General features: G+C 59.6%; 115 protein-coding genes, 1 tRNA gene and 1 pseudogene (1 of these 117 running past the window's edge). 63 read left to right on the plus strand and 54 right to left on the minus strand.

The window, feature by feature from the left end; genetic code table 11:
* The coding region (locus tag ISX84_RS23275) for a hypothetical protein (RefSeq protein WP_229884361.1) at positions 1-194 on the plus strand (194 nt) is incomplete at its 5' end.
* Positions 195-206: 12 nt separating this feature from the next.
* Here the strand turns inward: ISX84_RS23275 and ISX84_RS15660 are convergent.
* Positions 207-767 carry a hypothetical protein gene (locus ISX84_RS15660; protein WP_195821340.1) on the minus strand — a complete coding sequence of 187 codons (561 nt, stop codon included), beginning with the start codon at positions 765-767 and terminating at the stop codon, positions 207-209.
* A gap of 140 nt (positions 768-907) precedes the next feature.
* On the minus strand, positions 908-1,477 hold the full coding sequence (locus tag ISX84_RS15665) for a hypothetical protein (RefSeq protein ID WP_195821341.1): 570 nt from the start codon (positions 1,475-1,477) through the stop codon (positions 908-910).
* 523 nt (positions 1,478-2,000) lie between these two features.
* Between ISX84_RS15665 and ISX84_RS15670 the strand changes: the two genes are divergently transcribed.
* The 4 genes from ISX84_RS15670 to ISX84_RS15685 are packed head-to-tail and all read left to right on the plus strand — an operon-like array spanning position 2,001 to position 4,398.
* Complete coding sequence (locus ISX84_RS15670; protein WP_195821342.1) at positions 2,001-2,804, plus strand: alpha/beta fold hydrolase; 804 nt, start codon at positions 2,001-2,003, stop codon at positions 2,802-2,804.
* A 16-nt stretch (positions 2,805-2,820) separates the two neighbouring features.
* Positions 2,821-3,696 carry a GGDEF domain-containing protein gene (locus ISX84_RS15675; protein ID WP_195821343.1) on the plus strand — a complete coding sequence of 292 codons (876 nt, stop codon included), beginning with the start codon at positions 2,821-2,823 and terminating at the stop codon, positions 3,694-3,696.
* Positions 3,603-3,962 (plus strand): IS3 family transposase, encoded by a 360-nt coding sequence (locus ISX84_RS23585; RefSeq protein ID WP_195821344.1) that lies wholly within the window; start codon positions 3,603-3,605, stop codon positions 3,960-3,962. The genes ISX84_RS15675 and ISX84_RS23585 overlap by 94 nt, the downstream gene beginning before the upstream one ends.
* 25 nt (positions 3,963-3,987) lie before the next feature.
* Positions 3,988-4,398 (plus strand): DDE-type integrase/transposase/recombinase, encoded by a 411-nt coding sequence (locus tag ISX84_RS15685; RefSeq protein WP_195821345.1) that lies wholly within the window; start codon positions 3,988-3,990, stop codon positions 4,396-4,398.
* 144 nt (positions 4,399-4,542) lie between these two features.
* Here ISX84_RS15685 and ISX84_RS15690 read toward each other — a convergent pair whose 3' ends face one another.
* The gene (locus ISX84_RS15690) at positions 4,543-5,448 is read right to left on the minus strand and encodes a LysR substrate-binding domain-containing protein (RefSeq protein WP_195821346.1); all 906 of its coding nucleotides are present in this window, start codon (positions 5,446-5,448) and stop codon (positions 4,543-4,545) included.
* Between the two features lie 99 nt (positions 5,449-5,547).
* Between ISX84_RS15690 and ISX84_RS15695 the strand changes: the two genes are divergently transcribed.
* From ISX84_RS15695 to ISX84_RS15710, 4 genes are all read left to right on the plus strand, one after another.
* Positions 5,548-6,444, plus strand: a complete 897-nt coding sequence (locus tag ISX84_RS15695; RefSeq protein ID WP_195821347.1) for a DMT family transporter — start codon at positions 5,548-5,550, stop codon at positions 6,442-6,444.
* 237 nt (positions 6,445-6,681) lie between these two features.
* Entirely contained in the window at positions 6,682-6,987 is a 306-nt protein-coding gene (locus ISX84_RS15700; protein WP_195821348.1) for a hypothetical protein, read from the plus strand.
* Between the two features lie 457 nt (positions 6,988-7,444).
* The gene (locus ISX84_RS15705) at positions 7,445-8,305 is read left to right on the plus strand and encodes a DMT family transporter (protein WP_195821349.1); all 861 of its coding nucleotides are present in this window, start codon (positions 7,445-7,447) and stop codon (positions 8,303-8,305) included.
* A 480-nt stretch (positions 8,306-8,785) separates the two neighbouring features.
* Positions 8,786-9,163, plus strand: coding sequence for a nuclear transport factor 2 family protein (locus ISX84_RS15710; RefSeq protein WP_195821350.1), 378 nt, complete (start codon positions 8,786-8,788; stop codon positions 9,161-9,163).
* A 111-nt stretch (positions 9,164-9,274) separates the two neighbouring features.
* Here ISX84_RS15710 and ISX84_RS15715 read toward each other — a convergent pair whose 3' ends face one another.
* The 3 genes from ISX84_RS15715 to ISX84_RS15725 all read right to left on the minus strand — a co-directional run bounded on the left by ISX84_RS15715 (position 9,275) and on the right by ISX84_RS15725 (position 12,135).
* Positions 9,275-9,457 (minus strand): hypothetical protein, encoded by a 183-nt coding sequence (locus ISX84_RS15715; RefSeq protein WP_195821351.1) that lies wholly within the window; start codon positions 9,455-9,457, stop codon positions 9,275-9,277.
* Between the two features lie 821 nt (positions 9,458-10,278).
* On the minus strand, positions 10,279-10,704 hold the full coding sequence (locus ISX84_RS23280) for a hypothetical protein (protein ID WP_229884363.1): 426 nt from the start codon (positions 10,702-10,704) through the stop codon (positions 10,279-10,281).
* 177 nt (positions 10,705-10,881) lie between these two features.
* Positions 10,882-12,135, minus strand: coding sequence for an alginate export family protein (locus tag ISX84_RS15725; RefSeq protein ID WP_195821353.1), 1,254 nt, complete (start codon positions 12,133-12,135; stop codon positions 10,882-10,884).
* 237 nt (positions 12,136-12,372) lie between these two features.
* On the opposite strand from ISX84_RS15725, the pseudogene ISX84_RS15730 reads away from it, so the two are divergent.
* A pseudogene (locus tag ISX84_RS15730) lies at positions 12,373-12,560 on the plus strand (IS3 family transposase); the annotation flags it as partial.
* Positions 12,561-12,718: 158 nt separating this feature from the next.
* On the opposite strand, the gene ISX84_RS15735 reads toward ISX84_RS15730, so the two are convergent.
* The 5 genes from ISX84_RS15735 to ISX84_RS15755 all read right to left on the minus strand — a co-directional run bounded on the left by ISX84_RS15735 (position 12,719) and on the right by ISX84_RS15755 (position 17,822).
* A complete protein-coding gene (locus tag ISX84_RS15735) occupies positions 12,719-14,038 on the minus strand; it encodes an alginate O-acetyltransferase AlgX-related protein (protein ID WP_195821354.1) in 1,320 nt (439 codons plus the stop codon).
* Positions 14,035-15,066: an alginate O-acetyltransferase AlgX-related protein gene (locus ISX84_RS15740; RefSeq protein WP_195821355.1), complete on the minus strand. Its 1,032-nt coding sequence runs from the start codon at positions 15,064-15,066 to the stop codon at positions 14,035-14,037. The genes ISX84_RS15735 and ISX84_RS15740 overlap by 4 nt, the downstream gene beginning before the upstream one ends.
* A gap of 9 nt (positions 15,067-15,075) precedes the next feature.
* Complete coding sequence (locus tag ISX84_RS15745; RefSeq protein ID WP_195821356.1) at positions 15,076-16,464, minus strand: MBOAT family O-acyltransferase; 1,389 nt, start codon at positions 16,462-16,464, stop codon at positions 15,076-15,078.
* 9 nt (positions 16,465-16,473) lie between these two features.
* A complete protein-coding gene (locus tag ISX84_RS15750; RefSeq protein ID WP_195821357.1) occupies positions 16,474-17,055 on the minus strand; it encodes a hypothetical protein in 582 nt (193 codons plus the stop codon).
* Positions 17,056-17,603: 548 nt separating this feature from the next.
* Positions 17,604-17,822 (minus strand): integrase core domain-containing protein, encoded by a 219-nt coding sequence (locus ISX84_RS15755; RefSeq protein WP_195821358.1) that lies wholly within the window; start codon positions 17,820-17,822, stop codon positions 17,604-17,606.
* Positions 17,823-18,190: 368 nt separating this feature from the next.
* On the opposite strand from ISX84_RS15755, the gene ISX84_RS15760 reads away from it, so the two are divergent.
* On the plus strand, positions 18,191-18,727 hold the full coding sequence (locus ISX84_RS15760) for an RNA polymerase sigma factor (RefSeq protein WP_195821359.1): 537 nt from the start codon (positions 18,191-18,193) through the stop codon (positions 18,725-18,727).
* Between the two features lie 5 nt (positions 18,728-18,732).
* Here ISX84_RS15760 and ISX84_RS15765 read toward each other — a convergent pair whose 3' ends face one another.
* The gene (locus ISX84_RS15765) at positions 18,733-19,221 is read right to left on the minus strand and encodes a hypothetical protein (protein WP_229884364.1); all 489 of its coding nucleotides are present in this window, start codon (positions 19,219-19,221) and stop codon (positions 18,733-18,735) included.
* Positions 19,222-19,482: 261 nt separating this feature from the next.
* On the opposite strand from ISX84_RS15765, the gene ISX84_RS15770 reads away from it, so the two are divergent.
* Positions 19,483-20,649, plus strand: a complete 1,167-nt coding sequence (locus ISX84_RS15770; RefSeq protein ID WP_195821361.1) for a S8 family serine peptidase — start codon at positions 19,483-19,485, stop codon at positions 20,647-20,649.
* Between the two features lie 352 nt (positions 20,650-21,001).
* On the opposite strand, the gene ISX84_RS15775 is transcribed toward ISX84_RS15770, so the two are convergent.
* Positions 21,002-22,657, minus strand: coding sequence for a calcium-binding protein (locus ISX84_RS15775; protein WP_195821362.1), 1,656 nt, complete (start codon positions 22,655-22,657; stop codon positions 21,002-21,004).
* Between the two features lie 556 nt (positions 22,658-23,213).
* On the opposite strand from ISX84_RS15775, the gene ISX84_RS15780 reads away from it, so the two are divergent.
* Genes ISX84_RS15780 through ISX84_RS15815 form a run of 8 tightly spaced genes read left to right on the plus strand, consistent with a single transcriptional unit; the run spans position 23,214 to position 31,963 of the window.
* The gene (locus ISX84_RS15780; RefSeq protein ID WP_326838748.1) at positions 23,214-24,134 is read left to right on the plus strand and encodes an ABC transporter ATP-binding protein; all 921 of its coding nucleotides are present in this window, start codon (positions 23,214-23,216) and stop codon (positions 24,132-24,134) included.
* Positions 24,131-25,234, plus strand: a complete 1,104-nt coding sequence (locus ISX84_RS15785; RefSeq protein ID WP_229884365.1) for an ABC transporter ATP-binding protein — start codon at positions 24,131-24,133, stop codon at positions 25,232-25,234. The genes ISX84_RS15780 and ISX84_RS15785 overlap by 4 nt, the downstream gene beginning before the upstream one ends.
* Before the next feature lie 17 nt (positions 25,235-25,251).
* Positions 25,252-26,772 (plus strand): ABC transporter substrate-binding protein, encoded by a 1,521-nt coding sequence (locus tag ISX84_RS15790; protein ID WP_195821365.1) that lies wholly within the window; start codon positions 25,252-25,254, stop codon positions 26,770-26,772.
* Between the two features lie 60 nt (positions 26,773-26,832).
* Positions 26,833-27,777, plus strand: coding sequence for an ABC transporter permease (locus tag ISX84_RS15795; RefSeq protein WP_195821366.1), 945 nt, complete (start codon positions 26,833-26,835; stop codon positions 27,775-27,777).
* Position 27,778: 1 nt separating this feature from the next.
* Positions 27,779-28,666, plus strand: coding sequence for an ABC transporter permease (locus ISX84_RS15800; RefSeq protein WP_195821367.1), 888 nt, complete (start codon positions 27,779-27,781; stop codon positions 28,664-28,666).
* Between the two features lie 12 nt (positions 28,667-28,678).
* Complete coding sequence (locus ISX84_RS15805; RefSeq protein WP_195821368.1) at positions 28,679-30,460, plus strand: gamma-glutamyltransferase family protein; 1,782 nt, start codon at positions 28,679-28,681, stop codon at positions 30,458-30,460.
* Entirely contained in the window at positions 30,457-31,203 is a 747-nt protein-coding gene (locus tag ISX84_RS15810) for a DUF1028 domain-containing protein (protein WP_195821369.1), read from the plus strand. The genes ISX84_RS15805 and ISX84_RS15810 overlap by 4 nt, the downstream gene beginning before the upstream one ends.
* Before the next feature lie 55 nt (positions 31,204-31,258).
* Positions 31,259-31,963, plus strand: coding sequence for a FadR/GntR family transcriptional regulator (locus ISX84_RS15815; RefSeq protein ID WP_195821370.1), 705 nt, complete (start codon positions 31,259-31,261; stop codon positions 31,961-31,963).
* 477 nt (positions 31,964-32,440) lie between these two features.
* Here the strand turns inward: ISX84_RS15815 and ISX84_RS15820 are convergent.
* From ISX84_RS15820 to leuB, 3 genes are all read right to left on the minus strand, one after another.
* Positions 32,441-32,517: transfer RNA gene (locus ISX84_RS15820), tRNA-Pro, on the minus strand.
* 56 nt (positions 32,518-32,573) lie between these two features.
* On the minus strand, positions 32,574-33,524 hold the full coding sequence (locus ISX84_RS15825) for a DMT family transporter (RefSeq protein ID WP_195821371.1): 951 nt from the start codon (positions 33,522-33,524) through the stop codon (positions 32,574-32,576).
* Between the two features lie 131 nt (positions 33,525-33,655).
* A complete protein-coding gene (gene leuB, locus ISX84_RS15830; protein WP_195821372.1) occupies positions 33,656-34,762 on the minus strand; it encodes a 3-isopropylmalate dehydrogenase in 1,107 nt (368 codons plus the stop codon).
* A 180-nt stretch (positions 34,763-34,942) separates the two neighbouring features.
* Between leuB and ISX84_RS15835 the strand changes: the two genes are divergently transcribed.
* Positions 34,943-35,605 (plus strand): DUF2306 domain-containing protein, encoded by a 663-nt coding sequence (locus ISX84_RS15835; RefSeq protein ID WP_326838749.1) that lies wholly within the window; start codon positions 34,943-34,945, stop codon positions 35,603-35,605.
* Here ISX84_RS15835 and ISX84_RS15840 read toward each other — a convergent pair.
* From ISX84_RS15840 to leuC, 4 genes are all read right to left on the minus strand, one after another.
* Positions 35,602-36,633, minus strand: a complete 1,032-nt coding sequence (locus ISX84_RS15840; RefSeq protein WP_229884366.1) for an endonuclease/exonuclease/phosphatase family protein — start codon at positions 36,631-36,633, stop codon at positions 35,602-35,604. The two genes, ISX84_RS15835 and ISX84_RS15840, sit on opposite strands and share 4 nt — an antisense overlap.
* A 20-nt stretch (positions 36,634-36,653) precedes the next feature.
* Positions 36,654-37,499, minus strand: coding sequence for a hypothetical protein (locus tag ISX84_RS15845; RefSeq protein WP_229884367.1), 846 nt, complete (start codon positions 37,497-37,499; stop codon positions 36,654-36,656).
* Between the two features lie 314 nt (positions 37,500-37,813).
* The gene (gene leuD, locus ISX84_RS15850) at positions 37,814-38,419 is read right to left on the minus strand and encodes a 3-isopropylmalate dehydratase small subunit (protein WP_195821375.1); all 606 of its coding nucleotides are present in this window, start codon (positions 38,417-38,419) and stop codon (positions 37,814-37,816) included.
* A 114-nt stretch (positions 38,420-38,533) separates the two neighbouring features.
* The gene (gene leuC / locus ISX84_RS15855) at positions 38,534-39,940 is read right to left on the minus strand and encodes a 3-isopropylmalate dehydratase large subunit (RefSeq protein WP_195821376.1); all 1,407 of its coding nucleotides are present in this window, start codon (positions 39,938-39,940) and stop codon (positions 38,534-38,536) included.
* A 231-nt stretch (positions 39,941-40,171) separates the two neighbouring features.
* Between leuC and ISX84_RS15860 the strand changes: the two genes are divergently transcribed.
* From ISX84_RS15860 to rlmH, 3 genes are all read left to right on the plus strand, one after another.
* Positions 40,172-41,506 carry a mechanosensitive ion channel family protein gene (locus ISX84_RS15860; protein WP_195821377.1) on the plus strand — a complete coding sequence of 445 codons (1,335 nt, stop codon included), beginning with the start codon at positions 40,172-40,174 and terminating at the stop codon, positions 41,504-41,506.
* A 162-nt stretch (positions 41,507-41,668) separates the two neighbouring features.
* Entirely contained in the window at positions 41,669-42,037 is a 369-nt protein-coding gene (gene rsfS / locus ISX84_RS15865; RefSeq protein ID WP_195821378.1) for a ribosome silencing factor, read from the plus strand.
* A 24-nt stretch (positions 42,038-42,061) separates the two neighbouring features.
* Entirely contained in the window at positions 42,062-42,532 is a 471-nt protein-coding gene (rlmH, locus tag ISX84_RS15870) for a 23S rRNA (pseudouridine(1915)-N(3))-methyltransferase RlmH (RefSeq protein WP_195821379.1), read from the plus strand.
* Positions 42,533-42,602: 70 nt separating this feature from the next.
* On the opposite strand, the gene ISX84_RS15875 is transcribed toward rlmH, so the two are convergent.
* The gene (locus ISX84_RS15875; protein ID WP_195821380.1) at positions 42,603-43,508 is read right to left on the minus strand and encodes a LysR family transcriptional regulator; all 906 of its coding nucleotides are present in this window, start codon (positions 43,506-43,508) and stop codon (positions 42,603-42,605) included.
* Between the two features lie 92 nt (positions 43,509-43,600).
* Here ISX84_RS15875 and ISX84_RS15880 point away from each other — a divergent pair, with 92 nt between their 5' ends.
* Entirely contained in the window at positions 43,601-43,897 is a 297-nt protein-coding gene (locus ISX84_RS15880) for a hypothetical protein (protein WP_195821381.1), read from the plus strand.
* A 65-nt stretch (positions 43,898-43,962) separates the two neighbouring features.
* Here ISX84_RS15880 and ISX84_RS15885 read toward each other — a convergent pair whose 3' ends face one another.
* Positions 43,963-44,430 (minus strand): YbaK/EbsC family protein, encoded by a 468-nt coding sequence (locus ISX84_RS15885; protein ID WP_195821382.1) that lies wholly within the window; start codon positions 44,428-44,430, stop codon positions 43,963-43,965.
* An 84-nt stretch (positions 44,431-44,514) separates the two neighbouring features.
* Between ISX84_RS15885 and ISX84_RS15890 the strand changes: the two genes are divergently transcribed.
* Positions 44,515-45,213 (plus strand): GntR family transcriptional regulator, encoded by a 699-nt coding sequence (locus ISX84_RS15890; protein ID WP_195821383.1) that lies wholly within the window; start codon positions 44,515-44,517, stop codon positions 45,211-45,213.
* Here ISX84_RS15890 and ISX84_RS15895 read toward each other — a convergent pair.
* Positions 45,210-45,560 carry a hypothetical protein gene (locus tag ISX84_RS15895; protein WP_195821384.1) on the minus strand — a complete coding sequence of 117 codons (351 nt, stop codon included), beginning with the start codon at positions 45,558-45,560 and terminating at the stop codon, positions 45,210-45,212. The genes ISX84_RS15890 and ISX84_RS15895 overlap by 4 nt on opposite strands.
* A 41-nt stretch (positions 45,561-45,601) precedes the next feature.
* Positions 45,602-46,294: a DUF599 domain-containing protein gene (locus tag ISX84_RS15900; protein ID WP_195821385.1), complete on the minus strand. Its 693-nt coding sequence runs from the start codon at positions 46,292-46,294 to the stop codon at positions 45,602-45,604.
* A 79-nt stretch (positions 46,295-46,373) separates the two neighbouring features.
* Here ISX84_RS15900 and ISX84_RS15905 point away from each other — a divergent pair, with 79 nt between their 5' ends.
* The 6 genes from ISX84_RS15905 (at position 46,374) to ISX84_RS15930 (ending at position 52,714) form a co-directional block, all read left to right on the plus strand.
* On the plus strand, positions 46,374-47,822 hold the full coding sequence (locus ISX84_RS15905; protein WP_195821386.1) for an FAD-linked oxidase C-terminal domain-containing protein: 1,449 nt from the start codon (positions 46,374-46,376) through the stop codon (positions 47,820-47,822).
* Positions 47,823-47,879: 57 nt separating this feature from the next.
* The gene (locus ISX84_RS15910; protein WP_195821387.1) at positions 47,880-49,022 is read left to right on the plus strand and encodes an FAD-binding protein; all 1,143 of its coding nucleotides are present in this window, start codon (positions 47,880-47,882) and stop codon (positions 49,020-49,022) included.
* A complete protein-coding gene (glcF, locus tag ISX84_RS15915) occupies positions 49,022-50,344 on the plus strand; it encodes a glycolate oxidase subunit GlcF (RefSeq protein ID WP_195821388.1) in 1,323 nt (440 codons plus the stop codon). The genes ISX84_RS15910 and glcF overlap by 1 nt, the downstream gene beginning before the upstream one ends.
* Positions 50,345-50,453: 109 nt before the next feature.
* Positions 50,454-51,275 carry a trypsin-like serine peptidase gene (locus tag ISX84_RS15920; RefSeq protein ID WP_326838750.1) on the plus strand — a complete coding sequence of 274 codons (822 nt, stop codon included), beginning with the start codon at positions 50,454-50,456 and terminating at the stop codon, positions 51,273-51,275.
* Positions 51,276-51,278: 3 nt separating this feature from the next.
* Positions 51,279-52,115 (plus strand): trypsin-like serine peptidase, encoded by an 837-nt coding sequence (locus tag ISX84_RS15925; protein WP_195821389.1) that lies wholly within the window; start codon positions 51,279-51,281, stop codon positions 52,113-52,115.
* Between the two features lie 131 nt (positions 52,116-52,246).
* Positions 52,247-52,714: an Hsp20 family protein gene (locus ISX84_RS15930; RefSeq protein WP_195821390.1), complete on the plus strand. Its 468-nt coding sequence runs from the start codon at positions 52,247-52,249 to the stop codon at positions 52,712-52,714.
* Between the two features lie 69 nt (positions 52,715-52,783).
* Here the strand turns inward: ISX84_RS15930 and ISX84_RS15935 are convergent, their stop codons facing one another.
* A complete protein-coding gene (locus ISX84_RS15935; protein ID WP_195821391.1) occupies positions 52,784-53,659 on the minus strand; it encodes a LysR family transcriptional regulator in 876 nt (291 codons plus the stop codon).
* An 84-nt stretch (positions 53,660-53,743) separates the two neighbouring features.
* Between ISX84_RS15935 and ISX84_RS15940 the strand changes: the two genes are divergently transcribed.
* Positions 53,744-54,052, plus strand: coding sequence for a YciI family protein (locus tag ISX84_RS15940; RefSeq protein WP_195821392.1), 309 nt, complete (start codon positions 53,744-53,746; stop codon positions 54,050-54,052).
* A 55-nt stretch (positions 54,053-54,107) separates the two neighbouring features.
* Here ISX84_RS15940 and ISX84_RS15945 read toward each other — a convergent pair whose 3' ends face one another.
* Positions 54,108-55,586, minus strand: a complete 1,479-nt coding sequence (locus ISX84_RS15945) for an NAD-dependent succinate-semialdehyde dehydrogenase (RefSeq protein ID WP_195821393.1) — start codon at positions 55,584-55,586, stop codon at positions 54,108-54,110.
* Between the two features lie 85 nt (positions 55,587-55,671).
* Here ISX84_RS15945 and ISX84_RS15950 point away from each other — a divergent pair, with 85 nt between their 5' ends.
* Positions 55,672-56,460: an alpha/beta hydrolase gene (locus ISX84_RS15950; RefSeq protein ID WP_195821794.1), complete on the plus strand. Its 789-nt coding sequence runs from the start codon at positions 55,672-55,674 to the stop codon at positions 56,458-56,460.
* 121 nt (positions 56,461-56,581) lie between these two features.
* Positions 56,582-57,805, plus strand: a complete 1,224-nt coding sequence (locus tag ISX84_RS15955) for a M24 family metallopeptidase (RefSeq protein ID WP_195821394.1) — start codon at positions 56,582-56,584, stop codon at positions 57,803-57,805.
* 31 nt (positions 57,806-57,836) lie between these two features.
* Here the strand turns inward: ISX84_RS15955 and ISX84_RS15960 are convergent, their stop codons facing one another.
* Positions 57,837-58,265 (minus strand): organic hydroperoxide resistance protein, encoded by a 429-nt coding sequence (locus tag ISX84_RS15960; protein ID WP_195821395.1) that lies wholly within the window; start codon positions 58,263-58,265, stop codon positions 57,837-57,839.
* 106 nt (positions 58,266-58,371) lie between these two features.
* Between ISX84_RS15960 and ISX84_RS15965 the strand changes: the two genes are divergently transcribed.
* The 3 genes from ISX84_RS15965 (at position 58,372) to ISX84_RS15975 (ending at position 59,878) form a co-directional block, all read left to right on the plus strand.
* Positions 58,372-58,836: a MarR family winged helix-turn-helix transcriptional regulator gene (locus ISX84_RS15965; protein ID WP_195821396.1), complete on the plus strand. Its 465-nt coding sequence runs from the start codon at positions 58,372-58,374 to the stop codon at positions 58,834-58,836.
* A 112-nt stretch (positions 58,837-58,948) separates the two neighbouring features.
* The gene (locus ISX84_RS15970; RefSeq protein ID WP_195821397.1) at positions 58,949-59,215 is read left to right on the plus strand and encodes a hypothetical protein; all 267 of its coding nucleotides are present in this window, start codon (positions 58,949-58,951) and stop codon (positions 59,213-59,215) included.
* Positions 59,216-59,227: 12 nt separating this feature from the next.
* Complete coding sequence (locus ISX84_RS15975; RefSeq protein WP_195821398.1) at positions 59,228-59,878, plus strand: DUF1523 family protein; 651 nt, start codon at positions 59,228-59,230, stop codon at positions 59,876-59,878.
* A 2-nt stretch (positions 59,879-59,880) separates the two neighbouring features.
* On the opposite strand, the gene ISX84_RS15980 is transcribed toward ISX84_RS15975, so the two are convergent.
* Together ISX84_RS15980 and ISX84_RS15985 are read right to left on the minus strand one after the other, a co-directional pair.
* Positions 59,881-60,258 (minus strand): histidine triad nucleotide-binding protein, encoded by a 378-nt coding sequence (locus tag ISX84_RS15980; RefSeq protein ID WP_195821399.1) that lies wholly within the window; start codon positions 60,256-60,258, stop codon positions 59,881-59,883.
* Between the two features lie 9 nt (positions 60,259-60,267).
* A complete protein-coding gene (locus ISX84_RS15985) occupies positions 60,268-61,845 on the minus strand; it encodes a DUF5928 domain-containing protein (RefSeq protein ID WP_195821400.1) in 1,578 nt (525 codons plus the stop codon).
* A gap of 145 nt (positions 61,846-61,990) precedes the next feature.
* Here ISX84_RS15985 and ISX84_RS15990 point away from each other — a divergent pair, with 145 nt between their 5' ends.
* Positions 61,991-62,809: a sulfotransferase family protein gene (locus tag ISX84_RS15990; protein WP_195821401.1), complete on the plus strand. Its 819-nt coding sequence runs from the start codon at positions 61,991-61,993 to the stop codon at positions 62,807-62,809.
* Between the two features lie 9 nt (positions 62,810-62,818).
* On the opposite strand, the gene ISX84_RS15995 is transcribed toward ISX84_RS15990, so the two are convergent.
* Positions 62,819-63,670 carry a metal-dependent phosphohydrolase gene (locus tag ISX84_RS15995; RefSeq protein ID WP_195821402.1) on the minus strand — a complete coding sequence of 284 codons (852 nt, stop codon included), beginning with the start codon at positions 63,668-63,670 and terminating at the stop codon, positions 62,819-62,821.
* A 138-nt stretch (positions 63,671-63,808) separates the two neighbouring features.
* On the opposite strand from ISX84_RS15995, the gene smpB reads away from it, so the two are divergent.
* The 3 genes from smpB to ISX84_RS16010 all read left to right on the plus strand — a co-directional run bounded on the left by smpB (position 63,809) and on the right by ISX84_RS16010 (position 66,488).
* Entirely contained in the window at positions 63,809-64,297 is a 489-nt protein-coding gene (gene smpB, locus ISX84_RS16000; protein WP_195821403.1) for an SsrA-binding protein SmpB, read from the plus strand.
* A gap of 152 nt (positions 64,298-64,449) precedes the next feature.
* Positions 64,450-65,304: a 3-mercaptopyruvate sulfurtransferase gene (gene sseA, locus ISX84_RS16005; RefSeq protein WP_195821404.1), complete on the plus strand. Its 855-nt coding sequence runs from the start codon at positions 64,450-64,452 to the stop codon at positions 65,302-65,304.
* Positions 65,304-66,488, plus strand: a complete 1,185-nt coding sequence (locus ISX84_RS16010; protein ID WP_195821405.1) for an amino acid aminotransferase — start codon at positions 65,304-65,306, stop codon at positions 66,486-66,488. Before sseA ends, ISX84_RS16010 begins: the two co-directional genes overlap by 1 nt.
* Positions 66,489-66,614: 126 nt before the next feature.
* On the opposite strand, the gene ISX84_RS16015 is transcribed toward ISX84_RS16010, so the two are convergent.
* Both ISX84_RS16015 and ISX84_RS16020 read right to left on the minus strand, forming a co-directional pair.
* Entirely contained in the window at positions 66,615-67,949 is a 1,335-nt protein-coding gene (locus ISX84_RS16015) for an ammonium transporter (protein WP_195821406.1), read from the minus strand.
* Between the two features lie 29 nt (positions 67,950-67,978).
* The gene (locus ISX84_RS16020) at positions 67,979-68,317 is read right to left on the minus strand and encodes a P-II family nitrogen regulator (RefSeq protein WP_195821407.1); all 339 of its coding nucleotides are present in this window, start codon (positions 68,315-68,317) and stop codon (positions 67,979-67,981) included.
* Between the two features lie 256 nt (positions 68,318-68,573).
* Between ISX84_RS16020 and ISX84_RS16025 the strand changes: the two genes are divergently transcribed.
* Positions 68,574-70,784 carry a transglycosylase domain-containing protein gene (locus tag ISX84_RS16025; RefSeq protein ID WP_195821408.1) on the plus strand — a complete coding sequence of 737 codons (2,211 nt, stop codon included), beginning with the start codon at positions 68,574-68,576 and terminating at the stop codon, positions 70,782-70,784.
* Positions 70,785-70,802: 18 nt separating this feature from the next.
* Here ISX84_RS16025 and ISX84_RS16030 read toward each other — a convergent pair whose 3' ends face one another.
* Together ISX84_RS16030 and ISX84_RS16035 are read right to left on the minus strand one after the other, a co-directional pair.
* Complete coding sequence (locus tag ISX84_RS16030) at positions 70,803-71,402, minus strand: MlaC/ttg2D family ABC transporter substrate-binding protein (RefSeq protein WP_195821409.1); 600 nt, start codon at positions 71,400-71,402, stop codon at positions 70,803-70,805.
* Positions 71,392-72,162 (minus strand): MlaA family lipoprotein, encoded by a 771-nt coding sequence (locus ISX84_RS16035; RefSeq protein ID WP_195821795.1) that lies wholly within the window; start codon positions 72,160-72,162, stop codon positions 71,392-71,394. The genes ISX84_RS16030 and ISX84_RS16035 overlap by 11 nt, the downstream gene beginning before the upstream one ends.
* Positions 72,163-72,595: 433 nt before the next feature.
* Between ISX84_RS16035 and ISX84_RS16040 the strand changes: the two genes are divergently transcribed.
* From ISX84_RS16040 to ISX84_RS16060, 5 genes are read left to right on the plus strand one after another with little or no spacing between them, the layout of a single operon-like run.
* Positions 72,596-73,054 (plus strand): RidA family protein, encoded by a 459-nt coding sequence (locus ISX84_RS16040; protein WP_195821410.1) that lies wholly within the window; start codon positions 72,596-72,598, stop codon positions 73,052-73,054.
* On the plus strand, positions 73,051-73,818 hold the full coding sequence (locus tag ISX84_RS16045; protein WP_195821411.1) for a glycerophosphodiester phosphodiesterase family protein: 768 nt from the start codon (positions 73,051-73,053) through the stop codon (positions 73,816-73,818). The genes ISX84_RS16040 and ISX84_RS16045 overlap by 4 nt, the downstream gene beginning before the upstream one ends.
* A 45-nt stretch (positions 73,819-73,863) precedes the next feature.
* Positions 73,864-75,051, plus strand: coding sequence for a GNAT family N-acetyltransferase (locus tag ISX84_RS16050; RefSeq protein ID WP_195821412.1), 1,188 nt, complete (start codon positions 73,864-73,866; stop codon positions 75,049-75,051).
* Positions 75,048-75,344 (plus strand): 4a-hydroxytetrahydrobiopterin dehydratase, encoded by a 297-nt coding sequence (locus ISX84_RS16055; RefSeq protein ID WP_195821413.1) that lies wholly within the window; start codon positions 75,048-75,050, stop codon positions 75,342-75,344. Before ISX84_RS16050 ends, ISX84_RS16055 begins: the two co-directional genes overlap by 4 nt.
* A gap of 3 nt (positions 75,345-75,347) precedes the next feature.
* Positions 75,348-76,274, plus strand: coding sequence for a mechanosensitive ion channel family protein (locus ISX84_RS16060; protein ID WP_195821414.1), 927 nt, complete (start codon positions 75,348-75,350; stop codon positions 76,272-76,274).
* Between the two features lie 165 nt (positions 76,275-76,439).
* Here the strand turns inward: ISX84_RS16060 and ISX84_RS16065 are convergent, their stop codons facing one another.
* A complete protein-coding gene (locus ISX84_RS16065; RefSeq protein WP_195821415.1) occupies positions 76,440-76,928 on the minus strand; it encodes a peroxiredoxin in 489 nt (162 codons plus the stop codon).
* A gap of 98 nt (positions 76,929-77,026) precedes the next feature.
* Here ISX84_RS16065 and ISX84_RS16070 point away from each other — a divergent pair, with 98 nt between their 5' ends.
* Both ISX84_RS16070 and rsmD read left to right on the plus strand, forming a co-directional pair.
* Positions 77,027-78,235: an NAD(P)/FAD-dependent oxidoreductase gene (locus tag ISX84_RS16070; protein ID WP_195821416.1), complete on the plus strand. Its 1,209-nt coding sequence runs from the start codon at positions 77,027-77,029 to the stop codon at positions 78,233-78,235.
* On the plus strand, positions 78,232-78,789 hold the full coding sequence (gene rsmD / locus ISX84_RS16075; RefSeq protein WP_195821417.1) for a 16S rRNA (guanine(966)-N(2))-methyltransferase RsmD: 558 nt from the start codon (positions 78,232-78,234) through the stop codon (positions 78,787-78,789). The genes ISX84_RS16070 and rsmD overlap by 4 nt, the downstream gene beginning before the upstream one ends.
* Before the next feature lie 191 nt (positions 78,790-78,980).
* Here rsmD and map read toward each other — a convergent pair whose 3' ends face one another.
* On the minus strand, positions 78,981-79,799 hold the full coding sequence (gene map, locus ISX84_RS16080) for a type I methionyl aminopeptidase (RefSeq protein ID WP_195821418.1): 819 nt from the start codon (positions 79,797-79,799) through the stop codon (positions 78,981-78,983).
* Between the two features lie 67 nt (positions 79,800-79,866).
* Entirely contained in the window at positions 79,867-80,574 is a 708-nt protein-coding gene (gene sfsA / locus ISX84_RS16085) for a DNA/RNA nuclease SfsA (protein ID WP_195821419.1), read from the minus strand.
* A gap of 50 nt (positions 80,575-80,624) precedes the next feature.
* Here sfsA and ISX84_RS16090 point away from each other — a divergent pair, with 50 nt between their 5' ends.
* Genes ISX84_RS16090 through ISX84_RS16105 form a run of 4 tightly spaced genes read left to right on the plus strand, consistent with a single transcriptional unit; the run spans position 80,625 to position 83,596 of the window.
* Positions 80,625-81,350 (plus strand): competence/damage-inducible protein A, encoded by a 726-nt coding sequence (locus ISX84_RS16090; protein WP_195821420.1) that lies wholly within the window; start codon positions 80,625-80,627, stop codon positions 81,348-81,350.
* A complete protein-coding gene (locus tag ISX84_RS16095; protein ID WP_195821421.1) occupies positions 81,347-82,072 on the plus strand; it encodes a GNAT family N-acetyltransferase in 726 nt (241 codons plus the stop codon). Before ISX84_RS16090 ends, ISX84_RS16095 begins: the two co-directional genes overlap by 4 nt.
* Before the next feature lies 1 nt (position 82,073).
* Positions 82,074-82,646, plus strand: a complete 573-nt coding sequence (locus tag ISX84_RS16100) for a peroxidase-related enzyme (RefSeq protein WP_195821422.1) — start codon at positions 82,074-82,076, stop codon at positions 82,644-82,646.
* Positions 82,643-83,596: an OmpA family protein gene (locus tag ISX84_RS16105; RefSeq protein ID WP_195821423.1), complete on the plus strand. Its 954-nt coding sequence runs from the start codon at positions 82,643-82,645 to the stop codon at positions 83,594-83,596. The genes ISX84_RS16100 and ISX84_RS16105 overlap by 4 nt, the downstream gene beginning before the upstream one ends.
* A gap of 76 nt (positions 83,597-83,672) precedes the next feature.
* On the opposite strand, the gene ISX84_RS16110 is transcribed toward ISX84_RS16105, so the two are convergent.
* The 4 genes from ISX84_RS16110 to ISX84_RS16125 form a co-directional block, all read right to left on the minus strand.
* The gene (locus tag ISX84_RS16110; RefSeq protein WP_195821424.1) at positions 83,673-84,578 is read right to left on the minus strand and encodes a LysR family transcriptional regulator; all 906 of its coding nucleotides are present in this window, start codon (positions 84,576-84,578) and stop codon (positions 83,673-83,675) included.
* 150 nt (positions 84,579-84,728) lie between these two features.
* Positions 84,729-85,466, minus strand: coding sequence for an anti-sigma factor family protein (locus ISX84_RS16115; RefSeq protein WP_195821425.1), 738 nt, complete (start codon positions 85,464-85,466; stop codon positions 84,729-84,731).
* Complete coding sequence (locus tag ISX84_RS16120) at positions 85,463-85,945, minus strand: RNA polymerase sigma factor (RefSeq protein WP_195821426.1); 483 nt, start codon at positions 85,943-85,945, stop codon at positions 85,463-85,465. The genes ISX84_RS16115 and ISX84_RS16120 overlap by 4 nt, the downstream gene beginning before the upstream one ends.
* 115 nt (positions 85,946-86,060) lie before the next feature.
* On the minus strand, positions 86,061-88,088 hold the full coding sequence (locus tag ISX84_RS16125; RefSeq protein ID WP_195821427.1) for an NADPH-dependent 2,4-dienoyl-CoA reductase: 2,028 nt from the start codon (positions 88,086-88,088) through the stop codon (positions 86,061-86,063).
* A gap of 100 nt (positions 88,089-88,188) precedes the next feature.
* Here ISX84_RS16125 and ISX84_RS16130 point away from each other — a divergent pair, with 100 nt between their 5' ends.
* Together ISX84_RS16130 and ISX84_RS16135 are read left to right on the plus strand one after the other, a co-directional pair.
* Positions 88,189-88,650, plus strand: coding sequence for a GNAT family N-acetyltransferase (locus tag ISX84_RS16130; protein WP_195821428.1), 462 nt, complete (start codon positions 88,189-88,191; stop codon positions 88,648-88,650).
* Positions 88,647-89,129 carry an RNA pyrophosphohydrolase gene (locus tag ISX84_RS16135; protein WP_195821429.1) on the plus strand — a complete coding sequence of 161 codons (483 nt, stop codon included), beginning with the start codon at positions 88,647-88,649 and terminating at the stop codon, positions 89,127-89,129. The genes ISX84_RS16130 and ISX84_RS16135 overlap by 4 nt, the downstream gene beginning before the upstream one ends.
* On the opposite strand, the gene ISX84_RS16140 is transcribed toward ISX84_RS16135, so the two are convergent.
* Genes ISX84_RS16140 through nth form a run of 3 tightly spaced genes read right to left on the minus strand, consistent with a single transcriptional unit; the run spans position 89,126 to position 91,352 of the window.
* Entirely contained in the window at positions 89,126-89,722 is a 597-nt protein-coding gene (locus tag ISX84_RS16140) for a GNAT family N-acetyltransferase (RefSeq protein ID WP_195821430.1), read from the minus strand. The genes ISX84_RS16135 and ISX84_RS16140 overlap by 4 nt on opposite strands.
* A 2-nt stretch (positions 89,723-89,724) precedes the next feature.
* Entirely contained in the window at positions 89,725-90,711 is a 987-nt protein-coding gene (locus tag ISX84_RS16145; protein WP_195821431.1) for an adenosine kinase, read from the minus strand.
* Positions 90,708-91,352 (minus strand): endonuclease III, encoded by a 645-nt coding sequence (gene nth / locus ISX84_RS16150; protein ID WP_195821432.1) that lies wholly within the window; start codon positions 91,350-91,352, stop codon positions 90,708-90,710. Before nth ends, ISX84_RS16145 begins: the two co-directional genes overlap by 4 nt.
* 147 nt (positions 91,353-91,499) lie before the next feature.
* On the opposite strand from nth, the gene ISX84_RS16155 reads away from it, so the two are divergent.
* The 4 genes from ISX84_RS16155 to ISX84_RS16170 all read left to right on the plus strand — a co-directional run bounded on the left by ISX84_RS16155 (position 91,500) and on the right by ISX84_RS16170 (position 94,950).
* Positions 91,500-92,585 (plus strand): Hint domain-containing protein, encoded by a 1,086-nt coding sequence (locus tag ISX84_RS16155; protein ID WP_195821433.1) that lies wholly within the window; start codon positions 91,500-91,502, stop codon positions 92,583-92,585.
* A 50-nt stretch (positions 92,586-92,635) separates the two neighbouring features.
* On the plus strand, positions 92,636-93,502 hold the full coding sequence (locus ISX84_RS16160; protein WP_195821434.1) for a methylated-DNA--[protein]-cysteine S-methyltransferase: 867 nt from the start codon (positions 92,636-92,638) through the stop codon (positions 93,500-93,502).
* A gap of 134 nt (positions 93,503-93,636) precedes the next feature.
* Positions 93,637-94,299: an OmpA family protein gene (locus tag ISX84_RS16165; protein ID WP_195821435.1), complete on the plus strand. Its 663-nt coding sequence runs from the start codon at positions 93,637-93,639 to the stop codon at positions 94,297-94,299.
* 108 nt (positions 94,300-94,407) lie between these two features.
* Positions 94,408-94,950, plus strand: a complete 543-nt coding sequence (locus tag ISX84_RS16170) for an NADPH-dependent FMN reductase (protein WP_195821436.1) — start codon at positions 94,408-94,410, stop codon at positions 94,948-94,950.
* Here ISX84_RS16170 and ISX84_RS16175 read toward each other — a convergent pair.
* Both ISX84_RS16175 and ISX84_RS16180 read right to left on the minus strand, forming a co-directional pair.
* Positions 94,947-95,363, minus strand: coding sequence for a VOC family protein (locus tag ISX84_RS16175; RefSeq protein WP_195821437.1), 417 nt, complete (start codon positions 95,361-95,363; stop codon positions 94,947-94,949). The genes ISX84_RS16170 and ISX84_RS16175 overlap by 4 nt on opposite strands.
* A 110-nt stretch (positions 95,364-95,473) precedes the next feature.
* Positions 95,474-96,505: an NAD(P)/FAD-dependent oxidoreductase gene (locus ISX84_RS16180; RefSeq protein WP_195821438.1), complete on the minus strand. Its 1,032-nt coding sequence runs from the start codon at positions 96,503-96,505 to the stop codon at positions 95,474-95,476.
* A 63-nt stretch (positions 96,506-96,568) separates the two neighbouring features.
* On the opposite strand from ISX84_RS16180, the gene mnmD reads away from it, so the two are divergent.
* Positions 96,569-97,246: a tRNA (5-methylaminomethyl-2-thiouridine)(34)-methyltransferase MnmD gene (mnmD, locus tag ISX84_RS16185; protein ID WP_326838752.1), complete on the plus strand. Its 678-nt coding sequence runs from the start codon at positions 96,569-96,571 to the stop codon at positions 97,244-97,246.
* On the plus strand, positions 97,243-98,112 hold the full coding sequence (locus ISX84_RS16190) for a DMT family transporter (protein ID WP_195821440.1): 870 nt from the start codon (positions 97,243-97,245) through the stop codon (positions 98,110-98,112). The genes mnmD and ISX84_RS16190 overlap by 4 nt, the downstream gene beginning before the upstream one ends.
* Here the strand turns inward: ISX84_RS16190 and ISX84_RS16195 are convergent.
* Positions 98,077-100,050: a lytic transglycosylase domain-containing protein gene (locus ISX84_RS16195; protein ID WP_442800628.1), complete on the minus strand. Its 1,974-nt coding sequence runs from the start codon at positions 100,048-100,050 to the stop codon at positions 98,077-98,079. The two genes, ISX84_RS16190 and ISX84_RS16195, sit on opposite strands and share 36 nt — an antisense overlap.
* 127 nt (positions 100,051-100,177) lie before the next feature.
* Between ISX84_RS16195 and dapA the strand changes: the two genes are divergently transcribed.
* A complete protein-coding gene (dapA, locus tag ISX84_RS16200; RefSeq protein ID WP_195821441.1) occupies positions 100,178-101,053 on the plus strand; it encodes a 4-hydroxy-tetrahydrodipicolinate synthase in 876 nt (291 codons plus the stop codon).
* Positions 101,054-101,123: 70 nt separating this feature from the next.
* Here dapA and ISX84_RS16205 read toward each other — a convergent pair whose 3' ends face one another.
* From ISX84_RS16205 to pdxR, 7 genes are all read right to left on the minus strand, one after another.
* The gene (locus ISX84_RS16205; RefSeq protein WP_195821442.1) at positions 101,124-101,996 is read right to left on the minus strand and encodes a dimethyl sulfoxide reductase anchor subunit family protein; all 873 of its coding nucleotides are present in this window, start codon (positions 101,994-101,996) and stop codon (positions 101,124-101,126) included.
* Entirely contained in the window at positions 101,996-102,745 is a 750-nt protein-coding gene (locus ISX84_RS16210) for a 4Fe-4S dicluster domain-containing protein (protein WP_195821443.1), read from the minus strand. The genes ISX84_RS16205 and ISX84_RS16210 overlap by 1 nt, the downstream gene beginning before the upstream one ends.
* Before the next feature lie 118 nt (positions 102,746-102,863).
* On the minus strand, positions 102,864-105,683 hold the full coding sequence (locus ISX84_RS16215) for a molybdopterin oxidoreductase family protein (protein WP_195821444.1): 2,820 nt from the start codon (positions 105,681-105,683) through the stop codon (positions 102,864-102,866).
* Between the two features lie 124 nt (positions 105,684-105,807).
* The gene (locus ISX84_RS16220; protein WP_195821445.1) at positions 105,808-106,836 is read right to left on the minus strand and encodes a YeiH family protein; all 1,029 of its coding nucleotides are present in this window, start codon (positions 106,834-106,836) and stop codon (positions 105,808-105,810) included.
* 40 nt (positions 106,837-106,876) lie between these two features.
* Positions 106,877-107,881 carry a phosphate acetyltransferase gene (gene pta / locus ISX84_RS16225; RefSeq protein WP_195821446.1) on the minus strand — a complete coding sequence of 335 codons (1,005 nt, stop codon included), beginning with the start codon at positions 107,879-107,881 and terminating at the stop codon, positions 106,877-106,879.
* A gap of 44 nt (positions 107,882-107,925) precedes the next feature.
* Positions 107,926-109,704, minus strand: coding sequence for a sulfoacetaldehyde acetyltransferase (gene xsc, locus ISX84_RS16230; protein WP_195821447.1), 1,779 nt, complete (start codon positions 109,702-109,704; stop codon positions 107,926-107,928).
* 70 nt (positions 109,705-109,774) lie between these two features.
* Positions 109,775-110,591, minus strand: partial view of a MocR-like pyridoxine biosynthesis transcription factor PdxR gene (gene pdxR / locus ISX84_RS16235; protein WP_195821448.1) — the 3' portion only. Its footprint extends 680 nt past the window's final position; the window shows 817 of its 1,497 coding nt (coding positions 681-1,497); its start codon lies beyond the right edge, outside the window — the gene reads right to left on this strand; its stop codon occupies positions 109,775-109,777.

The raw sequence follows: 110,591 nt of genomic DNA on the forward strand, positions 1-110,591 counted from the left end.
GAATGGCAACGGCTGATCCGAAGCAACCCGAAATTCAAAGAGCTGCCGTTTATCGATTGAACTCGAAAGGCAGCCCGTCCCGCAATCCCGACCTTTATCGCCAATCCATTGTCCGGTCCGGGCTGGCATCCGTCGACAGACCAGAATTGTCGGATGTCGGCAGCGAGCCCAAAGTCCCTGATGCTGCGCTTTGAACGAATGTACTCTCACAGAATTTCTGGAAGTTCTGGTTCGGCTTGTTGCTCGTGTGTTTGGAAGAAGATTGGGGTTTCTGATCGAGCTTCTCGCAGTTCTGGCACGCGTCCAGTCTCAACAAACCTTCCGACGTAGAACAGCCCACTGTAGAACTTGGACGCAGGGTAGCCTCTAAATTTGGAGCCTTCCGCTGAAAGGCGAGTGGCTATGTCCGTGGCCTTGATACACGAAATCGAAGTACGGACGTCAAATGAAGACGGATCAAGCGTAAAGCCGAAGCATCCGATTTGTCCCTCGTGCACTACGTATGTGCCTGATTTATGCAGGTATACGTCTGATCCGCACCACCAACCTGTATCTTTGAACAGGTCGATGGAAGCCGTGGAATCACCGTCACCAATGGTGAGTTCTCTGTTCCAGTCGCTGTGAAAACCGAACATGGGCGTCACAGACATGGTTACAGTCGCGCGACCGGGAAGATTGGCGATAGCCGCGTATTCTGAAGAGCAAGCCGACAGCGCCAAGAGCGCACCAAACGAGCAAATGAAGATGCGTAATTCTCTAAGGGTCATTATCCGCCATCAGTTACTCAAAACTGTCAATGGCGCAAGTGCAACGAATTGGTGCTTCGTCCGCATAGCGGACTTTCACGGGTACAAATAGTAGGAGCGGTCAGTGTGGTCTGGCGTCAATGTCTGCTCTGAGCCCAAAACTACGGTTCTACGCAAGCCGAATTCTGATCACAGGCCGTATAAGGTTGGTCGAACAATGTGATCATCGTGAAATTAGTAGACGGCTCTCGCATCGCAATGACGATAGTCACCCAGTTTTCTGTTTCGTGGTAGAAATTTGAGCTGGACCAAGTTGTCTCGCTGAATGCCGCATCTATTGCTGGGTTTGGATGTTCGAAATCATCCAAGAGCTTCTTTGCTACAGTTGCAATTTCATTCGACACAGTATCTCCGTATGGAACGGTATCCCTTGCGCACTTTTCGGTAGTATGTTGAGCTTCACCCCCGGTGACGACTACTAACACATTGAAGCTTAATGCTTTGGATAGGCGCTTGGGGCCATCTATCACATTTACTGTTGCTGCGCTTTGATCTAATTCACTGAGAAATTGAGAGACACGCGAAGCGTTGATCTCACCAAAATCCGAGCACAAAATTATGCTGTCGGCATCAAGCAACGCAGAGTTGCTGTTGAAAGGCGTCGGTATGTCTGCCAACGCAGAGCATGGGGTGACGCAAACCGCGATGATAGTGGCCAGAAGATTTCTCATTGGATCAGATACTATCAAGATTGCTTATGCCTCAAGGCAAAGTTCATGTAAGTGAGTTGGAAAGAAGCGAGGTGCGCATTCACGTCACATGAAAGTCGGCTTTGTCCCGCACGCGGCACCATCGTCCACCGTAGGTGAAAGTTCCCTTTGGATCAGAAATGCTAAACGTTTGGGTCAGTATTGCATGACGCGACCCATTGTTAGGATGCAGCAAATCCGCCTAATCGAGTTAAAGATGCGCGACTTTCCACACAGAGCCAACTTAGAACGTCAGATGACTTTGACCGTCACGTCAACAACTGACCTACAAAGGCAAAGCTGATCGTTGAATTGGACGCAACGAAGGTCTTGAAAAAGCCCATTTTTGTCGATGCCGCGCTAAGGGCGAAGGTCGTCAGTGTGCAATTTTACCGCAGAATTAATTGAAAATTAATTAATACTAACGCAGTGTTTACGCGCCGAGTCACCAGAGCTGCATGCCGAGCTGTTTCAGTGCGCTGAGAGCTTTGGGAGTACACATCAAATGATCTTGGACGACACACTGGCCAGTAACAATGTCACCGTCCTTGGAGCGGGAAACAAAACGCTGGTTTTGGCCCATGGATTTGGGTGCGACCAGACGATGTGGCAATTGTTGACGCCCTATCTGGAGCATGACTTTCGAATTGTCCTGTTCGACTATGTCGGATCGGGAAAATCTGATCCAAGAGCATTCAAAGGCGAAAAATATTCAAAGCTGGAAGGCTATGCGCAAGACATCATCGACGTCTGCGATGCGTTGGACCTATCGGATGTCACCTTGGTTGGGCATTCTGTCAGTTCCATGACTGGGTTGATTGCGGCGATTGAGGCCACTCACATCATCTCGAAGCTGGTGATGGTCTGTCCATCGCCGTGCTTTCTAAATGATCCGCCTGACTACCAAGGTGGCTTTGAACGGGCAGATTTGGAAGAGCTGCTAGGGCTCATGGACAGGAACTATGTCGGATGGGCTAATCATCTGGCCCCTATTGTCATGGGTGTAAGTGGGGCCGACATGGTTGAGACGCTCGCAGACAGCTTTTGTTCGACGGACCCGCTTTTTGCGAAGACCTTCGCACGTGTTACCTTCTTTTCGGATTGCCGGGACCTGCTGTCGAAGGCGAAGCAGCCAACCCTCATCTTCCAGAGCACCGAAGACACGCTTGCCGCTGTTTCAGTGGGCGAGTTCGTTAAGGCTCAGATGATCAATGCCCGGCTAGAAATAGTCGAAGCGAACGGCCACTGTCTGCATATGACCCATCCTCGCGAGATTGCGCCAGAATTGGCGCGATTTGCACTTGAGTAGGTTTGATCGAAGCGACATGGTCGATATCGACCATTTTCCCTGCGGGTGTCTGATCACCACGCGCGATCAGAAAATACTATTTTCGAACAAATACTTCGAAGAAGAGCTGGGTTGGACCGCGAAGGTGCTGGACATGGCATCGGTCCACAAGCTTCTGACGACAGCCTCGGTGGCGTATTGCAACAGTTACATTGTTCCAACCGTCTTGAAAGAGGGTCGGTGCTGTGAGTCCCAGCTTTCAGTTGTCGACATTACAGGTGCCAGACACCCGAAGGTGGTCAGTGTCAGGCGCTTGCCAAATAGCAACTTTGCATGGGTCTTTGTGGAGGCGGAAAAAAGAGACAAGCTGTTTCACGAACTCGAATCCACAAGGCTTGAGCTGCAAAGCCAAAAGGAACAGCTGGAGCAACTATCCTTGACGGACGCCTTGACGGGTGTTGCCAATCGACGCGCTTTTGATGCCGCCGCCCGGCGCATCTTCGCGGATGCAGACCGGTCCGGGGCGGCGGTGGCAGTTTTGATGATGGACATCGATAATTTCAAATCCATCAATGACGCGCATGGTCATGAAGTCGGGGATGAGGTACTTTTGGCGCTTTCCGAAGTATTGCAAGCCACTTGCCGGGAAGTGGATACCATCGCCCGCGTTGGTGGTGATGAATTTGTCTGCATTCTGACCGCTTCTTCCTTGGCGGACGCAGAATCAGTTTGCGAAAGGATACATTTGGAGATTGCGAACCGGATCGGTGACGTCTGCAAGTTCACGGTCAGTATCGGCGTTTCGGGGCGAACGGTGACATGTCCGCATCCTGCTGCTCAAGTACTAAGACTGGCCGACATGGCGCTGTACGACGCAAAAACCGCAGGCCGAAACCAAACCAGAATTCAATAGCCGAAGCCGGGTGTCTTGCAGCGCTGAGACTGAATGCGCCCTGGCGGAATGGCTACCGCAAGATCACAGAGCTGCTGCGTGTCGAAGGCTGGTCAGTCAATCACAAGAAGATTGAACGACTTTGGGGCGAAGAGGGCCTCCAACGCCCGCGACGGCACAAGAAACGCAAACGGCTGTGTCACAATGACAGCTCGATCATCCGGCTCCGACCGCAATATCCCAAGCACATCTGGAGCATTGATTTTTGTTCACGACAAGCTGAGTAACGGACGGACCTACAAGATGTAGACGGTGCTGGATGAGTGCACTCGCGAGGCGCTCTGCGTCGCGGTCAAACTGACGATGAACAGCGCAGATATGCTGGATGCGCTGTATCCATTGCTACTGCAAAGCGGGAAGCCGGAGTACGTTCGTTCGGACAATGGCTCAGAGTTCATCGCAGCGGCACTGCAAGACTGGCTGAGAAAGGTCGGGATCAAAGCCAATTCAGATCTATTCAGGATCGCCGTGGGAGAACGGTTACAACGAGCGCTTCAACGGAGCTTTGCGCTGCAAAATCCTCAACGCCGAATGGTTCCATACACAAAACAGGCACAGATCGTCACCAATACATGGCTCAGACAGTACGATCGTGTCCGACCACATCAGGCCCTAAACATGCGACTGCAAGTCGCAGAAACCTTGCTCAAAAGTGGCCCATAGAATTGGGGCTGGACAATACCTATGCAGCAAAAACGGTGGTTATCGCCGGTGGTAAAACCGTCTGAGTTTTGGTGCATCCTGCGGTGTTGAGAAAGGTCGGAACGAGCCCAAATCAATCGATGCTGCACGAAGCGTGAACGGCTACTATTCTGCTAACTCCCTTTTTAGCCAATCGATAAGGTGGTCTGTCTTTGGGTTATGATTGCGGTTCCCACCGCGAAAAACAGATATTTCTGTCGGGCGCCTCAGAATTTGTGCGCATGGCCTTATCAACTTGCCCTCTGCAATCACGCCTTCGGTCGTGCGTCTCCATCCAAGTGCAACACCTTGGCCCGCTACAGCAGCCTGCAATGCCACAGGATAGCTGTCGAAAGACACAACGCGCGGGCGCTTCGGTTGCTGGGCACCGATGCCTTTGAACCAATCCCGCCATTCCATCCAGTCTTGCGGAGAAACGGAATGCGACAGGAGCGGGAAAGCCGCCAGATCGTCTGGGTCCATTGGAAGTGTGTGACCGGATACGAGCGATGGCGCGCAAACCGGAAAAATATCGTCGGCTGCAGTGAATGCCAGACGTGCTGAACCAGAAGCGCGACCCGATGTTTGAATGGCGACATCGAAACCTTCCTCTGTTTCTGTCAGCGGTTTCAGCGAACTGACAACACGCAGTTCAACACCCGGGTTCTGTTCATGGAAACCGGCGAGACGTGGCATGAGCCAATAGAATGCCTCGCAAAGCTGGCAGTGCAGCACCAGTTCGTTCGACCGCCTTTTGCCTTGAAGCAGCGCAATCTCAGCGGCAACGTCAGTGAGAGCACCCCCGACTACTCGTCCAAGCCGTCTGCCCGCATCCGTCAGAAACACCGCTCTGTTGCGGCGTTCAAACAGAGGTATCCCCAACTCCTTTTCCAAGAGACCAACCTGTTTGCTTATCGCCGTCTGGGTCATGCCGAGTTCGTCTGCGGCCATGGAAAAGCTCTCATGCCGTGCTGCGGCTTCAAACGGTCTTAAGCGTGACAACGGCGGTAAGTGGTGGGTTGGTCTATTCATAACTTTAGCTCATGCGAATTGAACAGGAATTCCTTTTTCATCTGAGAGCTTACATGATTTTTATGGGGTATTGATGGGTAACGGTCACTTGGGCAAAGCATGGCAGATTCCACACACGAAAATCGCGCGCTCGGTCCGATCCTTGCGATTGTTGCGTCTGTCGCGGCCTTATCGTTGGGAGATGCCGTCATAAAGGCAACGGGCCTGTCACTGCCGCTTTGGCAGATGTACGTCCTGCGCTCCGCTCTTGTCCTGCCCCTGTTGTGGTGGCTGGCTCGCAGGCAGGGGCCGGTGAAATTATTTGCGCCGCTTTGGATCCTGGTACGCTGTACGCTCCTGGTTATCATGTGGCTGAGTTATTACGCGTCTTTGCCTCAGATGCCATTATCTCTGGCCGCTGCCGCCTACTACACGGGGCCGCTTTTTATCATCGCGCTTTCCGCAGGAGTTGCGCAACGATGGCCTGCTCGCCGCGCGATCCTGGCTATAACTTGTGGTTTTGTTGGCGTGTTGATGATTATCCGCCCCGAAAACTCGAATTTCGAAATCGCGACCCTGTTCCCGGTCATCGCCGCCTTTCTCTACGCCTGTGCGATGGTGCTGACATCTGCAAAGTGCAGCAAGGATAGTCCCTTCGTTTTGGCCTTGGCACTGAACGTCGCTTTCATCGTAACTGGTGTACTCCTTGGTCTTTTCTCAGGCTATAAAGAGTCGCTCATCCTCGGCCCGTGGCAGCCGCTTGATCTGGCTCTATTCGGAACCATCGCGATTCTCGCTGTCCTGATCCTGATCGGGAGTGTCGGAGCGGCCTATGCTTATCAGAAAGGGCAACCAACGACGGTCGCCACGTTCGACTATAGTTATCTGATGTTCAGTCTTCTCTGGGGAGCATTGTTTTTCAACGAGTTACCCGGCACCATCAGCTTAATAGGTATATTCGTCATAGCGTGGGCAGGTTTTTTGGCTCTGCCATCGAAGGTCTGCGGAAAAAAATAAGAGAGTGGAGTTGATAAAATGAGTATTGAAATCTGGTTGGCCTATGTGGCGGCCACAGTGATCATCTCCCTCATTCCAGGACCGAGCGTATTCATAGTCCTTGGCTAAACCTTGTCGCACGGATTGAAAGCTGCGGCCTACTGCGTCGTGGGAGATGTCTGTGGTGGGGTCGTTGTTATGACCGCATCCTAAGCAGGTCTTGGTGTCATTCTGGCAGCGACGAGCGAGGCGTTCTTGGTGCTGAAATGGGCTGGCGTAGCCTACATGGCGTTGCTGGGATACGCCCAAATCAAAGGCGCACGCCAACTTCGTGAAGAAGACTTGAAAGACATAGCATTTAGCGATGCGCATAGCCAGGGCGCCGCACACGTGCAGCAACCCGCATATCGCGGGCATCTTGCGTTTGGCTTCCATCTCAGCACGGGCTCGCTCATCGGCTTCGCGCTCACAGGCGGCGTGAAGTCTCAGAATATCCTCACCCGAATACCGTTCCGCGCGATCAATCTCGTTTCCAAAACTAAGCCAACTTCGGCAAAGGTTTAGGGGGCCAAGATATTATTCGCTACCTACACCAATTTCTGGGACGCGGCGGGCAACTTGTCGTTACACAGCGAAACCACTCTAGAGACCGCACTTAGATCGAACGCTTCTTCAGTTCTGACGAAAGTAAGGTCTTCAGTCTAATTCATGGATACACAGGCCGGAAAACGGGCCACTTAAAGGGCTATGATCCGACAAAGAACGCCGTCTTTGACACAGATGAGATCTATGGACTCATCCCCCGTTACTTCGTGGACGAATACTCGCCGGATAGTCGGACAAAAGGTGGCTGCCTTTTGCACTCGGGTCAGCCCCATACACTGCTTGCAACTGCGCGATGAATGCTAGCGTATCTGCACTAAATGTGCTGTTTTTTGCCATATTCACCTCCAAAACCGCCCTTTACACAAAATTCGCAACTTGGTACCTACGTACCTTTCCAGATTTAAGGACCGATCCCGTGACGGACAATACCAAGGGATTGCTTTGGGCTCTGCTTGCCGCAGCGCTTTTTGCAGTTGTGATCGCCATGGCCAAAATCGCTGTCGTTGACTATCACGTCCTGCAAATCCTGTTTTTTCGGCAGGTCGTCGTTTTCCTGTCATCGCTGCCTGACATCGCCAAGACGTTCCCAAATAGCCTGAAAACCAAGAGGCCCGGGTTGCATACAGCGCGACTGATCGGAGCATTCACAGCACTCTCATGTGGTATCTGGGCGGTGGCTTTGCTTCCCCTTACAACAGCTACAACGCTTGCCTTTTCCCAAGTGTTTTTTGTGGCGATTATGGCGCTCGTCTTTTTGAAAGAACCTGTCGGACCGCACAGGATAGGAGCGGTGATCGTCGGGTTCCTCGGTGTCGTGGTGGTGATGCGACCGGGCGTCGATGGCTTGATAGACATCCATTCACTCATCCCACTGCTCGGAGCAGCCGGTGCGGCCGTGGCTGTCACCGCCGTGCGCAAATTGAGCCAGACAGAGTCCACGGCGACCCTGTTGGTCTTTCAATCCGTGTTTGTCGGCACACTGGCCGGAATACCGTTGCTCTGGTTGTGGGTAACGCCTGATCTTTTCGGATGGCTGTTTCTGATCGCAATGGGCATTCTCGCAACGCTTGGTCAATGGGTCGGCGTGCGCGCTTTGCGCTTGGGGGAGGCCAGCGTGGTTGGCAATATGGAATACAGCAAACTCGTCTACGCCGCCGCCCTAGGCTACGCCCTCTTCGGCGAGATCCCAGACGGCTTCACCGTCATAGGAGCCACTATCATCGTCGCATCTTCGATTTACATTTTCAGGCGAGAGCGGCGTCTGAAATCTTCGTAGGCCTAGAGCAGTCATTCGGGACCAAGGCTTGAACGGCGGCAAGGTCCCGCGTCGCCGCCACCGAAACTTGTGTATGATACTTGTTGAGGGGGGGGCTTCGGGCGGCGACCAATTCTAAAGAGGTCATTCGCGACAGACGATGCAGAAGCCTCAAGCACATCTCTTTCAACTCGCGCAATGCGTGCGTTCGCTAAGAATGACATCCATACCATCGGCGAATTGAAGCGCTTGCTAAGTGAAGGAGGGGAGACTCACATCAAAAGCTGCATGTTTGGCATCGGAGCGGTGACTGCGGAGGAGGTTCTGCAGTTTCTGGGTGAGTGTTGGGCACGCACGAGGGTCTGCAGTGATGAGTTTTTTTGACGCGGCCCATTGCGCGGGATGTCAGCTGTGCGCTGTTTCAGAGGTGCGCATTGATCCCAGTCAAGGCAAACGCTTTGGAGCCGTGTCACGTTCGTGCAAACCAATAGGAGGCCCCTTATGGAAGACCTAGTCAAACTGGGACGCGAATTCGTTCAGGCGATGCAGGATCGTCGCGGTATTTCTCATGTGGAGGACATCTATGCCGAAAACGCGGAGTCGATAGAGGCCGTTGTGCCACCGGGGAGAGATGTACGGATCGCCAAAGGGCGGGGTGCGATCAAAGCGAAACGGGAGGATTGGCTGGCAAAGCACGAGATCCACAAGTTGGACGTAGACGGGCCCTACGCCCATCCACCGAACCGGTTCGGAGTGTGCTACGAGGCCGAGGTGACGCAGAAGGCCACCGGTCGGCGAATGAACCTGCGCGAGATTGCAATTTACTCAGTTGAAGAAGGCAAGATAGTCCGGGAAGAGTTCTTCATGCTGCCGAAGTAGAAATAACACGCGCCTCGCTGAAGCTGGCGAAGGGAAAGAAACGTTTTAGTTTTCCCGCCCTCTTTGCGGCGCGAGGTGATGATTGCGCTGTTGCGCGCAAGTCTCAGAATCTCAACCTTGGTTCGCGCCACGCATTCGACGGACACTCACGCGGATCGCGCGCCAATGTGCCGCCTCATCGTCGTTACCGGCGTCTCTGAAGCGCCTCTCGCGCCGGGCAGCCTCGACTTCGGCTTTGTCGCCACGCGCGCGATATAGAGCGTGAGCAATTTCTGCGGTTTTGATGACTTCCATGAAATTTCCTCCCTTGCTTCTTGGGGCGATGCAAAGCTAGAGGCGACCGGCGGAACTGATACGAACGGAATGCTACAAAGGCAACGACAAACGGAGCAGTTGACGCGCTCTCTGACCACTCAGATGGGCTTGGCCGCCATCAACTCTATGGGATCGTCGAATCCGATCGCGGCCCCCTATACGTACTAAAAGTATACACGTTCGGTCATGATTGATCAAACCCGCAAAGGCTCCGAAGCTGTCGCGAATGAGCTAGGACCCGAGGGGCAATGCTCCTATGCCAGCGATAGCAAATCTGGAGCATGTTTGTCCCGTTGCGGAACGCATCGGGGAACAGTTGGCGGGGTTCCGAGGATAGCAAACGACGGAACCACAGCTCTTGGCGGTCGATGCTCAATGCGAAGGAGAAGATTCTTGAGCGGTTCAGTTCCATCACTACCGCGGCCATCCCTCAATCCGTACTTTGTTTCGATTTTGCTTACAGAGTATAGACAGTCGAGGGCAATCGCAGTGTCAATATCGTGTACGCAAAAACACATACAAGGTTATAGTATGATGCCGTCGCAGCTTCGCATGGCAAGTAAAGTACTTCGAATTGGCACAAGGGAATTGGCGGAAGCCGCTGGAGTTTCGTTTACAACGATCAGTCGCTTTGAGACTGAGAAGGGCGGCCTTCAGCACAACAGCGCAGAAGCCCTTAGGAAAGCGCTGGAAGCTAGTCGATGAATGATCCATGAAGATGATAGATCTCGCCGTTCAATCCGAAAGCAGTAGCTAAGGCAACGCAATATGCTCCGCACAGCACTCTGTGCCAGAGTTCCTTACTCGCTCCAGGGACATAAGCCAGCGTTCACCACTGCGGCTTGTATTAGTACACGGCCAAGATAGTCCGCGTAAATGACGGAGATACATTCTGGGCCAACATCGACCTTGGCTTCAATGTCACCCTGAATAATGAACCGTTGAGCCTGCATCGTGTTAATACGCCTGAGGTGTGCGGAGAGGAGAAGGAACATGGGCAGCAAATCCGCGACATACTTGCAGCTCGAATTGAGGGGCGAGAAGTCATCATCTGTACGATCCAACGTGAAGATGGCGACGAAAAGAAGGGCACGTTCCACCAATATCCTGCCAAGATTTGGGTTGGGGATAAAAACATCAATGATTGGTTTCTGGATAATGGTTATGCAGTCTTTGATGATCGCAAACAGAACATAAGCCTGATCCAGCAGCGATAGCTGGTACATGGGAAACGAGGAAGAATCCTCATTCAGGTTTGACGGGCCAACTGCCGCGTTTTGCGTATACGCGTCATTGTACGATGCTGGTTCAGAACTTTACTCAATATTTTGGGGCGAGCGAGCGCGAACAAGTACAACAGCATCTCGAAGAGGCGTGCCATGATAGAAACCCCCTCGTGTGGATCAGAAGTAAACGGACAGGCGCATGTAGACGCGGCTGGCGTGGCTGCGGTCGGCATAGGCGGGACCGGGCATAAAGCGGCCAACACCGACCTCAAGTTTGGATGTCTTGGTTGGCCGCCAAGCACCCGCCAGGCTGATTTCAGAACCGATAAAATGCGATGCGCCAGTTGTCGCTCCCTTGATCCGGGCATCAGGCCCCAAGGTGGAACGGTTTGGCTGTACGTAGATATGGGCACCGAGATCGGCGGAGAACTTGCGCGAAGGCCGCACCCCATAGGCCAGCGTCCCCACCGAGAGGTTGGTCAATCCCGGCTGGAACACATAGCCATAGCGATGAAATTGGGTTTGGCCGCCATCTTTCGTTTTATTGCTGTGCAATCCGCTTTGCAGAAAGCCCGGTGTGCCGATGGCAAAACCGTAGGTGATCTGTGGGTTCCAACGGCCTGTTTCAAGTTTTTGGATGATGCGCGCGTCCACGCCGACCCCAAGTGACCGCCCATCAGCTGCATCCCCAATCACAGTGGCCGCATTCATTTCATAAGAGATTCCAGACGATATTTGATCACCGAGATAGGCAGACAAATGTAGCCGGTGTCTGTCACCGTCATGCTCGGAGATCACAAAGGCCCCGGCGCGCCGCTTTTCCGCAGCTCTGGACGAATGCAGCACAAGGTATGTCGCCGTCACGTCTCTCGTGCCTTGCACGGCTGCAAATTCAAACGCCGCATTTCCCTGTTTTGAGGCGTAGTGCACCCCGTCCACGGATGCATCTGCCACCCATTTGTGCGGATCAGAAAACCGCAACCGACCGATGCTGATCTGACCGGTGGCGCTGGTGGGAAAGGAGAGCAGTGCTTCTTTCACATTGGATTGCATGATCCGGCCATAGGACCGCCGGTGCGTCCGCTTGTCCCGCATGTCGAACTCTGCATGCAGGAAGCCTGTGATCCCTTGTCCCAGATCGGCGCGGGCAGCAAATCCAAGATAGGCGGCGAATTCATCCTTCCGGTCGCTCACCGCGTCATCGCGCTTGATGTCGCACTCCCCAAGGAACCGCAGGTGGCTGTAGGCGGAGATGCGCAGCCAATCCGTGATGACCCGCTTCGTTTTCTTTCTCTTGGTGATGTCAAAGACGACCGGTGCTTGCGGAATGTCTTTGCTGCCCGCTAACGCTTCGGTGGACCCCGTTGCTACCAAGATAGAGCAGGCGATCGCCACAGCGACACCTTGCCTGATTTGTGTAATCGTTACCATAAAACCGCTCTCGCACTGACTGTGTGGGAAGAGGATTACGGTACAAGAGAGCTTGCGAGCAGGCCTGCAAAGGGACACCGGAGGCAAAACCTGGGTAGATGCAATATACTTAGGTATACCTTTTCAGACCAAGACCCTGGTCAGAATGCAAAACGTTGCCAATCAATCTGCCACCTCCATCTGACCCTCTTCCACAGAAGTGGTCCGGCAGTATGGTCAGGAAACGGGGGGCCAAATATGGACATCAAACGACACAAGCCAGAAGAGGCCGTTACTAAGCAACGGCAGGTTGCGGTGGTGCGCGGGCAAGGAATCCCGCGTGGGATGCCATCCGGCAGGCGCAGATAACCCAGCAGACATTCTATCGCTGGTGCAAGCGGTATGGCAGACTGGGTTCCCAAAGCGACCAGGCAGTCAAACTTAAAAATAACGTACCAACACTCGGTTTGACTATCGCAACCGGTGGCTTCGGTTCATGCATTTGCCCACCGAAGGCAAAGTGCAAATGCCATTGTACCGCCGACCACCCGACAAGCGCGCCAGTTGATCGCCAGTTGCGAAGTTACCTACAGATTTTGTCCAATTACTTCGAAGGGGTGATCGAACGATGGGCTTCCAACCGCAAGTCCTCAAGAGATGCACCGGATTTCACGTCAACTTCAATGGACAGGATATCGCTGCTGAATCCTGTCAACGAGGCGGCAAGTGTGTCTCCGCGAAGGCCGGTTGGCACACGATCACGACGGCGCAACTTGATGGTTTTGGTGGCGCCGCTTGCCAGTTCCACACGCACTCTGAGGTCGATCGGATCGGTGTTCCCGGAACGGATTATCAACAGGTCGGGTTGTACCGCACCGAATTCAAGCTGTGCGTCGCCTTGCGTGGAGGCGACAAGCGTGCCGGGCGTTTTCTCGGCCGTCCGCAGTGCCCCCAACAACTGGCGCAGGTTGCTTGCAGCATTGAAGCTCTCGGAATACGGCACCTCCCAGACCACAAGGCTCGGCTCACGGTCCAACCCACCGTTCAGAACAAAGCCTTCAATGACCCCAATCATGCCAGTACCCGTCGCAGACAGGTTCTCGACTTCCCGATCCAATGCCCACGCCAGCGCGTCCCCAACCCGGTAAAGGTCAGTCTTGTATCGATTGGAGAAACTTGTCCCTAGCAGCACCACAGGCGCAGAGTCTGCGGACGCCCCCAGCAAGTCGCCCCCGCGGCTGGGGAAGTCTGAAAGCGCAAAAGTTTCTCGCGGCAAATCTGCCTTACACACTTGCCGAACGATGGCGGCAAGAGATCCTTTTTCCTCTTCTGTGTCGGGCCCGATGGTTGGGGCGCTAGCCACTTGGATGTCGAGCGCAGGATGTGCGGCAGCAACCTCTGCACTCAACGCCTGCATACTGAACGCAGCCCCTATCGCGGACCAATGGGTGTCACGTTTGAAATAGTAATTCTGGCGCACGGCATCTGAGCTTGTCGCGACCGCAACTAGATCGGGAACGATAGCACCCGTGCTACGCAGCTGAGCGATCATCGCTTCAAAACTGGCGCGCGCTGCAGCGACGTCATGTGCGCCCTTTCCGACTGTCGCATCCACGACGTCTTGGCCTGCAACAATACTGCGTGGCGGTGCGACCACAATCGCAAGGGGCACGCGCCGTTCGGCAAACGCATCCACGATGCCTTGAACCAAGGCGAGATTGCTCTCCTTCATCTCGTACTCTTCCGAGAGCATTTCGTCCGTGAAGATCCACCCGGTCTCTGTGCTGGAATGAATGGGCGCAAGGCGCGCGTACTTGCTTGGCAACGCGTCTGAATCAAGAAGCGCATCGCAATAAGGCGTTGCAAAAGCCGCAAAGGGGAACGCGAGGCAAGTCAAGGCGATGCGGAGAGCTTTGAAAATCATGGGAAAGTCCTTAGATTGATGTAGCGCTCTGGGATTTCCCAGATCACGGTTTTCACGGAGGTAGAGGCCAGGGACCGGGACGCGAGGAACCGGCGCATGGGAACGAATGGGCCCTGTCCTTCTTCGGCAAGGTTCAAAATATCTTGGCCAAAGGCGGATTTTAGGAAGCCTTCGAAATGAAGATCGTCGCGGGCTGAAAAGCTGGTTCCGACAAGCGCGATTTGGATTTTGGGATCGCCCAAGAGGCCAAGCTCACTAGAGGTCGAAACGGTTTCAAAAACGGGAATGGTCTCCAACATGGGGCCGACAAAAGGTTGAAATGGACCCGTTTGTGCAAAGACCGTGAGGTCGCCCTCAAGCAAAGCTTCACCCACCTTTTGCGTCTGGAACACACCGTCCCGTCTCATGATTTCGGGCAGGTGCGCCGCAAGCACTTGCGCCACGGCTTGTGACCCTGTTGGAGACCAATGGGTGTCTGTGCGTAGGAACGCAGCCTCTCCAAGATCAGACAGGGTTTTCCGCATATCGATTGCAGGCAAACCCAGTTCCGTCAAAACACTGAGAGCGCCGTCGAACCGAGTTTGCAAAGCAAGGTCGCGTGGGAATCTATGCATTGCGGCCATCACGCGCGCTTTATCCGGTATGATGACCGGGATGAGCGCGACGCCATTTGCCGCCAAAAGATCGCGTATTTCTGAAACCTCAGCGCGAAAATCGGTCGCGTCCTCACCTGCCCCGAACTCCTCAAGCGTGAAGAGCCAACCGTCCTGTCCGACCAACGCGCCATGGTTCGCTTCGCCGAAGGCTGCCAACCGAAGCGCTGTCCAGCTGTGAAGCGCCAGCTCTTTGAATGGCATTGCAACGTCGAACCGGTCCTCGTAGGTGCGCTGGTAGAGGCCGTCGAAAGTATCCCGGAACGCACCCCGCGGGTCGGCTTCACGCACTGCATTTGCACCGGAAAAGATGACAAAGGCGGAGGTCAGTATTGGCAGCGCAAGCTGCGGAAAGATGTTTCGATACAATTGCATAGCGGGACCTCAGAACTGGAAATAGAGAAAGGGGCTGTCACTGCGCGCATGCATGAGCGAGAAGCTGGCCACAAACAGAAAGCAGGAAGCGCCGATTGAGATGCTTTGCGGAACGCGCACCCCGCGAAGACTTGGCAGAGGTGCGACCAGAGCCGTTCCCAGCGCCAGAAAAGCAAGCTCCGTCGATTGGGTTGAAACAATAGTCTCGGCACGAAGCCCCAGTCCATTCAGCCCGAGCATTCCGGCATAGATGGACATCGCTTGCGACAGGCTCTCTGCCCGAAATACGACCCACCCGATCAGGACCAAGACCATGGTAACAGGCCAGGCGAAGGCACCGGGAATGATCTGGCGTTTGCCCTTAATACCCAGCGCCCGTTCCAGTGCCATAAGGCCGCCGTGCCACGCGCCCCAAACAACAAACGTCCAGTTGGCACCATGCCAGATTCCCCCCAACAACATTGTCAGGACCAAGTTCCGAAGAGTCTTTGTCGTCCCGGCGCGGTTACCGCCCAACGGCACGTAAACATAGTCACGCAGCCAGTTCGATAAGCTGATATGCCAACGTTGCCAGAATTCCGTGATCGATCTTGCGTGATAAGGTTTGTTGAAGTTCTCGACAAAGCGAAAACCCATCATCAAGCCCAAACCAACGGCCATTGCAGAATACCCTGCAAAATCAAAGAACAGCTGGATGGCATAGGAAATAGCGGCAAGCCATGCCTCTGCCAGCGTCGGATCGGAAAGTGCAAACAAGCGATCCGCCAGTGGGGCGACACTGTCCGCGATGATCAGCTTCATTGCCAACCCGAGAATGAAGCGCTGCAGCCCCTCGTTGAAGATACGCAGGCTTTTCTCCCGCTGGCGAAACTGACCGGCCAGATCTTTGTAACGCAGGATCGGTCCCGCAATGAGCTGTGGAAACAACGTCATGAAAGCGAGGTAGTCGACGATATTCCTCGCCTCAGGGACGTCTCGGCGCGTGACGTCCAAAATGTAGCTAATGCTTTGGAAGGTCAGAAAGCTGATGCCGATGGGCAGCAGAACTTCCCAGGTGGGGACGCCCTCGACGCCCAAGGCCAACCCTGCCTGTGCAAGGTTTGAGGTTATGAAAAACGTGTATTTGAAATAGCATAACAGTAAGATGTTAACGCTTACCCCAAGAACGACCCAACCGCGTTGACGGCTGGGAGATGTGCGTAGCGCTGACCGGGCCACCAGGAAGCTGAGCAGCGCCATTCCGAGCACAACAATCAGGTAGGATAGTTTCCACCAGCCGTAGAAGACACAGCTCCCAAAGAGGATGACAGCGGATTGCCACCGGTTGGGCGCCAGATGGTAGACCACCAGAAACACCGGCAGAAACGCAAACAAAAAGATGGGTGAGGAGAACAACATCGGCCCGGCTCAGTTCGCGGACACGACGGGTGCAAATTTGTTTTCTATCAGTGTGACTGTATCACCGACCACAACAAAGGTGAGGTTTTGTCCGCGACGAAGGGATAGATCAAAAGTGGCGAGCGGCCCGGCGTCGGTGACAACCGAGAGCTCTGCCTGAACCGGGTTAACGCCGCGTGACCGGGCCTGGCCTGCTGTTGTCGCCCCTATCACTTCAGTTTCGTTTGCGCTTACAATCAAACGCGCCGGGGTACTGTCCGCATTCAAAAGGACCAGATGAACTTTAGTTGCGTCGTCCCGAGGAGGCTCCGGAATGATTTGATCTCCGATGAGCGAGTAAAATCGACCGGCTTCCGCGCCATCGAGAACAGCGTTTGAGACCGGGACGTATTCGCGCGTGTTACTGACTTCCGCATCGAAATCTGCACCAAAAGCTTTGGCGGACACAGTTGGGGCAAGCCAACGGATAAAGACCGCATCCTCAGGCAACCTAGCCCCGTAGAGAGCATCTTCAGCATTGGCAGAACCAGGAAGCGGAAGCATCAGTGTAAATGCTGCAGCGCAGGAGGTAATGAGCAAATTGATATTCATGGCATGTCCTTTCGAATGCCATAAATGTGTCAGTTATGGTTATGGATTGCGAAGGTGCAGGAGTAGGTTTTCGCTATCCCTAAGGATAGGCGCAGCACCAAAGGCGTATTTGCACCTGCAGCGCACTTTCGCTTCTCATCGCATACATACAACCATATGATTTTGTTGTATTTTTTAACTGCATCGGTTCTTGAAATGCCCTTTGGCGTGACGAACCCAAATTCTGCCGAGTATGTACGCATTTCAATCTGCTTTTTCTGATACCCGATGAAAAAAATGCGCCGCGCCTGCCCATGATGGACGCGCGGTTTAGCCGCTTGTCCGTAGAATTGCTAAGCGGTCGAATGGCCGGTTGCCTTCGCTGTGCAGCTAAGATCGCCAACTTTGATTAACGACCGGTTTGGGCCGTCCACGGCAATAGTCACCGGGGTATGTATGTCATTGCTGCGTCATATCCGAGGTCGGCTGTGAACTCATAGAGCCAAGTGCTACGTACAGGACGAAAGTCTGGTACTCGAGGGTGGCAAAGCGGGTGCCCAGCCCCATTTTCATTGGCGATTTTTGAGTACGGTTTCTGGCAGTGGCGGGCGCATGTTTAGGACTTGATGCGGTCGGACACGATTGTACTGTCTGGCCCAGGTATTGATGACGATCTGCGCCTGTTTGGTGGTGTGGAACCATTCGGCATTCAGGACTTCGCGGCGCAAAGTTCCGTCGAAACGCTCGTTGTAACCGTTCTCTTTCTGCAGCGCCTTCAGATCGGCCATCTCCGATCGCCTGCCGGGCAATGCATGCCACCAAACCGCTTGCGTCAAATGTAACAGGTCACATCACTGACGCCAGCCGCTCGGCACGCCGTCGCAACGTCGGATACTGATGCTAGGCTCAGCAAATTCTCGCGAAGAAGCCTCAGAATATCCTCCATCCGAATACCGTTTCCGCACCATCAATCTCGTTTCCAAAACTAAGCCAACTCCGGCACAGTTTTAGCGGGCCAAGGCAGATTGATCAGGGGCGATTTAGGGGGCCGGATGCAACGCTTACGAATGGCTGACAAATTTGCTGTTGAACAGATGCAAGTCGGATGGCATGCGTTACTTGACAGCCATCTTCTGCCAGGTACGGAACAGCGGCCATGGATGACATCGATCTGGTCAAGGCCGTGGCGTCGGGCGACAAGCGTGCCATGCATGCTTTCTACATGCGCCACAATGATGCCGTATATGCGTTTGCTTTTTCGCGTTGTGGGAATACAGACCTTGCCTCAGATTGCGTACATGACTCAATGCTCGACGTGTGGCGGTCTGCTTCCAGTTTCGCTGGTAAATCGAGCGTCAAAACCTGGCTCTTCTCCATTGCGCGCAACAAACTGATCGACGCCCTGCGTAAACGCGGCAAGTTGTCTTATGTCGATGAAGTTCCAGAGCTTGAGGATACTGCCCCCAATCCCGAGGCGGCAGCAATTGCAGCGGCAGAAAGGGAGCGCCTGCACCACTGCATAGAGGGCTTATCAGGCCCGCAACGGTCTGCCATTCGCCTCGCGTTCCTGGAGGATTTAAGCTACCCGGAGATCGCGGAGGTGGAAGTTGTCCCCATCGGTACGATCAAAACCCGTGTTTTCCATGCCAAACAGGCTCTGATGCGCTGTCTTGAGGCCGGTCTGCGTCGATAGAGGCGCTACTCAGCAACAAACTCGACCAGCTCACGGCTGTTGTTCAAGACGTCCAGCGCCTCCTCGCGCAAGCCGGCTTCCGCGAAGGAGATGCGCATGAGGCCAAGCGCGCTGGGACCATCCGTGATTGTGCCGCCGAGCGGAGCGAGCAGGGCGGTAATCTCACCAACGGTCGCACTTTCAACAAACTTTACCTGGAACGCGAAGGCAGCAGGCTGTTCACTCGCCGTGCGGAACTCGCCCGGCACCTGGTTGATGCGCGGCCCGACCGTGACCTGCCAGGCGGCGATGGCAAGCACCGCAACGGCAGCATATTTGAGTGTCTTTCGCCAAGGGCGCCTGTTGTCGTTCGCTGCCTGCGGTTCGGCATCTATCTCAGCCGAAAGCCGATCCCAAACGGCGTCCGCGTTTTCGTGCCCTGGTGCCGAAGAAAGCTCGGCGCGGACGGACCGCATAAGATCCACTTCGGCCGCAAGGGACGTATCCTTGGCCATGCTCCTTTCAAATACATCTCGGTCTGACGAGGTCAGCCGATCCTGTAGATAGTCGAGTATGCTCTGGTCGCGATCCACGCTTTTCCGCCCACTTCTTCGCAATGTTCATTTCTTTGTCGCACGATCTCACTTCATGGTTCAAAGTTATTGTGGTGAGTAACTGTTTTTCAGCTTTTGATTGAACCAACTTGTTCTTCAACACGACTAACTTGTGTACGGTTGTGCGTCCGAGGCGTGGTCAGTCGGAAAGGAAAGTATTGCATGTTCCAGATTGCACCTCTCTTTCGGGGGTTGGCAGCGATAGGTCTTGGTTTCGCACTGCTGGGTTGCGTGCTCTCGCAGGAACAGGCGCTACCCAGTGCTGTTCGCGCTGATGTTGTGGGGCCGCGAAAGATCATCGCACTGGTGCCTGACCCCGAGAGCGCGGCACAGATGCGTCAGGCAACCCGATCGGCAGGATATCAAGAGCTTGATGTGACCCGCTTGGGCGGCCTTGACCTGACGATGCTGACCTATCGGATGCCAGATGGCGTCACGGGAGCCCAGGCGATTGCCGCGCTCGAAGCCGCGGTTCCCACATCCACGGTTGGGGTCAACCACGCCTATCGCTTGCAGCAACAGCAAGGCGCGGCGCAGGCGCTGGATTACGCGGACACCATGATGCGTTGGAGTGAAGGGGGATGCGCTGCGCGCGTGCCGATTGGTCTGATTGATACCGCAATCGACGCGACATCGCCTGCATTGGCTGGCGCCGAGGTGATCACAAGAGCATTTTTTGAAGGTCCTTCGGCCAAAGCAACGCATGGAACTGATGTGGCGGCGGTTCTGGCAAACCCGGATCGCCTGCGCGGCGTGAGAATTTACAGTGCAAATGTGTTTGGTCAGCCTGAGGCGGGGGATCCCGTGGCGGGGGCGGATGCCTTGGTGCGTGCGCTTGACTGGTTGTCGGGTGAAGAGGTGCGCCTCGTCAATCTTGCGCTCGCGGGCCCCTACAACAAACTCCTGAATCTCGCCGTTGACCGGGCCGCCGCGCGGGGTCTTATTCTGGTTGCCGCAGTCGGCAACGAGGGGCCGACCGTTGATCCACTCTATCCGGCCGGTTTCGAAGAGGTGATCGCAGTCACGGCCGTTGATGTGGAAGGTCGCATCTACCGCAATGCAGTCCGCGGACCGCACGTGGATGTCGCGGCACCCGGTGTTGACGTTATGCTCCCCACCGCCGGGCGCCTGCGCTTTGTCACCGGCACCTCGATTGCCACGCCCTTCGTGACAGCACGGCTTGCAGCCGATCCGGCTGTTGCTGCCGCGCGGAACGTTTCGGAAGCCCGCAGCAGGCTCGCGGAGACAAGCGCCGAGCTTGGTCCCGAAGGCCGCGACACAGTGTTTGGATACGGGCTTGCCCTTGCGGAAAACATTTGTGGCGAGTGAGCTAACGTCAGTTCAACCCTTGCCTCCGGGAGGGCCGCACTGACCTCTATTGCTCGCTTCTTGGGCCACGCCCGGCGACTGCCCAATGCGGGCCGGATCGTGAGGGCGTTTTCCTGACGATGTGCGGCCAACAGCACAGATCACTTTAGCCCGCTTCTTAAGGCCGGAGTATTCCACATCTTCACTGGAAACGGCTTTGCGAGCCAGTGCGGATTTGCCATACGGTATCATCGTGTTGATCCACATTGGACAAGACACGATGAAGGTACGGACGGTTCATTTTCCTTCATACACGGAACAAACCCCGCCAGCTGGAAGCTGGCGGGGCCGTGGGCCATGATGTTACATTTAACTACGCAATCATGAAATCATCGGCACCAAAGTCGGTGACCAGGGTATCTTCGAATGTGATCACCTTGTTGTTGAGGGCCAGTTCCACGTCGTCCCCAACCTGGCTCAAGTTGGCGAGCAGGTTTTCGGTCGTCACGTTGGGGTCTGTCGTCAAGAACGCCAACTGATCAACACCGACTTCGAAGTCGAGGATGACATCGACGCCGATATCCTCTTCGAAGAACACGAAGGTGTCGGCCCCTTCGCCACCTGCCATGATGTCATCCCCGGCGCCGCCGCGGATCACATTGTCCTGGTCGTTGCCGATGATGACATCGTTGCTGTCGGTCCCGGTGACGTTCTCGAAGTTGACGGCAGAGGCGTCTTGGCCAGCCCTATTGTCGATCTCGATGGCGCCGGTCTCGAGGTTCACGCTGATGGGACCCGACGCCTGGCTGAAGTCCAACGTATCCACGCCATCGCCGCCATCCAGATCCAGCTTGATCTCATTCAGCACGTCGCCGGTGATCACCGCCTTATCCTCGCCGCCGCCAAAGTTGGTCTCCTGCACTTCGGTGTTGCGGATGTCGAGCTGGAAGAGGCCGCGTTCGGTCTGGCCGTTGACCTCGATGCGGGCGAACTGGATGCCCTCATCGGTGACCGAGAACTCGGCCACATCGTCGTTCTGCAGATCATCGTTCACGAGATCGGTGTCGAAGTTGACCTGCTGGATGTCATAGCCCTTGCCGCCATCCATCAGGTCCGAGCCGTCGCCGTTGTTCCAGACCAGCAGGTCATCGCCACGCCCGCCGAACATCTCGTCGTTGCCTTTGTTGCCGATGATGGTGTCGTCGCCGCCCTTGCCGAAGAGCTTGTCGTCACCATCGTTACCGGACAGGATGTTATCCTGCTTGTCGCCCCGGATTTTGTCATCGAAGATGGTGCCCACGACATTCTCGAAGTTCTCAGCATGCGAGTCGTTCAGCGTGCCTTTCTTGAGGTTCACCTTGACCGCCTCGGCGGCCTGCGACAGATCCAACGTATCCACGCCATCGCCGCCATCGAGGTCGAGCTTGATCTCGTTCAGCACGTCGCCGGTGATCACCGCCTTATCCTCGCCGCCGCCAAAGTTGGTCTCCTGCACTTCGGTGTTGCGGATGTCGAGCTGGAAGAGGCCGCGTTCGGTCTGGCCGTTGACCTCGATGCGGGCGAACTGGATGCCCTCATCGGTGACCGAGAACTCGGCCACATCGTCGTTCTGCAGATCATCGTTCACGAGATCGGTGTCGAAGTTGACCTGCTGGATGTCATAGCCCTTGCCGCCATCCATCAGGTCCGAGCCGTCGCCGTTGTTCCAGACCAGCAGGTCATCGCCACGCCCGCCGAACATTTCGTCGTCGCCTTTGTTGCCGACCACGCGGTCGTTGCCAAAGCCGCCGGAGACATAATCGTCGCCATCACCACCTTCGACGGTATCGTCTCCAAAACCGCCAAAGAGCATGTCGTCGCCGAGGTCGCCAGCGATCTTGTCATTGCCAAACAGGCCAAAAACGAGGTCGTCTCCATCCTTGGCGGTAATGTTGTCATCGCCGAACGTCCCAATAATCAGGTCGTTCCTGTCTGTGCCGTGAATCGTGTTGTTGCCGAAAATTAGATTGAAAAAGTTAAAGCTGGGCATTGGTTTCTCCATCCACAAATCGTTTCAAACAAATATCGCCGGTGGCTTTCCAAGGGCTGACCTGATCAAATAAGACCATGGTCATTGCGCTCTTGCCCGCCGGGATAACCGTTGGTCGTACGGGGATGCAGGATGGTTCAAAAAAAATCTGCAAGTTAGAATATGGGGTCCGATTCGGACAGTCACCCATCATGCCCCTGGACTTTCGTCAGCCTGCGGATGCCGTTCATTGCTGCCGGTCAAGGGGCGATCGCGCGACGCTATCCGTGGCGCTGCGCGTGATCGGCAGCGCTTGTTGCCACGTCCACGTGCGTAAAATGTAGTCAGGGTAACTCGGCGGTGCTCCCGTGACAGGTTTAGCATTGACACTTGGACGCGCGTTATGTCGGATACCAATATGAAATTGGTTCGCATCTTCATGCATTCGATGTCGTAAGGCTCTGCAGTGTCAAAGGATACGCATGATTGGCAGGCTGGTCCACCTCAGCGATCTGGTGCTTGCGCCATGGAATTGACGGGCTTGGCCCTGCGTTTTCGCGGACAGTCAAATGATGTTGTGGATGACGTCTCCCTTTCTGCCAGATCGGGTGAAGTGCTGTGCGTTGTTGGTGAGTCCGGCTGCGGCAAGAGCGTCACCGCGATGGCGCTCATGGGCTTACTCCCGCCAGATTCTTCTGTAATTTCATCTGGAAATCTGAAGGTTGGCGAAGATACTTTCGACCTGACGCGCGATGTCTTGCCGCGTTCGATGCGTGGCAGCCGCATCGCGATGATCTTTCAGGAGCCAATGACATCCCTGAACCCGGCCTTTCGCATCGGGGATCAAATCTGCGAGGCAATCGTTCAACACAGTGGCGCCACACGCCCGGAAGCGCTCGCCCGCGCCGAAGATATGCTGCAGCGCGTTGGCATTGCCAATCCGTCGCAGCGGCTGTTTGAATATCCGCACCAATTGTCCGGTGGTATGCGTCAACGGGTCATGATCGCCATGGCCCTGGCCAACGATCCCCAGGTTCTGATCGCAGATGAACCGACAACTGCGCTCGACGTGACGATCCAGGCGCAAATTCTCGACCTGATCCGGGACCTGCGCGACGATACCGGGATGAGCACCATCATGATCACCCATGATCTTGGTGTTGTGGCCGAGATCGCCGATCGCGTGGCCGTCATGTATGGTGGTCAGGTGGTTGAGCAAGGGCCGGTAAGAGAGGTTTTTGACAATCCCCAGCATCCCTACACGATAGGCCTGATGAGCGCGATGCCCGGGCTGGACCGTCCGGGCGAGCGGTTGGCGATTGTTCCCGGCACGGTGCCGACCATCGCGAATATGCCGGAGGGGTGCCGTTTTCGAACCCGGTGTGCCTTCGCCGCGGCGACCTGTGCGGGGCGGCCCGCCTTGTCGGAGATTGCGCCGCAGCACCATGTCGCATGCCACTTCGCGCCCCTCGAAGAACACATAGAGGTGGCCCCTTGAGCCAGGATGTCATCCTCGAAGCCATAGATGTGGCGAAGCATTTTGGAACGCATGCCGGCTGGCTGTCCCGGAGGCCCGTCGTGCAGGCGGTCGATGGGGTCTCGCTCGCGGTGCGACGCGGTGAGACTTTTGCGATTGTGGGCGAGAGCGGTTGCGGAAAATCGACGCTCGCGCGCGTTCTGATGCGGCTTCTGACGCCGACATCGGGCGATGTGCTGTTTGACGGACAACAGGTCAGTGCGATTCAAGGAGACGCGCTGAGGACGCTGCGCCGGGACATGCAGTTTATCTTCCAGGACCCTTTCTCCTCGCTCAATCCGCGGATGACGGTGGGCAAGCTTGTGGGGGAGCCGCTGGAAATTCACGCCCCCGAGTTGTCACCGCAGGATCGTCGCGCCAAGGTCGCGAAGCTTCTGCGCCAGGTGGGGTTGCGTACGGAACACGCGGACAGGTATCCGCATGAATTCAGCGGAGGTCAGCGGCAGCGCATCGGCATCGCGCGCGCCCTTGCCTCCGGGCCGAAACTGATCATAGGGGATGAGCCGGTGTCGGCCCTGGATGTCTCCGTGCAGGCGCAGGTGATCAACCTGTTGGGCGATCTGTCCCGCGATCTGGGGCTGACCCTCGTGATCATTGCCCATGATCTGGGCGTGATCCGGCACATGAGTGACCGCGTCGCCGTGATGTATCTGGGTCGGATTGTCGAGATCGGCACGACGGAAGAGGTCTTTGCGGACCCTAAACACCCCTACACACAGGCGCTTTTGGCCGCGATCCCGTCCATGGACGGACCTGTGACAGACCATAGTGCGACGGTTCACGGCGAAATGCCCAGCCCGTCGGACCCGCCGCCGGGCTGCCGGTTCCATACGCGCTGCCCGCACGCGCAGGCGCTTTGCAAGACCCAGGCGCCGCACCTGAATGCCTTGCAGGATGCATCCCATCAAGTCGCCTGCCATTTCGCGGAGACGTTGCAACGACGCCTCCCACCAACCACCGTGACACAGAAATCCAAGACTGCCGAAGCACGTTTTGCGCTCTACCGCGCAGCGACAGAAGGCGGCACCGTCAAGCATAACGCAAAACAAAAACGAACATGAACAGAGAGGATTTGACCATGTCATCGATAAAAAAGGCCATGATCACTGCGCTGATTGGCGCAACCGCGCTCACCGCCAGCCCGGCGCTTGCCAAGGATTTACGGATCGCGTTGCAATCGGACGCGGACGTGCTGGACCCCGACCAGTCGCGCACATTTGTAGGGCGGATTGTGTATGCCTCGATGTGCGACAAACTGGTGGACATCACACCTGACCTTGAGATCATCCCGCAGCTTGCCACGTCCTGGAGCACCTCTGACGATGGCACCGCGATCACGATGCAGTTGCGTGAGGGCGTCGTGTTCCATGACGGCACGCCGTTCAACGCCGAGGCCGTCGCCGCCAATATTGAACGCTCGCAAACGCTGGAGACGTCCCGGCGCAAGTCGGAGCTGGCCTCGATCACCGGGACCGAAGTCACCGGTGAGTATGAGATTGTGCTGACCCTCGCGGGACCCGATGCCACCCTGATGGCGCAGCTGGCGGACCGCGCTGGCATGATGGTCTCACCCACCGCTGCTGCGGCTGCGGGAGATGATTTCGGCCTGAACCCGGTCTGCTCCGGCGCATTCAGCTTCACCGAGCGGGTGGCGCAAGACAAGATCGTCCTGACCAAATTCGATGACTATTGGAACGCCGATGCGATCCACTTTGACAGCGTCACCTTCCTGCCGATCCCCGACACGACCGTGCGTCTGGCGAACCTGCAGGCGGGTGACATCGACATGCTGGAGCGCTTGAATGCAACGGACCTGACCCAAGCGAACAACGATCCCGATATCGTCGTGGATAGCGCCGTCTCGCTGGGCTATCAGGCGATCACTTTCAACATCGGGAACGGCCCCCGAGGCGACAATCCCTGGGGCAATGACAAGCGTCTGCGTCAGGCGCTGAGCTATGCTGTGGACCGCGAGGCCCTGAACCAGGTGGTTTTTGAGGGGGCATTTGCCCCCGGCAACCAACCGTTCCCATCGACATCGCCCTGGTACAATCAATCACTGCCACTGGAGGCCCGTGACATCGACAAGGCCAAGGCCCTGCTGGCTGAGGCGGGCTTTCCCGATGGGCTGGAGCTGGAGGTTCAGGTGCCCAATTCCACAGAACCGCTGGCTGTGATGCAGGTTGTCCAGGCCATGGCCGCCGAGGCCGGGATCGATATCAAGCTGACCTCCAAGGAATTTGCCACACTGCTGGCCGATCAATCCGCCGGTGACTACACCGCAAGCCAGATCGGTTGGTCGGGTCGTGTGGACCCGGACGGCAACAACCATCCGTTTGTGACCACAAATGGCGGGATCAACGACTCCAAATACTCCAACCCCAAGATGGATGAGTTGATGGATGCGGCGCGCGTGGCGGGCAGCTCGGAGGAGCGCAAGGCGCTTTACGATGAGGCCATGACGATCCTGCTGGACGATCTGAATCGCGTGTTTCTGTATCACGTCAACTGGATCTGGGCCTACAGCGACAAGATGAAGGGCTTCACTCCCTATCCCGATGGCATGATCCGCCTCGAAAACGTGACCTGGGAAGAGTGATCTTTCCTGCCCGCGCCGCCTGTCAGGGTGGCGTGGGCGCTTTCCTGCTGAGGCTGTGACATGCTGGCGTTTCTGCTGCGACGTATCCTGATTGCCATTCCGACGGTTGTGATCATCTCGGTCATGGTCTTCGGGTTGCAACATCTGCTGCCCGGCGACCCCCTTTTGGTGCTGGCAGGGGAAGAACGCGACCCAGCGGTCTTGGAGGCGTTGCGCGAAAAGTACCGCCTGAACGATCCGATCCCCGTGCAATATCTGGCCTGGGTCGGCAACGCCCTGCAGGGGGATCTGGGCGTGTCGCTGCGGACCAATCAGCCGGTGACGGAACTGATGGCGCAAAAGCTGCCCGTGACCATTCAACTGGCCCTGATGTCGATGGTCTTTGCCCTTGTGATCGGCATTCCGGCAGGCATCTTATCGGCGGTCAAAAAGGGCACGGCAACGGACTACGTGGCCAATGTCGTCGCTCTGTCAGGGCTGTCCATTCCGAACTTCTGGCTGGGGATCATGCTGATCCTGCTGGTCTCGGTGAAATGGCAATTGCTGCCTGCCTCTGGTTATGTGCCGCCTTCGGAGGATCTCTGGCAATCGATCCGCACGATGCTGATGCCGTCCTTTGTGCTGGGCACGGCGCTGGCTGCGACACTGATGCGGCATACACGGTCCTCGATGATCGGCGTGCTGAGCGCAGATTATGTCCGCACGGCCCGCGCAAAAGGGCTGGCCGAACGCGTCGTCATTCTCAAACATGCGTTGCGCAATGCGCTGACGCCCATCGTAACGCTGACCGCGCTGTTGTTCGGCGAACTCGTGGCGGGTGCCGTGCTGACCGAGCAGATCTTTACCATCCCCGGCTTTGGCAAGCTGGTCGTCGATGCGGTCTTCAATCGTGACTACGCCGTGGTGCAGGGCATCGTGCTGGTCACCGCTGTGGGCTTCATCTTCATGAACCTCTTTGCGGACGTCATGTATTTCATCCTTAACCCGCGCCTGAGGGAGCAGTGACATGACTCAGACCGCAACCCAAGCGCCCGCGCCCAATGATCCCGTGCTGCAGGCCCGCCCCGAGAACCGCGTGTGGAAGAAATTCCGCAGCCACAAAAGCGCTGTGGTCGGCGGCGTGCTTGTGGTGTTTTTCATCCTGATGGCACTGGCCGCCCCGCTGTTACCGATCCCCGACCCCGCCGCAACTGATTGGGGTGCCGTGCGCAAGGCACCCAGTTGGGCGCACTGGATGGGCACCGACGAGATTGGCCGAGATGTCATGTCCCGGCTGATCTGGGGCGCGCAGGCGTCTCTGGCGGCGGGGGTCGTCTCGGTCGGGATCGCTGTGCTGTTCGGCGTGCCTCTGGGCATTCTCGCCGGCTACTTCGGCGGCTGGACCGATGCGGTCATCTCGCGCTGCACCGAGGCTCTGCTGGCAGTGCCTTTCCTGATCCTCGCGATTGCTCTGGCGGCGTTTCTGGGGCCGTCGCTGACCAACGCCATGATCGCCATCGGCATCTCGGCCACGCCTATTTTCATCCGCCTCACACGCGGGCAGGTGCTCAGCATCCGGCAGGAAGATTACGTCGAAAGCGCCCGCGCCGTTGGGTTGCCGACGCCCAAGATCCTGTCGCGCTACATCCTGCCGAACGTTCTGCCGCCCATTCTGGTACAGGCGACGCTGACCATCGCGACCGCCATCATCGCGGAGGCGTCGCTGTCGTTTCTGGGTCTTGGCCAACAGCCGCCCGCGCCCAGTTGGGGGTCCATGCTGAACACCGCCAAGAATTTCCTCAACCAGGCCCCCTGGATGGCGATGTGGCCGGGGGTGTCGATCTTCTTTGTCGTGCTTGGGTTCAATCTTTTGGGTGACGGCCTGCGCGATGCGCTTGATCCGCGCGAACATTAATCTGGAGGCTCCATGTCCGATTTCACCACCCGCCCCGAGATCAGAGGCACCTTTGGCGTCGTCACATCGACGCATTGGATTGCGTCAGCGGTTGGGATGAGCATTCTTGAGAAAGGCGGCAACGCCTTTGACGCGGCAGTGGCGACGGCCCTGACGCTTCAGGTGGTGGAACCGCATCTGAACGGGCCAGCTGGCGACATGCCCGCGATTTTCTACTCTGCCGAAACCGGCGAGGTCGAGGTGCTCTGTGCGCAGGGCGTGGCGCCAGAGGCCGCAACGATTGAGCATTACACCCAACAAGGCCTGACGCTGATCCCCGGCTCGGGGCTTCTGGCGACAGTGGTGCCAGGGGCCTTTGACGGCTGGATGCTGATGCTGCGCGATCACGGCACGATGAGCCTGCGCGAGGTCATGCAACCGGCTATTGATTACGCCACTGACGGTCATCCGGTTCTGCCACGTGTGGCCGATACGATCGCGGGACTGCAAACGTTCTTTGAGGTGGAGTGGCCCACGTCTGCCGCAGTTTGGACCCCTGGTGGTCACCCGCCAGACCCCCACGGGCTGGTCAAGAACCCTGACCTCGCGGCCACCTATGACCGCCTGGCCTCGGCCACGGGTGACACACGCGAAGCCCAGATCGACGCCGCGCGACATGAATGGCGCGCAGGCTTCGTTGCAGAAGCGATTTTCGATTACCTCAAGGACGCGCAGGTGATGGACGTGTCTGAGAATAGGCACTCCGCCGTTCTCGCCCCTTCGGACATGGCCGACTGGCGCGCGACCTATGAGGCGCCGCTCAGCTACGACTACCATGGCTGGACCGTGTCCAAAACGCAGGCCTGGTCGCAGGGTCCTGTCCTGTTGCAGGCGCTGGCCATCCTGAAGGGGGTCGATCTGGGCGCTATGGATCCAAACGGGACCGAGTTTGTGCATACGGTGATTGAGGCGATGAAGCTCGCTTACGCAGATCGGGAAGCCTACTACGGTGATCCGGATTTCAGTGAAATCCCGATGGATGTGCTTTTGAGCGATGCCTACAACGCCGAGCGGCGCGAGTTGATCGGGGCTAAGGCGTCCATGGCGCAGCGCCCCGGGCGGGTGCCGGGGTTCGAAGCGCTGGCCGACGCCTATATCGACCGCGCGGCGCGCGATTTCCAGGTCGGCGACGTGGCAGCTCAAGAGCCCACCATGTCGCATCTCACTGAGAAGCGCGGCGATACGGTGCATCTCGATATCATCGACCGTTGGGGCAACATGGTGGCCGCAACACCATCGGGCGGCTGGCTGCAAAGCAACCCGGTCATCCCGGGGCTTGGCTTCGCACTGAACTCACGCGCCCAGATGTACTGGCTGGAAGACGGTCTGCCGACCTCGCTGATCCCTAAAAGTCGCCCAAGGACAACGCTCACCCCCAGCTATGCGGAAAAGGATGGCACGCAACTGGTGTTCGGCACGCCTGGAGGCGACCAGCAAGACCAGTGGCAGCTGATCTGGTTCTTGCGGTTTGTGCATTTCGGCATGGGCTTGCAAGAGTGCATGGATCAGCCGCTGTTCCATTCCATGCATTTCCAGGGCTCGTTTTTCCCCAGAGAGGTCCAGACAGGTGAAATGATGATCGAACCCGATGTGGGCGACGCGGTGATCGAAGACCTGCGCGCGCGCGGGCACAAGGTGACCGTGGCAGAGCCATGGACGGTCGGGCGCCTGACCGCCGCCCTGCGCGAGCCCGGCGGGCTGTTGCGCGCGGCGGCCACCCCCCGATTGATGCAAGCCTATGCGGTGGGCCGATGACATTTTCCCTGATTGCCAAAGACGGCGATGGCAGCATCGGCCTGATTGTCGCCAGCAAGTTCTTTGCCTGCGGTGCCGTGGTGCCCTTTGTCTCGGACAAGGTCGCGGTCGCCAGCCAGGCGTTTTGCAATCCTGTCTGGGGCACCGAAGGCCGCGCCCGGATGATGGCGGGCGAAACCGCAGACGTGGTGCTCAGTGATTTGGTGGCCCGTGACGAGGGCCAGGCGATCCGGCAGGCGCATCTCATGGATCTGGAGGGTGGATTTGCCGCACATACGGGTGCCGATTGCGTTGATTGGGCAGGCCATCTGATCCGCGACGATTATTCGGTTGCAGGCAATATGCTGGCCGGACCGCAAGTGCTTGATGCAACGTCCGAGGCCTATGCCGAAGGCACGGATCTGCCTTTCGCCGCGCGCTTGATTGCTGCGATGCAGGCGGGGGAAGCGGCGGGTGGCGACAAGCGTGGTCGGCAGGCGGCAGGGCTCGTGATCCATCGTGGGCAGGCCCACCCTTGGCTCGACCTGCGCGCGGATGATCATGCCGACCCCTTGGGAGAGTTGGCGCGCCTGTGGGACGTGGCCCAGGAGCGATACGTGCATTTTGCCAAGGGGATGCCAAGCGCCGAGCGTTTTTCCGGCTTTCCAACGCGCGAGGGGATTGATGCCGATATTGCCCGCGCCGAAGCGGAACGTAAGGCCGCTGGCCGTCCGAGCCGGTCACATGCGGTTGAGCTTGAATAGTGCGGGAAGCCCCGCTTAAAGAACACTCTGGTCGTCTATAGCCATGGGAGCCAAAATGAATGTCATGCCGCCCAAAGGTCCGCCGCAACAAGTGCGTGCGCGCTTGCTTGAGTTGATCAAATCCGGTGATCTCGGATCCGGAGGAAAGCTGCCCACGGAGCGTGCGTTGGCAGACCGGTTCGGGGTCGGGCGGCGTTTTGTCCGGCAGGCGCTCGACGCGCTTGAGGCGGAAGGTCTTGTCTGGCGAAAACAGGGCAAGGGGACCTTTGCGGGACAACCGACGGACCCGATGGGCGATCTGGCCGCCAGGATCACCGGGGAAACCAATGCGCTGGAAGTCATGGAAGCGCGTCTGTGTATTGAGCCTGAACTCGCCGCCTTGTGCGCCGCACGCGTGCTTCCAGAAGAAGTGACGCGTCTGCGCATGCTGGCCCGGCGGCAATGGGAGGCGACCGATGCGCAGGCGATGGAGCTTTGGGACGGATCCTTGCACCGCTTGATCGCACAATGCGCCCGCAACCGTCCTCTTTTAACTGCATACTCAATGCTGGATAAGATTCGATCCAATCCTTCTTGGGTCCGTATACGGGCCAAGGCCCGGACCGAAACGTCTTTGCAAGTCACTCACAGTGAGCACACAGCAATTGTCGACGCGATTGCAGCCGGCCATGCAGATGCGGCGCGGATCGCGATGTGCGACCACCTTGAGACACGGTTTGCGGCTTTGCGCGATGAATTGGCGACGGAAGAGATGTCTTGAGCACGCATCTTTCAATTCAGCCGGGCGTCAAAGACAAATGACGGGCGTTCAACACAAATCCGGTGAGCAATGTTCTGGAAGCAGGACGTGCTGGCGCGGCCTGACTACTTGATCTTTTACTTTTGAGGACGTGCAGCATTCAACACAACGGGCTTTCTTCGATCCTCACCCTCAGAGCGCCCTGGTCGCTAAGATTTTTTACTGCATCTGCTCTTGGCTGCAGTACATCAGCCAAGCGGCTCGCCAGACCGTCTGCGATGCATCGCACAACGGTCGTCTCCAAAAGTGACGCAGTAGTTCGCTGCCATGGAAGCGACCACGACCGTTCTTGGCGAATGTAGGATGGTCCGAGAGCCGCCCAGTCAGATTAAGTTTGAAAAACGGCCACGGAATGGGTGAAATTCTTCCAAAGTAGCTGGGCAAAACAGCGATTGCAGCAACAAGTTGCCCGCAACTCCACCACACTGACCGCATCTTTGGTCGGGCTGAGAGGATTCGAACCTCCGACCCCCTGCTCCCGAAGCAGGTGCGCTACCAGGCTGCGCTACAGCCCGACCGATGGCGCCGGGATAGCGCCATCGCAGCGCCATGGCAAGCGCATGATGCACGCCTATTTCCCGCGCTTGTCTCTCCGCAAGAACGGTGACACGCGCGGTGTTGTACCGGTTTCCGGCCGCGACCGGGTCCGCAGCACGGGCTGTTCGGACGCTTCGGATCTGCTTTCTCTCAGAACGATAAACAGCCCGCTGGCGATGATGATGGCCGAGCCGATGATGGTGTTTCTATCGGGCTGTTCGTCAAAAAAGAGCAAGCCATACATGGTGGCCCACAGGATCTGTGAATATTGCATCGGTGCGACAATGACGGCCTCGCCATTGTTATAGGCGGCGATCAGAAAACGTCCTGCAGTCCATGCCAGAACCGCGATGATGCCAAGCTTGCCGAGATCCGCCAATGGCAGAGGCTGATAGACGAGGGGAAGCAGCGCGGCCATCACGACAAAGTTCGCCATCATCGGATAAAGCATGATGACAACGGAGCGCTCTTCCCGGCCGATCTTGCGCACGATGATCGACGCGAAAGACCCGCAAATTGCCGAGACGAGGGCCGCGAGATGGCCGAGTTCCAGCTCTGCCTGTCCGGGACGCAAAACCACCAGGACGCCCGTCAACCCGACAGCAACGGCGATCCAGCGGCGCAGTTTGACCTGCTCGCCCAGGATTGGAATGGCCAGAACCGTGATCAGCAGCGGCGAGGCAAAGAGGATGGCATAGACCTGCGCCAGCGGCAGGACGGAAAAGGCGTAAAAGGCGCAAAAGCCGGTGATCACTGCAGCGACCGTACGCGCGGCCATCCACCAGGGGTGCACCGGGATCAGGGTACCGGGCGTGGCATCGCGCAAGAGGTACAGCATCGCCAGCGGAAAGCTGAACAGAACGCTGAAAAACACGATCTGCACGGGGGAGTATCCACCGCCAAGGACCTTGATGATCACGTCATGGCTGGCAAACAGGCCAAAGGCGGTCAGCGCCATCAGGGCGGCTTTGAGGTTCGGGTTCATCGGTGTCGGGCCTTGGTCAGAATCAGGCGATTGGACAGGTGGTGCCACCCGTCCGACCCCCACCTTAGACTGCAACAGGTCGGGGGCCTGCAAGGCCTGATCGCGCTGGGCGACCCCGAAAATGCGCCGTGTTACAGGCTTTTGTCGAGCGCGCCCAGAATTGCATCACCCATCTCGGTGGTGCTGATCGGTGTGCCCCCTTCTTCCCCCATCAGATCGGCGGTGCGGGCGCCGTCCGCCAGCACCTTCTCGATGGCCGCTTCGAGGCGTGCGGCCTCGTCGCCCTGATCAAAGGAATAGCGCAGCGCCATGGCAAAGCTGAGGATACAGGCGATTGGATTGGCTTTGCCTTGTCCGGTGATGTCCGGTGCCGAGCCGTGCACGGGCTCGTAGAGGGCACGCGGTGGGCCGTTCTCGGTGGGCTTGCCCAGGCTGGCGGAGGGCAGCATGCCGAGCGAGCCGGTCAGCATCGCCGCACAATCCGACAGGATGTCACCAAAGAGGTTGTCGGTCAGGATCACGTCGAACTGCTTGGGCGCACGCACCAGCTGCATCGCGCCGTTGTCGGCATACATATGGCTGAGCTCAATGTCCGGGTAATCGATGTCGCGCACCTTCTGCACGACTTCGCGCCACAGGATGCCGCTTTCCATCACATTGGCCTTCTCCATGGAGCAGACCTTCTTGCCGCGCCGCCGCGCCAGCTCGAATGCCGACCGGGCGACCCGGTCGATCTCACCTTCGGTATAGCGCTGGGTATTGATGCCCACACGCTCGTTGCCTTCCTCGAAGATGCCGCGTGGCTCCCCGAAATACACGCCCGAGGTCAGCTCGCGTACGATCATGATGTCGAGCCCGGCAACCACGTCCTTCTTCAGCGAGGAGAAATCGGCGAGCGCGTCGAAACACTGTGCCGGGCGCAGGTTGGAGAAAAGATCCATTTCCTTGCGCAGGCGCAGCAACCCGCGTTCGGGCTTCACACTGAAATCCAGATCGTCGTATTTCGGGCCGCCCACAGCCCCCAGAAGCACCGCGTCTGCCGCAAGCGCCTTGGCCATCGTGTCATCATGCAGCGGCGTGCCATGGGCGTCATAGGCTGCGCCCCCGACAAGGTCTTCGCTCACGTCGAAGGCCAGATCGCGTTTGGCGCCGAACCAGTCGATGACGCGCTTGACCTGCTCCATGACTTCCGGGCCGATGCCGTCGCCAGCGAGGATAAGAAGGGAAGGGTTGGCCATGGAACGTCTCCTGCAAAATCTGTTGCCTGCGGCCTACCGCGCGGCCCTGTCGGGGTCAAGAAGGCGCGCGGAATGACGAAGGCTGCGACACCGGAACGCATCGGTGTTCTCTGAGGCTTGCGTGGCGGAACCGGCTGACCGGCGCTAGAATGACGTTGGACGCGCGTTAAGGAGATGCCGGTGCCAACATCAAGAGCCCGCCAGATTTATGTCGGCGCCGGGTTGGTCTTTCTGATCCTGCATTCTCTGCCCTTCGCGATCTGGGCAATGCATTCCGGTGCCTTGCTGTTGATCAGTCCGGACATGTCGGAAAGCAGGTTTTACACTCCCGGCGGCACCGTCATCAATCTTGCAATTTTTGCGCATATGTCACTGGGCGCGCTGCTGATGGTCTTTGTTCCGCTGCAGTTCTGGCCCGGTTTGCGGGCGCGGTTTGTGGCCTATCATCGATGGTCTGGCCGGATGCTATGTCTGGGCGCTGGTCTGGTTGGCCTTGCGGGTCTGGCCTATATTTTCCTGCGCGGCACCATCGGTGGGTTCTGGATGGATATTGGCTTTGGCGTCTATGGGTTTCTGGTGTGTCTCAGCGCAGGGCAGGCCATCCGCTATGCCCGCAGGCGGGATTTCGCAGTGCACCGTCGCTGGGCGTTGCGGGTTCTGGTTTTGACGTTCGGATCATGGCTCTATCGGCTGCACTACGGGGTTTGGTACTTTTTCACCGAGGGGCTGGCGTCCACGCCTGAATTCGACGGCACGTTCGATCTGGTGCAGAATTTTGCATTCTATCTGCCCTATCTTTTGGTGCTCGAACTGTGGCTACGCCGCGAGGCCCGCACGGCCTAACGCGCGATATCCACCCAGACAAGACGGTGGCGGCTCGCGATCTCGACCGCCTGACCCAAGGGCGTTTCGGGGTCCGGCCACAGCACGCCCGAGCCGAGGACACGCCAGTCTGCAGACGGTAGCACATAGTCAACCCGCAGATTGCCCGGAACGGGATCGTCCCAATCTGCCGTATCGAAGGGATCGCCCGTGATGATGTCACTGCCGGGGCTGCGCGGCAGCGGATCCTGCAGCCGCGGATCATCCAATGTGGTGGTAATCGCCGCCTTGATCCCCTCACCGCCCCGGCGGTCCTGATTGAAATCGCCCATCAGGATGAACCGGTCTTGCGGTGCCGGGCCAAAACTCCCGGCCAGATAGTGCTGCCAAAAGGTGATTTCGTCATGATTGCGCCGACCGTTGCGGTCTTCGGGTCCGTCGAACACCGGCGGGCTGGCGTGGAAAGTCATGATCGTGACCCGGCCGATGTCCGGCACGTCAATGGGCACGGCCCAATGAGCCGTGGTCGACAGCCGTTGGATCGCCTGCGCTTCCTCTGACGGGAAGGGTTCACCATCCGCCTGGGGCAGCAGTGCATCCGGGACCTCTCGCCAGAGCATATCGGTGAAATCCTGCACGGCGTCGACGTCGATCGGGTAGCGCGACAGCACCGCCATGCCGCCCTGACCGGAAAAACGACCATAGCTTTGCGCATCCCGCGGCCCGCCGCGCCTGCCATCGCCGTCCATGTCGAGACCGGTGGCCATGCCCGTGTTGGGGCGGGCTGCAAAACTATAGGGGAAATCGATGTCCCAGGCGGTCAAAGCGCGCTGATAGGCCGTCAGCGCCGCGCCGGTCAGATCATAGTCAAACCCTTGCAGAACAAGAACATCGGGGTGCGCTGCGGCAATGACCTGCAATGTGGCCGTGACTTGCGCATCTTCTCCCCGCGCAATGTCCCGCAGCAAGAGGCCGGGTCCTCTGCGGGCCAGTTCGGTATTGAACGTGGCGACCCGCAAACTGTCTGCATCCGCGCCGGTCGCGGCCATGACTGCCGCAAAAAAAACGCCTACCAGGCTGCCTGGTATTCTGCGTCCTTGGCGGCGGTCTGATGGGCGCGCCGCCGCTTTTCCTCGATCATACCGGCGATCCGGCTCATGGCGATGCCGCGCATGATCATGCTTGCGGGAAGGAAGGCCCATGCGGTGATCGTCCAGATGAGGGTTTGCGGGTTCTCCAGTGAGACGGGGTCTATCAGATCGGAGGCGGCCTTGACCACTGCCGGGATGACGAAGGGCAACAGAAATCCAAAGGCGATGTTGAAGCGGGCATCCCGCTGCAACCGGTAGAGCACGTCCCCCCCCGTCGTGGGATCGAAAAGCGGCAGGTTGACCCAGACATTGAAGGCCCCGTTGCGCACGGGCCAGTTCCACAGGCGCACCAGCGCGCCAAAGGCAACCATGGCGATCAGTGAGATCAGGTAGGATATACCTGCTGCCGACCGGACTTCATCGATCATTTCAGCCGAAGCGTCATGGGGCAACATCAACACGATCAGGCGGACAGGGGAAAACGGGAAGTCGATGGCATTTCCGACGATTGTCCCGATCGCGGCAATGCCCTGGCTCATCGAATTCAGGTCGGAACCGCCCCGGGCAATTGCGGTGAGCAGAAATACGGTGAGAAACACCGTCACGAACCGTAGCCGGTTGAACGGGGCGGCGTCTCGGAACTCCACGATACTGGGCGAGGGCGAATTATACTCCGCAAATGTCAGAAAGGCGGCAAGCAGTGCGGCGAGCACGACAAGTTGCGATTGATCTGATGTGACTTCGGGCAGCAAAATAGCTGGCGTGGCGATCAAAAGCGCCACAAACAGTCCGCGCATAAGCGCGCCTGACATACGTACAAGCATCCGTTTTCTTCCCTTCAAACTGGTCAGGCGCGATTCGTTGCCGTGCCTTGTCCCAACTTGATGCCACCGGGGCGGTGGTCTGCTGCCTTACCTTGCCCCAACAGTGACATCACTCGTCTTCGTCCCACAAGTGTCATGGTTAACAAGAGGCAATACATTGGGCGTTTTCAGGGAAGGGGTGGTGCGTTCTTGCATCAATACTGTGGCGAAAAACGGGCAAAACCCAAGATATAGTGGGCACCGATGAAGTGCCCACTAAAGCCGTATCAATGTTTGTTGTGGTCGCGACCTTGGTCGCCCGCCGGTGATGGGGCTCAGACCCAGGGACGCGCCTGTGCCGCCGTGGCCTCGAAACTGTCGATGGAGGCTGCTTTTTCCATCGTCAGGCCGATGTCGTCGAGGCCGTTCATCAGGCAGTGCTTTTTGAACGGGTCGAGATCGAAGCTGAAGACCTCCCCATCCGAGCTGGTCACGGTCTGCGCGTCGAGGTCAATCGTCATGCGCGCGTTCGAGCCTTTCTCAGCGTCCTTCATCAACAGATCCACCTGCTCCTGCGGCAGCGCGATGGGCAGAATGCCGTTCTTGAAACAGTTGTTGTAGAAGATATCCGCAAACGACGGCGCGATCACGCAGCGGATGCCAAAGTCCTTGATCGCCCAAGGTGCGTGTTCCCGCGAGGAGCCACAGCCGAAGTTATCGCCTGCCACCAGAATTTCCGCCTCGCGATAGGCGTCCTTGTTGAGCACGAAATCAGGGATTTCTTTGCCATCGTCATCATAGCGCATCTCGTCAAAGAGGTTCACGCCAAGACCGGACCGCTTGATGGTTTTCAGGAACTGCTTGGGAATGATCATGTCCGTGTCGACATTGATCAGCGGCATCGGGGCGGCAATCCCGGTCAGGGTATTGAACTTGTCCATTTTGTCTCTCCTCGCCTTCAAAAGGCTGTCGGTTTCTCAACCGTGTCTTGGGGGGTGTAAAGCACGAAACCTGCAACCAGCAGGTAGGGTGGGCTTTCAGGCCACCCCTTGCGGTCACATCAATTCGCGTACATCCGTCAGTTTTCCGGTGATCGCCGCTGCTGCCGCCATCGCAGGCGACATCAGATGCGTGCGTCCGCCGCGGCCCTGCCGTCCCTCGAAATTGCGGTTCGAGGTCGCGGCACAGCGCTCACCCGGCTGCAATTGGTCCGGGTTCATCGCCAGACACATGGAACAGCCAGCCAGACGCCACTCAAACCCGGCGTCCTTGAAAATATCCGCCAGACCTTCTTCCTCGGCCTGCGCGCGCACAAGGCCGGAGCCGGGCACAACCATCGCCCGCAGCCCGTCTTTCTTCTTCTTGCCCTTCAGAATGGCGGCGGCCGCGCGCAAATCCTCGATGCGGCCATTGGTGCAGGAGCCGATAAAGACCGTGTCGATCTCCACATCCGACAGCGGTGTGCCCGGCGTCAGGCCCATGTAGTCGAGCGAACGCTGAGCCGCGCCAACTTTCCCGCCTTCGAAATCATCCGCCGCTGGGACAGCAGCGGTAATCGGCAGCACATCCTCGGGCGAGGTGCCCCATGTGACCACCGGTGCGATGTCTTCACCCTTAAGCGTGATGACTTCATCCCAGGCGGCATCATCGTCGGAATAGAGCGTCTTCCACCAGTCCATGGCCGCTTCCCATTGCGCGCCCTTGGGCGCGTGCGGACGGCCTTTGCAGTATTCGAACGTCTTTTCATCCGGTGCGATCAGGCCTGCGCGCGCGCCACCCTCGATGGCCATGTTACATACGGTCATGCGACCTTCCATCGACAGATCGCGGATCGCCTCGCCGCAATATTCGATCACATAGCCGGTGCCGCCGGCGGTGCCGGTAGCCCCGATCACGCTCAGCGTGATGTCCTTGGCGGTCACACCGGGGCGCAGCTTGCCGGTGATCTCGACCTTCATGTTCTTCGATTTCTTCTGGATCAGCGTCTGGGTGGCCAGCACATGCTCGACCTCAGACGTCCCGATACCATGGGCCAGCGCGCCAAAGGCACCGTGGGTGGCCGTATGGCTATCGCCGCACACAACGGTCATCCCCGGCAACGTCCACCCCTGCTCGGGACCTACAATATGCACGATGCCCTGACGCACGTCGGACACCGGATAGTAGTGGATGCCAAAATCCTTGGCGTTTGTATCAAGGGCGGCTACCTGAATGGCGCTGTCCTCTGTCATGTTCGACGGATCTTCGCGCCCGGGCGTGGTGGGCACGTTGTGATCCGGCACAGCGATGGTTTTCTCCGGCGCGCGGACCTTGCGGCCGGTCATGCGCAGACCTTCGAAGGCCTGCGGCGATGTCACCTCATGCACAAGGTGGCGGTCAATGTAGAGCAGGCAGGTGCCATCGTCGGCTTCATGCGCGACATGGGCATCCCAGATTTTATCATAGAGCGTCTTGGGGGACATAGGTCCTCTCCCGTAAAGTGAATTGGGTCAGATGGGGTGAAGCGCGCGCTTATAGTCGCGCCAGCACGGTATGGGTCGCCCCAAAGAAGCGTTCACGCAGGCGCGCGCGGTCATCCATATCAATGATGCGTATCATGCAGGATCAGATACAGCGCCAGAGGCCCTGCCGCAAGGGTTGCCGGGTTGTGACAGCCGTTTGTCTGTGTCACTTTCCGATGAAAAGGAGCGCCGATGGAGACCGAAGAAGAACCTTTTGCCGCCGCATTGATGTCGGTTGACGAGATTTGGTTCCTCTTCACCAGTTTCCTGCAAAGCGTAATCACCCCCGGCTGGCGACAGAATCAGGTGCTGATCGTGCTGGGGCTGGCGGTGCTCTGCTACTTCCTGCACATCCTCTCGGGTCGCGTGATTGAAAATCAGGTGCGGGCGCGGGAAGGCTGGTCCAAGTGGCAGCTGCGCATGATCGTCCAGATCAAACGGCGCATGGGGCTGGTCTGGTTCGCGCTGCTGGCCGGTGCCCTCTACGTGATCATGCAGCAGATCACCTGGCCTTCGCGGTCGTACTTCATCGGGCTTTCAGCCACGCTCGCCATTGTCTGGACCGGCATTGCCTATGCTGCCCGGCTGGTGCGCAACCGGTTCCTGCGGCGGCTGGTGACCTGGGCATTGTGGATTTATGCCACGCTCTATCTGGTGGGCGTCTCGGATGAGGTTTCCGAATTCCTCGATGATCTCGCGCTGGATGTCGGGGATTTCCACCTGTCGCTGCTCACTCTGATCACCGCGGCGGTGGTGATCGGCGTCTTCTTTACCGTGGCCCGGCTGATCAGTTCCACTACCGCCTCCAGCATTCGCAAGAACGAAGACATCAGCCCGTCAATGCAGGTGCTGGCCGTCAAGGCGGTGCAGATCACCCTCTATGGCTTTGCCTTCTTCATGGGCGTCAAGGCCGTCGGGATAGACCTCACCGGGCTCGCGGTGCTCTCGGGTGCGATTGGTGTGGGCCTGGGTTTCGGCCTGCAGAAGGTCGTCTCGAACCTCGTGTCCGGCGTGATCATCCTGCTGGATAAATCGATCAAACCCGGCGATGTGATCAGCCTGGGCGAAACCTTTGGCTGGATCAATTCCCTTGGAGCGCGGTACGTGTCGGTTGTCACACGGGACGGCAAGGAATATCTTATCCCGAACGAGGACCTGATCACCAGTCAGGTGGTGAACTGGTCGCATTCCAATGAATTCGTGCGCCTCGATATCTTTTTCGGCACCTCCTACGGTTGTGATCCCCATCTGGTGCGCAAACTGGCAATCGAGGCGGCGGCGGATGTGGACCGGGTGCTGGCACATCCCAAGCTGCCGGTCTGTCACATCGTGGGCTTCGGCGACAGTTCGGTAGACTACATCCTGCGGTTCTGGATCAAGGATCCGACCGGCGGGCTGACCAACATCCGCGGCAACGTCTATCTGGCGCTTTGGGATGTCTTCAAGGCGAACGATATCTCCATCCCGTTCCCGCAGCGGGAAGTGCGGATGCTGGGCGAGGAACAACCCTCTTTGCCGCACGGTTAACGAAGATGGCCTTAACCAAAACCCTGTCATTGAAATGTCGCCAACCAATTGTTACCCTAAAAGAGCCCCAGCGCCGGGGGTCAGGCGGCGCGACAAAAGGAGGACGATGTCCTGTCTATCCATGCTGATGCAGCAAATGCTGCTCAAACACGGGCTGCGGTAATGGTCTCCGCACCCGACACAGCCACAAGCGACCAGCTCCTGGCAACTATCCTTTCTTCCCTTTCCGACGACAAAGCCGAAGACATCGTGCAGATTGATCTGCGCGGCAAGACCGAGATTGGTGACTATATGGTCATCTGTTCCGGTCGCTCGACCCGGCAAGTGTCTTCCATTTCGGAAAAGCTCGCGCAGACGGTCAAAGATGAATACGGCCGCACTGCCAAGATGGAAGGCAAGGAGACCGGAGATTGGGTGTTGATCGACACAGGTGATGTGATCGTGCATGTCTTCCGTCCGGAAGTGCGCGAATTCTATCAGCTTGAGAAGATGTGGCAGCCCATGAGCGGCTCGGAGACAGCGGCCAACTGATCCTTTGGGTGTGAGGCCGGTCTCATGCGTGTGCATATCATTGCGGTTGGACGCCTGCGGGCGGGGCCGCAAAAGGACCTGATTGACGACTACTTACAGCGCTTCGACCGTACCGGTCGCGTCCTTGGCCTTGGCCCTGCGCGGGTGGTCGAGGTGGATGATCGCAAGGGTGGCGGCATGGCCGGGGAGGCTGCGCTGATCCGTCGGGCGATACCCGCGGGCGCGGTCGTTACTGTGATGGACGAACGCGGGCGTCTGGAAACGTCGCCCGCATTCGCGCAGCGGCTTGCCGGGTGGCGCGATACCGGGCGCGGCGATCTGGCACTGGTGATCGGCGGCGCGGATGGGATTGACCCGGGCCTGAGGGCCGAGGCGGATTTCGCATTGTCCTTTGGCAAGATGGTCTGGCCGCATATGCTCGTCCGGGTGATGTTGACCGAGCAGCTCTATCGCGCCGCATCGATCCTTGCAGGCGCGCCGTATCATCGGGATTGATGGCTGGGACGCACCGGTGGCGTGTTGGCGGTCCGGGCTTTCCGGTCCAGATGGGGGTGTGTGTCAGGTCTCAGATATGCCCCCCGGAAATCGACGTGTTGAACGCGCCGCGCAGCAGCTTTGCCGCTGGAGACAAAGTGCCTGCTGCGCTCCAGGCGATGCCGACATCCATGGTGGGAATGGCCTCTGCGAGATCAATTCTCTCCACGCGCCTGCCATCCAGCGTCCAGGGACGATAGATAACATCACTCAGAATCGTCACGGCCCGCCCGGCGGCCACGAGACTGCGCACGGCTTCCACCGAGGTTGAGATGAGTTTGATTTCGGGATGGCCCGTGAGGTCGGTCCAATAGGCCAGCCCCTGTTTGTCCGCATCATCGGACCTCAGCACGGCGTAGGGATGTTTGGCGACATCTGTCAGGGTCACTGTCTTTTGGCGGGTCAGGGGGTGATCCACGCTGACCCACAGACGTCGCGGTGATCTGTGAAAGGTCCGGCTTTTCAGACCCGCGCCTGACGTGAGGTTGGAGGTCAGGACCAGAGCCAAATCCAATTGATCTTCAACGAGGGCTTGCTCGAGGACCTCCCTGGGTTCTTCCGTGAGTTCAACGTCGATGCGGGGGTGCTGGCGCGTAAAATGCTCGATCACCGGGATGGCAAAGTAGCTGGAAAGCGTCCAGCTCATGCCAAGGCGGACCCGGCCCGTTACCGCATCGTCGGTGGCCTCTACACTCTTCATGGCGGCTTCAAAGGAGACGGCAATGTCGCGGGCATGATGCCGGAACTGCTGTCCGGCTCTGGTCAGCCGCAGCCCGGTTGGCAGGCGGTCGAACAGCGCTGTGCCCAACATTCCCTCCATATCCTTGATCGAAAGGGTCACGGCGGATTGCGATACGTTGAGCGCTCTGGCCGCCGCGGAAACCTGTCCCGCATCGACAACGGCGAGAAAGTACCTGATCTGTCGATGGGTCAGCATATCAGTTTTTCCAATATTGTATATTTGGAGTCTGAATTTTCAATACATAGAGGCTTGTGTCAATCTCACGCTGAACTGTCAGGAGCTCGGCCATGAAACACCAACGCATTCAGCCGCATCACGCGGACACTGCGATACCCGGCCTCGCCGATGAGGCAGTGGAAGCGCGTGCGTTCAAGGCGTTGGGAGCACGGCGTGAACCTCTGGAAGCTGCAAAGGAAACGATTACACTCTTCCAGTTTCCGGATGATCGGACCCTCCTGGCGCGTATTCGGAACTGGTGGCAGTTGCGCAAGGCGCGCGCGCAACCTCTGCCCATGGAAGAGGTCATGGACACTGCGGAGGAGCCCCGGTGGCGCGGACATTGGGCAACAGTGAAGTATCTGTAGCGACCGCCCTAACGGCCTTGCGAATGCAGTTCAGGAGAGGCTCGCACCACTTGGCGCAACCGGTGTCAGCCTATCTGAAAAATCCGTGAAGCCGTTGCATCTTTCAGCTCCTGAGGAGGCAGGCTGAAAACAGCATTTGGTGCGCCAGCCGCTGCCCAAACGAGATCGTGGTCAAGCAGGGCCGTGTCCATCCAGGTGTCTGTCGCTGACAAATGCCCAAGAGGCGCAACGCCCCCAATGGCAAAACCTGTCTCAGATCGAACCCGTTTCGGATCGGCCCTGATCAAGGGTTCTCCGAAAACCTCGGCGGCCTGCTCCAGATCGACGGTGTGTTTCCCGCTCACCAGAAGCAGCTTCAGCTTGCCTGTCTCGGCACCCTCAAAAATCATCGATTTGACGATCTGCCCAACGGAGCACTTGCAGGCGGTCGCGGCATCCTCTGCCGTTCGCGTCGATTCCGGCATGTGCTGAATGGTGGCGTCCAGCTTCAAATCTTCAAGCGCCTTTTGCACTCGGTTTACACTCTTAGACATCTGTATCCTCTAGATTCATCTGGATACAAGTTTTACAATAGTATACAAATCGTCAAGTTTGATGATTTCGATTGGGAACGAGCCATGACACGCAAGATCATCCGGGACGGGCAAACCGCAGAGGAAATCGCCGCGGCTTTGCGTACAGAGATCATTGCGGGCAAACACCCGCCGGAGACCATGTTGTTCCAGGAAGAACTGGCGGAACGCTTTCAGACCAGCAGAATGCCAATCAGGGAAAGCCTCAAAATCCTGGAAAGGGAGGGGCTTGTCCTCCTCCCGGCAAATCGCAGCGCGGTGGTTGCGCCCCTGGATGTGGAGAGTTTCGTGGAGATCAACGAAATGCGGGCGGTTGCGGAGCCGCTTGCGCTGAGACACGCGATCCCCGAGCTTACAAACCGCCTGATTGCGCAGGCTGAGGCGATACAGGATGACGCAGAAAAATCAGATATCGCGGAGTTCGCCGCGTTGAACCGGGCGTTTCACATGACCCTGTTAGGCCCTTGCGCACGCCCTAGATTGCTGTCCCATATTGCGTCGCTGAACCATCTGTCCCAGCGGTACTTTCACACCGTTGCCGTCGAATTGGAGTATTCTGCAAGCTCACACAAGGAGCATCGTGCACTGCTTGCGGCGTGCGCTGCCCGAGACGCAGCGGCCGCCTGTGCGATTTTGCAGGACCACATCGAGGCCGCCAGCCGGTTGATGGAGGATGCATTGCGCGCCAAGGGGGCCGCGCCATCAAGCGCGCGCACGGAGGAAAGGTTGCAATCCGCGCGCTAGGGCAGGTTAATCACCCTGGTCTCCGGATTCCAGCCACCCGGCAGATCGCGTGCCTGTACTTGCACTTGTGTTGTCCCTTCCGGAATACGCACGCCGGAGAGGGAGCGGGTAAACGGCTGCTCTTCCACATGCGGATGCGCCAGCTCACGGATCGCAAGCTGATTGCCCTGCATGTCCAGAATGCGCCAGGCGTCGGCGTAGTGGTCCCACCCGGTGTCAGGGTGCGAGATCGTTACGTCGAAACGCCAGGTATCGCCGCTTTTGCGGGCCTTCACATTGTCGATTTGCGGTGGTTCGGCAAACGCGGGAGCCGAGGCCAGAAGCAGTGCCAGAAATGCATATTTCATTTTAAGATGAACCAAATCATACCCTCTCTACGCTGCCCAATTTAGGGGTTCAGCAGGATTTTGCGAGAGTGAGATGCAAATTCTCTGCGCCAGATGACGATCACGGTCAAGAGCGAGGCAGCCATTAACGCGATGGGCCCGGCCAGCCAGGCTGCGGAGGCAAGGGCGAAATACATGGACCTCAACCCGCGGGTGAAGCTTCGCGCACCGGTGATGTTGATCTGAGCCGCCTGTTCCGCGCGTTTGAAGGCATCGGCATGAGATGGGTCATTCGGCACAGCGGCCATCAGAACGGCGCAATATCCAAAAAGACGGTTTGCCCAGACGAATTTCAGGAAAGCATTGGTGAGGAAAAGCGTCAGGACCATCAGTTTCAACTCCCAGACAATTGTGGGGTGATCTATCAGCGTGATATCCGCCGCAACGCCCGCCAGACGCTCCGCATTGCCGATCACGGCAAGCGTACCGCCGATGGCAATCACCGAGGTGGAGGCAAAAAACGCAGTGCCCTGCCGCAGGGTGCCCAGCACCTGTGCGTCAAAGATGCGCGGCTCGCGTGTCACCATCTGACGCATCCATTCCTGCCGGTAACCCGCCATGATCCGCGTGGTCGACAGGTGTTTGGCCGAGGGGTGCTCCACCCGCCAGCCGATCGCGGCCCAGAAGAAAAAGATCATGCCCAGGGCGGCGAAATCCAGTGGCTGAAACAGCGCAAATCGGTCCATCAGTGTCATGCGTGACGCATGGCAGGTCCGATAAAACTTGCCAATGGGTGAAATTGGTCATATTATTTTACCAAATGGAGGAATGATCATGGAAATGCCGATTCCCGACCCCGCTGTACTGGCGCGCAAGGATCGCGTGGTGGCGCGCTTGCAGGCGGTCTTGCCGACGGATGCGGTCATTCAGGATGCGGCAGAGACGCGGGCCTATGAGTGCGATGCGCTGACAGCCTACAGATGTCCGCCGATGGTGGCGGTTCTGCCTGCAAGCACCCAAGAGGTCTCGGAAATCCTGCGCATTTGTCATGAAGAGGGCGTGCCCGTGGTGCCGCGCGGCTCTGGCACATCCCTTGCAGGCGGGGCCTTGCCGACGGCGGATTGTGTGATCCTGGGTGTGGCGCGCATGAATGACGTGCTGGAGACCGATTATGACAATCGCACGATCAAGGTGCAGACCGGGCGCACGAACCTCAGCGTGACCGGTGCCGTTGAGGAAAACGGGTTTTTCTACGCGCCTGATCCGTCCAGCCAGCTGGCCTGCGCGATTGCCGGGAATATCGCGATGAATTCCGGTGGGGCGCATTGCCTCAAATATGGCGTGACGACGAACAATCTCATGGGCGTCACCATGGTGATGATGGATGGCGAGATCGTCGAGCTTGGCGGGGCGCATATGGGCGCTAGCGGGCTCGACCTTTTGGGACTCATATGCGGTTCCGAAGGGCAGTTGGGCGTTGTGACCGAGGCGACCCTGCGTATTTTGCCAAAGCCCGAGGGTGCACGGCCTGTGCTCATGGGCTTCAACAGTGCTGAAATCGCGGGGGCCTGCGTGGCCGACATCATCAAGGCGGGTGTTTTACCCGTGGCCATCGAGTTCATGGACAAGATGCTGATCGAGGTCTGTGAAGATTTCGCCAAGGCGGATTATCCCATGTGCGAGGCGTTGTTGATTGTCGAGGTTGAGGGATCAGAGGCGGAGATCAACGATCAACTGGCGCTGATCACGGAGATCGCCCGCCGCCACAATCCCGTTGCTCTTCGGGAAAGTGCGTCTGCTGACGAAAGTGCGCGGATCTGGGCGGGTCGCAAGGCAGCGTTTTCCGCCATCGGGCGGATCAGCGACTACATGTGTCTCGATGGTACGATCCCGGTCAGCGAATTGCCCTATGTGCTGCGCCGCATTGGCGAGATGTCGGAGCACTACGGGCTGCGGGTGGGCAATGTCTTTCACGCGGGCGACGGCAATATGCACCCGTTGATCTGTTACGACGCCAACAAGCCCGGCGATCTGGAGATATGCGAGGAATTTGGCGCGGAAGTGCTGAAGCTTTGTGTCGAAGTTGGCGGCTGCCTGACGGGTGAGCATGGTGTGGGGATCGAAAAGCGGGACCTGATGACGCATCAATATGCGCCCGCCGATCTCGAAGCGCAGATGGCCGTGAAGGATGTGTTTGATCCTCAATGGTTGCTGAACCCTGCAAAGGTCTTTCCGCTTGCCGTATCAGAAACACGGCGTGCGCTGGACGTGGCTGCGGAATAGGGGCTTTGCCCCCGCGCCTTTGGCGCTCCCCCAGGATATTGAGAGCCAAGAGAAGATATGAAACCTGACACGGAAGCGGCGCTGGCCGACATTGTAAAATCGGCCAAGGGACCTTTGGCGATTCAGGGCGGGGGCACGCGCGGGTTGTCGCCCCGGGGTGATCTTTTGTCGGTGGCCGGGCTGTCGGGCATTACGCTCTATGAGCCTGGCGCACTGACGATGGTGGCACAGGCAGGCACGCCGATCTCGGAGATTGAGGCGGCGCTGGCCGTTGAAAACCAGCGTCTGGCCTTTGAACCGATGGATCATCGTGCCGTATTGGGCACGCAGGGCGACCCAACGTTGGGCGGGGTGATCTCGGCGAATGTGAGCGGTCCGCGCAGGATTCAGGGCGGGTCTGCGCGCGATTATGCCTTGGGCGTGCGGTTTGTGGACGGCACGGGCACGGCCGTGAAAAACGGTGGGCGGGTCATGAAGAATGTGACCGGATATGATCTGGTCAAACTGATGTGTGGCGCCTTTGGGACGCTCGGCGTTCTCACGGAGGTTTCGCTCAAAGTTCTGCCCAGCCCGGAGACGCAAGGGACGTTGATGTTGCGCGGTCTGGATGATGTGGGGGGCGTGCGGGCGATGTCGGCGGCGATGGGATCTCCCTATGAGATCACGGGGGCAGCCCATTGTGCCAAGATCATGGAGGGGGGATCGGTAACAGCGCTGAGGATCGAAGGGTTCGAGACATCAGTCGCCTACCGCATGGACCGGCTGAAAGACTTGCTGAAGGACTTCAACGCAGACATGAATGTTGCGGATGCGACCATGTCGGATTGGATCTGGAAAAGCGTGCGCGACGCCACTTTGCTGGCGGAGGTGCCGGAAGACATCTGGCGGGTGTCCTGCAAACCCTCCGATGCGCCTGCGCTGATGGCGCGGTCAGGGGCGGTCGGATGGTATTTCGACTGGGCAGGTGGTCTGATCTGGGTGCGCATGCCAGCAGGGGACGACCTGCGCGCGTCTTTGGGCGCCTTTGACGGTCACGCAACCTTGGTCCGGGCATCTGAGGCGACGCGGGCGGCATTGCCAGTCTTTCATCCAGAAGCGCCCGGCGTTGCGAAAATCAGCGCAGGATTGCGCGCCCGTTTTGACCCGCGCGGCATCCTGAACCCCGGTCTGATGGGCCCTGTCGCAAGAGAGGTCGCCTGATGCAGACCACATTCACCGAAAAGCAACTCCAGGATCCGGGCATTCAGCGCAGCAACGAGATCTTGCGCAACTGCGTGCACTGTGGGTTTTGCACGGCGACCTGTCCGACTTATCAGGTGCTGGGGGATGAGCTCGACAGCCCCCGGGGGCGGATCTACCTGATCAAGGACATGCTGGAGAACGATCGTGATCCGGATGCCAAGACGGTGAAACATATTGATCGCTGTCTGAGCTGTCTGGCCTGCATGACGACTTGTCCCTCGGGCGTGCATTACATGCACCTTGTCGACCACGCGCGCGCTTACATCGAACAGCGCTACAAGCGGCCCTTCAGTGATCGGGCGCTGCGTTGGATATTGGCGCGTATTTTACCCTACCCGATGCGGTTCCGGCTGGCGCTGGTCGGGGCGAAGCTGGGGCGGCCCTTTGCGCGGTTGATGCCGGATGCCCGGCTGCGCGCGATGCTGGAGATGGCGCCAAAGAAAATTCCGCCAGTCAGCCGCAACGACGATCCGCAAAGCTTTGCGCCGGAGGTGCCGCGGGTCAAACGGGTGGCGCTGATGACCGGCTGTGCGCAGCGGGCGCTGAACACGGATATCAATGACGCGACCATCCGGCTCCTGACCCGGTTGGGATGCGAGGTGGTGGTTGTCGAAGGGGCGGGCTGCTGCGGGGCGCTGACCCATCACATGGGCAAGACCACGGAGAGCCACGCGACGGCTGCGAAAAACATCCGCGCCTGGGCGCGCGAGATGGATGGTGAAGGGCTGGACGCGATTGTGATCAACACCTCGGGCTGTGGCACGACGGTGAAAGACTACGGGCACATGTTCCGCAATGAGGCGCTGGCGGCGGATGCCAAGCGGGTGTCGGAGATTGCCATGGACGTATCTGAGGTGCTGATGCAACTGGATTTGCCGGAAGGCAGCGACAAGGAGATGGTCATCGCCTACCACGCCGCCTGTTCGCTGCAGCACGGTCAGCAGATCAAAACCTACCCTAAGGATCTGCTGAAACGCGCGGGCTTTACCATTGTAGAGCCTTCCGACCCCCATCTCTGCTGCGGATCGGCGGGGACCTATAACCTCATGCAACCGGAGATTTCCAAAAAGCTGAAAGACCGCAAGATACGCACGCTTGAAGCCAGGCAGCCGGACGTGATTGCCGCAGGCAACATTGGCTGCATGATGCAAATCGGGTCGGGCACGAAACTGCCAATTGTGCACACCGTGGAACTGCTGGACTGGGCGACGGGCGGGCCGAAACCTCCAGCGATGGCTGAAGAATTCAACCCCAGGTCTGAAATCCCCATCCTTCGCTAACGCATTGACGGTGAACCGTTAACCAAAAAACCCGCGGTCAGGCCCTTGCTGCCCTAATTCTGCCGCATCTGATGCGTATTTTTCCCGCATCAATACGAAGGAATTCCTGGTGAAAAAGTGGTTGATTTTGCTGGTTTTGGCAACGCTCGGCGCGACGGGTGCTGCCGCGCAGGATGCGCATCTGAAGGCGTTGGAAAATGGCAATGACGCAAGCCCTTGGGAAGCGGTTGGCCGTCTGGACATCGGTGGCAAGGGGTTTTGTACCGGCGCGTTGATCAGCCCTGATCTGGTCCTGACCGCGGCGCATTGCCTTTATGACAAGACCTCCGGCGAACGGATCAATCACGAGACCGTCGAGTTTCTGGCAGGGTGGCGCAGTGGGCGTGCCTCTGCCTACCGGCAGGTGCGCCGCGCGGTGGTGCACCCGGACTACAGCTACGCCGAAGATGTCTCCTCCGCGCGGGTGCGCAATGACATTGCCCTTCTGGAGCTCGCCCGTCCCATTCGCAACACCACGATTGAACCCTTCGAGACAGCACCCCGTCCGCGCAAAGGGGACAGGGTCGGCGTGGTCAGCTACGCCCGTGACCGCTCCGAAGCCCCGTCCTTGCAGGAAGTCTGCACCGTATTGGCCCGTCAGCAGGGTGTTCTTGTCACCTCCTGTTCGGTTGATTTCGGATCGTCAGGGGCGCCCATCTTTGTCTTTGCAGACGGCAGGGCGCAGATCGTATCGGTTGTGTCCGCCAAGGCGGAAATGAACGGCGAAGACGTCTCTCTGGGCACTGCGTTGGGGGCGCCGCTGGATTTTCTCCGCGCTGAACTGGTGGCGGGGAAAGGTGTCTATCAGAAATCCGCGCCAATTGCCGCACGGGTCGGGATTGGCGAGGGGCGCGGCTCCACCGGCGCAAAATTCGTGCGACCAGTCAACTGACCGATGCGATCTATTCTGATCCTGACATTTGTGGCCTTGCTGGGCGCGACCGGCGCGGTCGAAGCGCAGCAGCGCACCACGTCGCTGACCGGCCTTGGTGGCGCAAACGAGGCATTGGTCTGGCAGGCCGTGGGGCGGCTCGATGCCAATGGTGTCGGGTTTTGCACCGCCACGCTGATTGCGCCTGATCTTGTGTTGACGGCGGCGCATTGCGTCTATTCGCCAACCTCGAACGCGCTGCTGAAAGCAGAAGACCTGACTTTCCGGGCCGGGCTGCGCCATGGCACCTCTGCGGCCGAGCGTCAGATTGCCCAGATCGAGGCGCATCCGGGTTACACGCCGGGGCAGGGTTCGACGGTGGAGAATATCCGGCACGATGTTGCCTTACTGCGGCTCGAAGCCCCGATCCCGACCCATATGCTCGATCCCTTTGTTCTCTTTAATGAGCGGTTTGCGAAAGGGCCGGTCAGCGTTGTGTCCTACGGGCGTGGACGCGCGGAGTTGCCCTCCAGACAGGCGGTGTGCCGCATGTTCGATCGCTATCAGGGCGTGGTGCTGATGGATTGCGATGTGACATTCGGCTCCTCCGGTGCGCCGGTTTTCAGCCACAAGAATGGCCGGGGCCAGATTATTTCCGTCATTTCAAGCGTGGGCCGATTCGAAGGCAAAAAGGTCTCTTTCGGCATGGTGCTCCCGCAGCTTGTGGTCGATCTGAAACGCCAGATGCGGGCCAACAAGCAGAGCCCTCTCGCGACCGCGCGCAGGATCACGATCACCAATGGCACCGGCAGAACAACTTCGACGGGCGGGGCAAAATTTGTCCGTCCCGGGGGGTCTTGAAAGCCTGAATCTCATCCCCACATTACCGGTATCCGGGGTGCCTCAACTGGGCCCCGGCACATACCCATTGTCGGCGGACGTCCATTCATTCGGAGCCGCTGGCGCGTAATCGCTCAAAAGAGGATAACACTATGCGTACCTATGATTTTGCACCGCTTTACCGGGCCACCGTTGGCTTTGATCAGATCGCCGACCTGATGGACCGGGTGCTGACAACCGAGGGCACACAGCCTTCCTACCCCCCTTACAACATCGAAAAACTGGACGATGACGCCTATCGTATCTCGATTGCGGTTGCCGGTTTCTCGGATGCGGACCTCAGTGTCGAGGTGCGTGAAAACGCCCTGATCGTTTCGGCCAAGAAAGCCGAAGAGGACGCGGCGCGCAGCTATCTGCATCGCGGCATCGCAACCCGTGCGTTCGAGCGTCGCTTCCATCTGGCGGACCACGTTCAGGTCACCGGCGCCGCCCATGTTGATGGGATGCTGAACATTGATCTGGTCCGTGAGGTGCCCGAGGCGCTGAAACCACGGCAGATTTCGATCTCCTCGACGAAGCAGATCGAAAAAGACGTGGTCGACGCGAAATCCGTGAACTGACCTCACGCGCACGTCTGAAGGTTTGGCCCGCGTTTCTGACGCGGGCCTTTTGCGTTCCGGCATGTGCGCCTATGTCCAGGACAGCCCGTTCAACCAGTTCTTGACCGCCATAACAGAGGCGCGGTCGCTTTGATCCGCGTGAGACAACAGCCATACATCGCGTGCAGGCAGGCGCGTGTGGTTTCGGATATCGACCCGCTGCAGGCGAGCGTCAGCCGCTGCAATGCTGCAGGGTAAAAGCGTTTTGCCCAATCCTTGCGCGGCAGCTTCCCAGGCGGTTTCTACATCCGCCACTTTCAACGGTGCAAGCCCCACCGGATCCCGCTGCGCCGCCTTGGCAAGCCACCGCGCCTGTGGCAGGCTGGCCTGCGCATCTTCATATTCGATCCAGGGCAGTTCCGAGCGTTCGTGTTCGTCCAGCGTGGATGTGGCGAAGAGGTCAAATGCCAAACGACCCAGTTTTTGCGCCTTGATGCGCAGCCCCCCGGTCGCCGGTCGCGCAAAACGGAGCGCGAGGTCAGCTTCCCTTTTGCTCAGATCAAGCAGCCTCGCCTCTGGGATCAGCTCCAGCGTCAGACCGGGCTCCTGATCCTGCAGCCTGCTGATCTGCGGCACCAGAATCCGGTTGATGATCACGGGCACGGAACTGATCCGCACCACACCGGTCAGACGGGTTGTGATGTGTCCCAACAGGTCTTCCACCGCCATTGCCGCCCGTTCGGTGGTCTCCGCCTGGATCAGGATGGCGTGCCCGATCTCCGTCAGAACATATCGCCCAGCCCCGTCGCGCAGGAACAACGTCACCCCGAGTTTGTCCTGCAAATCCACAATCCGCCGCGCGACGGTTGTATCACTGGTACCCAGATGCCGCGCCGCTGCCAGCAGAGTTTCGGATCGGTGCAAGGCAATCAGATACTTCAGATCATTCCAGTTAAAGCTCTGCATTTTTGCAGATTAAATGGTTACATTTGCTGAATCAATCAGCTTATGTGTGGTGGTAGCTTTGGCACACACACGCTGGAGGATCGCATGACATTCATCATTTTTTTCGAAGACGACGCGCAGGCAGACCCGGACATTCGAAAGACGTATATGCCCGCGCATCTGGACTTTCTCGAGGCGCATTCCGATGCGATCCAATCCGCCGGACCGCTGTCAGATGCCGCAGGTGCCGGGCAGGGCGGTCTCTGGGTTGTGGATGTGCCGGACGAGGCTGCGGCAAAAGCCTTGGTCCACGCGGACCCGTTCTGGCCGACCGGGTTGCGCAAGTCGTTCCGTATTCTGGCGTGGCGCCAGGTTTTTGCAGATGGCAAGCGACGGATCAATCCCAAGACCTGAGCGCAGCAAAAAAGGCCGCATAAGGCGGCCTTTTTCACGAGACTTGATGTGATCGTCAGACCGACATGCAGATGTATTTCATCTCAAGGTAGTCCTCGATGCCGTGGTGGGATCCTTCGCGGCCCAGACCGGACTGTTTCACCCCACCGAAAGGCCCGACCTCGGTGGAGATGATGCCGGTGTTCACACCTACGATCCCGTATTCCAGCGCCTCGGCCACTTTATAAACCCGGCTCAGGTCCTTGGCGTAGAAGTAGCTCGCAAGGCCAAAGATGGTGTCATTGGCCATGGCGATGACCTCATCCTCGTCTTCGAACTTGAAGAGCGGAGCGAGGGGCCCGAAGGTTTCCTCCGAGGCCACTTTCATGTCCTGCGTCACGCCGGTCACGATGGTGGGTTCGAAGAACGTGCCGCCTTTCTCGTGCGGCTTGCCGCCGGTGAGCACCGCGCCGCCGTTGTCGACGACATCCTGCATGTGCTCCTGCACCTTCTCGACGGCGTCCTGATTGATCAGCGGCCCGGTTGTCACGCCCTCTTCGAGACCGTCTCCCACGTTGAGGTCCTCGACCGCTTTCTTCAGCTTCTCGGCAAAGGCGTCATAGACCCCGGCCTGTACGTAGATGCGGTTGGCGCAGACGCAGGTCTGGCCGTTGTTGCGGAACTTGCACAGCATGGCCCCTTCGACCGCTGCATCCAGATCGGCATCGTCGAAGACGATGAAAGGTGCGTTGCCGCCCAGTTCCATGGAGCATTTCATCACCTGATCGGCGGCCTGTTTCAGCAGGATGCGACCGACTTCGGTGGATCCGGTGAAGGTCAGCTTGCGCACGGCAGGGTTCTCGCAGAATTCCTTGCCGATCTCCGAAGAGGAGGAGGATGTGACCACGTTGAACACACCTGCCGGGATGCCCGCACGTTCCGCCAGAACGCCCATGACGATGGCGCTGAGCGGGGTTTCCTTGGCCGGGCGGGCGACAAAGGAGCATCCCACGGCCAGCGCGGGCGCCGCCTTGCGCGTGATCATCGCGTTGGGGAAATTCCAGGGCGTGATCGAGGCCGCCACGCCGATGGGTTGTTTCAGCACGGTGATGCGCTTGTCGCGCTGATGGCCGGGGATCGTCTCGCCATAGACCCGCTTGGCCTGCTCGCCCATGAATTCGATGAAGCTGGCGCCATAGCCGATCTCGCCCTTGGCTTCGGCGTGCGGCTTGCCCTGTTCTGCGGTCAGGATGGTCGCCAGATCATCGGCATTTTCCATCATCAGATCATACCATTTGCGCAGAACGCCCGCACGTTCCTTGCCGGTCCAGCTGGCCCATTCCTTCTGCGCCGTTTCGGCCTGTGCGATGGCGCCCGCGACCTGCGCCCGGCTGAGGTCCGCCACCTCGGCAATCACGTCACCGCGTGCCGGATTGGTCACCTCGAAAGTACCGTTATCGCCGTCGACCCACTGGCCGCCGATATAGGCACGGGTCTCCAGCAGGCTGGGGTCTTTCAGCAGGGATTTGAGATCGGTGTTTAGAATATCTTTCATTTCGGGTCCTCCGCGAAAATGGCTATGGTTGTCATTTCAACTCTGACTATGATTGTCCAGTTCCGAAACGAGGATGACCTTCATGATGCCGCTCGACGATGCTTATGCCAATGCAGCCTATATTGCTGGGGCTGAGACCTATCCGCCAAAGTGGGACGCCGCCGCTGCGGCATTTCGCGAGCGGCTTGGGACGCACGCAGAGGTCGGTGTGTCCTACGGTGGGTCAGACAGGCAGGTGTTTGATTTCTTTAACACATCGGAGGCGCCCAAAGGCACGATGATCTTCGTGCACGGCGGATATTGGAAAGCATTTGATCGCAGCAGCTGGTCGCACTTGGCGGCAGGGCCATTGGCTGCGGGCTGGTCGGTGGCCATGCCAAGTTATGATCTCTGCCCCGATGTGCGGATTTCTGACATCACGCAGCAGATCGCGCAGGCGGTTCAGGTGATTGCCGCGCGGACGGAGGGGCCGCTTGCGCTTGCCGGGCATTCTGCTGGCGGTCATCTCGTGGCGCGGATGCAGGAACCTGCGGTCCTGCCAGAGGCGGTTCGCGACCGGATTGTCCGCGTCGCGCCAATCTCGCCGGTGACTGACCTCATGCCGCTGCTTAAGACTTCCATGAACGAGATCCTGCGGCTTGACGAGGGGGAGGCGATAGCGGAAAGCCCCACCCGTATGGCCCCACCCGCTGCCACCGACGTCAGGATTTGGGTGGGTGCCGAGGAGCGGCCCGTCTTTATCGAACAGGCCGAGGCGCTGGCGCGGGCATGGGGCATCGACACCACCATTGTGCCGGGCAAACACCATTTCGACGTGATCGACGCGCTAGAAGACGCGCAAAGCGACCTCGTGCGTTTCCTGACGGCGACCTGAGCCTTGATCGTGCGCCCGAAATCGTCCAAGCCTTGGCACGGCTACGGGGCGATGGCGTCGCCCTGCGTGCGGCCCGATTTGTCCTGAACGCCGGGACCTTTCTGCATAAGGAGGGTCTGACATGACCACCTCACCCCTTTCCGACCGCCCCGAGATGTATCGCTATCACAATGGCGACAAGTCACCATTGCCTTTCGAGGTCTCAGAATACGAGGCCCGTCTGGCGGAGCTGCGTGAGCGCATGGCGGCAGCGGGCGCATCCGCCGCCGTTTTCACGTCGATGCACAACATCGCCTATTACTCGGGGTTTCTCTACTGCGCCTTCGGGCGGCCTTACGGGATGGTCGTGACCGAAACCGATGCCATGACCATCAGCGCGGGGATCGACGCGGGCCAGCCGTGGCGGCGCAGTTTCTGCGACAACATCACCTACACCGACTGGCAACGTGACAATTTCTGGCGCGCGGTGGCAAGCGTGACCGGCAAGAACGCGATCATCGGTTACGAGGGCGACCACCTGACCCTGATGCAGCGCGACAAGTTGGAGGATTTCCTGCAGCCGCTGACGATGCTGGACCTCTACGAGACCACGATGCGGCAGCGGATGCATAAATCCGAGGCCGAGATTGTGCTCATCCGGCAGGGTGCGCAGGTGGCGGATGTGGGCGGGTATGCCATCCGCGAGGCGATCAAGACAGGCGTGCGCGAGATCGACGTGGCGATGGCCGGACGGGATGCGATGGAGCTGGAGATTGCAAAGCGCTTTCCGGATGCCGAATACCGCGACACCTGGGTCTGGTTTCAGTCGGGTCTGAATACCGATGGGGCGCATAACCCGGTCACGGGGCGTGTACTGGAGCGCGGGGATATCCTGTCGCTGAACACCTTCCCGATGATTTCAGGGTACTACACGGCACTGGAGCGGACGCTATTTGTGCAGGAATGCGATGCGGACAGCCTCAGGATATGGGAGGCGAATGTGGCGGCGCATGAGTATGGTATGAGCCTGCTCAAGCCGGGCGTGTCCTGTGCCGATGTCACCCACAAGATCAACGATTTCTTCGCCGAGCGCGACCTGCTGCAATACCGCACCTTTGGTTACGGGCATTCCTTCGGCGTGCTCAGCCACTATTATGGGCGCGAGGCCGGGCTGGAACTGCGCGAGGACATCGACACAATGCTAGAGCCGGGCATGGTGATTTCGATGGAGCCGATGCTGACAATCGCCGAGGGTAAACCCGGCGCGGGCGGCTACCGCGAACACGATATTCTGGTGATCACCGAGGATGGCAATGAGAACATCACCGGGTACCCATACGGGCCGGAGTTCAACATCGTCGGCTGAGCGCCGCGGCCCGTGAGCCGCGGCAGCAGAATCAGGCCAGTTCCGGCGCGATGTCCAGGCTGCCCTTGGTGGCGTGGCTGTAGGGGCAGACCTTGTGGCCACCTGCAATCAGGTCCTCTGCCACGGCGGCCTCGACGCCAGGCAGAGCGACCTTGATTTTTACGTCGAGACCAAAGCCGAGGTCTTCGCGCGGGCCGATGCCGACGGTGACATTCACCGAGGCGTCGTCGGGCACGTCGATCTTGTTCTGGCCGGCGTAGAACCGCAGCGCGCCGAGAAAACAGGCGGCATAGCCAGTGGCAAAGAGCTTTTCGGGGTTCAACGCATCGCCGCCTGCGCCGCCCAGCTCCTTGGGTGGTACCAGACTTGCGGTGAAGCTGCCGTCATCGAGGGACGATGTACCTTCGCGGCCGCCGCCCGTTGCTGTGGCGCTTGTGCTGTAGAGAATTTTGGTTGGCATGGGTATCTCCCTTTATATCGAGTACGCTATTATCGCACACGATATAAATGATTGAATCGATTTTGTCAATCTTGCGATTAAATCGTCCGCGACCTAAATTGCCAGTATGGCAAACGATCTGACTCCCCCGACCACGGCTGACCCGATGGCGCCGATGCTCTGCTTTGACCTCTATGCGGCGTCGCAGGCCTTTACGCGTGTCTACAAACCGTTGCTGGCGCCGCTGGGTCTGACCTATCCGCAGTACCTGGTGATGCTGAACCTCTGGCCCGACAGCCCCCTGAGCGTGGGTGAGATCGGGCGGCGGGTGAGCCTGGAAAGCAATACGCTCACGCCGCTGATCAAGCGGCTGCAGGAGGCCGGGCTGGTGACCCGCACCCGCGATCCCGAAGACGAGCGCCGCGTGGTGGTGGCCCTGACGGATCAGGGGCAGGCGCTGGAGGCGCAGGCCGCCCATGTACCGGGCTGCATTCTGGAAGCCACCGGCATGCCCCAGGCGGAGATCGAAGCACTGCAAAGGACCCTGCGGGGTCTGACCCGCACCATGCTCGACGCCGCCGCATCAAAATAGGCTTCCCAATGGCGGGGACATTTGCGATGCAGCAATCAAAGCAAGGGCGCATGGGATGTAAATAGAGTTTACATCCCCTATATTGCGGGTAAGCCGCACAAAGGAGATCGGAATGGCCGCACTGGCACGGATGCTGTTCATCGGGTTCATCGTCCTGACGATCATCTACGTCTGTCTATCATTCTACTCGCGGGCCGTTCGGCGTGGTAAGCTGGAAGCCGAGTGGGATGAGGCCAAGGGGCCCGGCGACCGCGAGAGTTTCGTGCGGGCGGGGCTGCAGGATTACGATGGTTCGCTGCGCCGGAAACTCATTCTGGGTGTCTATGTGATCCCGTCGATTGCCATTGCCTTGCTCATCTATTTCACGAATTTCGCCTGAGGGGGCTGATCCATGTTTTACGTCAAATGGGGTTTCATCATCGCCTTCTGGCTGCTGATCGCCTCCTTTTTTCACTACACGCTGCCGCAGGTCGACATCGCGCGGGTCACGGATACCTATGAAAAGCGGATCGACCCTGGCGAGAACCGGCTGTTCTGGGCACAGGCGGATGCAGGCTCTGACCCCAATGCGATCAGCCGGGATGTGTTCTTTATCCAGACGCGCCGGGCCGACGGCACGGTAATGGTCTACCGGAATGAGGACACCGGCTGGGGCTGGCCGCCCTATTTCAAATTCGACACGTCGAACCTGCAGGCGGAAGCGGCGGACGCGAAATCAACGGCTGCGGCGCCGCAATACGTGGCGATCCGGCACTATGGCTGGCGCAACGAGTTCTTTTCGATCTTCCCCAATGCGATCTCGGTCTGGCCGGTGGACGGGCCGGAGGCCAGCAAACCGCTGCCCTGGCTGAACGCGCTGATCCTGCTGTTCCTGGCGGCGATCTTCTACGGCATCTGGGTGCGTTGGCGGCGTTTTCGCCAGGCACGGATCGACCCCAAGCTGGAAGAGATGCAGGACAGCTGGGAAGCCACCGAAGACAGCATTGCCGAGAAACGCAACCGCTTTCGCCGTTGGTGGGCGGCCAAGCGGCGAGGCTACTAGCCTCAGGCTTTTGCCAGCATCCGGCCCAGGGGGCGCCCACCCAGGATGTGCACATGCAGATGGGGCACGTCCTGCACACCGTTTGACCCGGCGTTTGAAATCAAACGGAACCCATCGCCTGCTGTAAGGGCGACACCTTCCAGCTGGCACACCTCGGCAATGGCGCGGGTATAGTCGACGATTTCCGCTTCCGACGCCTCGGATGCGAAGTGATCGTAGCTGACGTAAGCCCCCTTTGGGATCACCAGCACATGGGTTGGCGCCTGCGGATAGAGATCGCGAAAGGCGAGGCTGTGGTCGGTCTCCAACACGGTTGTATTGGGAATTTCGCCACGCAGGATTTTGGCAAAGATGTTCTGATCGTCGTAGGCGTAGCTCATTATGAATCCTTAGTCGGCAAAGAGGTGTGGACTGTCGGCGATATCGCGGGCGGCGTCTTGCGGGATGGACAGGAACTGCGCAAGGGCCTGCGCATTGTCGTCCAGATCACCGCTTTCACGGATGCGGGTGTAGTTCTTGAACTCTGCATCCTTGATGCGGTCACTTTCGAACACCATGTCGTTGCGGATTGTGGGCAGCAGACGTTCTAGCGTTTCGGTAGAGGTCTGTTCCCCCGCAAGGCCGACGCGCATGGCATGGCCGATCAGATACTCGTCGGTAAAACTGCATTCGATCTCGAGCAGGCGGGTGACCGAGCGATCCGCCGCAAAATCCTGCAAAAGCTCGATGTTGCCCGGATCCATGCAGACGATCATGCGGTCGGTTTCATAGTAGTCAAAGAGCATCCGCATCAGCGCCCGGCGGTGGCGGGTACGTTTTTCGAGACTGGTCTGGATGCCGCCCAGATCGGGCAGGGGCGTGTCCTCTTCGTTGAAGAGGTATTCGACCGCGGGCACATTGGTGGTCTGCCGGATGCGGTCCAGCACCCGCTTGGCCACGTGCCATTTCTTGCAGACGACGACGAGCAATTCCCGTTCGCGGCCCAGCGTCGATTCCGTTTCCCAGAACCGCGAGGCAAAACGGCGTCCAACGCGCCCACGCCCGGTGAGGAATTTAAAGAGGCTGGGCCCTTCGCCTGAAATCTGGAACTCTACACCAGAGGCGGCATAAAGCAGGCCGAGCCGGCGTTTCAGATCACTTGCCTCCGGGCTGATCTTGCGCGCAAAGAGGTAATCCTGGCTGATCAGCATGTCGTAGTGATCGTTGTAGAAGGTCACCGGCATGCCGTAATCGGTGAACATCAGAAAGGTCAGGGTACGGCTGCGGATCTCGGTCTCCGGCACCAGATGGGGCACGACGGTCTGGAAAAAGGTTTCATCCGGGATCCAAGTGGTCGCAAAGAACCGCATCACGTCGCGGCGGCCTTTGAGAAAATCGAGCACCTTTTCAACCGTTTCGCGGCGCAGGCACCACCATTGGCTGCCGATCCTGATTTGGATGTCATCGGGCGGTTTGCGGTCGAGCTTGAGACGGCGTTGCAGGTCCATCGAGGCGTAAAACAGCCGCTTGTATTTGCGCTCATTGAAGAAATGACGATAGATCAACCGCTCTTCCTTCATGCCGGTCTTGATCCAGTCGCTGTTGTAGTAATCGAAGCTCTCGATGAAGTCGGCGTCATGCTCATCCAGAAACGCATGGGTGTATTCAGCGGTCTTGATGGCCATGCAATCGCCGGACAGCATGTAGAAATGCGTGGCCCGCGGGTAGGCCTCTACAGCTGCCTGCACCGCGTGCAGGGTGGCTTGAACCAGCGACCACTCCCCCCAGCCGCATTTCACGCGTTTGCGCGCGAAGGTCACATTTGCATTGCCGTTCAATGCGGTACGAATTTTGTCGTAGTGCGCGGGATTGGCGCGGGCGTCAAAGTGGATGGCCATATAGTCGCCAGCCGCAGTCAGTTTTTCCGCCTGCCGGATGATGGCATCGGGGTCTTTATGGCACAAAAGGATAAAGGCGATCTTTGCCACGGTCGATCTGATCTGCTCTTATTGTTGCCAGTCTATATGTTGATAAGCATGAAGGCTCATTGAATAAACCGAAATTATTTGCTCTTTTCTAACCAAATATCGTCAAAAGCCTTGAAACGGGCGGACCGGGCAGGAGCTAGAGAGTATGGGTTTCCCAGGAACCTGGATGACCAGCAGTGAAAGCATGGTGTACCGCGTGGTGCCCAAATGCGCCTGTTCGACGATTGGTCAGATCATGTATTATTCGGATCATGGCGTGTTTTTCGATGGGGATATCCATGACGCGAAGGACGGTCTGCACAAATGGGCGCTGGACGACAGTCAGACTCCGATCGCCGAGAATGTGCAGCAGCATAAGTCCTATGCTTTCACCTGTGTCCGGAATCCGTACACGCGCATTCTGAGCTCTTTCTTCGACAAGATTTGCGGTATTCAGCGCAATGGCAAACGGTATCGCGGCAATCTGGTGCCGGTCTTAATGCAGAAATACGGGATCGATGTGGGCGGCGAGGACGGTCAGGGGGATTTTGACCAGATCGCGTCCTTCCGGCGGTTTTTGCTCTTTGCGCGCGACACCATCAAATTTCGCAAGCCGATGGACCCGGACATCCATTGGTCGGCCATGTCAGGCCACGTGAGCACCTTCATCGTGAACGGTGGGACCTATGACAAGATCGTCTGGACCGAGGATTTCAATGACGGGATGCAGGATGTGCTGAGTGCGATCGAGACGCCGCACCAGATCAAACTGGGTGAGGTGCCCCGTTTCAACGAAAGCGAAGGGCATGGGCCCAAACGCGCACATCCGGTAGAGGACTACTTCGACGATTTGTCGATGCATCTGGTCTATGAAATCTACAAACGGGATTTCGAGCTGTTCCGGTACGATTTTGAGAACCCGTCCAACAAGATGCCCGTCTCGGAGATCGACCTCGACGAGGTACACGCCAAGCTGGGCGACTGACCCCGCAATTCATCTGCCGTCAAACGGACCCAGCAGGCTGGTGCGGTGGTGCACCTGAAAGATGTGGTTGTAGAGTTGCGCCACCCACTGTTTGCCCTCCATCGTGTGTTCCAGATGGTTCAGCGCCGGGCCGATCAGCGGCTGCACCTGCGCCCAGAAGAAATCGGGAAATTTCTCCATCAGGTCCACCGCGCTTTTGTAGCCAAGCTGCTCGGCCATGCCGGTCTCCTCGAACTCCAGATAAAGCGCACCGATTTTGCGGTGATAGAACGGGTCGGCCATCTGACCGATCAGATCGGCGGCCCGCACCAGAGCGGGTTCGCTTGTGGTGGAGCCATAATGCGCGTCATCGGGCACCGGGAAGCGGGTGTAGTCGATGGCGGCTGCAATGCGCTCTTCATCGATAAGGGCGGAATCGGCGAACCGCTGGCGGGCGTACATCATGCCGCGGTCCACATGATACGGTGCCAGATAGGCGTCCGACGCGCCACGTGGTGGGGTGATTGTCTTGCCGGACGGATCAATGACCACATTTGATCCGGCATCTCCCTCGCAGATATCCCGCATGTATCCAACGTCATGCAAAAGCAGGGCGACGATGTAGTGCAGCCAGTCGCAGGGCTGGAGCGCTTCGGTGACCAGACGCCCGCGTATGATCTGCTGGCCCACAAGGGTCACCATGATGGTATGTTCAGCGTTGTGATAGAGCGCGTCGGAATTGGCCAGCCGTTCCAGCACCATCTTGGCGCAGCCGTTGATAAAGGCAGCATATTCCGGTTCGCGCCCGGAGAAATACTGCAGGAATGTCTCTGATAGGTGGTCGCCGAAGGAGGACGCCAGCGTTGCTGTCGGGTTAAACATCTGGACCTCCAGGGCCTGCATTATCCGCCTTGCATACACTATTTTTCTGCAGACGCCTACGTATACGGGCTGTGGCCTGCGCGAGCGCCTGTGTGCGTCTGCTTGCGTGTGGGAGGCGCAGGTACTACATCAGCGATCATGGCTCAGGTGAAATCCGCATCTAAATCCGATCCGAACTACAAGGTTGTCGCCGAAAACCGGCGGGCACGGTTCGACTATGCGATCGAGGAAGATCTGGAATGCGGGATCATTCTGGAAGGCTCCGAGGTGAAATCCCTGCGCGCGGGCGGCGCGAATATTGCCGAAAGCTACGCCGCCGTGGAAGACGGGGAGTTGTGGTTGGTCAACAGCTACATCGCACCCTACAAGCAGGCCAAGAGCTTTCAGCACGCGGAGCGGCGTCGGCGCAAGCTACTGATCTCGCGCAAGCAACTGGCTGACTTTTGGAATGCCACCCAACGCAAGGGCATGACCCTTGTGCCCTTGGTGCTCTACTTCAACCACCGTGGCATGGCGAAGATCAAGATCGGCGTCGCCAAGGGCAAAAAGCTGCACGACAAGCGTGAAACCGCGGCCAAGCGGGACTGGTCACGTCAAAAGTCGCGTCTGATGAAAGACCACGGATAGGCAAAGGTGGCCTGAAGCCCACCTTACCTGCAGGCGGTGAGCGCAGTGGTAGACAGATAGGGTGGGCTTCAGGCCACCCGCGCGCAAGCAGGCTTGCCACTGTGGCTGGCGGAGGGTACCCAGAAGCCGATCTGCACAGCTAGGAGAATCTCATGTCCGATGATCCGAAAACACTGGTTTCCACCGCGTGGCTGGCCCAGCACCTGAAGGATCCGGATCTGCGGATACTCGACGCATCCTGGCACCTGCCTGACGCTGGCCGCGATCCGAAAGCGGAATACGATGCGGCGCATATTCCAGGGGCGCGGTTTTTTGATATCGACGAGATTTCCGACCATCGCTCCGATTTGCCGCATATGGCACCTCCGGTTGAGAAATTCATGTCCCGGCTGCGGGCGATGGGCGTCGGCGACGGCCATCAGGTGGTGATCTATGATGGCGCCGGTCTGCTCTCGGCTGCGCGGGTCTGGTGGCTTTTCCGGCTGATGGGGCAGGAGAATGTTGCCGTTCTGGACGGTGGCTTTCCCAAATGGCAGGCCGAAGGTCATCCCGTCGAAGACATGCCCCCGGTCATTCGGGACAGGCACATGACTGTCCGTTTCCAGAACCACCTTGTCCGGGACGTGACGCAGGTGTCTGCCGCGTCGAAGCTGGAGGACCATGTGATTGTCGATGCGCGGGCGGCCGCGCGGTTTCGGGGGGAAGCGCCCGAGCCCCGAGAAGGCTTGCGGTCCGGTCACATTCCCGGCGCGCGCAACGTACCCTCTGCTGACCTGTTGAACGCCGACAGCACCCTGAAAGATCCCGAAGCCTGCCGCGCGGTTTTCGAAGCCGCGGGCGTGGACCTCGACAAGCCGATCATAACCTCCTGCGGGTCGGGCGTGACGGCGGCGATCCTCGCCCTGGCGCTGGAGCGCATGGGGCATCTTCAGTGGTCCGTCTATGACGGCTCCTGGGCCGAATGGGGGATGTTTCCCACCGTACCTGTCGCAACCGGAGACGCATGATGTTTGAAAGCCTGAAAACCCGCCCTGCCGATGGCATTCTTGCCCTGATGCAGATGTACAAGGACGATCCACGCCCGACCAAGATCGATCTGGGGGTGGGTGTCTACAAGGATGCAACGGGCCTGACGCCAATCATGCGGGCCGTGAAGGCGGCCGAACACCAGCTTTGGGAAGCGCAGGACACAAAGGTCTACACCGGGCTTGCCGGTGACCCGGCTTTCTCCGATGCGATGATCGATCTGGTGCTGCGCGACGCGGTGCCCCGTGACAGTGTCGCGGCGGTGGCCACGCCTGGCGGGACGGGCGCCGTGCGTCAGGCCTTTGAGCTCATCCAGATGGCGCGGTCTGATGCGCGGGTCTTCGTCTCGGATCCGACATGGCCGAACCATCTGTCCATTCTGGGCTACCTGGGCATCGAAGTGGTGAACTATCGCTATTTCGATGAGGACACGCGCGGCGTTGATTTCGACGGGATGATCGAGGATATCAAAACGGCCAGGGCGGGGGACGTGGTCCTGCTGCACGGCTGCTGTCACAACCCGACGGGCGCCAACCTGAACATGACCCAATGGCGTGCGGTCGTGGACGTGCTGCTGGAAACCGGCGCGGTGCCGATGATCGATATTGCCTATCAGGGCTTTGGCGATGGTTTGGAGGAGGACGCCGCAGCCACCCGCCTTGTGGTGTCGTCGGTTCCAGAATGTCTGATCGCGGCCAGCTGTTCCAAGAATTTCGGGATTTACCGGGAGCGCACCGGCCTGTTGATGGCCGTGAGCCAGAACGCCGAAGCCCGCAAGCTTCATCAGGACACGTTGGCCTTTCTCAACCGGCAGAACTTTTCCTTCCCGCCGGATCATGGCGCCCGTCTGGTCACGATGATCCTGAATGACGACGCGCTGAAGGCGGATTGGATGGCGGAGCTGGAGGAGGTGCGGTCCAGCATGCTGGGCTTGCGCAGTCAACTGGCGGGCGAATTGCAACGGCTGTCCGGCTCTGACCGGTTCGGGTTTCTGTCGCAGCACCGGGGCATGTTCTCGCGCCTTGGCACCACGCCGGACAAGGTGGTCGAAATGCGGGAGAAGCACGGGATTTACATGGTCTCGGACAGCCGGATGAACATCGCCGGGCTGAATGAACACACAATTCCGATTCTTGCCAAAGCGATCATCGATGCGGGTGTCTGACCTGCCTTGAGGCGATGTGACGGGACCCGGAGCCACCGGAAACCCCGGCCTTCCTCCCATCGCTGCGAACAAAAAGAAACCCGGGCGCAAACGCCCGGGTTTTTTGTGTTTATAGAGGTGTTGAGCTCAGCCTTTGGAGAAATCCGGATAGGCTTCCATGCCCAGCTCTGACGTGTCGAGACCGTTGATCTCTGCCTCTTCGGAGACCCGAATACCCATGGTCGCTTTGAGGATGAACCACATCACACCCGAAGCGACGAGGGTGAAGATACCCACCACGAAGATCGAATAGATCTGAACACCGAAGGAGGCATCGGGGTTGGTCAGGACCACCGCGATCGTGCCCCAGATGCCGGCGAAAAGGTGCACCGGAATGGCGCCAACCACGTCGTCGATCTTGAGCTTGTCGAGGAACGGTACCGCGAAGACCACGATGACACCGCCAACAGCGCCGATCAGCGTGGCAGATCCCAATGTTGGTGTCAGCGGCTCTGCTGTGATGGAGACCAGACCAGCCAGCGCGCCGTTGAGGATCATGGTGAGGTCGGGCTTCTTGTAGAGAAGCTGCGTCAGGATCAGCGCGGCAACCGCACCACCGGCAGCAGCGGCATTGGTATTAGCAAAGATGCGCGACACGTCTGCGACATCACCCACTGTGCCCATGGCCAGCTGCGAGCCGCCGTTGAAGCCGAACCAGCCCATCCACAGGATGAATGTCCCAAGCGTCGCAAGCGCGAGGTTGGAGCCCGGCATTGGGTTCACACGGCCGTCCTTGTACTTGCCGATACGCGGTCCGAGGATCAGTGCGCCTGCCAGAGCCGCCCAACCCCCGACGGAGTGTACGACCGTGGAGCCCGCGAAGTCGAGGAAACCCATCGCGTCGAGGAAACCGCCGCCCCACTTCCAGGAGGCCTGCAGCGGGTAGATCACGGCGGTGAGCACGATCACGAAGATCAGGAAAGGCCAGAGCTTGATGCGTTCGGCCAGCGCACCGGACACGATGGAGGCCGTAGCAGCACAGAACATCAACTGGAAGAAGAAGTCAGAGCCGGTAGAGGCATAGCCATAGTCATCGGCAGCATCAGAGGTCACGCCAACCGCTTCCAGGACGCCAGGGCCCCAGACACCGGAGAGGACGCCATCGACCATCCAGGTGCCCAGCGGGTACATCAGATTGTAGCCGATCAGATAGTAGAAGATCGCCGCCAGCGAGAAGAGCGCCATGTTCTTGGTCAGCTGCATCGTGACGTTCTTGGAGCGGACAAGACCGGCCTCCAGCATGGCAAACCCGGCCGCCATCCAGAAGACCAGAAAACCACCGATAAGAAACAGCAGCGAATTGAAGATAAAGACGGAGTCCGTGGAGGCATTGACGCCCGGCACGGGACCATCCTGCGCCATCCCCAGGCTGGGCAGCGCGATCAACGCTGCAGCGGGGGCAAGAGAGTTGAGAAGTTTCATGGTAACGTATCCCTGGTTGATGCGCAGCTTTACAGCGCGTCTTCGTTGGTTTCGCCGGTGCGCACCCGCACGGCCTGATCGACACTGAGGACGAAGATCTTGCCATCGCCGATCTTGCCAGTCTGGGCGGTCTTGGTGATGGTATCGACGACCTGATCGACGACACTTTCGGCGACCACGATCTCGATCTTGACCTTCGGTACGAAGTTCACGGCGTACTCAGCCCCGCGGTAGATTTCTGTATGGCCGGACTGGGAGCCGAAGCCCTTAATTTCCGTGACCATCATGCCGCGCACACCTGCTTCGGTCAGTGCTTCGCGCACTTCCTCCAGCTTGAACGGCTTGATTGTTGCAATGATGAGTTTCACCTCGTGTCCCCTTCGCTTGGCAGACGTATCTGCAATGTTTGCGCCTGAAGAAAACGCCAGGCGGCGGCGGACATGGAAGTTTCCGGGGGTGCGCGCGACGGAAAACCCGAGACATATGCCCAAAAAATAACCACGATGAAAAAAATGCCTAATTATTAGGCAAATATTTAATCACGTTTCTGCGCATGAGCGCCTCAACAATTCCGCGCGAAACCGCTAGACTGCACAAAACAACAGTGAGCCGGGCAGGTTCTTCATGAGTGATTCACGTAAAGGCAGACGACCGCTGGTCGCTGACAAGCGCTACGCTGCGCAACCGACAAAGGCGCGCAAGACCAAGGCGAAGTCCAAACCCAAGCCCAAGCCGCGCAAGACCGCGCGGCGCAAGGCCCCTGCGCGGCGGCGGGGCGGGATCATCGGCCTCATTCAGCGGCTCTTTGCCTGGATCCTGAGGCTGATCTGGCGGGTGGTATGGCGCATCGGTGCGGTGGCCTGTCTGCTGCTTGGGCTGATCGTCGGGTACTATTACACGACCCTGCCCGATGTGACGGAGTTGTTGGACGGGCGCGCCCGCGGGTCGGTGACAATGCTGGACGCATCTGGTCAGGTCTTTGCCTGGCGCGGGGACCAGTTTGGCGGTGCGATTACGGCGGATACGGTCTCCCCGCATCTGCGCAACGCGATCATTGCAACGGAAGACAAGCGCTTTTACCGGCATTTCGGTGTCAGCCCGCGTGGCATCGCCAGTGCGGTGCGTATCAACCTGAGCGAGGGGCGTGGGCCGCTGTCGGGCCATGGCGGGTCGACGATCACACAACAGGTGGCCAAGCTTTTGTGCCTTGGCGTGCCCTATGATCCGACCGTGCAGACCGAGGCCGAGTATGAGACCGAATGTCGGCGCGGCACGATCAAACGCAAGGCGTCGGAGGCCGTCTACGCGCTGGCGATGGAGGCCAAGTATTCCAAGGATGAAATCCTGACGATCTACATGAACCGGGCGTTTCTGGGGGCCGGGGCCCGTGGCTTCGAGGCCGCGAGCCAGCGGTACTTTGGCAAATCAGCCGCCAATGTGACCCCGGCGGAATCGGCGATGCTGGCCGGTCTGCTTGTCGCGCCGACGCGGTTTGCGCCGACCAATGACCTTACGCGGTCGCAGAACCGGGCAGCAACCATTGTGCGTCTGATGAATGAGCAGGGGTTCCTGAGCGATGCGGAGGCGCGCTCCGCGCAAAACAACCCAGCGGAATTGTCCGAGGCGGCAGAGGCACGGGCGGGTGGTTATTTTGCCGATTGGGTCATGTCCTCCGGGCCGGAGTTCTTCACCCGCAAAACCACCGAGGACGTGATCATCAAGACGACGCTCGATCAACGCATCCAGCGCGCCGCCGACGAGGCCATGCAATGGGTGTTCGAGAACAAGATCCGCGACGGCAGCAAGGCGCAGGCGGCGATTGTTGTCATGTCCGCCGACGGGGCCGTTCGCGCCATGGTCGGGGGGCGCAAGACCAAGGTGGCAGGGGCGTTCAACCGGGCGGTGCAGGCCAAGCGGCAGACCGGATCGGCGTTCAAACCCTTTGTCTATGCTGCGGCCCTTGATCTGGGATATTCCCCCAATGACACGGTGACCGACGAGCCGCTGACGATCAACATCCCCGGGTCCGGCCCGTGGTCGCCGCGCAACTATACCAACCAGTTTTACGGTAAGGTTTCCCTGACCCGTGCACTTGCGGACAGTCTGAACATCCCGGCGGTGAAAGTATCTGAATTCGTCGGCCGCGATCTGGTGCGGCAGGTGGCCAGTGACTTCGGCCTGGAGAGTGATCTTGCCGCGGGTCCCGCGCTGGCCCTGGGCGCCTCCGAGAGCACGCTGATCGAGATGACGGGCGCCTATGCGGGCATTCTCAATGGGGGGTCTTCGGTTGAGCCATATGGGTTGGTCGAACTGCGCCTGATGGGCGAGGACGAGCCTTTGATGGGCACCGGCGGCGGGATCGGCGAGCGCGTGGTACAGGAACCTGCCGCGCGGCAGCTGATCTACATGATGGAAAAGGTTGTCTCCGAAGGGACCGGCGCGCGCGCGCAATTCGGCGGGCGCCAGCTGGCGGGCAAGACCGGCACGACGCAGGCCGCGCGGGATGCATGGTTCGTTGGCTTTTCCGCCGATTATGTCGCGGGCGTGTGGATGGGCTATGACGATAACACGCCCCTGACCGGTGTCACTGGCGCGGGTCTGCCTGCGGACATCTGGCGCGAAACCATGTCGCGGGTGCATGAAGGTGTGCCGCTGAAACCCCTGCCGATGATGTCGCCCTCGCAAGCGGGCGAGGTGCGTGACCGGTCAGGCGGACAACAGGGCGGCGGTGGCGGCGCCGTCGGTATTCTGGAAGGTCTGTTACGCGATATTCTGGGCGGCGGTGGCAGCACAGATCGCGAACGGCAGCCAAATGTGAGTGGCAGCGACCGGTAGACCGGCGCTGCCGCCGGTTCAGCCTGCGCTTTTGAGATCGGCAATCATCGCGTTGAGGTCACCGCCACGTCTGTCGAGCATGGCCCCGATCTCACTGCGCTCGGTCAGCAGCAGGTTCACGCCTTCAATGTAGATGTTGAAGAACTTGCGGCTGCCGGACCGATCCGACACGTGAAAAGTGACCTCGAACGGGCCGTCCCCGCGCAGATAGGCCAGCGTGTTGATTTCATACCCGGCTTTGATCGCACGTGCGGATTGAACCTCGACACGTCCGCCGATGAAATCACGGAACTGCTTGCCGTACTTGCGCGCAATATAAGAGGTGAAGGCGTCATTGAACGCTCGCTTTTGCGAGGAAGACGCGGAGCGGCCATCCGCACCCAAGGCATATTGCGCCATGATGTTCACGTCCGCGTAGCGCACGAAAAGCCGCTCGAACTCACGCAGGATCGCAGCATCGGACTGGCCCGAGGAAATGACACGATCAATGTCTGCGACCACTTGGTCGACCAGTTGGCGCGCACCGGATTCGGTCAGTGCTGCGGCGGGTGTTGCTGCCAGAAGGGCAGCGGCGGCGGAACTCAGGAAAACATCTCGGCGGGTGAGATTACTGGGCATAGGGATCCTCATAAGGGTCTGTCGCAAATGGGTCGGTGTCCCGAGCCCGATCTTGACCAAGCTCGAAACGGCGGTTCTGGAGGTGGATGGAACGCGACTGTGCGTAGCTGTCGGCGCTCTCATAAAGTACGGAATCGATGGTATCGCTGAACTTTTCACGATCGTTCAGCACGGAGGCTGTCGCCGTTGCAGGCGGGACGCTCTGCAGGTCGTCGTCAAACTTGTTGTTGGTGTTGTTTGTGAGCGGATTGGTGAAGAAATCCACGACGAGCCCGACGGTGTCCCGTTGCGTCGAAGGACCGAAGACCGGCAGCTCGATATAGGCACCTTCCCCTGCGCCCCAAACCGCAAGCGTCTCGCCAAAGTCGGTATCATGCTCGGGAATGTTCAACTCGGAGGCCGCGTCAAAAAGGCCACCAAGCCCGATGGTCGTGTTCATGGCAAAGCGTAATGTCGCAAGCCCGGTGCCGCGCAGGTCCCCCTGCAGCAGACTGTTCACCGCCACGCGGGGCATCGACAGGTTTTCGGAGAAATTGTTCACCGTGTTGCGGATCTCCACCGGCACGACGCCATAGGCCTGTGACACCGGGCGCACGAGGTTCCTGTCCAGTCCCTTGTTGAAGGCGTGAACCTTGCGGTTCTGTGTCTCGTAAGGATCGTTGATGCCGTCCGAACGGGTCGCGACATCCTGCGTGGTCGCACATGCGCTCAGCGCCAATACGGTTGAGAGCGCCATGGCAGGTCGCGCGAAAGCCTTCATTTTGGGAGTACGAGACACTGGGTAAATCCTGTGAAATTGACTGAACGGTAGGTAGAGCTTTTTACAGTGATGCCTAGAGGGCAGGGAAGTGGAAATCATACGTGTGGCACATGCGCGACAGCGCAACAATAAAGCTATTGGGCGTATACAGTCTAGAACTGCGGCGACAAGAACCGATTTGTAAGCGGAAATGCGAGCAATGCAACCGTTACGGGTCTGAGGGCAGGGAAAACAACCGTTTTCCAAGGCATTTACACGATTTCGTTTCCGGGATCGTTCGCTGGCCCTGGAGGGGTGAGCAGGCGGTGCATGCCGGTGCCACAACCCGTTTCAGGTCTGCGACCTTGGTGCTTGTGGATCGGCACAGACTGGGCATAATCCACGTTGAGTGTCTGGCTCGCCGACACGCCATTCCATCCTGAAGGACCCTGATATGAGTATTGCCTCCCGCCTTGCCGACCTGGGCGTTAGCCTGCCCGATGCGCCCGCACCCGCCGCCAACTACGTGCCTTTTGTGCAGGTCGGCAGCACGCTCTATGTTTCCGGTCAGATTTCCAACGGTCCGGATGGTCTTGTGACCGGCAAGCTGGGCGCGGATATGGAGGTGGATGCGGGGGCTGCCGCGGCAAAGCTCTGCGCAATCAGCCTGCTGGCGCAGGTCAAAGCGGCCTGTGGCGGTGATATCGAGCGTCTGGAGCGGGTGGTGAAGCTCACCGGATTTGTCAATTCCACTGCAGATTTCACCGATCAGCCCAAGGTCATCAACGGCGCGTCGGATTTCCTCGTTGAAGCTCTGGGCGATGCCGGTCGGCATGCGCGGTCTGCCGTGTCTGCCGCGTCACTGCCGCTGGGCGTGGCGGTCGAAATCGAAGGCATTTTCGAGATCAAATGAGGGTTCCCCTGCCAGAGGCATTCCTGATGGTCCCGCTGGCGCACCGTGCCTTGCATGATGTGGCCGATGGCCGTCCGGAAAACAGCCGCACGGCGATCCGTGCCGCAATTGACGCAGGCTATGGGATCGAGATCGACGTGCAGCAGAGCGCGGATGCGCGGGCAATGGTGTTTCACGATGATGCGCTGGACCGGCTGGCCGAGAGCAGCGGGCCGGTACGGGCGCAAACGGCGGAACAACTCGCTCAGGTGCCGCTGCGCGGGGGCGACGAAGGCATTCCCGATCTGCCTGAAATCCTTGATCTGGTTGCGGGTCGCGTGCCGCTGCTTATCGAAATCAAGGATCAGGATGGCGCGATGGGGCCAAACATCGGACCGCTCGAAGAGGCGGTGGCCGCCGCCCTCAAAGGCTATGACGGTCCGGTGGCGGTGATGTCCTTCAATCCGCATTCGGTGATGCGGATGGCAGCGCTTTGCCCCGACGTGCCGCGCGGGTTGGTGACGGATGCATATGATGCGGCGCATTGGAAACTGCCTGCCGAGACCTGTGACAGCTTGCGCGGCATCCCTGATTACGATGCGGCAGAATGCAGTTTCATCAGCCACAATATGCACGATCTGGCCCGGGCACGGGTCGCCGCGTTGAAAGCCCAAGGCGCCTCGATCCTCTGCTGGACCGTGAAATCGCCCGAAGACGAGGCGCAGGCGCGCGAAATCGCCCAGAATATCACCTTTGAACAGTATCGTGCGGCGCTTCCCGCTTGATCCCGCGCCCGGCGGGCACACCTAAGGCGTAGAAGGGCGATGCGGATGCAGCAACAGGAAGTCGAGATCAGGGTGGTAGCCTCACTGCGCGCGATTGACGCCGGTGACTGGGATGCCTGCGCCTGCCCGGAAGCGCTGGCGGGGGCGCCACCGCTCGATCCCTTCACAACGCACCGGTTCCTGAGCGCGTTGGAAAACAGCGGCTCGGTGGGCACCGGCACCGGCTGGCAGCCGCAGTATCTGACGGCCTATCTGGCGGGGCAATTGATCGGCGTCGCGCCCATGTATGTCAAATCGCACAGCCAGGGCGAATACATCTTTGATCACAACTGGGCGCATGCTTACGAACGCGCCGGTGGGCGCTACTACCCCAAGCTGCAGGTCGCCGTGCCGCACACACCGGCAACGGGTCGGCGGTTGCTGGTGCGGCCGGGGTTCGAGGAAACGGGCACCGCCGCGCTCATCCAGGGGGCGGTGCAGTTGGCCGACAGCAACAACCTTTCTTCGGTGCATCTGACCTTTTGCACCGAGGAGGAAGCGCGGCGCGGCGAAGAGATCGGCCTGCTGCTGCGCAAGACCCAGCAATTTCACTGGCGCAACGAAGGCTACGCGGATTTCGACGGGTTTCTGGCGAGCCTGAGTTCCCGCAAACGCAAGAACATCCGCAAGGAACGCGCCCGTGCGCAGGATTTCGGCGGCACGATCCAGACCTTTTCCGGCGATGACCTGCGGCCCGAACACTGGGATGCCTTCTGGCGGTTCTATCAGGATACCGGCGCGCGCAAATGGGGTACGCCCTACCTGACACGGGCGTTTTTCGATATCGCGCAGGAGACGCTGCGGGACGACATGGCGGTGGTGCTGGCAGAGCGGGACGGGCGCTGGATTGCGGGCGCATTGAACTTTATCGGCGCCCAGACGTTATATGGACGGTATTGGGGGTGCATAGAGCATCATCCTTGCCTGCATTTTGAGCTGTGCTACTACCGTGCGATTGATATCGCCATCGAACGGGGGCTGGCGCGGGTCGAAGCGGGCGCACAGGGCGAACACAAACTGGCGCGCGGCTATCTGCCGACGCCGACGTGGTCGTTGCATTGGGTGAATGATCCGGGTTTTGCTGATGCCATAAGCACCTATCTCAAGGCTGAACGGGACGCCGTGGACGAAGAGATCAACGTGCTGACGGAATACGGCCCCTTCAAACGGGCCGAGATCGAGGAACAGGAATGACAGAGAGATTGAGCGAAGAAACCCGCGGCCCCCTGCTGGCACCGCTCTTCGACACCGGTTGGGAGATGGTCGAGGACCGCGACGCGATCCGGAAGACATTCGTGTTCAAGAACTTTGTCGAGGCTTTCGGCTGGATGACCCGCGTGGCGATCTGGGCGGAGAAATGGGATCACCACCCGGAGTGGCACAACGTATATAAAACCGTCGATGTGGTGTTGAGCACCCACGATGTGGACGGGCTCAGTGCGCTCGACGCGAAACTGGCCCGCAAGATGGACAGTCTTTCGGAGTAAACAATGCAAGACCTACTGCAAACTGAAATCTGGCAGGGCAAGACCCTCGCCGATCTGCTCACCGTTGAATTTCTGATGAGCGCGGTGGGGTCCGTTCTTGCCGCCATCGGCATTCTGATCATCGGCTGGATTGTCTCGGCCTGGCTGCAGCGCCGCGTGCGTAATATCGGTTTGCGGCACCGCCACTTGGACGACATGCTCTTTGACTTCCTGGCCTCCATCGTACGCTACGTGGTGCTGGGTTTTGCAGTTCTCTTCGTGCTCAACACCTTCGGGGTGCAGACGACCTCCGTTGTGGCGGTCATTGGTGCGGCGGGCCTGGCCATTGGTCTGGCTTTGCAGGGCACGTTGTCGAATGTTGCCGCCGGTGTGATGCTGATCCTGTTCCGGCCCATAAAACTGGGTGATTTTGTCGAAGTGGGCGGCGAGATGGGGACCGTCAAAGCCATCACACTCAACTTCACGGAACTGGCGGATCTGAGTAATGTGCAGGTGATCATCCCGAACTCAGAGGTTTGGGGCAATGTCATCACCAATTATTCGACGAATGACATGCGCCGTGCCGAATGGAGTTTTGGCGTCGGCTACGGTGTCAATCTTGCTGATGCAGAGCGGATCATTCGCGACACGATCATGGCGGATGAGCGGTCAAAGAGCGATCCGGAGCCTTTCATTCAGGTCAACAATCTGGGTGCCAGTTCCGTCGATTTCCTGGTGCGCGTCTGGGTCGAAGCCTCCGAATACTTCGCCTACCAGGCGGATATGAAACGGGCGGTCAAAGAGGCGCTGGATGCCGGAGATATCGACATCCCCTTCCCGACGCGCACCATTGTGCGGGCCGAAGCTGACAGCGGTGATACGGAAGAAAGCGCCCAGAATGGCGCGGCACGCACGGGCTTTGATGGGGACGCCGAGGAAGAGCGCGCCTGACCTGCGCTGCTAAGCGGCTTTGCGGTTGATTTGGCTCACGAGATGCTGCCTCTGCCTCTGGTCGAACGTGCCTTGTGACGAGGTTGTCTCAGACGAAGGGCAAAAGGCTTTTAGCCTCAGAAAGCTTCAAAAAAGGCCCAGAGGGATGCTCCGGGCCTTTTTGAGTTACATGTTTTCAAGCAGGGCTTCCCCAGCGGAAACCTCGCACATGCCGGGGCTTTCCTCAGGCTGGAAAAGCGTGACCTTGCCGTCATCCACCAGCATCGCGTAGCGCTTGGAACGGCCCATCAGGCCTGCAGGCGGGGCGTCGAAATCCATGCCGATCGCCTTGGTGAACGAACTGTCCGCATCCCCCAGCATGGTGATGCCAGCTGCCGCGGCACCCGTTGCCTCGCCCCAGGATTTCATCACGAAGGGGTCGTTCACGGAAACACAGATGATCTCATCCACGCCCTTGGCGTCGAACTGGTCCTTGGTCCGCACAAAGCTGGGCACATGGGCGGAGTGGCAGGTGGGCGTATAGGCACCGGGCACCGCGAAGATCACCACCTTGCGGCCCTTCACCTTGTCGGACAACGAAACGGGCGCTGGTCCTTCCGCGCCCAATTCCATCAGAGTTGCGTCGGGAAGCTGGTCGCCCTGTGAGATCGTCATGTGATACGCCTTTCTTGCAATTGCGTTTGTCGTTGCGCTGGATATAGGTTGCGGCCCGAGGCAGGGCCAGAGAAATCGGGCAAGAAGAGGGGCACGACATGAGCCACGTTATCGTGATCGGCGCAGGGCAGGCGGGTGCGTCCTGCGTGGCCAAACTGCGCAATGGCGGGTTTGACGGTCAGGTCACGCTGATCGGGGCTGAACCTGCACCGCCCTACCAACGCCCACCCCTGTCCAAGGCCTATCTGATGGGAGAGATGGCGCTGGAACGGCTCTACCTGCGGCCCGAGACCTTTTATGCGGAGCATGACATCACCCTGCGCACCAATGCGGAGGTGACGTCGATTGATCCGGCCGAAAAGCGCGTGGCGCTCGGGGTAGAGGCCCTCAGCTATGATGAGCTGGTTCTGACCACCGGTTCGGTTCCGCGCCGTCTGCCCGTGAGCATCGGCGGCGATCTTGGCGGTGTTTTCACGGTGCGCGACTTGTCGGACGTCGATGCAATGGCGCCCCGGTTTACAAAAGGCAAGCGCGTGCTGATTGTGGGCGGCGGTTACATCGGTCTGGAGGCCGCGTCCGTTGCGGCAAAGCTGGGTCTCGACGTCACCTTGGTCGAAATGGCCGATCGGATACTGCAGCGCGTGGCGGCGCCCCAGACCAGCGACTATTTTCGCGCGCTGCACCAGTCGCATGGGGTGCGCATTCTGGAAGGTGTCGGGCTTGATCGTTTGACCGGAGAAGGTGATGTCAGTGGCACCGTGCTGAGCGATGGTACTGAATTAGAGGTCGATTTCGTCATCGCAGGCGTGGGGATCGCCCCAGCGACTGCCCTGGCCGAGGCGGCGGGCCTAGACATCGACAACGGCATCAAAGTGGATACGCAGGGTCGCACCTCCGCACCGCACATCTGGGCGGCAGGTGATTGCACATCCTTCCCCTACCGTGAGGGCCGCATCCGGCTGGAAAGCGTGCCGCACGCGATTGATCAGGCGGAACTGGTGGCCGAGAACATCATGGGCGCGGGCAAAAACTATACCGCCAAACCTTGGTTTTGGTCTGACCAATACGATGTGAAGCTGCAGATTGCCGGGCTTAACACCGGCTACACCGACGTCGTCAGCCGGGTCGGCACGGGGCAGACTGCGTCGTTCTGGTATTACCGGGACGCGGAACTCCTCGCCGTCGATGCGATGAATGACCCGCGCGCCTATATGATCGGCAAACGGCTGATCGAGGCGGGTAAATCTGCCGATCCTTCCGTGGTGGCCGATGCCTCTGCGGACCTGAAAGCCCTTTTGCAGGCGTGAGGATCATCGCCGGACAGTTTCGCGGCACCACCCTTGCCAGCGTTGGCAAAGGGGACAAGGGCGCGCATCTGCGGCCCACGTCGGACCGCGTGCGCGAAAGCCTCTTCAGCATGCTGACACATCATGACGTGATCGCGGGCGCGCGTGTTCTCGACCTTTTCGCGGGCACCGGCGCGCTGGGCCTGGAGGCGCTGTCGCGGGGGGCGGCACACGTCAGCTTTGTGGATGACGGGCGGGTTGCGCAGGGGTTGATCCGTCAGAATATCGCCAAGCTGCGCGCCGAAGGTCAGACCGATCTGATCCGGCGGGATGCAACGCGCCTGCCGGTCCATGATTCAGAAGCCTATGATCTGATCTTTCTGGACCCGCCCTATGGAAAAGAACTGGGTGGCAAGGCGCTAGCGGCGGCAGACGTCGGCGGCTGGTTGTCGCAAGACGCGTTTATCGTCTGGGAAGAAGCGCAGCCGATGCCCGCGCCCGATGGCTTTGCGCCCATCGATCACCGCCGCTATGGCGATACCCATATCACGTTGTTGTCGAAAACTTCACCGTGATGTGCTAGGCAGCACCGCATGTTTGCAAGTGCTGTCTCTTTCTTTTGGCCCCCGGTCGTGCAAGCGTCGGTGACATCAAAGCCGCCCGTGCGCCGCCCACCGCCGGTGTTTATTGGCGATGCGGTCCAGCCGTGGGGCCGGGAGACGATGCTACTACACCTTTTGCGCCGTGATGAAGGCGCAGGCGTGGATCAGTCTTTGGAGTAGGTCGGGTGAAACAGCCCGCCGGGGGATAGGGTGAAAATCTCCGCGCCATCGGCTGTCACCCCAATCGAATGTTCGAACTGGGCCGACAGGGATTTGTCGCGGGTCACCGCCGTCCAGTCGTCCGACAGGGTCTTGGTTTCGGGTCGCCCGAGGTTCACCATGGGTTCGATGGTGAAGAACATCCCCTCTTCCAGCACGGCGCCGGTGCCGGGCCGCCCGTAGTGCAGCACGTTGGGTGGCGCGTGAAAGACGCGGCCCAGCCCGTGACCGCAGAAATCCCGCACAACGGACATGCGGTGGCTTTCCACATAGGCCTGAATGGCGTGCCCGATATCGCCAAAGGTTTTCCCCGGCTTCACGGTCTCGATCCCGCGCATCAGCGCGTCATGAGTGACCTGGATCAGCCGTTCAGCCTTGCGCGGCAGCTTGCCCGCCACATACATCCGGCTGGTGTCGCCGTACCAGCCATCGACAATCACGGTCACATCGATGTTCAGGATGTCGCCGTCCTTCAGGGTCTTGTCCCCCGGAATGCCGTGACAGACGACGTGGTTCACCGAAATGCAACTGGCGTGCTGATAGCCCTTGTAGCCAATGGTGGCAGAGGTCGCGCCCGCGTCCTCCACCATATCGGTGATGGCCTTGTCGATGGCACCGGTCGTCTGGCCGACAAAGACATGTGCGGCGACGTCATCCAGAATACGCGCAGCCAGCGCGCCGGCGGCATGCATGCCGGCGAAATCAGATGGATTGTAGATGCGTATGCCGTCTTTGGTGTGACGGCCCCGAAGGTCTTCGTTCACGAATGTGCTCCACCGTGGCTGTTCGAGGCGCTTTTAACGCGCAATAGACCCAAGAGCCAGAGGGCGCTCAGGTCGAAATCCGCAAAGCATCGGCAAGTTCGACACCCGCAGGGCTGATATTGGTACCATAGCACAAAGTTTCAACGCCTGCCTGACGGGCGTCCCGATAGGCGGCGGCATAGGCCGGATCGATGTCCGCCGCGAGCGTAAAATCATGGCAATCGGTGCGCTGCACCAGGTAGAGCATGATCGCGCGATGCCCTGCGGCTGCCATTTGCGCCAGTTCCTGCAGATGCTTGGCCCCGCGGGTGGTGACGCTGTCGGGAAATTCCGCCAGACCGGGCTGCCGCGAGAGGGTCACGCTTTTGACTTCCACATAGGCGTCGGGCAGTCCCGGCGCGCTCAACAGGAAATCGATGCGGCTGTTTTCGCCATACTTTACCTCCGGACGGACCGTTTCATAGGCGGAGAGGGGCGCAATCGCACGGGATTGCAGCGCTGATTTCAACGCTCGGTTGGGCAGGGAGGTATCCACACCGGTGAAATGACCGTCTTCATGATCGACCAGTCGCCAGCCGTATTTCAGCTTCTTCTTGGGGTCGTCATTGGGTTCCAGCCACACCCGGGTGCCGGGCTCTGCCAGCCCCATCATGGAGCCGGGATTGGCGCAATGGGCGGTGATTTCCGCGCCGGTCTCTTCGAGCACGCAATCGGCGAGAAAGCGTTTGTAGCGGCGGGTCAGCCGTGCAGGCACAAGATCGGTTTGAAAGCGCATGGGGGCAGGTCTATACCTCGCATCAGGTGAGACGCAAGGAGAGCCGACAGATGCCCAACCCGACAGCTGCGATGATGGTGATTGGAGATGAAATCCTGTCTGGGCGCACGCGCGACGCCAATATGTATCACCTGGCGGGGCAGTTGACAGAGGCCGGTATCGACCTGCGCGAGGTGCGTGTGATCAGCGATGATCGTGGGGCTATCATTGCTACTGTGCAGGCGCTTTCCGCCGCCTATGACCACGTGTTCACCAGCGGCGGCATCGGGCCGACGCATGATGATATCACAGCCGATTGCATCGCCGCAGCCTTCAACAAGAACATCGATGTGCGCGAAGATGCGCGCGGCATTCTGGAACGGCACTACGCCACCTCGGGCACCGAGTTGAACGCGGCGCGTTTGCGCATGGCACGCATTCCCGACGACGCGCATCTGATCGACAACCCGGTCTCCGCAGCGCCGGGGTTCACGCTGGAGAATGTGCATGTCATGGCCGGGGTGCCTTCGGTGTTTCAGGCGATGGTGGACAGCCTGCTGCCCACGCTGACGGGGGGCGCGCCGCTTGTGTCGGAAACCCTGCGCATCGACCGGGGAGAGGGGGATATCGCGGGCCCTCTGGGCGCGTTGGCCGCCGAATACCCGATGCTCAGCATGGGCTCTTATCCGTTCCAGAAAAAGAGCGGTAAGTACGGGTCGAACGTGGTGATCCGGGGGTCGGACGCGGCCTTGGTGCGCAAGGTGAAGGATTTGCTCGCGGAAACCTTCCTGACATGACGCCGGATGCCGTCTTTGAGGTGATTGAGGCCACATGGCCCGCTGCCCGGCTTGTCCCCTTGGGGCCGTGGGTGGTGCGCGATGGCAAAGGTGGCGGCAAACGCGTCTCCGCCGCGACGCCGACGGCAGAGGTGAAGCCGTCGGATATTCCGGAAGCTGAAGAGGCCATGCGTGGCATGGGGCAACAACCGCTTTTCATGATCCGTCCAGGGGATGAGGCACTGGATGCGGCCCTGCAGGCCAGAGGGTACCGCACTCTTGACCCCACAACAGCCTATAGCCTGCCGATCACCCGGCTGACGGATGTGCCCGTGCCGCGCGTGACGGCCTTTTGTATCTGGGAACCGCTGGCGATCATGGAAGAGATCTGGGCGCAGGGCGGCATCGGTCCGGAACGCGTGGCGGTCATGGCACGGGCGGAGGTAAAGACCGGTATTCTCGCCCGCTGGAACGAAAAACCCGCCGGAGCGGCATTCGCGGCACTGCACCAGAAGACATGCATGGTGCATGCGGTTGAAATCCTGCCCGACCAACGGCGTCAGGGCGTGGCAGGCTGGGTGATGCGCGCTGCGGCCTTTTGGGCGCAAAATCAGGGCGCGGAGCATATCTCGGTCCTCTGCACGCAGGCCAACACCGCGGCCAATCGCCTCTATTCCTCTCTGGGCTTTGCGCCGGTGGGGCAGTACCATTATCGCTACAAAGACGCACAAGAGGTGCAATGACATGGCTGATACCGCTCTCCCCACAGCGCTGAACCTGCCGATGGTGGACCCGCTGCCGGCACCCACGCAGAAATACTTCGATGTGTGCCAGGACAAGCTGGGCATGATCCCGAACGTGCTGCGCGCCTATGCGTTCGACATTGAAAAGCTCGATGCCTTCACGGGCATGTACAATAATCTGATGCTGGCGCCGTCCGGCCTCAGCAAGCTGGAGCGGGAGATGATCGCGGTTGTCGTCTCTTCCATCAACAAGTGTTTCTACTGTCTGGTTGCCCATGGTGCCGCCGTGCGGGCGATGTCGGGTGACCCAAAGCTGGGCGAGGCGCTGGTGATGAATTACCGGGTTGCCGACCTGGATGCCCGGCAGCGGGCGATGCTGGATTTCGCCGCGCAGATGACCACCGCCAGCGCCACCATCGAAGAGCAGGACCGCGATGCCCTGCGTCAGGTGGGATTTACCGATCAGGACATCTGGGACATCGCCAATGTTGCCGGGTTTTTCAACATGACCAACCGGGTAGCCAGCGCCACGGCGATGCAGCCGAACGATGACTACCACGCGCAGGCCAGATGATATCGCCGCGCCTCTCTTTGCTGGCGGTGCTTCTGGCTTGCGCAGATGGCGCCAGCGCCGCTGATCTCACCTTGCCACCCGATGCACAGCTGACGGTCGAACGCGCCACTGATTTGGACAGTTTCGAGGCGCCGGTGGCCGGGTTTTTGGATGGTACCGTGCCCTCGCAAACCCTTGAAGGGGCCGTGACACGCCGGGCATGGCGGATCGGAACCGGCGGGCTGACGCCCCTGCAGGTGATGGCGCCGCTGCGCGACCAGATCGAGGCGCTTGGCTATGATATCGTGTTCGAATGCAGCAACATTGCCTGCGGCGGTTTCGATTTCCGCTTTGGCATCGAGGTGCTGCCCGGGCCGAATATGTACGTGAACATTGGGTCTTACCGATATCTGACGGCTTTCAAGGGACCCCGGAGCGACCCCGGTGAGGCGCTGACCGTTCTGACCAGCGTGACCGCGGCCTCGGCCTACGTGCAGACCATTCACACATCGACTGAGGTGGTCGCACGGCCACCGACCCCTGCGGAAACACCCTCTCCGGCGCCGACACCGCCCGACAGACCGACAGAGGCGAGTGACCCGGAAACCGGTCTCTTGCAACGCGGTTTCGTTGTTCTGCGCGATCTTGATTTTGACACCGGGACCACGGCGCTCGGGTCCGGTCCCTTTGCCTCGCTGGAACGTCTGGCAGAACTGCTGCAGGCGCAGTCGGCGTTGCGGATTGCCCTGGTGGGTCACACGGACACGGTCGGGGGGCTTGCGCCGAATATCGCCCTGTCGCGCGCGCGGGCGCGGGCAGTGCGCACGCGTCTGATCGATCAATACGGGATCGATCCAGACCGGCTTGAGGCCGAGGGCATGGGCTATCTGGCGCCCATCGCCTCAAACCAGACTGCCGAAGGGCGTGATCAAAACAGACGGGTTGAGGCCATTCTGCTCAATACCGAATAGCGTCGCCTCAAACAAAAAAATCCTCCGGTACGAGACCCGCACCGGAGGAAGTTTCACCGAGGAGGTGTTTGAGCGGTTACCAGTCCGAGGGGCCTTTTTCGGCAAAGGCGTGCACGAGGAAATCAATGAAGGCGCGCACTTTCGGCTGCGTGAAACGGCCGGGCGGGTAGACGGCGTAGATGCCTTGCGTTTCGACCGGCAGATCGGGGATGGCATCCTCGATCAGGCCTTTTTCCATCGCGTCGGCGTAGAGGAAGCTGGGCAGATAAGCGATGCCCAGACCGGAAATCGCGGCATTCAGCAAGGATTGCCCATCGTTCACGCTCAGCCAACCTGCCGTGCGCACCTGACGTTTTTCGCCCGAGGGCGCCGTCAGTTTCCAGACATTGCCGGAGGACTGGTTGGAATAATGCAGCAGTTTGTGGTTGTTCAGGTCGTCGATCTTTTCGGGTCGCCCGTATTTCTCGAAATACGCGGGGCTGGCGATCATGCGTTTGGTGGTTTCCGTGAGCTTGCGCGCGCGCAGGGAGCTGTCCTCCAGCTCGCCGATCCGCACGGCCATGTCGAAGCCTTCGGAAATCAGCTCGACGTAGCGGTTGTTGAGCACCATGTTCACGGTGATATCGGGGAAATCGGACAGAAATTCGCTTAAGACAGGCGAGAGATGGTTCACCCCGAAATCCGTCGCCACGGAAATACGCAGAAGACCGGAGGGCGCGCTCTGCATCGAGGTGACCAGCGCGTCGGCCTCGCCCGCGTCGTTCAGCACACGGCGTGCCCGGTCATAGTAGGCCAGCCCAATCTCTGTCGGGCTGACGCGGCGGGTTGTACGGTTGAGAAGGCGTGCGCCGAGGCGCGCTTCGAGGGAGGACACGTGTTTTGAGACAGCGGATTTGGAAATCCCCATCTTCTTGGCCGCATCGGTGAAGCCGCCCTGGTCCACAACCGTGGCGAAAGCTTCCATTTCAGTGAGGCGGTCCATTGCCTTCCCCTTATGTCTGTCAGTTCCAGATCGAGATATGCGGGTGAATTCGGGCAGGAACGGGGCGCCGGTGAGACAGTATCGCGGTTTTTGCGTGAATCGTTGAGGTCGTGGAAACGAAATTGCCGCAATTCCGGCGAAAATCCGCGTTCAGAGCGCCGCGGCAAATACCTCTGCGGCCTGCTTGAGCGGCATCGGATCCATGTCGCCAATCAGCAAAAAGCCGTGATCGTCGCGGTTCCAGCGCACCGTTTGCAGGCCCTTGTTCTCGCTTTCCGTCAGCGGCATGGGGTCCTGAGCCGGGGACAGGATGATGCAGAGCGCCACCGGCGTGCCATCCGTGCGCTGGTATGCGATTTGGACAAGCGGCTTTCCCTTGAAGCCCAGTATTTGCGCGCGTTTCAGGGTCAGCCCCTCAACGACGGGCAAATTGCCGAGGTCCAATCCGATGGCTTCGGAGACCCGTAGCAGCTGCGCTTGCGTCTCCGCCGGGGGTTGGTCAATCGCGTTGAGCGTTTCAGCGGTATAGAGCTTCTGATAGCTGGCCACAAACCCGGCCCAGCCATCCGGCGGAGCAGGTTGCGCAAAGAATGTGGCAAAGGTGAAGGCTCCGATGGCCAGCCCCGCCGCGAGCCCGGCGCTGAACACCCCCAACGGCGCCCGTGACCGGTTGGCGGCAGGCAGGTTTGGCATCGGCGGTGGTGGCGGAAAGGCGGCCAGCGCGCCCGCGCGCAAGGCATCCACATCCAGTGTCAGCGCCGCAATACGGTCCTGGAGCCCGGTATCCCCGGCAAGGGCGGCATCAATCTTGCGGTGCAGCGCCTCCTCCGCCTCCCCATCGAGGTAGGCGGTCAGGTCTTCGTCGCTAATCCATGTGCCTTGCGTCATTGTGACGACCTCTTTTGATCCGGCATACTCTGATTCAGCGTCTTTCGAGCTGCGGCCAATCGGCTCATGACCGTGCCGATCGGTATTTCCATGATGTCAGCTGCCTCGCGGTAGCTCATCCCCTCCACATAGACCAACGAAACCGCGTGGCGCTGGGCATCCGGCAGGGTATTTATCTTGGATAACACCTCAGACACGAAAATATTCGTTTCGGCATCAGGTGTTTTCTGGTCTGCCACGTCGATGTCTTCGACCGGCACCAGGCCACCGCCGATGCGCACCTTGCGCGCGCGCAGCTCATTGAGCCACAGCCGGTGTGCGATGCGCATCATCCAGCGGTCGAGATGGGTGCCCGGTTCAAACCCGTCCGCTTTTTCGATGGCGCGCAGGCAGGTTGCCTGCAGCACGTCCTCGCCCCAGTCCCGGCGCCCGGTCAGCGAGACGCAGAACCGCCAGACGGCTGGATAGGCGTCCGGCATGCCTTCCCGCACGGCCTGTTCACCAGATTTTTTACCGAAAAGCGCGATGGGGGTGATCCTGCAATGATTTGGCGTCCAGACTACTGCAAGTTTTCACCGTCAACAACGCGGCTTGTCATAACGTCGCCGCGAGCCGGGTGCCCTGATTGATCGCGCGTTTGGCATCAAGCTCTGCCGCCACATCCGCACCGCCGATCACGTGACAGGCTGTGCCTTGGGCCTCCAGCGCGTCGGCGAGGCTGCGCTCCGGTAACTGCCCGGCGCAAAGCACAATGGTGTCCACCTCGATCAGCGTCGGGTTTTCTCGCGCCTCTCCGTGGGACACCAGAATGCCGCCATCCTCGATCCGCTCATAGTTCACGCCACCCACCATCTTCACGTCCTTCATGGCGAGGGCTGCGCGGTGTATCCACCCGGTGGTTTTGCCAAGGCGCTTGCCCGGCTTTTCCGCCTTGCGTTGCAGCAGCGTTACCTTACGGGCGGGGGCATGCGGTTGTGGGCCCTCGGGGGCCAGACCGGCGCGGTGCTCTGCCGGGTCAGCCACGCCCCATTCGCGCATCCAGTCGGGTAGGCTTTCGGTTGGGCTGGTGCCCGCGTGCACGAGGTACTCGGCGACGTCGAAGCCGATGCCACCCGCACCGATGATGGCCACTTTCTCGCCGACTTCTGCCTTCCCGCGCAGCACGTCAATGTAGCTGAGCACATTGGGGCCATCCTGACCGGGGATTTCGGGGTCGCGCGGTACCACGCCGGTTGCGATGATCACCTCGTCGAACCCCTGCAAGTCAGCTGCCGTGACATCGCGGCCCAACTCCACCGAAATACCAAGGTCGGCAACCATCGTGCGGTACCAATCGACAAGGCCCCAGAATTCTTCCTTGCCCGGGACCTGTTTGGCCATGTTCAACTGTCCGCCGATCTCCGTTGCCCTATCAAAGAGCGTCACTGCGTGGCCGCGTTCCGCAGCCGTTATCGCCGTCGACAGCCCGGCCGGACCCGCGCCCACCACGGCGATGGTCTTCCGCGCGGCGGCGGGGGTGATCACCAGTTCGGTTTCATAACAGGCGCGCGGGTTCACCAGACAGCTGGAAATCTTGCCGCTGAAGGTATGGTCGAGGCAGGCCTGATTGCAGGCGATGCAGGGTGCGATCTGATCGGATTTGCCGTGCATCGCCTTGGCCACGAAATCCGCATCCGCCAGCATGGGCCGCGCCATGGAGACCATATCGGCGCAGCCACCCGCGAGCACGTCTTCGGCGACCTCGGGTGTGTTGATGCGGTTCGAGGTGATCACCGGGATACCCACCTTGCCCATCAGCTTTTTGGTGACCCAGGCAAAGGCCGCGCGGGGCACCGAGGTGGCGATGGTCGGGATGCGCGCCTCGTGCCAGCCGATGCCGGTGTTGATGATGGTGGCGCCTGCCTTTTCGATCTCCTGCGCCAGCTGCACCACCTCGTCATGGGTGGAGCCATTGGGCACCAGATCGATCATCGACAGGCGGTAGATCAGGATGAAATTCGGCCCCACCGCTTCGCGCGTGCGGCGCACCACCTCGATGGGCAGGCGCATGCGGTTCTCGTAGGAGCCGCCCCATTCATCCTCGCGCTTGTTGGTGTGGGTGACGAGGAACTGGTTCAGAAAGTAGCCTTCCGAGCCCATGATCTCGACCCCATCATAGCCCGCTTCTTGTGCGCGCTGCGCACAGGTCACAATGTCGCTGATCTGCTTTTCGATGCCGTCCGTGTCTAGTTCGGCGGGTGGGAAGGGGGAAATCGGGGATTTGATCGCCGAGGGGCCTACGCATTTCGGCCCGTAAGCGTAGCGACCTGCGTGCAGGATCTGCATCGCGATCTTGCCGCCAGCCTCATGTACAGCCTTCGTGATCACAGAGTGGTTGGCCACATCCTCGTCGCTCACCATCATCGCGGCACCGGGCAGGACGGAGCCTTCGAGGTTCGGACCGATCCCGCCGGTGACCATCAGCGCCACCTCACCGCGGGCGCGGGCAGCGTAGAATTCCGCCACGCGGGCCCAGTCCTTGGTTTCCTCCAGCCCGGTGTGCATCGACCCCATCAGCACGCGGTTTTTCAGCGTGGTAAAGCCCAGATCGAGCGGTGCCAGAAGATGCGGATAGTCGGCCATAAGAAATCCTCCCCGGATGGTATTGGCACGAGATCACATTTTCACATATGTGCTGTCACGTCGAACGCCGCGTCACAAGGCCGGGTGGGGGAGCAAGAGCATGATCAGATGGGCAAGAGCACAGGATGCAGATGATCTGGGGCAGGTGTTTTATGCCGCCGTGCGGGAAGGTCCCAGCCCCTATACCGAAGCGCAGCGCGCGGCATGGATGGATCAACCGCCGCAGGGGGCAGATTGGGCCGCGCATCTGGCGCCGCTGGAGGTCGCCGTTGCGGAGGATCAAACCGGCGCTGTCATTGGTTTCATGAGTGTCGAGCCCGGCGGCTATATTGACCGGGCATTCATTCTGCCTGCCCATCACGGCACGGGCGTGTTCCGGAAGCTATACGATCATGTCGAGAGCTGGGCGCGGGACGCGGGCGAGGCACGGCTCTGGACCCACGCCAGCCTCATGGCGCAACCGGCCTTTCGGGCCATGGGGTTTTCGATTATCCATCACGAGACGGTCGAGCGGAACGGCGAGAGCCTGACGCGGGCCAAGATGGAGAAGACGCTGGCATGACCCCCGAAGAGATCGAGAAGCTGCCTTACCGGCCCTGCGTGGGCGTGATGCTGGTCAATGCGGACGGGCACGTCTTTGTCGGGCAGCGGCGTGACAGCGAATATGACGCCTGGCAGATGCCACAGGGCGGGATCGACAAGGGGGAAGCGCCACAGGAGGCGGCCCTGCGCGAACTTTGGGAAGAAACCGGCGTGACCGCCGATCTGGTGACCGTCGAGGCGCAGAACAGTGAATGGCTGCCTTATGAGCTGCCTTATGATCTGGTGCCGCAGCTTTGGAAGGGCCGTTTTCGCGGCCAGAAACAGAAATGGTTTCTGATGCGGTTTCAGGGCGATGACACCCAGATCAACATCGCCACGGAGCACCCGGAGTTCTCCAAATGGCGCTGGCTGGAGGCGGAGGCGCTGGTCGAGAACATCGTGCCTTTCAAACGGGACGTCTACGCCGCCGTGATGTCCGAATTCCGCGATCTGCTCTAGGGGCGCAGCAGCGGCACATTTGGGCCAGCGGTTTCTGGCAACAGCCCAAGATTGCGAGGATCATCGGCGATTTCCACGCTGCGCTTGATCGGTGTGAAACCGCTGCGATTATAGAAACTGAGCGCCTGCGGGCTGTCGATGGTGCAGGTGCGCAAGTGAAAACGTGAGATCGGTTTTTCCCAAGCCAGATGGATTGCCTTGTTCATCAGCCAGCGGCCGGACCCGGTGCCAATCAGGTCGGACGTCAGCCCGAAGTAGGCCAATTCGCAGGCCCCCTCTTTGCGGAAGTCCAGCTCCAAAAGGGCGAGATCCTGCCCGTCCCGCGATAGCGTGTAAATCTCCACCTTCGGGTCGGAAAGGATGGCCGTCAGCGCATCATCCTCAAGCAGGAGGCGTCCGTACCAGAGCCAGTCTGTCCCCCCGACGCGGGTAAAGACATCGCGGTACCATGCATTATCTGCCGTCACGCGGCGAAAGCTTAGTCCGTCCGGCAGCGGGACGTCTTTGGTATCCGTTTTCGACGTCATTTCCAGGTAGGTCACGATCATCGCGAGCTTGCCTGCGGGGACATCATGGAAACCGTCTTCCAACATCGTCAGACGAGCCCTTCCGCCTCAAAGATTTGCATCATCTCCACCTGCGGACGCGGGCCGACGTGGCTGATGACCTCGGCGGCGCAGAGGTTGCCCATTTTTGCACAGGTTTCCAGATCACGCTTGGTCGCAAGACCGTAAAGGAACCCGGCGGCAAACTGATCGCCTGCGCCGGTGGCATCCACGGGGGTGACTTTCTGGACCGGCACATCAATGCGCTGGCCGTCCGAAATCACCGTCACGCCGTCGCCCGAGCGGGTGCAGACCACCAGCGGGCAAATCTCGGCCGTCTTTGCAAGGGAGGTTTCCAGATCAGTTTCGAACAGCGATTCGATCTCGTGCTGGTTGCCGATCACATAGTCCAGATCATGCTCGATCAAGGATAGGAAATCGGCGCGATGCCGTTCCACGCAGAAGGGGTCAGAGATGGCGATGCCGGCGATGCCGCCCGCCGCCTTGGTGGCACGCGCCGCTTCGCGGAATGCGGTTTTGCCGGCGTCATGATCAAAGAGATAACCTTCGAGGAACATGATCTTAGCTCCGCCCGACACCGTTTCCGGAACGTCATCGGAGGTCAGGCCCGTCGAGATGCCCAGATAGGTATTCAGCGACCGCTCGCCATCCGGCGTGACGAAGATCATGCAGCGCGAAGTCGGCACCTCGCCGTTCGGCACCGGCGGATTCACGAAATCAATGCCATTGTCGGTCATCGCACTGGCGTAAAACCGGCCCAGGGCATCATCGCGCACCCGCCCGATGAAGGCCGTTTGCAGCCCCAGCGAGCCCACGCCCGCCACGGTATTGGCCACAGCCCCGCCCGGCGTCTGAAGCCGGTCATTCATGGAGGCAAAAAGCTTTTCCGAGCGGTCCTGATCCACCAACTGCATGATGCCCTTGTCGATCCCCATATGGTCGAGAAAGCTGTCATCGGCGTGGGTGATCACATCGACAACGGCGTTTCCGATGCCAACGACTTCGTAGTTTTTCATAGGGTTTTGTCCTCGAATGGGCAGAGATCGCGGATGATGCAGGTGGGGCACATCGGCTTGCGTGCCTTGCAATGGTAGCGCCCGTGCAAAATCATCCAATGGTGGGCATGCAGCTGGAAATCAGCCGGAATATGGTCTTCGATGGCGCGCTCGACGGCTTCAACCGTTTTGCCGGGCGCGATGCCGGTGCGGTTGCCAAGCCGGAAGATATGGGTGTCCACCGCCTGCGCCGGGTGCTGCCACCACATGTTCAGCACCACATTTGCCGTCTTGCGCCCGACGCCCGGCAGACCTTGGAGCGCCGCACGGCTGTTGGGCACCTCTCCGCCGTAGTCATCGACAAGGATCTGGCTGAGCTTCATCACATTCTTGGCCTTCTGGCGGTAAAGCCCGATGGTCTTGATATGTTCGGTCAGCCCGTCAATCCCCAGGTCCAGCATCTTTTGCGGGGTGTCGGCGATCTGAAAAAGAGCGCGCGTGGCCTTGTTCACGCCCGCATCCGTGGCCTGCGCACTTAGCGCCACCGCAACAACCAGCGTATAGACGTTGACATGCTCCAGCTCGCCCTTCGGCTCCGGATCAGCGTCCTGAAACCGCGTGAAAATCTCGCGTATGGTGTGATATCCAAGCTGCTTTGCCATTTGCCCGGTATGCGGGCTTTCCGAGGTGTGGGCAAGACCATCTGCCGGTGATCGCTAAAATGCGTCTAAAAACTTGGCGTATTTTTCAGCAGTATCTTCATTTGCCTGTGTCAGTCTCTGATGGTTTTCAGCTCTCAAGGTATTGGCATGGCAACGCATTCCTTTTACGGCTATTCGTCGAATACGCTGGTCTACAATCCCAGCAATGGCACATTCACGCTTGATCCAAACTACGATTTCAGAACCGACCGCGTCTTGTTCGAGGTCACGGACGACGACAATTTTCTGGATGGGGACGAGCATAACAACGAGGTGGGCGAAGACGCGAACCAGACCGGCGTGGTCACCACGGCAGACGGCAACCCGGTGTCTTCAGGCAAGATTTACGGTGAGCAATTTGGCGTTCTGCAAGCGCCTGACGGCTCCTATGTCAGGATCGACCGGATCGAAATCGATGGCGTCAAGATGGGGTATGTGCCATCCGAACCTCTGACACCCGGCGTCACGTATCGCTATGTCGGGGGGCGAGACATCGACAATCTGCTGGGCGGGCCGGACGGCGATGATACACGCCTGTCCTATACCCAATACGAACAGCAAAGCGTGCCCTGTTTTGGCCCCGGCACCATGATCCGCACGCAGGATGGGGAAGTCCCGGTGGAGTGGCTGGAAACCTCCGATAGGGTGCTGACCCGCGATCACGGCTATCAACCCATCGTCTGGATCGGGCGGACACGTCTTCAGCCGGGATATTTCATGCAATATCCTGACGAACGGCCGGTGTGCATTCCTGCGGGCGCTTGTGGGCCAAACGCGCCGACCCATGACCTGCATGTCACCGGAGATCACCGGCTGCTCCTCACCTCGGCGCGGGCGGAGCTGCTTTATTTTTCCAATGAGGTGCTGGCCCCGGCCAAGGCCTGGGCTGATCGTGGACGTGGCTTTCCTCTCACGCCAGTGCGGCCTTACACGCTGACCCATATCGCCTGCGCCAACCATCAAGTCATTCAGGCGCAAGGCGCCTGGGTGGAGACGTTGTTCCCCGGACCGGAGACGATGCGGCGGCTATCCAAGGCCGACAGTGAACGTCTGATGCAGGCCCTGGGACCTGACGGAATGGAGGCTGCAATGGCTCGTCCCTGCCTGACCCGACATGAAGCACGACTGTTGATTGCGCAGGACGACAGGGGCACTGCGATGCGAGAAACAGAGCCGGTGTTGCGCCGCGCATAATTCGCAGGTTTCGGGTCGCGCCGCGCCGTCCGGTTTCCTAGATTGGGACCATGACACAGCATCAGACACTCCCCGACGAATCGGAAACCGCTTACCACTACCGCGTTGTCCGCCGCGCCATCGATTTGATCGATCAGGCCGAAGACCCGCTGTCGCTGGAACAACTGGCCGCGGAAATGGGTATGAGCGTTGCGCATTTCCAGCGACTTTTTTCGCGGTGGGTCGGGGTGTCGCCTAAAAGATATCAGCAGTACCTGACCTTAGGTCACGCCAAGACCCTGCTCCGCGACCGTTTCACGACACTGGAGGCGTCGCATGCGGTTGGTCTTTCGGGCAGCGGACGGTTGCACGATCTCTTTGTGCGCTGGGAAGCGATGAGCCCGGGGGAGTTCGCGCGCGGTGGCGCGGGGTTGAAGATTTACTGGGGCTGGTTCGAAAGCCCCTTTGGCCCCGCTGTTGTGATGGGCACGGACAAAGGCATCTGCGGCATGGGGTTTGCTGCCGAAACGGGCGAGGAAGCGGCCCTGCAGGATCTGGTATCGCGCTGGCCACAGGCTGAGTTTATCGAGGACCCGATGATGTTGCGTCCGTGGGTGTCGCATGCTTTTGGCGCAGGCGACGGCGCCCTGGAAACGGCGCCGCTGTTTCTCATCGGCGCCCCGTTTCAGATCAAGGTCTGGGAAGCGCTTCTCAGCATCCCGTCGGGGCAGGTTACGACATACTCCGAGATTGCGCAGGCCATCGGCAACCCGCGCGCCGTGCGCGCTGTGGGCACAGCGGTCGGACGTAACCCGATCAGCTGGCTGATCCCCTGCCACCGGGCGCTGCGTAAATCCGGCGGCTTGGGTGGCTATCACTGGGGCCTGCCGATGAAGCGCGCCATGCTTGCCTATGAGGCCGTGCACGCGGAAAATTGATGACGTGAGTACCCTGGCAGCTTATTGCCGAGCTATTTTCCCCTTGGTTTGTTGCGGAACCGCCGCCATATATACGGCGTTAACAGCAAGACGCCCTGCCCGAACGGGGCCGCAACCACTGAAGGCAGTACGCTATGACATTTGTAAAAACGCCCTTGATCCTTGTACTTTCGGGTACTTTGGTGCTCGCCGCCTGTACCGATCCTAACCAAATCGGCGCGAATTCCAACAATCCCAAAACACAGCGCGGTGCTCTGATTGGCGCAGGCGCGGGCGCAGTGCTGGGCGCCCTGTCCAAGGGGGATGGAAACCGAGGAGATGGTGCCTTGGTCGGGGCCGCCGTGGGTGCGGCCATCGGCGCGGGAATTGGCTATAACCTTGATCAGCAGGAGGCGGAACTGCGCCGTGATCTGGACGATGACGTCATCATCACCAACACCGGTGACCGTCTGATCCTGAACCTGCCACAGGATATCCTGTTCGCCACGGACAGTTTCTCCGTTCGGTCAGATTTGCAGAACGATCTCTACGCTGTCGCCGCAAGCCTGAACAAATACCCGCAATCCACCGTGCAGGTGATCGGCCACACCGATAGCGACGGTGACGCGGCCTATAACCAGCAGCTTTCGGAACGGCGTGCCAATGCCGTGGGCAACGTCCTGTTGAACGCGGGTGTGCCATCCGCGCGTCTGCAGACATTTGGACGGGGTGAAAACCAGCCGATTGCCAGCAACCTCAACGCCGCTGGCAAAGCGCAAAACCGTCGGGTGGAGATCGTCATTCTGCCCACAGCCTGACAAAAAACCTTATAATTCATCCAAGGGCCCCGGAATTCTCGCCGGGGCTCTTGTTTTTTCGGGCCGCTGCCACAGGATTACGGCAACCGTTTGCAAGGAAATGAATTCATGGCAAAATACACTCTTCTTGGGCTGTCCGGCTCACTGCGTAACGCATCCACCAACACCAAGCTGCTGCACGAGGCCGCACGGCTTTTTGAAGACTGCGCGTTCTCCCTCGCCGATCTGAACCTGCCGCTGTACGATGGTGACTTTGAGTCCGCTGAAGGCGTGCCGCAGGCGGTTCAGACCCTGGCCGATGATATTGCAGCGGCGGATGCCGTCCTGATTTCCACGCCGGAGTACAACAAGGGACCCTCCGGTGTTCTGAAAAACGCGCTGGATTGGATCAGCCGCACCAGCACACGCCCCTGGTCCGGAAAACCGGTGGCCGTGATGTCCGCAGCAGCGGGCCGGGCCGGTGGCGAGCGGGCGCAGATGGTGCTGCGCGGGTTCATGGTGCCGTTTCGCCCCCGCATCCTGCAGGGGCCGGAAATCCATCTGGCCGACAGCAGCAATCAGTTCGACGAAAACGGCAGGCTGACCGGCGAGGTTTATGTGCGTGAATTGACTGCCTTGATGCAGGCTCTGCGCGCCGAGGTGGATCGCTAATCCTGCGGCACCGCGACCTCGATCAGATTGCCGTCCGGATCCCGTAGGTAGAGTGACATGATTGCGCCCGTTGCGCCGGAGCGCGGCACCGGCCCGTACTCGATGTCGACCTGATGCGTGGCAAGATGGGTCATCCAGTCTTCCAGGGGCGCATCCGTCAAAAAACACAAGTCCGCTGTTCCGGGGTTCGGGTGCGCCGCCTTTGGATCGAACTCGCGCCCCTTTTGATGCAGATTGATCTTGCTCTGACCAAAGAGCAGGGCCCATCGCCGCGTCCCGTCAGCGGCATCGAATTGCTCACCCCGCATGCCCAGCACCTGCGTGTAGAAACGGACAGTCTCGGGGATGCTGGCGACGGTGAGCACCAGATGATCCAGGACACGAACGCGGCATTGAATGTTGGATGGCGGCATCATTGGTTCCTCGCTGCCGGTGTACCGCTGAAAATGCACTCAAAGCGAGAGCGGGTCAAAAGGGTGTGGGGGCGTTCGTCGATCAGGTGCGCGAGGTCACCGGTTTGAGGTCAGAATGATGCTCTGACCTCAAACCCGTCGGGGATCTGGTTGCGGCCTTCAAGCACCAGATCTGCCATCACCTCCGCAATCTTCGGGGCCATGCCAAATCCAATCTTGAAACCACCGTTCGCGATGAAATGACCCGGCCTGTCGGGCCAATCGCCCAGCATGGGTGCACGGCTGCGGGCACGAGGGCGCACACCAGCCCATCTGTGGATGACTTCTGCGTCTTTCAGAACGGGGACAGCGGTGCGGGCGCGGTCGATCACTGCATCCAATCGCGCATCAGTCGTGTTTGGGTCCTCAAAATCCCGCTCCGAGGTGGAGCCAACGGCCACTGTGCCGTTGGAGTGCGGAATGATATGAACGCCATCGGCAAAGATCTGTGGAGCGACACCGGCGTCGAATCGCAAAAGCGCGGCCTGCCCTTTCACGCCATTGCCGACCATTCTGTGATGTTGTCGGTTCAGCGCGTCGAGCCCCGCTATCCCCGTGGCCCAGATCACAGCGCCTGTATCGGGACCGTCGCTTTGAATGGTAACCCCTTTGGCCGAGAGCGCGGCGACCAGTGTGTCGCATGCCGATCTTGGGTGCAGATGGGCGCTCAAAGTGTCGCGGATTACCCATCCCGTCGGACTGGGCGGGGCCCATGCTGCCCCGTCCATTTGATCGACAGACCACGTCGCATGCTTGCCCCACAGCTCGGCGGAACTGATCGCGCGCTGCCGGGCGAGGTCCAGACCTTTCATATCAGGAATGGGCTGCAGCCTGCCGCTGCGGGCGTAACCGGATGACATGCCGCTTGTCTCTTCAACCTCGGCCCAAAAAGGCCCCGTCATCAGTAGGCTTTCCAGCTGAAAGGCCTTCTTTGCGTTCCAGTTTTCCGGGACATGGGGTGCCAATGCGCCGACAACCCCGCCACTGCTGCCCGCGCCCGGCCCGTTTGGATCTATGACTGTCACCCGTGTGCCGCGCCGGATGCAGGCCCAGGCGATTGACAGGCCAAAAATGCCCGCGCCGCGTATGGTGATATCGGCCATTGCCAAAGGTTTTCCACTCCCTCAATGTCGCGCCAGAGTCCAGCCACCCTACAAGGCCCCTCCGTGCAGAACCAGACGGCAGATGTCACATGGAACGCATCAGGCGTTCCAGTCTCAGAGCGCTTTGACGATCCTTACTTCAGCCTGGAAGACGGGCTGGAGGAAACGCGTTATGTTTTCCTCAAAGGCAACGGCTTGCCGGAAAGATTTGGCGACGGCTTTCATATTGCGGAACTGGGGTTCGGAACCGGCCTGAGTTTTCTCACCGCGACGCAGGCATGGCAGAAGGCAGGTATCCCCGGTCAACTCACGTTCACAAGCTTTGAGGCGTTCCCGATGACTGCCGAAGAGATAGCGCGTGCGCTACGCCCCTTTGACAGCCTGGGTGCGTTACGTGAGATTCTGAGCGACCAGTGGCGCGTCGACGGCGGTTCGTTCAGAATAGCGCCGGGGATTTCCCTGAACCTAGTTCTGGGTGATGCCCGTGAAACACTTGCGCCTTGGCAGGGCGCGGCGGATGCATGGTTTCTGGACGGTTTTTCACCGGCAAAAAACCCGGAGCTTTGGTCCGATGAGCTGATGCAAGAGGTGGCGCGTCATACCGCTCCGGGTGGAACCTTTGCGACCTACACCGCTGCGGGGGCTGTGCGCCGCGCGCTTGATGCGGCAGGATTTGACGTGCAGCGGATGACCGGCTTTGGTCGTAAACGGCATATGACGGTCGGGATTCTTCGGCCATGACACAATCCAACAATGTGCGCCTGGGCGTCTTGCTGATGCTGCTGACGACCATCGTCTTTGCCTTGCAGGACGGGATTTCCCGCCACCTCGCCGATGCCTACAACGTCTACTTAGTCGTAATGGTCCGGTACTGGTTCTTTGCCGCCTTCGTGATGGCCATCGCGCGCCGCAAGGCAGGGGGCGTGCGTGCGGCGGCGCGGACCAGGCAACCTCTTTTGCAGGCTTTTCGGGGTGTCCTGTTGGCCCTGGAAGTTTGCGTCATGGTCACGGGCTTTACGCTTCTGGGGCTGGTCGAGAGCCATGCGGTCTTCGCCTGCTATCCATTGTTGGTCGCCGCATTGTCCGGCCCGGTTCTGGGGGAGGCTGTGGGCTGGCGCAGGTGGGCGGCCATTGCCGTGGGGTTTGTCGGGGTAATGATCATCCTGCAGCCTGGTGTTTCGGTCTTTGACCCCTACGCGATCATCCCGTTGGTTGCCGCGCTGATGTTCGCGCTTTACGGTTTACTGACCCGCTACGCGGCACGACAGGACAGCACGGCGACCAGTTTTTTCTGGACCGGCGTGGCGGGCGCGGTGACGATGACCGTCATCGGCATATGGTATTGGGAGCCGATGACCCAAACCGATTGGCTTTGGATGGCACTTCTCTGCGTGACCGGGGCGTCCGGTCATTGGTTGTTGATTCGCTGCTACGAGGTTGCCGAAGCCAGCGCTGTACAGCCCTTTGCCTACTTCCAGCTTGTGTTTGCATCGCTGTTGGGCACTACAGTTTTTGGCGAGACCATACGCCCAAATGTGGCGCTGGGCGTGGCGGTTATTGTAGCGGCGGGGCTATTCACCCTTTGGCGCGAACGCCAGCAGAGATGAGCCGGTCAGTTCTTCGAGGAAGGGCGCTGGCATCGGATTTTTTCCCAGGCGGGCGCGGTAAATCGGCAGGCTTTCGGCCACGCGCATCACGTAGTTGCGTGTTTCACGAAACGGGATGTGTTCGATCCAGTCCACCATGTCGATGTCGCCTTTGCGCGGGTCGCCATAGGTGAGCATCCAGCGGTCCGGGCGGCTTGGTCCGGCGTTGTATCCGGCGGACATCATGATGATGTTTCCCCGGAACCGCGCGGCCAGTCTCGACAGGTAAACGGCACCGAGTTCCGCGTTATAAACGGGATCGGAAATCAACCTTTCCGTGCTGTGTTCGCCTTTACGCCCGATTGAGGCAGCCACTTCGCGCCCCGTTGCGGGCATGATCTGCATCAGGCCGCGGGCGCCGACACCGCTCTGGACACCGGGATCAAACTCACTCTCTCGCCGGGCGATTGCCAGCACCATTTCCGGTGCCATCGGAAGATCTTGATCGGCCACAGGGTGCAGCGGATAGTATCCTCTTGGCACGACGATCGCACGCCGCGCCGCGCGCTTGCCGATCATCACCGCCAGATGCGGTTGTTCGACTTCCAAAGCCGCCTCCGCGAGCAGCCCGGCCTGTTCGCGGTTCAGGCTTTCCGCCAGATGTGTCCAGAACCGTTCCGCGAGATCAATCTCACCTGAGGCCTGCAGCAACATACCGGCGATAAAAACCGGTGATGTCGCGACCTCTGACTCGCGCCATTCCCCATCGATTGTCTCCGCCGCCAAGGCCGTGTCAAAAGGCAAGCCCGCGCGGTCCGCCGCCAGCAAGCCGTAGAATGACGTCTGGTACTGCGCCGCATCCGTGTAAGCCTGATCGGCTGCTGCCACATCGCCCATCGCCTCAAGTGCACGGCCCTGCCAATATCCCGCGCGGCCTTTTGAAATGGGCGATCTCACCGCTCCATCGTGGTTCTTGAAGTGCTGCAATGCCGTTTCAGGTTCGTTCAGTTTACGCAGGGCGATGTACCCGGCGAGCCATTCCAGATCTGCATAATTGGAGCCCGCTGTCAGGAAATGGCGCGCGGCAATCTCATATGCGCGCTCCGCATTACCGTCCCGCATCTCGTCCCGTGCCATGGACCGGCGCCGGTTGGCCCAGGCCTCCGGTTGGCCCAGGGCCGCCGCACTTGTCGATGTCGCGCGTAGCAGGTCTTTCGCATCGTCCCACCGTCCTTTGCGCGCGCGCCAGACAAAGCGTTCATACTGCAGGCCCGGATTTTCCGCATGGCTTTTGGGGATTTGTGCAATCAGCGTATCCACGCCATTTGCACGACCGCGCAGGGCGATTCTTGCCTTGGCCACGGCGATGTCGGCCTTTGACACCAGCGGGTACATGCGTCGCGCGTTCTCAAAGGCCCCGGCCCAGAGCATCGCATCCAGACGCGCGCTGTGATGTGGTTTCAGCAACTCACCGTGCGCGGCCAGAAACAGCGACTGCGCGGTGCTGCCCATCGGCATCTCGCGCCACGCCGATACGATAATCGCTTCCGCCTCCGACGCGGCATCAGTGCGCGACAGCGCGGCAGCGTGGCGCAATACCCCCTCAGGCGTTTGCGCGGCGCGCGCGCCAAAAAACGCGAGTACTTGAGAATCTTTCTGTGCAATTACAACCCGTTCCGATTGTTTTCGCAGATAAGGCTCGCCCGGCCAGTCCGGCCGCCGCTGCAGAAAGGAGACCACATCCGCATAGGTGCCTTTCCCGGCCCGCAGCCTCGACCATTCGATCACGTCACCAGCCACATCGCCGTCGCGCGCGGCAATCTTGGCCGCCGTGCTCCAATCGCCATCGCGCATCGCGTCCATCGCCCAGGCAAGCGGTCTTGGCCGCTCCGCCAGCGCGGGGGCCGCGGTCAGTAAAATCACAGTCAGTGTCGTCAGCCAGTGTCTGATCACTTGCAATTCCCGGCGTTTGAGGGCTAGAGCCTCTGATACATACAGCGTCCTGATCACGTATCAAATCACGATCATGCTGAAATGTGGTTAATCTCAGGCCATTTGCCGGCCAAAATAAAAAAGGAGCGTGCACATGTTCAAAGGCTCGATGCCTGCCCTCGTCACGCCGTTCAGGAACGGCGAGCTGGATCTTGAGACACTCAAAAAACTGGTGGAGTGGCATATCGGTGAAGGCAGCAATGGTCTGGTGCCGGTTGGGACAACCGGGGAAAGCCCGACCCTGACGCACCGCGAACACGAAGTGGTGGTCGAGGAAGTCGTCAAGGCTGCTGCTGGCCGTGTGCCCGTGATCGCCGGTGCCGGATCCAACAACACGATCGAGGCGATGCGCCTTGTCCGCCACGCCGAAGAAGTGGGTGCGGATGCGGCTCTCGTGGTTACGCCATATTATAACAAGCCGACGCAGTCGGGCCTGCTGGCGCATTTCACCGCGTTGCATGACTGCGCCGACCTGCCGATCATCATCTACAATATTCCCGGCCGGTCCGTCGTGGACATGTCACCTGAGACCATGGGCGAGCTGGCCAAGCTGCCCCGGATTGTCGGTGTAAAGGATGCAACGGGTGATCTGGCGCGCGTCAGCGACCAGCGTCTGACCTGCGGGCCGGATTTCATTCAGCTGTCCGGCGAAGACGCCACCGCGCATGGGTTCAACGCCCAAGGCGGTATTGGGTGTATTTCCGTGACGGCCAATGTGGCGCCGAAGATGCTAAGTGAAATGCAGGGCGCTTGTCTCGCCGGCGACTACGCTACGGCGCTGAGCATTCAGGACCGGCTGATGCCGCTGCACAAGGCGATCTTTACCGAACCAGGGCTGGTTGGCGTGAAATACGCCATGTCGCAGCTGCGGCTCTGCTCGGACGAAGTGCGCTTGCCGCTGGTCGGGCTCTCTGATGCCACCCGGGCGCTGGTGGACGACGGTCTGCGGCATGCGGGACTTTTGAACTAGGCGCTGGGATCAGCGAAACGCAAAAGGGCGTGGATCTCTCCACGCCCTTTTTGTTTTGCGCATGTGGCGTTTAGCGTTTGCCGTAGTAGAGGCCGACCACATGCTCGGCCTCCGCAAAGAAGAGCCAGCGCGCGGTCAGCACACCTGCGACATGGCTGGCGATGGCCAGCACACCGACAAAATGTGAAAACGGCAAGGCTAAAAGGATAATGGGCACAATTGTCATCAGCCCCAAGGCGATGATCCGCAGCTTCTGGCTGTGCTTGCGCCCGATCACATGTACAAATTCGCGCAGCAGATAGTTCGTCCCGGTGTGCGGCGGCTCGAAAGCGCGGACCTTGCCGATGCCGCCCAGCCCGGTGGCGCTTGCCATGTCCGTGCCGGAACTTGTGAGCGCCTTATCGCCTTCAACCCAGGCATAGATCTGCACAAGGCCAGCGATTACAAGCAGCACAAGGGCCGCATCGACCTGCCCCGCCACCAGCGCGCCGCCGGCCAGCGACAGGCTCATGAACTTCAAAGGCGTGAGTTTCATGTTCCAGCGCGGGATGGTCTTGAGCTGCGTGTAGATCATGGACGTGGTGAACACTGTGGCCATCGAGAGCACTGCCCCGAGGATGCCGAACGCCGTCCAGCGGGTGTCAAAGAAAACCAGACCCAGCCCGTAGAGGCCCATCAGCACCAGCGCGCCGACCGCGCACCAGGCCTCGCGGCTGAGCCAGCTGGAGCGCCATTGGGTGAAAGCCTTGATGGCGCGCTCGGGGCGGCCCAAGTGGAAGGTGGACGCCATCAGGCCACCCACCGCCATCACATAGGCGATGGCAAAGAAGGCGAAGGCCGTCCAGCCGGTGACGGCGGGAAACCCGAGCCCGAGGAAGAACAGGAGCCCAAAGCCCAAGCCGCTGAAGGTGGTGAAGAAGATAACGGAAGGCGCGGGATGCATCAGAGTTTCTCCAGGGTCTTGTCGAGCCAGCCGAGGAAGCCTTTCGGCTCCTCCGCGACCGGTTCCAGGAAGGGGGCGAGCACGTCGAATTCGGGCATGTCGTCCTTCGGTCTTGGCGGCAGGTATTTGTTCACGGGCTTGGTGCCCTGTTCGGGCATCAGGTCCATGCCGCCGCGTTCGGCGACGAGCTTGCTGACGCTGCTGTTTTCATCGCCCAGATCGCCGAAGTGGCGGGCACCAGCGGGGCAGGTGCGCACACAGGCGGGCTGACGGTCTTCTTCCGGAAGATTCTCGTTGTAGATGCGGTCGACGCAGAGGGTGCATTTCTTCATCACGCCCTCGGCCTGATCCAGCTCGCGCGCACCGTAGGGGCAGGCCCAGGCGCACAGACCACAGCCGATGCAGTTGGATTCGTTGACCAAAACGATGCCGTCTTCGACACGCTTGTAGCTTGCCCCCGTGGGGCAGACGGTCACGCAAGGGGCGTCCTCGCAGTGCAGGCAGGACTTGGGGAAGTGTATGAGCTGCGCGGCTGCATCGCCCGCGGGCTGGACCTCGTAGGAGTGCACGCGGTTGAGGAAGGTGCCGGAATTGTCGGCGCCATAGGCATTCTGATCCGACAGCGGCGCGCCGTAGTTTTCGGTGTTCCACCCTTTGCAGGAGATCACGCAGGCGTGGCAGCCGACGCAGGTATCGAGGTCGATGACGAGGCCGAGTTTCTTTTCGGTTTTGGCTGGCAGAGTGGTCATGAGAGGCCCTCTTTTCTGGCTGTCGATGAGAGGTCGGCATCGCATCGGTATTGCGTCGGGTTGAGGGTTTTCAGGGGCTCTGCCCCGGACCCCGGGATATTTGTGGCCAGAAGAAACATCAGTTGCCCACCTTCCACGTCAGATCCTTCGGGCCAGTGCCGACGGGGGATTTGATTGGCGCGAACCCGGGTTGGGATTCGTCCGGCGCGGCGGCCTTTTCGATGCGGACCTTGAGGTCGAACCAGGCGGCTTGCCCGGTGATCGGGTCGGAGTTGGCCCAGCGGAGGCCGTCACCTTTAGGTGGCAGCAACTCGTGGATGAGGTGGTTCAGCAGGAAGCCGCGGGTGGCTTCGGGCGCGTCCTCTTCCAGCGCCCAGGCACCCTTGCGTTTGCCGATGGCATTCCACGTCCAGACGGTGTTTTCGTTGAGGGCGGCCATCTCAAGCACGGGCACGGTGATCTCGCCGTGGGGAGAGGTGACTTTGGCCCAATCGCCGTCGGAGAGGCTGTTCTCGCGCATCAGCTTGGTCGGCAGGTAGAGCGGGTTGTGTCCGTGCAACTGTCGCAGCCAGGCGTTTTGTGAGCCCCAGGAGTGATACATCGCCATGGGGCGCTGGGTGAGGGCGGTAACGGGGTAGTCGGCAGCGTGGTTGTCCTCTTCCGAGGAGTACCAGATCGGCAGGGGGGACATCGTGTCTTTGATACGCGCGCGCAGATGGTCGGGTGGCTGGCGGTCGCCATGACCCTCGGCGGCGAGCTGGAATTTGCGCAGGGGCTCCACATAGAGCGAGAAGAGATAGGGCGTCGGCTTGTCGTAGAGCCCGATGTTCACCGCCCAATCCTGGTATTCCATGTTCCAGGGCTTGTAGTAGTTGGAACCATCGGGGATGTGCTCAACGAAGAAGCCACCGTTTTCGATGTACTGGTCGAGCTGCTTGGGGTTCACGGCTCCGCGCCCGGCCTGATCGCCGTTTTCGCCGCGGAAGCCCGCGAGCGGGCCGATGCCGGGGCGGCGTTCGTGGTTCACGATGTAGTCGCCGTAGTCCGCGTATCTCTGGCTGCCGTCTTCATTCACGAAGCCGGGCAGGTTCATCTTGGCGCCCAGCTCGCAGAGCATGGACTGGAAGCCCTTCACGTCGCGGTCGGGCTCAATCACCGGCCAGCGGATGGCGTCGGCGGCGGCATCGGCCTCGCAAATTGGACGATCCAGCAGCGAAATGCAGTCGTGGCGTTCCAGATAGGTGGTGTCGGGCAGGATCAGGTCGGAATAGGCGACCATCTCAGACGAATAGGCATCGGAATAGATGATCTTGGGGATCACGTAGTCGCCGTTTTCATCCTTGTCTGTCAGCATGTCGATCACGCCGCGGGTGTTCATGGACGAGTTCCACGACATGTTCGCCATATACATGAAGAGCACGTCGATCTTGTAGGGGTCCCCCGCATAGGCGTTGGAGATCACCATATGCATGAGCCCGTGGCTCGACATCGGGTTTTCCCAAGTGAAGGCCTTGTCGATCCGGGCCGGCGTGCCGTCGTCCTTGAGGGCAAGGTCTTCGGGGCCGTGGGTGAAGCCCAGGTGCGGACCGTTCAGTGGCGCGCCGGGGGTCAGTCCCACGTGGGGCTTGGGGTGCGCGGTCGCGGGCTTGGGGTAGGGCGGTTTGAAGCGGAAACCGCCCGGGACCTCAACCGTGCCCAGCAGGATCTGCAGGGTGTGCAGCGCGCGGCAGGTCTGGAAGCCGTTGGCGTGCGCGGAGATGCCGCGCATGGAGTGGAAGGAAACCGGACGACCCACCATCTTGTCGTGCTTTTCGCCGCGGAAGTCGGTCCATGCGTGGTCAAGCTCAAACGCTTCTTCGAAGGCCACGCGCGCAAGCTCCGCCGCGATGGCGCGGATGCGTTTCGCGGGGATGCCGCAGCGGTCGGCCACAGCCTCGGGCGCGTATTGCGCGTCAAGATACATCTCGGCCATCTGGTGGAAGACCGGGCGGTGGGTCTGGCCGTCTTTTTCGTAGGTGGCGGCGAGGTCGGGTTTCACACCGGGTTTGTCGAAGGGGGTCAGCTTGCCGGTGGCGCGGTCGATCACTAATTCCTTGCCGTTCTCATCGCGCATCAGGAGGCCATGGTCGGCCTGCCCGGGGTTGTTGATCACCAGCACGGGCGCGTTGGTGTATTGCGCAAGGTAGTGCAGGTCCAATTTACCCGCCTTCATCAGGCAGTGGATCATAGCCAGAATGAACAGCCCGTCGGTGCCGGGTGTGATGCCGACCCAATCGTCGGCGACGGCATTGTAGCCGGTGCGGATCGGGTTCACGCCGATCACACGCGCGCCGCGTTTCTTGATCTTGCCGATCCCCATCTTGATCGGGTTGCTGTCGTGGTCTTCGGCCACGCCAAAGAGCATGAAGAGCTTGGTGTGGTCCCAATCGGGCTGGCCGAACTCCCAAAAGGCACCGCCCATGGTGTAGATGCCCGCGGCCGCCATGTTGACCGAGCAGAAGCCGCCGTGGGCCGCGTAGTTTGGCGTGCCGAAGTTCTGCGCCCAGAAAGAGGTGAAGCTTTGCGACTGATCGCGGCCAGTGAAGAAGGCCAGCTTTTCGGGGTTTTCGGCACGCACCGGCTCGAGCCAGTCAGCGGCGATTTGCAGCGCCTCGTCCCATTCGATTTCCTCGAACTCGCCAGACCCACGTTCGCCCACACGTTTCAGCGGTTTGCGCAGACGCGAGGGGGCGTTCACCTGCATGATGCCCGCCGAGCCCTTGGCGCAGAGCACGCCCTGGTTGACGGGATGGTCCTTGTTGCCCTCGATGTAAGCGACCTTGCCGTCCTTCATGTGCACATTGATGCCGCAGCGACAGGCACACATGTAACAGGTGGTCTTGCGCACCTCGTCCGACACATGGGGTGAGGTGTTGATCTTAGGTTGCTGGAATGTCATCTGGCCTCCCGTTTGCCTGTTCAGGCACTTCTTCGTTTATTTGTATCGCAACGCGCTGTCTCTCCCTGTGGTCGAACGCAAGTTGCGATATGGTTGCCTCAGATGAAACGCCGAAGCGCCATAGTCAGGCGAAGTAATAAATTCCCGCAAGTATCAGTCCCGCGATGAACAGCGTTTCGGTAATGAGCAGGGCGATGGCCGGTCCTCCGACAGCCAGCACCCGCTTGAGATTTGTTTTCATGCCGACGGCGGCAATGGCAATGAGCAGCATCCACCGGGACGCCTGGCTCATCAAATCGGCCACGACGCCCGGAATCAAGCCCAGTGAGTTCAGTGTGGCCAGGATCAGGAAGCCAATCACGAAGAACGGCAGCAGCGGCGGGCGTTTGCCGTCCTCTGGCGCGTCAGCGTAAGACCGGATCAGCAGCGCGGCCACGAGCACGACCGGCGCCAACATCGACACGCGGATGAGCTTGACCAGCGTGGCGGTGTCACCCGCATTTTCGGAGATGGAGAAGCCTGCGCCGACAACTTGGGCCACATCGTGGATTGTGGCACCAAGGAAGATACCGCCAGCGCTTTCGTCCATGCCGAGGCGGGTGACAAGGATCGGGTATGCGATCATCGCCACGGTGGAGAGCACGGTGACCCCTAACACGGTGAAGATCAGCCGTTGTTCGGATTTGTCATCCTTGGGCAGAATGGCGCTGATCGCCATGGCGGCTGAGGCACCGCAGATGGCGACGGAGCCTGCGGTGAGGAAGGCAAAGCGCCAGCCGTGGCCGAAGAACCGCGAGATGAGAAGGCCAAAGCCGATGGTTGCGAGCACGCCGCCGATGACCAGCGCTACAATCTCCAGCCCAAGCCCCGCCATCAGATCGAAGGAGATCCGCACGCCGAGAAAGGCGATGCCCATGCGCAGGATGGTGCGGGCGGCAAAGCCGATGCCGGGCACGGTTTTGCCCTCATCGCCCAGAAAGGCCACTGCGATGCCCAGCAGCAGCGCCATGAGCATGGCGGGGGCCTCGTAGTGCTCGGCCAGAAACTGCGCCGTCATGGCGACGATGATCGCAACGATCACCCCGGGAAACAGCTCGTGCGTGCGCTGGGGGATCGCGCTGAAGAAATCGGAGACTTGCTCTGCGGTGCTCATGGGCGCGTCCTGCTCAGGAGCGTGGGGGTGGCGGAGCGGGTCATCCGTCTGCGCGCGCCTGCAACACGGTCACGGCGATCATATTGGTCACGTCCTGCGCAGAGCAGCCGCGGCTGAGGTCGTTGGCGGGTTTCGCAAGGCCCTGCAGCGTTGGGCCGATGGCGTCCGCACCACCGATCCGCTGGGCGATCTTGTAGCCGATGTTGCCCGCGTCGAGGTTGGGGAAGATCATCACGTTGGCCTGACCTGCGAGGGACGAGCCTGGGGCTTTGGAAGCGGCGACCTCCGGAACAAAAGCCGCGTCGAACTGCAGCTCCCCATCTGTCTTCAACGTTGGGTGGTTGGCCTTGAGCAAGGCCGCGGCATCGGCGACCTTCGTGACGACGGGATGCTTGGCAGAGCCCATGGTCGAAAAGGACAGCAACGCGACTTTGGGCTCGACATCCAGAAGCTGCTGGCATGAATTGGCAGAGGCCACGGCGATGGCGGCGAGTTCTTCAGCGGAGGGGTCGATGACCAGACCACAGTCGCCGAAGATCATCGCATCGCGGCCCGAGGGATGGCCTTCGGGCAGCGCCACGAGAAAAAAGCTTGAGACAAGCGGCGCATCCTTGGCCTTGCCAATGACCTGCAAGGCGGCGCGCACGGTGTCGGAGGTGGTGGCGACAGCGCCGCCCACGGTGCCATCGGCGTGGCCCTCGCGGACCATCAAGGCCGAGAAGATCAGCGGGTTTTGCACCTGCGTCTCGGCAATCTCCGGGGTCACGCCCTTGTGCTTGCGCAGCTCGTAGAAAGCAGCGGCCAGATCGGCGCTCAGCGCAGAGGTGGCAGGGTCTTCGATCTGAATGTTTGGTGTATTGGACGCGCCGACGGCGACAAGCTGCGCTGCCACGTCATCCTTGGGTCCGACCAGCGTGATCCGGGCGGTCCCGGCAGTGACGGCGGCGATGGCGCCGGCCACGATCCTTGGATCGTGGCCTTCGCTCATCACGATATGGGCAGGCCGCGCGGCGGCGCGCTCTGTTAATGCGCTGAGCACGCTCATGGCCTGACCCCTTCTTTTATGCGGGTAACTGACGACACCCGCGCTTAAACAACCTGCTCGCGCATGTCGTCTTTGCTGATCCCGGCAACCTCGACGGGTTTCTTCATCGCGTCGCGGCGGAACGGATCCCCGAGTTCCTGGTTGATCATCGCTTCGATCAGCGTGGTCACACCGTTCTCCATCTGGTCCTTGATCGCCTGATCCAGCGCCGCTGTCAGTTCTTCCTGTGTGCGGGCGATGACGCCTTTGAGACCACAGGCATTGGCGATCCCGGCGTAGGACACTTCCTCGTCCAACTCGGTGCCGACGAAGTTGTCATCGAACCAGAGTGTCGAGTTCCGCTTTTCCGCGCCCCACTGGTAGTTGCGGAAAACGATCTGCGTGATTGCAGGCCAGTCGCCGCGGCCGATGGCGGTGAGCTCGTTGACGGAGATGCCGAAGGCGCCGTCGCCCGCGAAACCCACAACCGGCACGTCCGGCTTGCCGATTTTCGCACCGACGATGGAGGGCAGGCCGTAGCCGCAAGGGCCGAAGAGGCCAGGGGCCAGATACTTACGGCTCTCGTTGAACGACGGGTAGGCGTTGCCGATGGCGCAGTTGTTGCCGATGTCCGACGAAATGATCGCCTCGACGGGCAGTGCCGCCTGGATCGCGCGCCATGCCATGCGGGGGCTCATCCAGTCCGGCTTGGCCGCACGGGCCCGCTCGTTCCAGTTGGTGCCGGGATCGTCCTGCTCTTCGTTCAGCGAGGTCAGCTCCTGCGCCCAGGCCGATTTGGTGGTGGCGATGGTGTTCTTGCGCTCGGCGCGGTTGGTGTCGCCCGCGTCATCGGAGAGCTTCGCGGTGATCCCCTGCGCCACTTTCGCGGCGTCGCCGACGATGCCGACGGTGACCTTCTTGGTCAGGCCGATGCGGTCGGGGTTGATGTCCACCTGGATGATCTTGGCGTCTGTGGGCCAGTAATCAATGCCGTAGCCGGGCAGGGTGGAGAAGGGGTTCAGGCGGGTGCCGAGGCAGAGTACGACGTCAGCCTGATTGATCAACTGCATGCCCGCCTTGGAACCGTTATAGCCCAGCGGGCCTGCGAACAGCGGGTGGTTGCCGGGGAAGGCGTCATTGTGCTGGTAGCCCACGCAGACGGGTGCGTCGAGCTTCTCGGCCAGGATCTTGGAGGCTTCGATGCCGCCTTTGGACAGAACCGCACCGGCGCCGTTCAGGATGACCGGGAACTTCGCGTTGCTGAGCAGCTCCGCCGCGTTGGCAACGGCCGCGTCGCCACCCTGTGGCAGTTCGAAGTCAACGATCATCGGCAGTTCGATATCGACCACCTGGGTCCAGAAGTCGCGCGGGATGTTGATCTGCGCGGGGGCAGAGGCGCGTTTGGCCTGCATGATCACCCGGTTCAGCGTCTCGGCGATGCGCGATGGGTCGCGAACCTCTTCCTGATAGGCGACACAGTCGGCAAAGAGGTTCATCTGCTCCATTTCCTGGAAGCCGCCCTGACCGATGGTCTTGTTGGCCGCCTGCGGTGTGACCAGCAGAACCGGTGTGTGGTTCCAGTAGGCTGTTTTCACGGCCGTCACGAAGTTGGTGATGCCGGGGCCGTTCTGCGCGATCATCATGCACATCTTGCCGGTGGCGCGGGTGAAGCCGTCGGCCATCATGCCGCCGGATGTCTCGTGCGCGCAATCCCAGAACTTGATGCCCGCATCGGGAAAGATGTCGGAAATGGGCATCATGGCGGAGCCGATGATCCCAAACGCATTGTCGATCCCGTGCATCTGGAGTGTTTTTACAAAGGCTTCTTCGGTCGTCATTTTCATGGTGGGTGTCCCTGGATAAAAAGTTTCGATTCTCGGTTGCGGGTTACTTAGAGCGTACGGATGGGTGTGGTTAGGTCCAGTTGATTGCTTCGTTTAATCCCAGATCGCATGTTTGGCGCATCTCATGCGCAATCCGCGCGATGCCATCCGCAATGCGGCTTGCCGGGATGGAGGAATAGGCGAGGCGGTAGTAGTTCTTTGGGCGTCCGGGGCCGCTGAAAAAGGCGTGGCCTGGCTCGATCAGAACGCCGCGCGCTTGCAAGCGGCGGGCCAGGTCCTGGGTGTCGATGTCACTGCCGGCCCGCATCCAGAAGGAGGAGCCGCCGTAGGCCCCCTGACCTGCGATTTGCAGACCCTCTGCAGCAATGGCATTTGCCATGATTTCGCGGCGCTCGTGCAGGGCGCTGCCCATGCGTCGGATCAAGGCGTCATGGTGTCCCAGCGACAGGAAGTAGGCAGCTGTGCGTTGCACGTGACCGGGCGGGTGCCGCAACACCGAGGCACGCAGTGCGCGCGCTTCGCGGATGAAGGGCTCGGATCCCACCAGATAGCCAAGCCGCAGGCCGGGAAAGAGCGATTTGGAAAAGCTGCCCACATAGATCACTCGCCCATCGGTATCGAGACTTTTGAGCGCCGGGGACGGGCTTTTGAGAAAGGACATCTCGAATTCATAATCGTCTTCGACGATCAGCGCATCCATCTCCGCCGCGCGTTCCAGCAGATCATGACGCCGATGCATGGGCATGGTGCCGGTGGTCGGGCATTGGTGACTGGGCGTGGTGAAAATCACATCCGTGTCGGGCGGAATGGCGTCAGGCGGCATGCCGTCTGCATCCACCCGTACGGGCGTGACGTGACAACGTGACTGGCTCAGAACATCCCGGAGT

The sequence above is a fragment of the Roseobacter sp. MH60115 genome (assembly GCF_015644665.1).
Classification (GTDB): domain Bacteria; phylum Pseudomonadota; class Alphaproteobacteria; order Rhodobacterales; family Rhodobacteraceae; genus Roseobacter.

Coding starts and splice junctions, on each gene's coding strand:
- ISX84_RS16145 (WP_195821431.1), bottom strand. CDS start 90,711: ATGAAAAACTACGAAGTCGTTGGCATCGGAAACGCCGTTGTCGATGTG.
- ISX84_RS15690 (WP_195821346.1), bottom strand. CDS start 5,448: ATGAATAGACCAACCCACCACTTACCGCCGTTGTCACGCTTAAGACCG.
- ISX84_RS15890 (WP_195821383.1), top strand. CDS start 44,515: ATGACACGCAAGATCATCCGGGACGGGCAAACCGCAGAGGAAATCGCC.
- ISX84_RS16015 (WP_195821406.1), bottom strand. CDS start 67,949: ATGAAACTTCTCAACTCTCTTGCCCCCGCTGCAGCGTTGATCGCGCTG.
- ISX84_RS15940 (WP_195821392.1), top strand. CDS start 53,744: ATGACATTCATCATTTTTTTCGAAGACGACGCGCAGGCAGACCCGGAC.
- rlmH (WP_195821379.1), top strand. CDS start 42,062: ATGCGTGTGCATATCATTGCGGTTGGACGCCTGCGGGCGGGGCCGCAA.
- ISX84_RS16215 (WP_195821444.1), bottom strand. CDS start 105,683: ATGACATTCCAGCAACCTAAGATCAACACCTCACCCCATGTGTCGGAC.
- ISX84_RS16030 (WP_195821409.1), bottom strand. CDS start 71,402: ATGCCCAGTAATCTCACCCGCCGAGATGTTTTCCTGAGTTCCGCCGCC.
- sfsA (WP_195821419.1), bottom strand. CDS start 80,574: ATGCGCTTTCAAACCGATCTTGTGCCTGCACGGCTGACCCGCCGCTAC.
- ISX84_RS15905 (WP_195821386.1), top strand. CDS start 46,374: ATGGAAATGCCGATTCCCGACCCCGCTGTACTGGCGCGCAAGGATCGC.
- ISX84_RS15980 (WP_195821399.1), bottom strand. CDS start 60,258: ATGAGCTACGCCTACGACGATCAGAACATCTTTGCCAAAATCCTGCGT.
- ISX84_RS15970 (WP_195821397.1), top strand. CDS start 58,949: ATGGCCGCACTGGCACGGATGCTGTTCATCGGGTTCATCGTCCTGACG.
- ISX84_RS16160 (WP_195821434.1), top strand. CDS start 92,636: ATGACACAGCATCAGACACTCCCCGACGAATCGGAAACCGCTTACCAC.
- ISX84_RS16120 (WP_195821426.1), bottom strand. CDS start 85,945: ATGCCGGACGCCTATCCAGCCGTCTGGCGGTTCTGCGTCTCGCTGACC.
- ISX84_RS16010 (WP_195821405.1), top strand. CDS start 65,304: ATGTTTGAAAGCCTGAAAACCCGCCCTGCCGATGGCATTCTTGCCCTG.
- ISX84_RS16035 (WP_195821795.1), bottom strand. CDS start 72,162: ATGAAGGCTTTCGCGCGACCTGCCATGGCGCTCTCAACCGTATTGGCG.
- ISX84_RS15910 (WP_195821387.1), top strand. CDS start 47,880: ATGAAACCTGACACGGAAGCGGCGCTGGCCGACATTGTAAAATCGGCC.
- ISX84_RS15775 (WP_195821362.1), bottom strand. CDS start 22,657: ATGCCCAGCTTTAACTTTTTCAATCTAATTTTCGGCAACAACACGATT.
- ISX84_RS15745 (WP_195821356.1), bottom strand. CDS start 16,464: ATGTTGTTCTCCTCACCCATCTTTTTGTTTGCGTTTCTGCCGGTGTTT.
- ISX84_RS15750 (WP_195821357.1), bottom strand. CDS start 17,055: ATGAATATCAATTTGCTCATTACCTCCTGCGCTGCAGCATTTACACTG.
- ISX84_RS16070 (WP_195821416.1), top strand. CDS start 77,027: ATGAGCCACGTTATCGTGATCGGCGCAGGGCAGGCGGGTGCGTCCTGC.
- ISX84_RS16210 (WP_195821443.1), bottom strand. CDS start 102,745: ATGACCACTCTGCCAGCCAAAACCGAAAAGAAACTCGGCCTCGTCATC.
- ISX84_RS16065 (WP_195821415.1), bottom strand. CDS start 76,928: ATGACGATCTCACAGGGCGACCAGCTTCCCGACGCAACTCTGATGGAA.
- ISX84_RS15665 (WP_195821341.1), bottom strand. CDS start 1,477: ATGAGAAATCTTCTGGCCACTATCATCGCGGTTTGCGTCACCCCATGC.
- ISX84_RS15755 (WP_195821358.1), bottom strand. CDS start 17,822: ATGGCCGATCTGAAGGCGCTGCAGAAAGAGAACGGTTACAACGAGCGT.
- sseA (WP_195821404.1), top strand. CDS start 64,450: ATGTCCGATGATCCGAAAACACTGGTTTCCACCGCGTGGCTGGCCCAG.
- ISX84_RS15935 (WP_195821391.1), bottom strand. CDS start 53,659: ATGCAGAGCTTTAACTGGAATGATCTGAAGTATCTGATTGCCTTGCAC.
- ISX84_RS15965 (WP_195821396.1), top strand. CDS start 58,372: ATGGCAAACGATCTGACTCCCCCGACCACGGCTGACCCGATGGCGCCG.
- ISX84_RS16055 (WP_195821413.1), top strand. CDS start 75,048: ATGACAGAGAGATTGAGCGAAGAAACCCGCGGCCCCCTGCTGGCACCG.
- leuD (WP_195821375.1), bottom strand. CDS start 38,419: ATGGACAAGTTCAATACCCTGACCGGGATTGCCGCCCCGATGCCGCTG.
- ISX84_RS15800 (WP_195821367.1), top strand. CDS start 27,779: ATGACTCAGACCGCAACCCAAGCGCCCGCGCCCAATGATCCCGTGCTG.
- ISX84_RS15900 (WP_195821385.1), bottom strand. CDS start 46,294: ATGACACTGATGGACCGATTTGCGCTGTTTCAGCCACTGGATTTCGCC.
- ISX84_RS16100 (WP_195821422.1), top strand. CDS start 82,074: ATGGCTGATACCGCTCTCCCCACAGCGCTGAACCTGCCGATGGTGGAC.
- ISX84_RS15885 (WP_195821382.1), bottom strand. CDS start 44,430: ATGTCTAAGAGTGTAAACCGAGTGCAAAAGGCGCTTGAAGATTTGAAG.
- ISX84_RS15995 (WP_195821402.1), bottom strand. CDS start 63,670: ATGTTTAACCCGACAGCAACGCTGGCGTCCTCCTTCGGCGACCACCTA.
- nth (WP_195821432.1), bottom strand. CDS start 91,352: ATGGCAAAGCAGCTTGGATATCACACCATACGCGAGATTTTCACGCGG.
- ISX84_RS16025 (WP_195821408.1), top strand. CDS start 68,574: ATGAGTGATTCACGTAAAGGCAGACGACCGCTGGTCGCTGACAAGCGC.
- leuC (WP_195821376.1), bottom strand. CDS start 39,940: ATGTCCCCCAAGACGCTCTATGATAAAATCTGGGATGCCCATGTCGCG.
- ISX84_RS15960 (WP_195821395.1), bottom strand. CDS start 58,265: ATGCCAACCAAAATTCTCTACAGCACAAGCGCCACAGCAACGGGCGGC.
- ISX84_RS16180 (WP_195821438.1), bottom strand. CDS start 96,505: ATGGCCGATATCACCATACGCGGCGCGGGCATTTTTGGCCTGTCAATC.
- ISX84_RS15930 (WP_195821390.1), top strand. CDS start 52,247: ATGCGTACCTATGATTTTGCACCGCTTTACCGGGCCACCGTTGGCTTT.
- ISX84_RS16125 (WP_195821427.1), bottom strand. CDS start 88,088: ATGGCCGACTATCCGCATCTTCTGGCACCGCTCGATCTGGGCTTTACC.
- rsfS (WP_195821378.1), top strand. CDS start 41,669: ATGGTCTCCGCACCCGACACAGCCACAAGCGACCAGCTCCTGGCAACT.
- ISX84_RS16135 (WP_195821429.1), top strand. CDS start 88,647: ATGACCCCCGAAGAGATCGAGAAGCTGCCTTACCGGCCCTGCGTGGGC.
- ISX84_RS15990 (WP_195821401.1), top strand. CDS start 61,991: ATGGGTTTCCCAGGAACCTGGATGACCAGCAGTGAAAGCATGGTGTAC.
- ISX84_RS16140 (WP_195821430.1), bottom strand. CDS start 89,722: ATGTTGGAAGACGGTTTCCATGATGTCCCCGCAGGCAAGCTCGCGATG.
- ISX84_RS15860 (WP_195821377.1), top strand. CDS start 40,172: ATGGAGACCGAAGAAGAACCTTTTGCCGCCGCATTGATGTCGGTTGAC.
- ISX84_RS15880 (WP_195821381.1), top strand. CDS start 43,601: ATGAAACACCAACGCATTCAGCCGCATCACGCGGACACTGCGATACCC.
- ISX84_RS16115 (WP_195821425.1), bottom strand. CDS start 85,466: ATGACGCAAGGCACATGGATTAGCGACGAAGACCTGACCGCCTACCTC.
- ISX84_RS15955 (WP_195821394.1), top strand. CDS start 56,582: ATGACCACCTCACCCCTTTCCGACCGCCCCGAGATGTATCGCTATCAC.
- ISX84_RS15895 (WP_195821384.1), bottom strand. CDS start 45,560: ATGAAATATGCATTTCTGGCACTGCTTCTGGCCTCGGCTCCCGCGTTT.
- ISX84_RS15840 (WP_229884366.1), bottom strand. CDS start 36,633: ATGGCCGCGACCGGCGCGGATGCAGACAGTTTGCGGGTCGCCACGTTC.
- dapA (WP_195821441.1), top strand. CDS start 100,178: ATGTTCAAAGGCTCGATGCCTGCCCTCGTCACGCCGTTCAGGAACGGC.
- ISX84_RS15670 (WP_195821342.1), top strand. CDS start 2,001: ATGATCTTGGACGACACACTGGCCAGTAACAATGTCACCGTCCTTGGA.
- ISX84_RS15735 (WP_195821354.1), bottom strand. CDS start 14,038: ATGATTTTCAAAGCTCTCCGCATCGCCTTGACTTGCCTCGCGTTCCCC.
- ISX84_RS16060 (WP_195821414.1), top strand. CDS start 75,348: ATGCAAGACCTACTGCAAACTGAAATCTGGCAGGGCAAGACCCTCGCC.
- ISX84_RS23585 (WP_195821344.1), top strand. CDS start 3,603: ATGTCCGCATCCTGCTGCTCAAGTACTAAGACTGGCCGACATGGCGCT.
- ISX84_RS15790 (WP_195821365.1), top strand. CDS start 25,252: ATGTCATCGATAAAAAAGGCCATGATCACTGCGCTGATTGGCGCAACC.
- ISX84_RS15845 (WP_229884367.1), bottom strand. CDS start 37,499: ATGCTTGTACGTATGTCAGGCGCGCTTATGCGCGGACTGTTTGTGGCG.
- ISX84_RS16220 (WP_195821445.1), bottom strand. CDS start 106,836: ATGAGCACCGCAGAGCAAGTCTCCGATTTCTTCAGCGCGATCCCCCAG.
- ISX84_RS16090 (WP_195821420.1), top strand. CDS start 80,625: ATGCCCAACCCGACAGCTGCGATGATGGTGATTGGAGATGAAATCCTG.
- ISX84_RS15945 (WP_195821393.1), bottom strand. CDS start 55,586: ATGAAAGATATTCTAAACACCGATCTCAAATCCCTGCTGAAAGACCCC.
- ISX84_RS16130 (WP_195821428.1), top strand. CDS start 88,189: ATGATCAGATGGGCAAGAGCACAGGATGCAGATGATCTGGGGCAGGTG.
- ISX84_RS15975 (WP_195821398.1), top strand. CDS start 59,228: ATGTTTTACGTCAAATGGGGTTTCATCATCGCCTTCTGGCTGCTGATC.
- smpB (WP_195821403.1), top strand. CDS start 63,809: ATGGCTCAGGTGAAATCCGCATCTAAATCCGATCCGAACTACAAGGTT.
- ISX84_RS15695 (WP_195821347.1), top strand. CDS start 5,548: ATGGCAGATTCCACACACGAAAATCGCGCGCTCGGTCCGATCCTTGCG.
- ISX84_RS16165 (WP_195821435.1), top strand. CDS start 93,637: ATGACATTTGTAAAAACGCCCTTGATCCTTGTACTTTCGGGTACTTTG.
- ISX84_RS15950 (WP_195821794.1), top strand. CDS start 55,672: ATGCCGCTCGACGATGCTTATGCCAATGCAGCCTATATTGCTGGGGCT.
- ISX84_RS16110 (WP_195821424.1), bottom strand. CDS start 84,578: ATGGACCGCCTCACTGAAATGGAAGCTTTCGCCACGGTTGTGGACCAG.
- ISX84_RS16095 (WP_195821421.1), top strand. CDS start 81,347: ATGACGCCGGATGCCGTCTTTGAGGTGATTGAGGCCACATGGCCCGCT.
- ISX84_RS16050 (WP_195821412.1), top strand. CDS start 73,864: ATGCAGCAACAGGAAGTCGAGATCAGGGTGGTAGCCTCACTGCGCGCG.
- ISX84_RS15765 (WP_229884364.1), bottom strand. CDS start 19,221: ATGGCCAAGGATACGTCCCTTGCGGCCGAAGTGGATCTTATGCGGTCC.
- ISX84_RS15675 (WP_195821343.1), top strand. CDS start 2,821: ATGGTCGATATCGACCATTTTCCCTGCGGGTGTCTGATCACCACGCGC.
- ISX84_RS16040 (WP_195821410.1), top strand. CDS start 72,596: ATGAGTATTGCCTCCCGCCTTGCCGACCTGGGCGTTAGCCTGCCCGAT.
- ISX84_RS15760 (WP_195821359.1), top strand. CDS start 18,191: ATGGATGACATCGATCTGGTCAAGGCCGTGGCGTCGGGCGACAAGCGT.
- ISX84_RS15660 (WP_195821340.1), bottom strand. CDS start 767: ATGACCCTTAGAGAATTACGCATCTTCATTTGCTCGTTTGGTGCGCTC.
- ISX84_RS16105 (WP_195821423.1), top strand. CDS start 82,643: ATGATATCGCCGCGCCTCTCTTTGCTGGCGGTGCTTCTGGCTTGCGCA.
- glcF (WP_195821388.1), top strand. CDS start 49,022: ATGCAGACCACATTCACCGAAAAGCAACTCCAGGATCCGGGCATTCAG.
- ISX84_RS15805 (WP_195821368.1), top strand. CDS start 28,679: ATGTCCGATTTCACCACCCGCCCCGAGATCAGAGGCACCTTTGGCGTC.
- ISX84_RS15715 (WP_195821351.1), bottom strand. CDS start 9,457: ATGGAAGTCATCAAAACCGCAGAAATTGCTCACGCTCTATATCGCGCG.
- ISX84_RS15815 (WP_195821370.1), top strand. CDS start 31,259: ATGAATGTCATGCCGCCCAAAGGTCCGCCGCAACAAGTGCGTGCGCGC.
- ISX84_RS16175 (WP_195821437.1), bottom strand. CDS start 95,363: ATGCCGCCATCCAACATTCAATGCCGCGTTCGTGTCCTGGATCATCTG.
- ISX84_RS16045 (WP_195821411.1), top strand. CDS start 73,051: ATGAGGGTTCCCCTGCCAGAGGCATTCCTGATGGTCCCGCTGGCGCAC.
- ISX84_RS15810 (WP_195821369.1), top strand. CDS start 30,457: ATGACATTTTCCCTGATTGCCAAAGACGGCGATGGCAGCATCGGCCTG.
- ISX84_RS15725 (WP_195821353.1), bottom strand. CDS start 12,135: ATGGTAACGATTACACAAATCAGGCAAGGTGTCGCTGTGGCGATCGCC.
- ISX84_RS15825 (WP_195821371.1), bottom strand. CDS start 33,524: ATGAACCCGAACCTCAAAGCCGCCCTGATGGCGCTGACCGCCTTTGGC.
- ISX84_RS15795 (WP_195821366.1), top strand. CDS start 26,833: ATGCTGGCGTTTCTGCTGCGACGTATCCTGATTGCCATTCCGACGGTT.
- leuB (WP_195821372.1), bottom strand. CDS start 34,762: ATGGCCAACCCTTCCCTTCTTATCCTCGCTGGCGACGGCATCGGCCCG.
- ISX84_RS16155 (WP_195821433.1), top strand. CDS start 91,500: ATGGCAACGCATTCCTTTTACGGCTATTCGTCGAATACGCTGGTCTAC.
- xsc (WP_195821447.1), bottom strand. CDS start 109,704: ATGAAAATGACGACCGAAGAAGCCTTTGTAAAAACACTCCAGATGCAC.
- ISX84_RS15925 (WP_195821389.1), top strand. CDS start 51,279: ATGCGATCTATTCTGATCCTGACATTTGTGGCCTTGCTGGGCGCGACC.
- ISX84_RS15740 (WP_195821355.1), bottom strand. CDS start 15,066: ATGCAATTGTATCGAAACATCTTTCCGCAGCTTGCGCTGCCAATACTG.
- ISX84_RS16170 (WP_195821436.1), top strand. CDS start 94,408: ATGGCAAAATACACTCTTCTTGGGCTGTCCGGCTCACTGCGTAACGCA.
- ISX84_RS15875 (WP_195821380.1), bottom strand. CDS start 43,508: ATGCTGACCCATCGACAGATCAGGTACTTTCTCGCCGTTGTCGATGCG.
- ISX84_RS23280 (WP_229884363.1), bottom strand. CDS start 10,704: ATGTACCAGCTATCGCTGCTGGATCAGGCTTATGTTCTGTTTGCGATC.
- ISX84_RS16205 (WP_195821442.1), bottom strand. CDS start 101,996: ATGCATCCCGCGCCTTCCGTTATCTTCTTCACCACCTTCAGCGGCTTG.
- ISX84_RS15710 (WP_195821350.1), top strand. CDS start 8,786: ATGGAAGACCTAGTCAAACTGGGACGCGAATTCGTTCAGGCGATGCAG.
- ISX84_RS15770 (WP_195821361.1), top strand. CDS start 19,483: ATGTTCCAGATTGCACCTCTCTTTCGGGGGTTGGCAGCGATAGGTCTT.
- pta (WP_195821446.1), bottom strand. CDS start 107,881: ATGAGCGTGCTCAGCGCATTAACAGAGCGCGCCGCCGCGCGGCCTGCC.
- ISX84_RS16190 (WP_195821440.1), top strand. CDS start 97,243: ATGACACAATCCAACAATGTGCGCCTGGGCGTCTTGCTGATGCTGCTG.